Source organism: Marinobacterium maritimum, assembly GCF_039523155.1.
GTDB lineage: Bacteria > Pseudomonadota > Gammaproteobacteria > Pseudomonadales > Balneatricaceae > Marinobacterium > Marinobacterium maritimum.
The window spans coordinates 513517-627654 of sequence record NZ_BAAAET010000003.1 but is presented as its reverse complement, the minus strand read 5'-3'; the positions used below and the strand labels follow the sequence as shown (position 1 = coordinate 627654).

The 114138-nt window shown below is 60.1% G+C and carries 109 protein-coding genes and 1 riboswitch (2 of these 110 cut by a window edge); of the genes, 67 read left to right on the top strand and 42 right to left on the bottom strand.

From position 1 onward, the window contains the following. Together ABD013_RS13945 and metK are read right to left on the bottom strand one after the other, a co-directional pair. Positions 1-57: the 5' portion of a 16S rRNA (uracil(1498)-N(3))-methyltransferase gene (locus ABD013_RS13945; protein WP_343807038.1), read on the bottom strand. The gene continues 672 nt to the left of window position 1, outside the view; only the first 57 of its 729 coding nucleotides appear in the window; it begins with the start codon at positions 55-57; its stop codon lies beyond the left edge, outside the window. A 215-nt stretch (positions 58-272) separates the two neighbouring features. Continuing rightward, a complete protein-coding gene (gene metK / locus ABD013_RS13940) occupies positions 273-1463 on the bottom strand; it encodes a methionine adenosyltransferase (RefSeq protein ID WP_343807035.1) in 1191 nt (396 codons plus the stop codon). 285 nt (positions 1464-1748) lie between these two features. On the opposite strand from metK, the gene tkt reads away from it, so the two are divergent. The 8 genes from tkt to ABD013_RS13900 all read left to right on the top strand — a co-directional run bounded on the left by tkt (position 1749) and on the right by ABD013_RS13900 (position 10540). After that, positions 1749-3743 carry a transketolase gene (tkt, locus tag ABD013_RS13935; protein WP_343807032.1) on the top strand — a complete coding sequence of 665 codons (1995 nt, stop codon included), beginning with the start codon at positions 1749-1751 and terminating at the stop codon, positions 3741-3743. A gap of 54 nt (positions 3744-3797) precedes the next feature. Then, on the top strand, positions 3798-4817 hold the full coding sequence (locus tag ABD013_RS13930) for a type I glyceraldehyde-3-phosphate dehydrogenase (protein ID WP_343807029.1): 1020 nt from the start codon (positions 3798-3800) through the stop codon (positions 4815-4817). A 35-nt stretch (positions 4818-4852) separates the two neighbouring features. Then, positions 4853-6019, top strand: a complete 1167-nt coding sequence (locus tag ABD013_RS13925) for a phosphoglycerate kinase (RefSeq protein ID WP_343807026.1) — start codon at positions 4853-4855, stop codon at positions 6017-6019. A gap of 33 nt (positions 6020-6052) precedes the next feature. Next, entirely contained in the window at positions 6053-7117 is a 1065-nt protein-coding gene (gene fba, locus ABD013_RS13920; RefSeq protein WP_343807022.1) for a class II fructose-bisphosphate aldolase, read from the top strand. Positions 7118-7433: 316 nt separating this feature from the next. Beyond that, entirely contained in the window at positions 7434-7709 is a 276-nt protein-coding gene (locus tag ABD013_RS13915; RefSeq protein ID WP_343807019.1) for a hypothetical protein, read from the top strand. Between the two features lie 13 nt (positions 7710-7722). Next, entirely contained in the window at positions 7723-8145 is a 423-nt protein-coding gene (locus tag ABD013_RS13910; protein WP_343807017.1) for a hypothetical protein, read from the top strand. Between the two features lie 67 nt (positions 8146-8212). Further along, complete coding sequence (locus ABD013_RS13905; protein WP_343807014.1) at positions 8213-9091, top strand: EamA family transporter; 879 nt, start codon at positions 8213-8215, stop codon at positions 9089-9091. A gap of 57 nt (positions 9092-9148) precedes the next feature. Next, the gene (locus ABD013_RS13900; protein ID WP_343807011.1) at positions 9149-10540 is read left to right on the top strand and encodes an HD-GYP domain-containing protein; all 1392 of its coding nucleotides are present in this window, start codon (positions 9149-9151) and stop codon (positions 10538-10540) included. 35 nt (positions 10541-10575) lie between these two features. Here the strand turns inward: ABD013_RS13900 and ABD013_RS13895 are convergent, their stop codons facing one another. After that, positions 10576-10761 carry an RSP_7527 family protein gene (locus ABD013_RS13895; protein WP_343807008.1) on the bottom strand — a complete coding sequence of 62 codons (186 nt, stop codon included), beginning with the start codon at positions 10759-10761 and terminating at the stop codon, positions 10576-10578. Positions 10762-10881: 120 nt separating this feature from the next. Here ABD013_RS13895 and gcvA point away from each other — a divergent pair, with 120 nt between their 5' ends. Further along, positions 10882-11778 (top strand): transcriptional regulator GcvA, encoded by an 897-nt coding sequence (gene gcvA / locus ABD013_RS13890; protein WP_343807005.1) that lies wholly within the window; start codon positions 10882-10884, stop codon positions 11776-11778. Positions 11779-11823: 45 nt separating this feature from the next. Here the strand turns inward: gcvA and ABD013_RS13885 are convergent, their stop codons facing one another. After that, positions 11824-12282, bottom strand: coding sequence for a YbjN domain-containing protein (locus ABD013_RS13885; protein ID WP_343807002.1), 459 nt, complete (start codon positions 12280-12282; stop codon positions 11824-11826). A gap of 172 nt (positions 12283-12454) precedes the next feature. Between ABD013_RS13885 and ABD013_RS13880 the strand changes: the two genes are divergently transcribed. After that, entirely contained in the window at positions 12455-13444 is a 990-nt protein-coding gene (locus tag ABD013_RS13880) for a serine/threonine protein kinase (protein ID WP_343806999.1), read from the top strand. A 32-nt stretch (positions 13445-13476) separates the two neighbouring features. Here the strand turns inward: ABD013_RS13880 and ABD013_RS13875 are convergent, their stop codons facing one another. Then, positions 13477-14139, bottom strand: coding sequence for a 2OG-Fe(II) oxygenase (locus ABD013_RS13875; RefSeq protein ID WP_343806996.1), 663 nt, complete (start codon positions 14137-14139; stop codon positions 13477-13479). Positions 14140-14255: 116 nt separating this feature from the next. Between ABD013_RS13875 and ABD013_RS13870 the strand changes: the two genes are divergently transcribed. Continuing rightward, positions 14256-14624, top strand: coding sequence for a 3D domain-containing protein (locus ABD013_RS13870; protein WP_343806994.1), 369 nt, complete (start codon positions 14256-14258; stop codon positions 14622-14624). Between the two features lies 1 nt (position 14625). Here ABD013_RS13870 and ABD013_RS13865 read toward each other — a convergent pair whose 3' ends face one another. Next, complete coding sequence (locus tag ABD013_RS13865; RefSeq protein WP_343806991.1) at positions 14626-15387, bottom strand: SDR family NAD(P)-dependent oxidoreductase; 762 nt, start codon at positions 15385-15387, stop codon at positions 14626-14628. Next, a complete protein-coding gene (locus ABD013_RS13860) occupies positions 15384-16730 on the bottom strand; it encodes an ABC1 kinase family protein (RefSeq protein ID WP_343806988.1) in 1347 nt (448 codons plus the stop codon). Before ABD013_RS13860 ends, ABD013_RS13865 begins: the two co-directional genes overlap by 4 nt. A 76-nt stretch (positions 16731-16806) precedes the next feature. On the opposite strand from ABD013_RS13860, the gene ABD013_RS13855 reads away from it, so the two are divergent. The 3 genes from ABD013_RS13855 to ABD013_RS13845 all read left to right on the top strand — a co-directional run bounded on the left by ABD013_RS13855 (position 16807) and on the right by ABD013_RS13845 (position 18451). Further along, complete coding sequence (locus tag ABD013_RS13855; RefSeq protein ID WP_343806986.1) at positions 16807-17184, top strand: YacL family protein; 378 nt, start codon at positions 16807-16809, stop codon at positions 17182-17184. Between the two features lie 77 nt (positions 17185-17261). Beyond that, on the top strand, positions 17262-17738 hold the full coding sequence (locus ABD013_RS13850; RefSeq protein ID WP_343806983.1) for a peroxiredoxin: 477 nt from the start codon (positions 17262-17264) through the stop codon (positions 17736-17738). 161 nt (positions 17739-17899) lie between these two features. Further along, positions 17900-18451 carry a cytochrome P460 family protein gene (locus ABD013_RS13845; RefSeq protein ID WP_343806980.1) on the top strand — a complete coding sequence of 184 codons (552 nt, stop codon included), beginning with the start codon at positions 17900-17902 and terminating at the stop codon, positions 18449-18451. A gap of 40 nt (positions 18452-18491) precedes the next feature. Here ABD013_RS13845 and fghA read toward each other — a convergent pair whose 3' ends face one another. The 3 genes from fghA to ABD013_RS13830 all read right to left on the bottom strand — a co-directional run bounded on the left by fghA (position 18492) and on the right by ABD013_RS13830 (position 21119). Then, positions 18492-19343: an S-formylglutathione hydrolase gene (gene fghA, locus ABD013_RS13840; RefSeq protein WP_343806977.1), complete on the bottom strand. Its 852-nt coding sequence runs from the start codon at positions 19341-19343 to the stop codon at positions 18492-18494. A 164-nt stretch (positions 19344-19507) separates the two neighbouring features. After that, on the bottom strand, positions 19508-20623 hold the full coding sequence (locus ABD013_RS13835; RefSeq protein WP_343806974.1) for an S-(hydroxymethyl)glutathione dehydrogenase/class III alcohol dehydrogenase: 1116 nt from the start codon (positions 20621-20623) through the stop codon (positions 19508-19510). A gap of 142 nt (positions 20624-20765) precedes the next feature. Next, a complete protein-coding gene (locus tag ABD013_RS13830) occupies positions 20766-21119 on the bottom strand; it encodes a RidA family protein (protein ID WP_343806971.1) in 354 nt (117 codons plus the stop codon). Positions 21120-21446: 327 nt separating this feature from the next. On the opposite strand from ABD013_RS13830, the gene ABD013_RS13825 reads away from it, so the two are divergent. Then, positions 21447-22331, top strand: a complete 885-nt coding sequence (locus tag ABD013_RS13825) for a LysR family transcriptional regulator (protein WP_343806968.1) — start codon at positions 21447-21449, stop codon at positions 22329-22331. A gap of 73 nt (positions 22332-22404) precedes the next feature. Here ABD013_RS13825 and ahpF read toward each other — a convergent pair whose 3' ends face one another. Then, positions 22405-23943: an alkyl hydroperoxide reductase subunit F gene (gene ahpF, locus ABD013_RS13820; protein ID WP_343806965.1), complete on the bottom strand. Its 1539-nt coding sequence runs from the start codon at positions 23941-23943 to the stop codon at positions 22405-22407. Positions 23944-24222: 279 nt separating this feature from the next. Next, positions 24223-24780, bottom strand: coding sequence for an alkyl hydroperoxide reductase subunit C (ahpC, locus tag ABD013_RS13815; RefSeq protein ID WP_425543413.1), 558 nt, complete (start codon positions 24778-24780; stop codon positions 24223-24225). A 293-nt stretch (positions 24781-25073) separates the two neighbouring features. Here ahpC and ABD013_RS13810 point away from each other — a divergent pair, with 293 nt between their 5' ends. From ABD013_RS13810 to ABD013_RS13800, 3 genes are all read left to right on the top strand, one after another. Beyond that, complete coding sequence (locus ABD013_RS13810; protein WP_343806959.1) at positions 25074-26066, top strand: HPP family protein; 993 nt, start codon at positions 25074-25076, stop codon at positions 26064-26066. 109 nt (positions 26067-26175) lie between these two features. Beyond that, positions 26176-26796, top strand: a complete 621-nt coding sequence (locus tag ABD013_RS13805; protein ID WP_343806956.1) for a class I SAM-dependent methyltransferase — start codon at positions 26176-26178, stop codon at positions 26794-26796. Further along, positions 26793-30095, top strand: coding sequence for a DUF3427 domain-containing protein (locus tag ABD013_RS13800; RefSeq protein WP_343806953.1), 3303 nt, complete (start codon positions 26793-26795; stop codon positions 30093-30095). The genes ABD013_RS13805 and ABD013_RS13800 overlap by 4 nt, the downstream gene beginning before the upstream one ends. Before the next feature lie 413 nt (positions 30096-30508). Here ABD013_RS13800 and ABD013_RS13795 read toward each other — a convergent pair whose 3' ends face one another. The 4 genes from ABD013_RS13795 to ABD013_RS13780 form a co-directional block, all read right to left on the bottom strand. After that, positions 30509-30985, bottom strand: a complete 477-nt coding sequence (locus tag ABD013_RS13795; protein ID WP_343806950.1) for a hypothetical protein — start codon at positions 30983-30985, stop codon at positions 30509-30511. 416 nt (positions 30986-31401) lie between these two features. Further along, complete coding sequence (locus ABD013_RS13790) at positions 31402-32175, bottom strand: HNH endonuclease (protein ID WP_343806947.1); 774 nt, start codon at positions 32173-32175, stop codon at positions 31402-31404. Between the two features lie 30 nt (positions 32176-32205). After that, the gene (locus ABD013_RS13785; RefSeq protein ID WP_343806944.1) at positions 32206-32424 is read right to left on the bottom strand and encodes a hypothetical protein; all 219 of its coding nucleotides are present in this window, start codon (positions 32422-32424) and stop codon (positions 32206-32208) included. Positions 32425-32766: 342 nt separating this feature from the next. Then, positions 32767-33375, bottom strand: coding sequence for a lysozyme family protein (locus tag ABD013_RS13780; RefSeq protein ID WP_343806941.1), 609 nt, complete (start codon positions 33373-33375; stop codon positions 32767-32769). A 149-nt stretch (positions 33376-33524) separates the two neighbouring features. Between ABD013_RS13780 and ABD013_RS13775 the strand changes: the two genes are divergently transcribed. Further along, positions 33525-33680: a hypothetical protein gene (locus tag ABD013_RS13775; RefSeq protein WP_343806938.1), complete on the top strand. Its 156-nt coding sequence runs from the start codon at positions 33525-33527 to the stop codon at positions 33678-33680. Positions 33681-33744: 64 nt separating this feature from the next. Here the strand turns inward: ABD013_RS13775 and ilvA are convergent, their stop codons facing one another. Next, entirely contained in the window at positions 33745-34767 is a 1023-nt protein-coding gene (gene ilvA / locus ABD013_RS13770) for a threonine ammonia-lyase IlvA (protein WP_343806935.1), read from the bottom strand. A 358-nt stretch (positions 34768-35125) separates the two neighbouring features. On the opposite strand from ilvA, the gene ABD013_RS13765 reads away from it, so the two are divergent. Then, on the top strand, positions 35126-35545 hold the full coding sequence (locus ABD013_RS13765; RefSeq protein ID WP_343806932.1) for a hemerythrin domain-containing protein: 420 nt from the start codon (positions 35126-35128) through the stop codon (positions 35543-35545). On the opposite strand, the gene ABD013_RS13760 is transcribed toward ABD013_RS13765, so the two are convergent. The 3 genes from ABD013_RS13760 to ABD013_RS13750 all read right to left on the bottom strand — a co-directional run bounded on the left by ABD013_RS13760 (position 35542) and on the right by ABD013_RS13750 (position 38131). Next, positions 35542-36297: a glycerophosphodiester phosphodiesterase family protein gene (locus ABD013_RS13760; RefSeq protein ID WP_343806929.1), complete on the bottom strand. Its 756-nt coding sequence runs from the start codon at positions 36295-36297 to the stop codon at positions 35542-35544. The genes ABD013_RS13765 and ABD013_RS13760 overlap by 4 nt on opposite strands. An 84-nt stretch (positions 36298-36381) precedes the next feature. Next, entirely contained in the window at positions 36382-37221 is an 840-nt protein-coding gene (locus tag ABD013_RS13755; protein ID WP_343806926.1) for an NAD-dependent protein deacetylase, read from the bottom strand. Then, a complete protein-coding gene (locus tag ABD013_RS13750; RefSeq protein WP_343806924.1) occupies positions 37208-38131 on the bottom strand; it encodes a LysR family transcriptional regulator in 924 nt (307 codons plus the stop codon). Before ABD013_RS13750 ends, ABD013_RS13755 begins: the two co-directional genes overlap by 14 nt. Before the next feature lie 102 nt (positions 38132-38233). Between ABD013_RS13750 and metE the strand changes: the two genes are divergently transcribed. The 11 genes from metE (at position 38234) to ABD013_RS13695 (ending at position 50893) form a co-directional block, all read left to right on the top strand. Then, a complete protein-coding gene (gene metE / locus ABD013_RS13745; protein ID WP_343806921.1) occupies positions 38234-40570 on the top strand; it encodes a 5-methyltetrahydropteroyltriglutamate--homocysteine S-methyltransferase in 2337 nt (778 codons plus the stop codon). A 219-nt stretch (positions 40571-40789) separates the two neighbouring features. Continuing rightward, positions 40790-41593, top strand: coding sequence for a DODA-type extradiol aromatic ring-opening family dioxygenase (locus ABD013_RS13740; protein WP_343806918.1), 804 nt, complete (start codon positions 40790-40792; stop codon positions 41591-41593). Between the two features lie 10 nt (positions 41594-41603). Then, on the top strand, positions 41604-41963 hold the full coding sequence (locus tag ABD013_RS13735; protein WP_343806915.1) for a gamma-glutamylcyclotransferase family protein: 360 nt from the start codon (positions 41604-41606) through the stop codon (positions 41961-41963). 101 nt (positions 41964-42064) lie between these two features. Further along, positions 42065-42508: a MarR family winged helix-turn-helix transcriptional regulator gene (locus ABD013_RS13730; protein WP_343806912.1), complete on the top strand. Its 444-nt coding sequence runs from the start codon at positions 42065-42067 to the stop codon at positions 42506-42508. Between the two features lie 16 nt (positions 42509-42524). Beyond that, positions 42525-42953: an acyl-CoA thioesterase gene (locus tag ABD013_RS13725; RefSeq protein ID WP_343806909.1), complete on the top strand. Its 429-nt coding sequence runs from the start codon at positions 42525-42527 to the stop codon at positions 42951-42953. Positions 42954-42999: 46 nt separating this feature from the next. Further along, a complete protein-coding gene (locus ABD013_RS13720; protein WP_343806906.1) occupies positions 43000-43521 on the top strand; it encodes a TRAP transporter small permease in 522 nt (173 codons plus the stop codon). Then, positions 43521-44840 carry a TRAP transporter large permease gene (locus ABD013_RS13715; RefSeq protein ID WP_343806903.1) on the top strand — a complete coding sequence of 440 codons (1320 nt, stop codon included), beginning with the start codon at positions 43521-43523 and terminating at the stop codon, positions 44838-44840. Before ABD013_RS13720 ends, ABD013_RS13715 begins: the two co-directional genes overlap by 1 nt. A gap of 79 nt (positions 44841-44919) precedes the next feature. After that, a complete protein-coding gene (dctP, locus tag ABD013_RS13710) occupies positions 44920-45885 on the top strand; it encodes a TRAP transporter substrate-binding protein DctP (protein WP_343806900.1) in 966 nt (321 codons plus the stop codon). 79 nt (positions 45886-45964) lie between these two features. Next, the gene (locus ABD013_RS13705; RefSeq protein WP_343806897.1) at positions 45965-47134 is read left to right on the top strand and encodes an alpha-hydroxy acid oxidase; all 1170 of its coding nucleotides are present in this window, start codon (positions 45965-45967) and stop codon (positions 47132-47134) included. After that, complete coding sequence (locus tag ABD013_RS13700; protein WP_343806894.1) at positions 47127-49292, top strand: thiamine pyrophosphate-dependent enzyme; 2166 nt, start codon at positions 47127-47129, stop codon at positions 49290-49292. Before ABD013_RS13705 ends, ABD013_RS13700 begins: the two co-directional genes overlap by 8 nt. Further along, on the top strand, positions 49289-50893 hold the full coding sequence (locus ABD013_RS13695; protein ID WP_343806891.1) for an indolepyruvate oxidoreductase subunit beta family protein: 1605 nt from the start codon (positions 49289-49291) through the stop codon (positions 50891-50893). Before ABD013_RS13700 ends, ABD013_RS13695 begins: the two co-directional genes overlap by 4 nt. 24 nt (positions 50894-50917) lie before the next feature. On the opposite strand, the gene ABD013_RS13690 is transcribed toward ABD013_RS13695, so the two are convergent. From ABD013_RS13690 to ABD013_RS13675, 4 genes are all read right to left on the bottom strand, one after another. Further along, a complete protein-coding gene (locus ABD013_RS13690; protein ID WP_343806888.1) occupies positions 50918-51667 on the bottom strand; it encodes an SIR2 family NAD-dependent protein deacylase in 750 nt (249 codons plus the stop codon). A 94-nt stretch (positions 51668-51761) separates the two neighbouring features. Next, the gene (locus ABD013_RS13685; RefSeq protein WP_343806885.1) at positions 51762-53168 is read right to left on the bottom strand and encodes a sodium-dependent transporter; all 1407 of its coding nucleotides are present in this window, start codon (positions 53166-53168) and stop codon (positions 51762-51764) included. 107 nt (positions 53169-53275) lie between these two features. Then, complete coding sequence (locus tag ABD013_RS13680) at positions 53276-54367, bottom strand: Glu/Leu/Phe/Val family dehydrogenase (protein WP_343806882.1); 1092 nt, start codon at positions 54365-54367, stop codon at positions 53276-53278. Positions 54368-54444: 77 nt separating this feature from the next. Beyond that, positions 54445-57915: an indolepyruvate ferredoxin oxidoreductase family protein gene (locus tag ABD013_RS13675; RefSeq protein ID WP_343806879.1), complete on the bottom strand. Its 3471-nt coding sequence runs from the start codon at positions 57913-57915 to the stop codon at positions 54445-54447. Positions 57916-58463: 548 nt separating this feature from the next. On the opposite strand from ABD013_RS13675, the gene ABD013_RS13670 reads away from it, so the two are divergent. Further along, on the top strand, positions 58464-59015 hold the full coding sequence (locus ABD013_RS13670) for an HD domain-containing protein (protein WP_343806877.1): 552 nt from the start codon (positions 58464-58466) through the stop codon (positions 59013-59015). A gap of 71 nt (positions 59016-59086) precedes the next feature. After that, positions 59087-59503 (top strand): hypothetical protein, encoded by a 417-nt coding sequence (locus ABD013_RS13665; RefSeq protein ID WP_343806874.1) that lies wholly within the window; start codon positions 59087-59089, stop codon positions 59501-59503. 46 nt (positions 59504-59549) lie between these two features. Here the strand turns inward: ABD013_RS13665 and bfr (ABD013_RS13660) are convergent, their stop codons facing one another. Next, positions 59550-60017: a bacterioferritin gene (gene bfr, locus ABD013_RS13660; RefSeq protein ID WP_343806871.1), complete on the bottom strand. Its 468-nt coding sequence runs from the start codon at positions 60015-60017 to the stop codon at positions 59550-59552. A gap of 4 nt (positions 60018-60021) precedes the next feature. Continuing rightward, positions 60022-60495: a bacterioferritin gene (bfr, locus tag ABD013_RS13655; RefSeq protein WP_343806868.1), complete on the bottom strand. Its 474-nt coding sequence runs from the start codon at positions 60493-60495 to the stop codon at positions 60022-60024. A gap of 342 nt (positions 60496-60837) precedes the next feature. Continuing rightward, positions 60838-61081, top strand: a riboswitch (cobalamin riboswitch). Between the two features lie 128 nt (positions 61082-61209). Here bfr (ABD013_RS13655) and btuB point away from each other — a divergent pair. The 17 genes from btuB (at position 61210) to ABD013_RS13570 (ending at position 78024) form a co-directional block, all read left to right on the top strand. Continuing rightward, a complete protein-coding gene (btuB, locus tag ABD013_RS13650) occupies positions 61210-63006 on the top strand; it encodes a TonB-dependent vitamin B12 receptor (protein WP_343806866.1) in 1797 nt (598 codons plus the stop codon). Between the two features lie 18 nt (positions 63007-63024). Continuing rightward, a complete protein-coding gene (locus tag ABD013_RS13645) occupies positions 63025-63597 on the top strand; it encodes a hypothetical protein (RefSeq protein WP_343806864.1) in 573 nt (190 codons plus the stop codon). Beyond that, complete coding sequence (gene cobO / locus ABD013_RS13640; RefSeq protein WP_343806861.1) at positions 63594-64226, top strand: cob(I)yrinic acid a,c-diamide adenosyltransferase; 633 nt, start codon at positions 63594-63596, stop codon at positions 64224-64226. Before ABD013_RS13645 ends, cobO begins: the two co-directional genes overlap by 4 nt. Further along, positions 64223-65554: a cobyrinic acid a,c-diamide synthase CobB gene (locus ABD013_RS13635; RefSeq protein WP_343806858.1), complete on the top strand. Its 1332-nt coding sequence runs from the start codon at positions 64223-64225 to the stop codon at positions 65552-65554. The genes cobO and ABD013_RS13635 overlap by 4 nt, the downstream gene beginning before the upstream one ends. Before the next feature lie 7 nt (positions 65555-65561). Next, complete coding sequence (cbiB, locus tag ABD013_RS13630; protein ID WP_343806855.1) at positions 65562-66461, top strand: adenosylcobinamide-phosphate synthase CbiB; 900 nt, start codon at positions 65562-65564, stop codon at positions 66459-66461. Positions 66462-66527: 66 nt separating this feature from the next. Next, positions 66528-67556, top strand: a complete 1029-nt coding sequence (gene cobD, locus ABD013_RS13625) for a threonine-phosphate decarboxylase CobD (protein WP_343806852.1) — start codon at positions 66528-66530, stop codon at positions 67554-67556. Continuing rightward, complete coding sequence (locus ABD013_RS13620) at positions 67553-69043, top strand: cobyric acid synthase (protein WP_343806849.1); 1491 nt, start codon at positions 67553-67555, stop codon at positions 69041-69043. The genes cobD and ABD013_RS13620 overlap by 4 nt, the downstream gene beginning before the upstream one ends. 20 nt (positions 69044-69063) lie before the next feature. Beyond that, the gene (locus ABD013_RS13615) at positions 69064-69897 is read left to right on the top strand and encodes an ABC transporter substrate-binding protein (RefSeq protein ID WP_343806846.1); all 834 of its coding nucleotides are present in this window, start codon (positions 69064-69066) and stop codon (positions 69895-69897) included. Further along, positions 69894-70868 carry a FecCD family ABC transporter permease gene (locus ABD013_RS13610; protein WP_343806843.1) on the top strand — a complete coding sequence of 325 codons (975 nt, stop codon included), beginning with the start codon at positions 69894-69896 and terminating at the stop codon, positions 70866-70868. Before ABD013_RS13615 ends, ABD013_RS13610 begins: the two co-directional genes overlap by 4 nt. Beyond that, entirely contained in the window at positions 70859-71614 is a 756-nt protein-coding gene (locus tag ABD013_RS13605; RefSeq protein WP_343806840.1) for an ABC transporter ATP-binding protein, read from the top strand. The genes ABD013_RS13610 and ABD013_RS13605 overlap by 10 nt, the downstream gene beginning before the upstream one ends. Positions 71615-71633: 19 nt before the next feature. Further along, positions 71634-72302 carry a 5,6-dimethylbenzimidazole synthase gene (bluB, locus tag ABD013_RS13600; protein WP_343806837.1) on the top strand — a complete coding sequence of 223 codons (669 nt, stop codon included), beginning with the start codon at positions 71634-71636 and terminating at the stop codon, positions 72300-72302. Between the two features lie 6 nt (positions 72303-72308). Further along, positions 72309-72866, top strand: coding sequence for an LOG family protein (locus ABD013_RS13595; RefSeq protein WP_343806834.1), 558 nt, complete (start codon positions 72309-72311; stop codon positions 72864-72866). 274 nt (positions 72867-73140) lie between these two features. Next, positions 73141-73668: a bifunctional adenosylcobinamide kinase/adenosylcobinamide-phosphate guanylyltransferase gene (gene cobU, locus ABD013_RS13590; RefSeq protein WP_343806831.1), complete on the top strand. Its 528-nt coding sequence runs from the start codon at positions 73141-73143 to the stop codon at positions 73666-73668. Continuing rightward, positions 73665-74702, top strand: a complete 1038-nt coding sequence (gene cobT / locus ABD013_RS13585; RefSeq protein WP_343806828.1) for a nicotinate-nucleotide--dimethylbenzimidazole phosphoribosyltransferase — start codon at positions 73665-73667, stop codon at positions 74700-74702. Before cobU ends, cobT begins: the two co-directional genes overlap by 4 nt. Further along, positions 74699-75253 carry a histidine phosphatase family protein gene (locus tag ABD013_RS13580; protein WP_343806825.1) on the top strand — a complete coding sequence of 185 codons (555 nt, stop codon included), beginning with the start codon at positions 74699-74701 and terminating at the stop codon, positions 75251-75253. The genes cobT and ABD013_RS13580 overlap by 4 nt, the downstream gene beginning before the upstream one ends. After that, on the top strand, positions 75250-75981 hold the full coding sequence (locus ABD013_RS13575; protein ID WP_343806822.1) for an adenosylcobinamide-GDP ribazoletransferase: 732 nt from the start codon (positions 75250-75252) through the stop codon (positions 75979-75981). Before ABD013_RS13580 ends, ABD013_RS13575 begins: the two co-directional genes overlap by 4 nt. Positions 75982-76173: 192 nt before the next feature. Next, the gene (locus ABD013_RS13570) at positions 76174-78024 is read left to right on the top strand and encodes a sensor domain-containing diguanylate cyclase (protein ID WP_343806819.1); all 1851 of its coding nucleotides are present in this window, start codon (positions 76174-76176) and stop codon (positions 78022-78024) included. A 54-nt stretch (positions 78025-78078) separates the two neighbouring features. On the opposite strand, the gene ABD013_RS13565 is transcribed toward ABD013_RS13570, so the two are convergent. Both ABD013_RS13565 and ABD013_RS13560 read right to left on the bottom strand, forming a co-directional pair. Then, the gene (locus ABD013_RS13565) at positions 78079-81168 is read right to left on the bottom strand and encodes an efflux RND transporter permease subunit (protein ID WP_343806816.1); all 3090 of its coding nucleotides are present in this window, start codon (positions 81166-81168) and stop codon (positions 78079-78081) included. Continuing rightward, positions 81165-82274 carry an efflux RND transporter periplasmic adaptor subunit gene (locus ABD013_RS13560; RefSeq protein ID WP_343806813.1) on the bottom strand — a complete coding sequence of 370 codons (1110 nt, stop codon included), beginning with the start codon at positions 82272-82274 and terminating at the stop codon, positions 81165-81167. The genes ABD013_RS13565 and ABD013_RS13560 overlap by 4 nt, the downstream gene beginning before the upstream one ends. Positions 82275-82367: 93 nt before the next feature. Here ABD013_RS13560 and ABD013_RS13555 point away from each other — a divergent pair, with 93 nt between their 5' ends. The 4 genes from ABD013_RS13555 (at position 82368) to ABD013_RS13540 (ending at position 87154) form a co-directional block, all read left to right on the top strand. Continuing rightward, complete coding sequence (locus tag ABD013_RS13555; RefSeq protein ID WP_343806810.1) at positions 82368-82967, top strand: TetR/AcrR family transcriptional regulator; 600 nt, start codon at positions 82368-82370, stop codon at positions 82965-82967. Positions 82968-83075: 108 nt separating this feature from the next. Further along, entirely contained in the window at positions 83076-84440 is a 1365-nt protein-coding gene (locus tag ABD013_RS13550) for an NfeD family protein (RefSeq protein WP_343806807.1), read from the top strand. Position 84441: 1 nt separating this feature from the next. Then, positions 84442-85236, top strand: a complete 795-nt coding sequence (locus tag ABD013_RS13545) for a slipin family protein (protein WP_343806804.1) — start codon at positions 84442-84444, stop codon at positions 85234-85236. Between the two features lie 124 nt (positions 85237-85360). Beyond that, positions 85361-87154, top strand: coding sequence for an EAL domain-containing protein (locus tag ABD013_RS13540; protein WP_343806801.1), 1794 nt, complete (start codon positions 85361-85363; stop codon positions 87152-87154). Positions 87155-87228: 74 nt separating this feature from the next. Here ABD013_RS13540 and ABD013_RS13535 read toward each other — a convergent pair whose 3' ends face one another. Continuing rightward, positions 87229-88854: a BCCT family transporter gene (locus ABD013_RS13535; protein WP_343806798.1), complete on the bottom strand. Its 1626-nt coding sequence runs from the start codon at positions 88852-88854 to the stop codon at positions 87229-87231. Between the two features lie 399 nt (positions 88855-89253). On the opposite strand from ABD013_RS13535, the gene ABD013_RS13530 reads away from it, so the two are divergent. From ABD013_RS13530 to ABD013_RS13520, 3 genes are all read left to right on the top strand, one after another. Continuing rightward, on the top strand, positions 89254-90171 hold the full coding sequence (locus ABD013_RS13530) for a LysR substrate-binding domain-containing protein (RefSeq protein WP_343806796.1): 918 nt from the start codon (positions 89254-89256) through the stop codon (positions 90169-90171). A 250-nt stretch (positions 90172-90421) separates the two neighbouring features. Continuing rightward, positions 90422-91408, top strand: coding sequence for an acrylyl-CoA reductase (NADPH) (acuI, locus tag ABD013_RS13525; RefSeq protein ID WP_343806794.1), 987 nt, complete (start codon positions 90422-90424; stop codon positions 91406-91408). Positions 91409-91437: 29 nt separating this feature from the next. Continuing rightward, on the top strand, positions 91438-92025 hold the full coding sequence (locus ABD013_RS13520; RefSeq protein ID WP_343806791.1) for a peroxidase-related enzyme: 588 nt from the start codon (positions 91438-91440) through the stop codon (positions 92023-92025). A 66-nt stretch (positions 92026-92091) separates the two neighbouring features. Here ABD013_RS13520 and acuR read toward each other — a convergent pair whose 3' ends face one another. Both acuR and ABD013_RS13510 read right to left on the bottom strand, forming a co-directional pair. Then, a complete protein-coding gene (gene acuR / locus ABD013_RS13515) occupies positions 92092-92742 on the bottom strand; it encodes an acrylate utilization transcriptional regulator AcuR (protein WP_343806788.1) in 651 nt (216 codons plus the stop codon). A gap of 54 nt (positions 92743-92796) precedes the next feature. Beyond that, the gene (locus ABD013_RS13510; RefSeq protein WP_343806785.1) at positions 92797-93606 is read right to left on the bottom strand and encodes a 2'-5' RNA ligase family protein; all 810 of its coding nucleotides are present in this window, start codon (positions 93604-93606) and stop codon (positions 92797-92799) included. Positions 93607-93686: 80 nt separating this feature from the next. Between ABD013_RS13510 and ABD013_RS13505 the strand changes: the two genes are divergently transcribed. Beyond that, entirely contained in the window at positions 93687-94937 is a 1251-nt protein-coding gene (locus tag ABD013_RS13505; RefSeq protein ID WP_343806782.1) for a DUF3422 family protein, read from the top strand. An 18-nt stretch (positions 94938-94955) separates the two neighbouring features. Here ABD013_RS13505 and ABD013_RS13500 read toward each other — a convergent pair whose 3' ends face one another. Both ABD013_RS13500 and ABD013_RS13495 read right to left on the bottom strand, forming a co-directional pair. Further along, complete coding sequence (locus tag ABD013_RS13500) at positions 94956-95480, bottom strand: gamma carbonic anhydrase family protein (RefSeq protein ID WP_343806779.1); 525 nt, start codon at positions 95478-95480, stop codon at positions 94956-94958. A 90-nt stretch (positions 95481-95570) separates the two neighbouring features. Continuing rightward, positions 95571-97259 (bottom strand): thiamine pyrophosphate-dependent enzyme, encoded by a 1689-nt coding sequence (locus ABD013_RS13495; protein WP_343806776.1) that lies wholly within the window; start codon positions 97257-97259, stop codon positions 95571-95573. 803 nt (positions 97260-98062) lie between these two features. Between ABD013_RS13495 and ABD013_RS13490 the strand changes: the two genes are divergently transcribed. Beyond that, positions 98063-98500 (top strand): DUF1810 domain-containing protein, encoded by a 438-nt coding sequence (locus ABD013_RS13490; RefSeq protein WP_343806773.1) that lies wholly within the window; start codon positions 98063-98065, stop codon positions 98498-98500. Between the two features lie 43 nt (positions 98501-98543). Here ABD013_RS13490 and ABD013_RS13485 read toward each other — a convergent pair whose 3' ends face one another. From ABD013_RS13485 to ABD013_RS13460, 6 genes are all read right to left on the bottom strand, one after another. Beyond that, on the bottom strand, positions 98544-99377 hold the full coding sequence (locus tag ABD013_RS13485) for an aldo/keto reductase (RefSeq protein WP_343806770.1): 834 nt from the start codon (positions 99375-99377) through the stop codon (positions 98544-98546). A 93-nt stretch (positions 99378-99470) separates the two neighbouring features. Beyond that, a complete protein-coding gene (locus ABD013_RS13480) occupies positions 99471-100232 on the bottom strand; it encodes an ABC transporter permease (RefSeq protein WP_343806767.1) in 762 nt (253 codons plus the stop codon). Further along, the gene (locus ABD013_RS13475; protein WP_343806764.1) at positions 100229-101164 is read right to left on the bottom strand and encodes an ABC transporter ATP-binding protein; all 936 of its coding nucleotides are present in this window, start codon (positions 101162-101164) and stop codon (positions 100229-100231) included. The genes ABD013_RS13480 and ABD013_RS13475 overlap by 4 nt, the downstream gene beginning before the upstream one ends. Positions 101165-101357: 193 nt before the next feature. Beyond that, positions 101358-102020 (bottom strand): anthranilate synthase component II, encoded by a 663-nt coding sequence (locus ABD013_RS13470; RefSeq protein ID WP_343806761.1) that lies wholly within the window; start codon positions 102018-102020, stop codon positions 101358-101360. Then, complete coding sequence (locus tag ABD013_RS13465; protein WP_343806758.1) at positions 102017-103408, bottom strand: anthranilate synthase component I family protein; 1392 nt, start codon at positions 103406-103408, stop codon at positions 102017-102019. Before ABD013_RS13465 ends, ABD013_RS13470 begins: the two co-directional genes overlap by 4 nt. Continuing rightward, complete coding sequence (locus ABD013_RS13460) at positions 103405-103659, bottom strand: Trp family transcriptional regulator (RefSeq protein ID WP_343806755.1); 255 nt, start codon at positions 103657-103659, stop codon at positions 103405-103407. The genes ABD013_RS13465 and ABD013_RS13460 overlap by 4 nt, the downstream gene beginning before the upstream one ends. Positions 103660-104073: 414 nt before the next feature. On the opposite strand from ABD013_RS13460, the gene ABD013_RS13455 reads away from it, so the two are divergent. From ABD013_RS13455 to ABD013_RS13435, 5 genes are all read left to right on the top strand, one after another. Further along, positions 104074-104844 (top strand): hypothetical protein, encoded by a 771-nt coding sequence (locus ABD013_RS13455; protein WP_343806752.1) that lies wholly within the window; start codon positions 104074-104076, stop codon positions 104842-104844. 1 nt (position 104845) lies between these two features. Then, the gene (locus tag ABD013_RS13450) at positions 104846-105310 is read left to right on the top strand and encodes a hypothetical protein (RefSeq protein ID WP_343806749.1); all 465 of its coding nucleotides are present in this window, start codon (positions 104846-104848) and stop codon (positions 105308-105310) included. Positions 105311-105481: 171 nt separating this feature from the next. After that, complete coding sequence (locus ABD013_RS13445) at positions 105482-106132, top strand: peroxiredoxin (protein ID WP_343806747.1); 651 nt, start codon at positions 105482-105484, stop codon at positions 106130-106132. 180 nt (positions 106133-106312) lie between these two features. Beyond that, on the top strand, positions 106313-107113 hold the full coding sequence (locus ABD013_RS13440) for a DUF5602 domain-containing protein (RefSeq protein ID WP_343806744.1): 801 nt from the start codon (positions 106313-106315) through the stop codon (positions 107111-107113). A gap of 203 nt (positions 107114-107316) precedes the next feature. Beyond that, positions 107317-108375 (top strand): sensor domain-containing diguanylate cyclase, encoded by a 1059-nt coding sequence (locus ABD013_RS13435; protein ID WP_343806741.1) that lies wholly within the window; start codon positions 107317-107319, stop codon positions 108373-108375. Here the strand turns inward: ABD013_RS13435 and ABD013_RS13430 are convergent, their stop codons facing one another. Further along, a complete protein-coding gene (locus ABD013_RS13430) occupies positions 108376-109179 on the bottom strand; it encodes an AraC family transcriptional regulator (RefSeq protein WP_343806738.1) in 804 nt (267 codons plus the stop codon). Between the two features lie 239 nt (positions 109180-109418). Here ABD013_RS13430 and ABD013_RS13425 point away from each other — a divergent pair, with 239 nt between their 5' ends. Continuing rightward, entirely contained in the window at positions 109419-110804 is a 1386-nt protein-coding gene (locus ABD013_RS13425) for an SLC13 family permease (RefSeq protein WP_343806735.1), read from the top strand. On the opposite strand, the gene ABD013_RS13420 is transcribed toward ABD013_RS13425, so the two are convergent. Then, positions 110801-111454: an LON peptidase substrate-binding domain-containing protein gene (locus tag ABD013_RS13420; RefSeq protein ID WP_343806732.1), complete on the bottom strand. Its 654-nt coding sequence runs from the start codon at positions 111452-111454 to the stop codon at positions 110801-110803. The two genes, ABD013_RS13425 and ABD013_RS13420, sit on opposite strands and share 4 nt — an antisense overlap. A gap of 135 nt (positions 111455-111589) precedes the next feature. Between ABD013_RS13420 and grxB the strand changes: the two genes are divergently transcribed. Together grxB and ABD013_RS13410 are read left to right on the top strand one after the other, a co-directional pair. Further along, complete coding sequence (gene grxB / locus ABD013_RS13415) at positions 111590-112246, top strand: glutaredoxin 2 (protein ID WP_343806729.1); 657 nt, start codon at positions 111590-111592, stop codon at positions 112244-112246. A gap of 10 nt (positions 112247-112256) precedes the next feature. Then, on the top strand, positions 112257-112712 hold the full coding sequence (locus ABD013_RS13410) for a c-type cytochrome (protein ID WP_343806727.1): 456 nt from the start codon (positions 112257-112259) through the stop codon (positions 112710-112712). An 88-nt stretch (positions 112713-112800) separates the two neighbouring features. On the opposite strand, the gene ABD013_RS13405 is transcribed toward ABD013_RS13410, so the two are convergent. Next, positions 112801-114138: the 3' portion of a malate synthase G gene (locus tag ABD013_RS13405; protein WP_343806724.1), read on the bottom strand. It continues 837 nt past the right edge of the window; only the last 1338 of its 2175 coding nucleotides appear in the window; the start codon falls outside the window, past its right edge — the gene reads right to left on this strand; the stop codon is at positions 112801-112803.

Here is a 114138-nt window from a genome sequence, read left to right as displayed (position 1 = left end):
TTCGATCAGCGCGCCGGCTGACAGCGGCTGGGATTCATAGACGCGGGGTATGCGCATGAGCGTCCTGTTGGTTGGATAAACAAGCCGCTATTATGTCGTATGGACTGCCGGGGATGCCAGTGAAGCGAGCAGTGATCGCGTGGCGGTGGGGGATATGGGTGAAGGTTGTTGGTGGTCAGAGACAGATCGCTTGCGAGGCAAGCTCCTACAGCAGTCACATCAGCATGCTGCAGGAGCGCGCCTCGCGCGCGATACGCGAGGACCTGGGGTTGTTACAGGCCTGCAGCGTCCTTCAGGGCGTCAGCCTTGTCGGTCATTTCCCAGGGGAAGGCCATGAAGGTGTCGTTGCCCACGGTCATCTCGAACGGGTTGCGACCGAAGTGGCCATACGCCGCTGTCTGGCGGTACATCGGGTGCAGCAGGTCGAGCATGCGGGTGATCGCGTACGGACGCAGATCGAAGTGCTCGCGCACCAGTTCGATGATCTTGTCATCGCTGATCTTGCCAGTGCCGAAGGTGTTGATCGATACCGAGGTCGGCTCGGCCACGCCGATGGCGTAGGACACCTGGATCTCGACACGGTCGGCCAGGCCGGCAGCGACGATGTTCTTCGCTACGTAACGACCGGCGTAAGCGGCGGAACGGTCTACCTTGGACGGGTCCTTACCGGAGAAGGCGCCGCCACCGTGACGAGCCATGCCGCCGTAAGTATCAACGATGATCTTGCGGCCGGTCAGACCACAGTCGCCCACCGGGCCGCCGATCACGAACTTGCCGGTCGGGTTGATGTGGTACTGGGTGCCCTTGTGCAGCAGTTCAGCCGGCAGCACGTGCTTGATGATCAGCTCCTGTACCGCTTCCTGCAGGTCCGCCTGGGAGACGTCCGGGTTGTGCTGTGTAGACAGAACCACCGCGTCGATCGCCACCGGCTGGCCGTTTTCGTAACGGCAGGTCACCTGGGACTTGGCATCGGGACGCAGCCAGGGCAGCAGGCCGGACTTGCGTGCTTCCGCCTGACGCTCCACCAGACGGTGGGAGAAGGTGATCGGCGCCGGCATCAGTACGTCGGTTTCGTTGGACGCGTAGCCGAACATCAGGCCCTGGTCGCCTGCGCCCTGATCTTCAGGACGGCTGCGATCAACGCCCTGGGCGATGTCGACGGACTGCTTGCCGATGATGTTGATTACACCACAGGTTTCGCCGTCGTAGCCGACATCGGAAGAGGTGTAGCCGATGTCGCAGATCACGCCACGGACCAGCTCTTCCAGATCGATCCAGGCCGAGGTGCTGATTTCACCCGAAACGATCGCCACGCCGGTCTTGACCATGGTTTCACAGGCAACACGGGCATACTTGTCTTCTGCGATGATCGCGTCCAGTACGGCATCGGAGATCTGGTCGGCAATCTTGTCCGGATGTCCCTCGGACACGGACTCGGAGGTGAACAGGCTGTATTCGCTCATTCCGGGAAAAATCCTCACACAGGGTCAGGCTCGGCCATTACGCATCAGGAGCGGGCCGGGCTGAAGGTTTAGATAGTGTTGTCTAAAACCGGTTATTTTAACGCCAGCCTGTGCTCCTTGCATAACGCCGAATGGCTTTTTGCTTGAAAATTTTGCGTATTGCACATGAAAAACGCTCTATTTGCGTTTTTGGATTTGAAGCCGGTCGCCATCTGGGTGAAAATTGCCCCCTTAATTTCCCGAATCCGTAAACCTCAGGTTGGGTCCAGCCCCAGGAGTAGATTGATGTCCTCTCGCCGAGAACTTGCCAATGCCATCCGCGCATTGAGCATGGACGCCGTACAGAAAGCCAAATCCGGTCACCCGGGTGCCCCCATGGGCATGGCGGATATTGCCGAAGTGTTGTGGAACGACTTCATGAAACACAACCCCGGCAACCCGCACTGGTATGACCGTGACCGCTTTGTGCTGTCCAACGGCCATGGTTCCATGCTGATCTACTCCCTGCTGCACCTGACCGGTTACGACGTCAACATCGATGACCTGAAAAACTTCCGTCAGCTGCACAGCAAAACCGCTGGTCACCCGGAATACAGCTACTGCCCGGGTGTTGAAACCACCACCGGCCCGCTGGGCCAGGGCATCACCAATGCGGTGGGCATGGCGGTTGCCGAGAAGGCGCTGGCGGCACAGTTCAACCGCGAAGGTCACGACATCGTCGATCACTACACCTACGCCTTCATGGGCGACGGCTGCCTGATGGAAGGTATCTCTCACGAAGCCTGTGCGCTGGCCGGTACCCTGGGGCTGGGCAAGCTGATTGCATTCTGGGATGACAACGGCATCTCCATCGACGGTGAAGTGGAAGGCTGGTTCACCGACGATACTCCGGCTCGCTTCGAGGCTTACGGCTGGCAGGTGATCCGTGGCATCGACGGTCATGACAGCGACCAGATTCGTGAAGCGATCGAGCAGGCGCGCGACAACAGCGAGCAGCCGACCCTGATCTGCTGCAAGACCGTGATCGGTTTCGGTTCTCCGAACAAGCAGGGCAAGGAAGATTGCCACGGCGCGCCGCTGGGCGACGACGAGATCGCACTGACCCGCGATGCGCTGCAGTGGGCGCACCCGGCGTTCGAAGTACCGGAAGAGCTGTACGCTGACTGGGACGCCCGTGAAGCCGGTGCCCACGCCGAGAACGAGTGGAATGAACGTCTGAGCGCTTACACTGCGGCCTACCCTGAACTGGCGGAAGAACTGCTGCGTCGTCTGTCTGGCGAACTGCCGGATGACTTCGGTGAGAAAGCGGATGCCTGGATTGCTCAGGTGGCCGAGAAGGGCGACACCATCGCCTCCCGTAAAGCCTCTCAGAACGCCATCGAAGCCTTCGGTCCGATGCTGCCGGAATTCATGGGCGGCTCCGCTGACCTGGCCGGTTCCAACCTGACCCTGTGGTCCGGCTCCAAGGGTCTGACCCGCGACGACGCCAGCGGCAACTACATCCACTACGGTGTACGCGAGTTCGGCATGAGCGCGATCATGAACGGTATCGCCCTGCACGGCGGCTTCATCCCGTACGGTGCGACCTTCCTGGTGTTCATGGAATATGCCCGTAACGCGGTACGCATGGCGGCTCTGATGAAGCAGCGCGCGCTGTTCGTCTACACTCACGACTCCATCGGTCTGGGCGAAGACGGCCCGACCCACCAGCCGGTTGAGCAGATCGCCAACCTGCGTCTGACGCCGAACATGGAAACCTGGCGTCCGTGTGATGCGGTGGAATCCGGTGTCGCCTGGAAAGCTGCCGTACAGCGTAACGACGGTCCGAGCTCGCTGATCTTCTCCCGTCAGGGCCTGCCGCATCAGAACCGCGATACCGACCAGATCGCTGCGATCGAGCGCGGTGGTTACATCCTGCGCGATTGTGCCGGTACCCCGGATGCGATCCTGATCGCCACCGGTTCCGAAGTATCGTTGGCGGTTGAAGCGGCTGAAGCGCTGACCGCCAAGGGCAAGCAGGTACGCGTGGTGTCCATGCCCTGTACCGAGCGTTTCGACAAGCAGGATGCGGCTTACAAGGAGCAGGTTCTGCCGGCAGCGGTCACCGCACGTGTTGCCGTGGAAGCGGCTCACGCTGACTTCTGGTACAAGTACGTCGGCCTGAACGGTGCCATCGTTGGCATGCGCAGCTTCGGTGAATCGGCACCGGCCGGTGAGCTGTTCAAGCTGTTCGGCTTCACCGTCGACAACGTTGTCAGCACGGTTGAAGGCCTGCTGTAACAGCCTGCCAGACAATCAGCCGGGCACCTCGTGTGCCCGGTGGTATATTTCTGAATGAGTTATCGAATCGCGATTAACGGCTATGGCCGTATCGGGCAAGGTGTATTGCGTGCCATCTACCAGCGCGGACTGGAGTCCGAGCTGCAGGTGGTCGCCATCAACGAGCTGTCGGACCTGGATACGCTCACCTACCTGACCCGCTATGACACGACCCATGGTCGTTTTCCCAAGCCCGTGGATAACGACGGCGAAGCCCTGCTGATCAACGGAGACCGTATCCGTGTGCTGAGCCAGGCAGAGCCTGAGCAGATCCCCTGGGGTGAGCTGGGTGTGGATCTGGTACTGGAATGCTCCGGTGCGTTCAAGACCCGCGCCGATGCCGAGCGGCATCTGGCCAGCGGCGCGCAGCGGCTGCTCTATTCGCACCCGGCGCAGCCCGATATCGATGCGACTCTGATCTTCGGTTACAACGAAGACAGCCTCAGGGCTGAACACCGCATCGCCTCGGCCGCCTCCTGTACCACCAACTGCGTGGTGCCGGTGCTGGATCTGCTGGATCGCCATTTCGGCATTGATAGTGGCGTCACCACCACGATCCACTCGGCGATGAACGATCAGCCGGTGATCGACAGCTATCACCGCAGCGATCTGCGTCTGGCGCGCAGTGCCATGCAGTCGATCGTGCCGGTGGATACCGGGTTGAGCAAGGGGATCGACCGTCTGCTGCCGCACCTGGCCGGGCGCTTCGAGTGCCTGCATGTCCGGGTGCCGACGATCAACGTTTCGCTAATGGATCTGTCGGTTAATCTGCAGCAGGATACCGACCCGGCTGAAGTTAACGCCATGTTGCGGGCGGCGGCGAACAACGAGCTGGCCGGGCTGCTGGGCTATACCGAAGAGCCGCATGCGTCGGTGGACTTCAATACCGACCCCCGTTCGGCGGTGGTGGACGGTACCCAGACCCGGGTGTCCCGGGGGCGGCTGCTGAAGCTGCTGTGCTGGTTCGACAATGAATGGGCCTTTGCCAACCGGATGCTGGATATCTCCCGGTACTGGCTGCGCCTCAATGACTGAATAACAGACTCAAACAAGAAACAGGAATCCCTCTGATGAGCGTTTTGAAGATGACTGATCTGGATCTGGCCGGTAAGCGCGTGCTGATCCGTGAAGATCTCAATGTCCCGGTCAAGGATGGTCAGGTGACCTCCGACGCCCGTATCCGTGCTTCCCTGCCGACCATCGAAGTGGCACTGAAAGCCGGCGCCAAGGTAATGGTGATGTCTCACCTGGGGCGTCCGACTGAAGGCGAATACGAAGAGAAATACTCGCTGGCACCGGTCGCCGAGCACATCAGCAAACTGCTGCAGCGCCCGGTTCCGCTGGTCAAGGACTGGCTGGACGGCGGCTTCGACGTGGCAGAGGGTGAGCTGGTTCTGCTGGAAAACGTTCGCTTCAACGCGGGCGAGAAGAAAGACAACGAAGAACTGTCCCAGAAGATGGCCGCGCTGTGTGACGTCTACGTGATGGATGCCTTCGGCACCGCCCACCGCGCCCAGGCGTCGACCCACGGTGTTGCCCGTTTCGCACCGGTGGCCTGTGCAGGCCCTCTGCTGGCGAACGAGCTGGATGCGCTGGCCAAGGCGCTGGATAACCCGGCGCGCCCGATGGCGGCGATCGTCGGTGGCTCCAAGGTTTCCACTAAACTGGAAGTGCTCAATGCCCTGTCCGAGAAGTGCGACCAGCTGATCGTCGGTGGCGGCATCGCCAACACCTTCCTGGCCGCTGCCGGCAAGCCGGTGGGCAAGTCCCTGTGCGAACACGACCTGATTCCGGCGGCCAAGGCGCTGATGGAAAAGGTTGATATTCCGCTGCCGGTGGATGTTGTTGTCGCCAAGGAATTCGCCGAGACCGCGGAAGCGGTGATCAAGTCTGCTGACGATGTGGCCGAAGACGAGATGATCCTGGATATCGGTCCTGAGTCTGCCAAGAACCTGGCCGGTCTGCTGACCAGCGCCGGTACCATCATCTGGAACGGTCCGGTCGGTGTATTCGAGTTCGATCAGTTTGGTGAAGGCACCAAGGCCCTGTCGCTGGCGATCGCCGACAGCGCCGGTTTCTCCATCGCCGGTGGTGGTGACACCCTGGCCGCGGTGGATAAATACGACATCGCTGATAAGATCTCCTACATCTCCACCGGCGGCGGCGCCTTCCTGGAGTTCGTGGAAGGCAAGGTACTGCCGGCCGTTGCGGTTCTGGAAGAACGTGCAGCCAAGTAAGATTTTTGATTAACCAATTCAAAGGGTGAAACCATGGCTTTGATCTCCATGCGTCAGCTGCTGGACCATGCCGCCGAATATGGCTACGGCATTCCGGCGTTCAACGTCAACAACCTGGAGCAGATGCGTGCGATCATGGAAGCGGCGGCCAAGACCGACTCGCCGGTGATCGTTCAGGCCTCTGCCGGTGCGCGCAAGTACGCGGGCTCCAACTTCCTGCGTCACATGATTCTGGCCGCGATCGAAGAGTTTCCGGATGTGCCGGTGTGCATGCACCAGGACCACGGTACCAGCCCGGCTGTGTGTCAGCGCTCCATCGCCATGGGTTTCTCCTCCGTAATGATGGATGGTTCCCTGGGTGAAGACGGCAAGACCCCGGCCAGCTATGAATACAACGTCGACGTAACCCGTCGTACCGTTGAAATGGCGCACGCTTGCGGTGTGTCCGTAGAAGGCGAGCTGGGCTGCCTGGGTTCCCTGGAAACCGGTCAGGCCGGTGAAGAGGATGGTATCGGTGCCGAGGGTATCCTGACCCACGACCAGATGCTGACCGACCCGGACGAAGCGGCTGACTTCGTCAAGGCCACCAACGTGGATGCCCTGGCGATCGCCTGTGGTACCTCTCACGGTGCCTACAAGTTCACCAAGCCGCCGACAGGTGACATCCTGGCGATCGATCGCATCAAGGCGATCCACGATCGCATCCCGGGTACCCATCTGGTAATGCACGGTTCCTCTTCTGTGCCTCAGGAGTGGCTGGCCGTGATCAACCAGTTCGGTGGTGAGATCCCGGAAACTTACGGTGTGCCGGTTGAGCAGATCGTTGAAGGCATCAAGTACGGTGTGCGTAAGGTCAACATCGATACCGACCTGCGTCTGGCGTCTACCGGTGCCGTACGTCGTTTCCTGGCGGAAAACCCGTCCGAGTTCGACCCGCGCAAATTCCTCAAGGCCACCATGCAGGCGATGAGCGAAATCTGCATCGCCCGTTATGAAGCCTTCGGTACCGCCGGCCATGCCAGCAAGATCAAGGCGATCTCGCTGGAAGACATGTCCGAGCGTTACATGACCGGTGAGCTGGACGCCAAGATCAACTGATCGAGCGTTTCATATCCGAAAACCCGGCACAGGCCCACCCGGCCCGTGCCGGGTTTTTTTTGCCTATTACATGGGTCTTTCCAAATGTCGCCGTTTAAAGACCATGTAAGTTGTTGATTTTTATTAATTGAAAAAATGAATGCAGGATGAATCAGGCGAATGGCGACACTTTTTTGCTCCTTTCCTTGGCCGCTCAGGCCTTAACCCGCGATGAGCCAAAAAAATTGTTTTTAACATTCTGTTTTTAATCAGTATTTTTATTTTTGGCACGGCGTTTGATTGGGTATGGCAGCTGTCATAGAAAGGAGTAAGCAGTATGGTACGTCTTACATTGGTATTGACCGTTATGCTGGCGGTGATCGGGTTGCCGGAAGCCCTGAAACCGCTATTGTTCAAGAGTGAACCGCGTCTGGTGATCCTGACCACGGATGAAGAGCCCCATGTGCTCAATCCCAGTGCGCGTGCCCATGTGATCGCGCCATTGACCGTTCAGCAGTCGGAGGTGTTGCTGCCGGCGGAGGAGCTCGACGGGCCGCAACTGAGCCAGCTGCAGCCCTATGCCGAAGCGTTGATCACCGACACTCAAAGTTGAGGAGGTCTTCACCATGACGGGTACCAGAGCGGGTATCGCCATTTTGACATTGTCGTTGGCGCTCAGTGGCTGCGGCACCATCATGCACCCCGAACGCAAGGGGCAGGTCAGTGGCCGCATTGACCCCGGCGTAGCCGTACTGGACGGGCTGGGGCTGCTGTTCTTCTTCGTACCGGGCGTGATCGCCTTCGCCGTGGATTTCAGCAACGGCACGATCTACCTGCCCGGCGGGCATCGCGCGGACGCCGGCAGCCCGGACGAGAGCCGGCAGATCAGTTTTGAAGGTCGACCGAACCGGGAGCAGCTGGAACAGTTGCTGCAGCAGGCCGGTCTCGAGGTGGAGCTGGATCAGGCGCTGGTACTGACACCTGACCAGTATCTGGCGCTGAACAGGCCTGATCAGCATGGGGGGACGACCGCACCGCTGATCCTCTAAACGGCAGTGTCGCCAAAGGGCAGACAGGGTATTCTAGGCTGCTTTCGCAGCTGCAAGGATTTCCCCCATGCCCTACCTGATTGCGGTCACCCTGCTGTGGGCCGTTTCGTTCAGCCTGATCGGCGAATACCTGGCCGGGCAGGTCGACAGCTATTTTGCCGTGCTGACCCGCGTGCTACTGGCCGGTGCCCTTTTTCTGCCGTTGCTGCGTCCTGCGCGGTTGCCGACCGGCTTGATGATCGGTATCACGGGGGTGGGGGCATTGCAGTTTGGCCTGACCTACATCTGCCTCTATCTTTCCTTCGAATTCCTCAGCGTGCCCGAGGTACTGCTGTTTACCATCTTCACGCCGCTGTACGTGGCGCTGATCGACAATGCCCTGCAGCGCCGTTTCAGCCTGGCGCCATTGGTGTCGACGCTGGTGGCGGTGATCGGTGCCGCCATCATTCGCTACCAGCAGGTCAGCGACGACTTCATCCGCGGTTTTCTGCTGCTGCAACTGGCCAATCTGGCGTTTGCAGCCGGTCAGGTCGGTTATGCCCACCTGAACCGGCACTATGAACACCGCGGACGTCAGGCTTGGCACAGCTTCGGCTTCTTCTTCATCGGGGCCTTCCTGCTGGTGCTGCCGGCCTGGCTGCTGCTGGGCAACCCGGACAAGCTGCCTCAGACCGGGCTGCACTGGGGCGTACTGGCCTGGCTGGGTCTGGTGGCCTCGGGGCTGGGGTTCTTTTTCTGGAACCGCGGCGCCACCCAGGTGGATGCAGGCACACTGGGCATCATGAACAATGCACTAATCCCGGCGGGACTGGTGGTCAATTTGCTGATCTGGAACCGGGAGGCAGACCTGACACGGCTGCTGATCGGCGGGGCCGTGATTCTGGCCTCGATCTGGCTCAATGCAGCCTGGCAGCGCTGGTTCAAAGCAGGCGCTCGATGGGCATGATCCAATTGCCATTGAATCGCCTATAGCTTGGTTGAGGCTCTTGAACAGGAGGTTAGGATGGAACGTTGGCACAACAGCTGTCGCAGCGGGTTGAAACTGTCCGAACTGATCAGCGCGCTGTCCCATGCGCTCGACATGACGGAAGGCCAGCCGCCGGGTCACTGCATGCGTTGTTGCTGGATCGGTATGCGGCTGGCGGATCAGCTTGAACTGGATGCCGCTGCCCGCTGGGAGCTTTATTACACCCTGCTGCTCAAGGATCTTGGCTGCAGCAGTAATGCCGCCCGGATCTGTGAGCTTTACGGCACCGACGACCTGAGTTTCAAGCGCGACTTCAAATGGGTCAACGGTAGTCTGGGGCAGGTGGTGCGCTTTCTGTTGAAGCACACTGGCAGGGACCAGGGTATCGCTGAAAGCTTTAGGCGGCTGCTGAATATTGTGCGTGACGGCGATGCGCTGGCGACCGAGCTGATTCAGACCCGGTGTGAGCGCGGTGCCAGGATTGCACGGGAGCTGGGGTTCAATGAAGCCGTAGCGGCCGGTATTCACAGCCTCGACGAACACTGGTGTGGCAGCGGTCGTCCTCAGGGGCTGGTCGCAGCAGAGATTCCTCTCTATTCCCGTATCGCCCTGCTGGCGCAGGTGGTGGATGTCTTTCATACCGCTGCCGGTCCGGAAGCAGCGCTGGCCGAGGCACGTGAACGCAGCGGACGCTGGTTTGATCCGGTGCTGGTTGAAGCGCTGGAGTGCGTTGCAGAAGATTCCGCGTTCTGGCGTACCCTGGCCAGTGATGAGCTGATGCAGCGCGTACTGGAGTTGCCTGCGGCAGAGCATGAGTGGGCGATCGACGATGATTGTCTGGATCGTATCGCGGCAGCCTTTGGCCAGGTGGTCGATGCCAAGAGCCCCTATACGGCGGGGCACAGTGAACGTGTCGCGCTATACACCGACTTGATTGCCGAGCAATTGGGGCTGCCGGCTGCGCGGCGACGTTGGTTGCGGCGAGCGGCCCTGTTGCACGACATCGGCAAGCTGGGCGTCAGCAATAGTATTCTGGACAAGCCGGGCAAGCTGGATGATGAGGAGTGGCAGCAGGTACAGAACCATGCTCGCTTCACGGAAGAGATATTGTCACGTATCGGCGCGTTTGATGAGCTGGCTCAGGTCGCGGGCGCTCATCATGAGAGGCTGGATGGCAAGGGCTATCCACGTGGGCTCAGGGATGAACAAATCTCATTGGAGACCCGAATCATCACCACGGCGGATATCTTCGATGCAATCACGGCCGAAAGGCCCTACAGGGGCGCGATACCGGTTCACCGGGCGCTGGAGATGATGGCTGAAAGTCTGCATGCCGCGATTGATGAACGCTGCTATGAAGCGCTGCAGCAGGTGTTGGTCAAAGTGGAGGTTTATACAGAGGCAGGGGTGCTGGAGACAGTCGACTGAAGGGGCGAAATACGCGATTCCGCCCCAGCGTCTACTCAGTGTACCAGTGCTGAAGCGCCGGCCAGCGGGCGGCGGGGCTTGATCATGCGGACGATGCCGCTCACCAGTGACTTGATGCCGTTCATGATGAATTCAGCGCGCTCGCGGCGAGCCTGTTCAACATAGTAATCCACGTCTACCAGACCATTCTGTGTCATTACCATGCGATTGAAGTCGGACATTTTAGAGTAGTGCTCCTTATTGGGCAGTTAATTTACAGGGCTAATACTAAGGTCTAAAAAGACAGGCGACAAAGGATAGATTTTCAGGCTATAGTTGAAAAAAACTAAACAGTCACAGGAGTGCCGGTCATCCGTCGTCTTCCGCCACTTAATGCCCTGCGCAGCTTCGAGTCTGCCGCCCGCCACCAGAGCTTCAACGAGGCCGCTGAAGAGCTCTGCGTCACGCCTTCGGCGATCAGTCATCAGGTCAAGTCACTTGAGGAATTCTTGGGCTTGAAGCTGTTTCGACGTGAGCGTCGCCAGGTCAGCCTGACGGCGGCCGGTGAGCGCTACCTGCCGTCTATCCAGCTGGCGCTGGACGAGGTGGAGAGCGCGACTCGCCGGCTGATGACCTCGCCGAATCTCAGTGCCGTCAACATCAGTGTCGCGCCGGCGTTTCTCAGTCGCTGGTTGGTGCCGCGTATCTCCCGCTTCCAGGAGCAGTATCCCGATGTGGAGCTGAGATTCAGCGCCACCACTGGCTATGTCGACTTCGAGCACTCGGATACTGACATGGCGGTCTATTACGGTGAAGGTGACTGGAAGGGGGTGGATATCCACTTCCTGCGCCACCTGGTGTCGACCCCGGTGTGCAATCCGGCACTGATGGAAAAGGGATTGAAGGAGCCCGGTGATCTGCTGAACACGACGCTGATTCACGTCACTGGGCGGCGTCAGGAATGGCAGCAGATACTGAACCAGTTGGGCGTGCGGGCCACCGGTCTGACACGCACCATGTCCTTCTCCAGTACCGCGCTGGCGGTATCAGCGGCGATCGAGGGCATTGGCGTGGCATTGGCGGATCGGGCGCTGGTACAGCGCGAGCTGGATTCGGGGCAGCTGGTGGTGCCGTTCGATATCACCCTGGACAAGCCCAAGGGGTTTTACCTGGTGTATCAGGAGAAGCGTCAGCTGACCTACGGCATGGAGGCGTTCCGGGACTGGATGCTGCAGGAAATGCAGCAGGACCAGCTCTGAGGCGTGAGGCGGCAGCGAAGCCGCCTCGGATAACTCGGGTCAGTTTTATTCGTCGATGTACTGCTTGAACTCTTTCATGGTCAGCATCCACCAGTCGACGGTGTCGTCAAAGTTGTCGCGGCTGACGCCGTACTTCAGGTTGACGATCAGCTCGATGTTGGGATCACCGTCCTCGTCCAGATAAGCCTTGCCGTAGCGCTTGGTCTTGTTCCACTCGTTGAGCCGCCGCATGGATACGTCATAGCCGGACCAGGCGGCGGAGAACTGGACGTCATTACAATTACGGTTGTTGTCGCAACCGTAGAAGTAGATGCCGTACTTGCTGCCGTCGATGCGTCCGGTGATCAGTGGATCACCATAGTCGTCCTTTTCCAGAGTCGCGGAGCCGAACCCCCGTACCAGCTGGACGAGTGTTTCCGGGTTGGTGGCGTCAACCAGGGGTTCTGCCTGTACGTTGGCTACACTCAGGCCTGCTGCGAGCAGCATTGTCGGTATCGCTTTCATCAGTCGCTCCATGTGTTGATGTCTAACGCCATTATTGCGCATGCGGCGATGACAGGATACCCCGATTGGGTCCATCCTTGATTACACTCAGATTGAAACGACGGGGCGAAGTATTGGAGCCCCATGGGCGAGCGGCGCTAGAATAGGCGTTTCTTCACAATGCAGGTGCGTCATGTCGGACAACAGCAAGCCGTTCTACCAGCTCACTCCCGATGCCGTCATCGATGCGGTCGAGTCGCTGGGCTATCTCAGTGACGGTCGCATCCTGGCGCTGAACAGTTACGAGAACCGGGTATACCAGGTGGGACTGGATGAGCGTGAACCGTTGATCGCCAAGTTCTACCGTCCCGGGCGCTGGACCGATGCGCAGATTCTGGAGGAGCACCAGTTCTGTTTTGAGCTGGCCGAGCAGGAGCTGCCGGTGGTCGCGCCGCTGTGCAACAAGCAGGGCGACAGCCTGTTCCATTTCGGTGCCTATCGTTTTTCCCTGTATCCGCGCCGTGGCGGCCGTGCGCCGGAGCTGGGGGATCCCGATCACCTGTATCGACTGGGACATACGCTGGGGCGTATCCATCTGGTCGGTGCCATGCATCCGTTCAAGGCTCGCCCGGTGCTGGATATCCAGAGCTACGGTCGGGACAGCATCGAGCTGATTGCGCGTGACTTTATTCCGTCTTCGCTACGCGAAGCCTATACCAGCCTGACCGCCGACCTGCTGGCGGGGATTGAGCAGTGCTACCGCGACGCGGGGAACGTCCGCCAGATCCGTGTCCATGGCGACTGCCATGGTGGCAATATCCTCTGGCGTGATGATCTGCCCAATTTCGTCGACTTCGACGATGCGCGCATGGCGCCGGCGATCCAGGACCTGTGGATGCTGCTCACCGGTGATGACCGCCAACAGCAGCAACTGCAGTTATCCGAGGTCATAGAGGGCTACAACGAGTTTGCCGACTTCGACCCGCGTGAGCTGCATCTTGTCGAGGCGCTGCGCACCCTGAGGATGCTCAACTACAGTGCCTGGCTGGCGCGGCGCTGGGAAGATCCGGCGTTTCCGCACAACTTCCCCTGGTTCAATACCGAACGCTACTGGGGCGAGCATGTCCTTCAGCTGCGTGAGCAATTGAGTGCCCTGCGCGAGCCGCCGCTGCAGCTGCTCTAGCGGGCAGCGGCAGGCGGCAGAGTGTCATCGGATCAGTGCGGCGGGTCGATCTGGTTGTTGATGCTGGTGTTGACCCTGAACCAGCCGGCAATACTGTAGCGGTCGGTAGCAGCCGGCAGGACCTCGTGGGGGAACTGCTCGCTGAGGAAGATCACCAGTGTGCCCATCTGCGGCACCACCTGTTCGATGGCCCTGTCGCTGTCTGGCTCTGGCCAGATCAGCAGTTCGCCGCCCTGTTTTGCGTCCCAGTCCGGGTTCAGGTAGAGCACGGTGGTCAGCACCCGGTTGGTCTGTCCGCGAAAGGCATCCAGGTGGCGTTTGTAAAAGGCGCCGGTGCGGTAGTGGGCGAAATGGGCCTCGTAGTCGAACAGGCCCATGAACAGGCGTCTGTTCAGCCCTTCACGCAGCTCTTCCATCCAGTTCAGGTACTCGGCTTCGACGGGCTGCTGGCGCCCGAGCCAGCGGATCTCGTCGCGGCGGATACCGCCGTGCAGCTGGTGGTCCTGCTCACGGCCGACGCCGGCACGTTGAAACTGCTGTGCACTGTGTGCCTGCAGGTGCTGGTAAAGCTCGTTGGTCAGTGTTTCCGGCAGTGCTGAAGGCAGGATAATGTAGCCGGTGTCGACCAGAGCATCGGCGATCTGGTCATACAGGCCCTGTTGCAGATCCAGGGCGAGTTCAGGGGGTGAATACACGCATGCATCCTCCGAATATAGGATGATGATATATACTGCCAAAAACGTGATCTGTCACGAAAAAGTTTACATTATGGTGATAAATGTTTTCTTCTCCTTTTAAGTGGTTGTTTCCAATGGTGCTGTTTTCACTGGCGGGTTGCAGTGAGGCGCTACCAGAGGTGCGCACCCTGAACGTGCAGGCCAGCGCCTACAATTCGGTAGCTGCACAGACCAATGCACAACCCTCGCTGGCGGCCTGGGGCGACACCCTCAAGCCGGGCATGAAAGCCGTCGCCGTGTCGCGTGACCTGATCAAGGCAGGCCTGACCCACAATACCCTGATCGAGATCGAAGGCCTGCCCGGGCAATACCGGGTGTTGGACAAGATGCACAAGCGCTGGACGCAGAAGATCGATATCTACATGGGTGAAGATATTGCGGCCGCACGGGAGTGGGGGGTGCGTGAGGTGGAAATTCGCTGGGTGCCTGCGGCGGCAGACTGAATCAGGCTGGAATCTCCTGGCCGTCCCAGGCAAATGTCCGGCCGCTGTGATCCGGCGTCAGTCCGTTCAGCACGCGCAGCACTGATGCGGCAGCAAACGCCGGGGTAAAGAGCTTGTCTGTTGGCACCCGCGAATGGAAGGGCTGCGACAGGGATGTATTCACCGTGCCGGGGTGCAGCCCGGCCACCACCAGATGAGGCCAGCGGCGTTGTGCTTCGATGGCGGTACAGCGCAGCAGCATGTTCAGTGCCGCCTTGCTGGCGCGGTAGCTGTACCAGCCGCCCAGGCGGTTGTCGCTGATGCTGCCGACCCGCGCTGACAGGGCGGCAAAGACGGCTCGCTGATCTTTCGGTATCAATGGAATCAAGTGCTTAGCCAGTAAAGCCGGTGCCAGAGCATTGATCTGCATCTGTTGGTGAAAGTGATCGCTTGCCAGGGTGCGCCAGCTTTTCTCCGGCATCGCAGTTTCGCTGTGAAGTTGGCCACTGGCCACGAGCACCAGGTTTGGCCGGGCTCCGCTCAGCGGCTCTGCGACGGCGGCGATAGAACTCTCTTCATTCAGGTCGATGCGGTGAAAGCTCAGCTGCTGCGGATAGCGGGAGGCCAGATGAGCCGCGTGTTGAGGGCTGGAGCGGGAAAAGGCGTACACCCGTGCTACGGATGGATCATCCAGCAGCGTTTGCAGCAGGGCCTGACCGATCCCGCCACTGGCGCCGATAAGCACCGCGTTGATCGGTTGTTCGAATGAAGTAAGCAGGCTCATGGCAGCTCCCGGTAATGACTGAAGATGCGCTGCACATCCACACGGGCGCCCAGCTGAGCCGCCAGCATGAACAGACCGCCCATCTTGCGATGCAGGAAGAGTACATCGGCCGGCGGTGTGTGCCAGGCTTCGGGATCACTGCTGATCGCCATGCCTTGCTCATGAATGCGACGAGCCAGGTCGGAACGACCAAAATCATAGCCACCGGAGGTGCGCAGGGGCTCGGTCGCTTCCATGAAAATATCCAGCACTACCTGTCGATTGGCAGCATCATGCTGCTGGCTGAAAAAACCCAGTGCCTCCAGTGCTTCGACCAGTTGCGGGGCATTGCGATCGGTGGCGGCGCAGATGGCGCCGTGGTAGTGGTGGACAAAGTCGGCAGTGAAGTGACGAACCGCACCAAAGTCCAGCAAGATCAGCTGGTTGCGTTCCAGACTGTACTGGTAGTTGGCCGGGTTGGGGTCGGTTTGTACGCAGCGCAGCTGAAACAGCTCGCAGAAGAACAGCTCCAGCAACAAGGTCGGGATATGGTCCTTGAGGGTTGGTTGCTGTGCGGCAACCGATTTAAGTCCTGTGCCGGCCAGATAATCCATGCACAGGATCTGCTCTGTAGAATTCTGTGTATCGACGCCCGGCAGAGCAAGTGCCTGGTAGTGGCGGAAGCCGTCCTGAAGGGCAAGGTCATATGCCAGCAGTTGCTTCTGCTCGTGCTGATAGTCGGTTTCGAGCTTCAGCTGATGCTTGGCTTCCGCGACCAACGGGTCGATATCCAGATCGCGCGGCAGCAGGCCACTGAGTCGCAGCAGCGACACCACGTTGTCGATGTCGCTGTCGATACTGCGACGCACGCCGGGGTACTGAATCTTGATCGCCAGGTCGCGGCCTTCGCGGGTCCGCCCCCGGTGAACCTGGCCGATGGAGGCCGCTGCAATCGGCTCGAAACTGAACTGGGCCAGACGCTGGTCCCAGTTGCTGCCCCAGTTCTGCTCCAGCACCGTGACCAGCTGAGCCGCCGGCATGATCACGGCATCCTCGCGCAACCGCTCAAGTACCTGCGCCAGCTCCGGCGGCAGCAGGACGCCCGAGTCCATGGAGATCAGTTGGCCCAGCTTCATCGCGGCACCGCGCATCCGGGCCAGCCGGTCGGCAACCTGTTCCAGATTTCTGCGGCTGAGCAGCAGCTCCGACAGGGCCGGGCGTTGCCCGCGTATCCATTGCTTGCTGCCCTCGGTGACCAGGTTACCGGCAACCCTCCCGGCCAGGCCGGTGAGACTGGCCATGCGGGACAGGCGGCTGCTCGGCACAGTCGCGGAGCGGCGGTTCTTGTTATCTGGCGGGGTCATGGGGTCTCCTGAGCATCCGGCCGGGGTGCTGCTGATGTATTATGCTCAACTTGTTACGCGCGTGAGGCGCGAACAGATGCATGATCGAGGTAGGCAAAACGTGGAATATGAATTCAGGCGTGATCTCTATGATCAGCCGGAAGCGGTGGTCGAGATGGAGCAGGCGCTATTCGGTCGCTGGCTCAGCGAGGAGCTGGGCGAGAATAGGCCCCAGGCGCAACAGGTGTTGCAGCAGGCGGAGCGGCTGTTGGCCGAGCGCCGTGGCCAGTTTGACTGGCACGGCAGCGAGTTGAGTGTGCAACTGGACAGTGACAGCGCTCGTGTCTGGCTGCAGGCCGAGGGTGATATCGACGAACTGGAAGATGGTTTCGGCCTGGCGGACGAGGCCTGTGAAGCGGGGCTGGAGGACTTTATCGGTCTGCTGCGTGGCTGGATCGAGTATCTGGCCGTTTGAGCGATAGGCAAGCCTGATTATCTGCTGCTACAATCCTGAGTGAATCAGTCAACTATAGACTCCATGGAGAGCACAGCATGAGCATTCAGATCGGTGATCGCATTCCCAATGTAGAACTGCGCGTGATGGGCGCGGAAGGACCGGAAGCGGTCAATACGGCGGATCTTTTCGCCGGCAAGAAAGTGGTTCTGTTCGCCGTGCCGGGCGCCTTCACTCCGGGTTGTTCCATGACCCACCTGCCGGGCTTCGTGGTCAAGGCGGACGAGATCAAGGCCAAGGGCGTGGACAGCATCATCTGCACCGCCGCCAACGATGTATTCGTCATGGATGCCTGGGGCAAGGCGCAGAACGCCGAAGCGATCACCATGCTGGCCGACGGTATCGGTGAGTTCGCCGCCGCCATGGGGCTGGATCAGGACCTGTCCGGCATCCAGTTCGGCAAGCGCAGCCAGCGCTATGCGATGATCGTCAATGACGGTGTCGTTGAACTGCTGAATGTGGACGCGAAGGGCATCGACAAGAGCAGCGCCGAGACCATTCTGGCCGCGCTCTGAGCCTTCCCGGGGGCCGCTGCCGTGGCCCCCTTGTAACCCCCACGCTAACCCTCATAACAAATCGGTCTGAAAACGACCGGCACAACTGTCCCCGCCGAATAATACTGAAGTCACTTTCAGGTCTATCTGGGAGCTGACCAAACTCACAGGCGGGAGGCAACATGAAACCTGTACGCACACTGATCTCGGCACTGGTTCTGGGTGGTTCACTGGGGCTGGCTGTTCCGGCATCGGCTGAAGCACCCTTTGGTAATCAGGCCGACATGGAGATGGCTACATCCCTTTGGGCACTGATGGAGTACAAGGGGCTGGCCGGTGACAATGCCGTGATGACGCGTCCATACAAGGGGGTAGCACCGCACGGCATGATTCTGGAACTGATCGAGCTACCGGTTACTCTGCACGGCCATACCGGTCCTCTGATCGTCAAACGCAACTATGGCGGTGACGGTATCTCGGTGGATGATGTGATCAACGACCCCGAACGCTATCTGCAGGCGGTCACCATCATGCTCAAGCGGGAGCCCGGCTACGATGCCGATAATCGTGACTGGTTCTACGTCAAATACGATGCCCGTGGCAACGTGATGAAAAACCCCAAGGGCATGCCGCTGGCCGGGCGGGTGGCCAAGGGGATGCAGACCGGTTGTATCGCCTGCCACCGGGCAGCCGAGGGTGGTGACTTCGTCTTCAACCACGATCGCTACAAGTAGCGAGGATGCACCGGTACGGGAGTCACGACCGGTGCTGTTTTCAGCCGGCCATCAGTGCCCTGGCATGATGGCGCAAATGGTCTTCGATGAAGCTGGCGATGAAGAAGTAGCTGTGGTCGTAACCGGGCCGCAGGCGCAGCTCCAGCGGATGACCCGCTGCTTCGCAGGCGGCCTGCAGCGCCTCGGGCTTCAGCTGCTCGGACAGGAAGTCATCCGCCTCGCCCTGATCGACCAGAATCGGCAGCTGCTCTGTTGCCGTAGCGATCAGTTCACAGCTGTCCCAGGCCTTCCAGGCTTCACGATCCTCACCCAGATAGCCGGTCAGGGCTTTCTCGCCCCAGGGGCAGTTGCTCGGGTTGCTGATCGGCGCAAATGCTGACACCGAGGTATAACGACCCGGGTTCTTCAGCGCACAGATCAGTGCACCGTGGCCGCCCATGGAGTGGCCGCTGATGGCGCGCTTGTCGGTCACCGGGAAGTGCTGCTCGATCAGCGCCGGCAGCTCGTCGGTGACGTAATCGTACATGCGATAGTTGGCCGACCAGGGCGCTTGCGTCGCGTTGACGTAGAAACCGGCACCGGAGCCGAAGTCGTAGCTGTCATGCTCGGTTGGGAAATCGGTGCCGCGCGGACTGGTGTCCGGCGCGACGATGGCGATGCCCAGTTCGGCCGCGATGCGCTGGGCACCGGCCTTCTGCATGAAGTTTTCGTCGGTGCAGGTCAGGCCGGAGAGCCAGTAAAGTACCGGTACTGGCTGAGTCTGTGCCTGCGGCGGCAGGTAGATGGCAAAGACCATCTCCGTGCCGGTCGCCGCGGAGCTGTGCCTGTAGCGCTTGAGCCAGCCGTCGAAGCATTTGTTGCTGGCGATCAGCTCGGGAGCTGCGTGTGACATGAGATTCTCCTTGATCGATGTGTTTTGCTTTGGAGTGGGCTTAGGTGCGGACACTGTTGCTCGACACGCCGTAAACCCATCCCTGGGGGCTCGATGGCGCCGTCCATGGCGCCATACGGTCGATCAACAATGTCCGCCCCACGCCTGCAAAGTTGGGTGCTAAATCACTGATCGAACAGAATCACCGAGCGGATGCTCTTGCCTTCGTGCATCAGGTCGAACGCCTTGTTGATGTCTTCCAGTCCCATGGTGTGGGTGATGAACGGATCGATCTCGATCTTGCCGTTCATGTAGTCCTCAACGTAACCCGGCAGCTGGCTGCGGCCCTTGACGCCACCGAAGGCGGAGCCTTTCCAGACGCGACCGGTGACCAGCTGGAACGGACGGGTGGAGATCTCTTCGCCGGCACCGGCCACGCCGATGATGATCGACTCGCCCCAACCCTTGTGGCAGCACTCCAGTGCCGAACGCATCACTTGTACGTTACCGATACATTCGAAGGAATAGTCCACGCCGCCGTCGGTCATATCGACAATCACCTGCTGGATCGGGTCGGAGTAGTCCTTCGGATTGACGCAGTCGGTAGCGCCGAACTGGCGAGCCATCTCGAACTTGTCTTCGTTGATATCGATGGCGATGATGCGCTCGGCACCGGCCATGCGGGCACCCTGGATGCAGGACAGGCCGATGCCGCCCAGACCGAAGATCGCCACGGTGGAGCCCGGTTCAACCTTGGCTGTATTAAGTACCGCACCGATACCGGTGGTGATACCACAACCCAGCAGGCAGACCTTCTCCAGCGGCGCGTCGATGTTGATCTTCGCCAGCGAAATTTCCGGTACCACGGTGTACTCGGAGAAGGTCGAGGTGCCCATGTAGTGATAGATGGTTTCACCGTTCAGCGAGAAACGGCTGGTGCCGTCCGGCATCAGGCCCTGGCCCTGGGTGGCGCGCACGGCCTGACACAGGTTGGTCTTGCCGGACAGGCAGAATTTGCACTTGCCACACTCGGCGGTGTACAGCGGAATGACGTGGTCACCCGGCTTCAGCGTGGTCACGCCCGGGCCGACTTCTTCCACGACGCCAGCACCTTCGTGGCCCAGGATCGACGGGAAGATCCCTTCCGGATCCGCACCGGACAGGGTGAAGGCATCGGTGTGGCAGACGCCGGTCGCAACGATGCGAACCAGCACTTCGCCCGCTTTCGGGCCCTGAACATCTACTTCTTCGATGGTAAGAGGGGCACCTGCTTTCCAGGCAACGGCAGCGCGTGATTTCATGATGGGGTCTCCTGTATTCAGTTTGAACACAGTCTAGACCCGGTGGGCGCCAGTGATAATGGCACCAATTGAAAAGTATTTTTGCTGAGCTGCAATAATCGGGAGGGAGGCGGCCTGCGGTTTATCCACAGGCCGGGGGCGATCAGTCTTCCACAGCAGCGGTGACTGTCATCTCCACCAGAATCTCCGGGCGTGCCATGCGCGCTTCAACACAGGCGCGGGCCGGCTTGGGCAGGTCAGCCACCCAGGCATCCCAGACTTCGTTCATGGCAGCAAAGTCCTTCATGTCACGGATGTAGATGGTCACGGACAGCATGGATGCCTTGCTGCTGCCGGCTTCATCCAGCAGGCCTTCGATCTTGGCCAGACACTGGCGAGTCTGCTCGGCGATATCCCATTCAGCCTGACCGGCGGTCTGGCCACAGAGGTAAACGGTGCCGTTGTGCTTGACGATACGGCTCATGCGGTCGGTAGAGTGGATGCGTTCAATCGACATGGATGGCTCCTTGTTAGGTAAAAATGTTGGGTAAAAATCCGGACGGTCACCTGCTGGCACCGGTTCATGGAAAACGACATATATTTTCCACAGTTTTAACCGATATGTTTGGCTGTTTAATATGAGATTTTGCCGCGTTTGCAGGAGATTTTTCTGTATCGGTGGCTTTGGTGGCGGCTGATCTCATGTTTTGGGGGCTCGCTGGCGTGCCGGATTGACGCTCGTCGACGGTATTCTGCGGCAGAACATCCCAGAATTCTGTACATTATTGTTGTTCAACAACAATGCGGCTGCAAAGCCTGTCAGACAGCACCAACAGGAGTCAGCATGCGTAACTGGGATGCCATTGAAGCCTTCGTCGAAGTGGTGCAGCAGGGCAGTTTTTCGGCCGCCGCGCAGAAGCTTAAGGTGTCGCCCTCGCATATCAGCCGGCTGGTGTCGCGCCTGGAGGCGGAGCTGAGCACCCCGCTGATGTACCGCACCACGCGCAAGTTTCGCCTCAGCGAGGCGGGTGAGCATTACTACCAGCACTGTCGCGAACTGCTGCACGGCTTTTCCGCGGCCGAGGAGGAGCTGGCCAGTTTCCAGTCCGAGCCTTCGGGCAAATTGCGCGTCACCTGTGCCACCACCTTCGGCGAGCGCTTTCTGGCCCCGCAGCTAAATGATTTCATGCTGCAGTATCCGAAGATCAGCCTCGACTTGCACCTGACCAATCGCCAGACCGACCTGATCGCAGAGGGTTACGACCTGGCCGTGCGCATGGGCTCCCTGAAGGACTCCTCGCTGCTGGCGCGGCGGCTCTGTGGCCGGCGCGAGTATCTCTGTGCCAGCGCCGACTACCTGCAGCGCCACCCCATGCCGCATACCCTGTCCGAACTGGGCCAACACAACTGCCTGCTCGGCTCCAACACCTTCTGGCTGTTCAGCGAGAACGGCCAGCGTCGCGAGCTGAAAGTCAGCGGCAACTGGCGCTCCAATTCAGGCCCGGCGTTGCTGGATGCGGTGACCAAGGGGCTGGGCATTGCCCAGCTGCCCGACTACTACGTGGAGCCGGCGCTGGAACGCGGCGAGCTGATCTCCATGCTGGAGCAGTACCGCTACCCGTTCAGCGGTGTCTGGCTGGTTTATCCACAGGCGCGGCAGCGCTCGCCGCGGCTGCAGCTGTTGTGTGACTTCCTGATCGAACGCTTCAGCGACGGCCTGCCCTGGTGATCGGGGAGAGTGAGAAGGCATAAAAAAACCGCCCCGAAGGGCGGCAAAAAGGAAGAGAGAGGTTACGTCAGTTTCAGTTGCGGATCAGGTGATCGAAGGCGCCCAGCGCCGCCGTGGCGCCTGATCCCATCGAGATGATGATCTGCTTGTACGGCGTGTTGGTCACATCGCCCGCCGCGAACACACCCGGCATGGAGGTCGAGCCGTGGCCGTCGATGACGATCTCGCCACGCTCGGTCAACTCCAGGCTGTCCTTGAGCCACTCGCTGTTCGGTACCAGGCCGATCTGGACGAAGATCCCGGCCAGATCCAGCACGTGGGTCTCGTCGGTGCGGCGGTCCTTGTACTGCAGCCCGATCACCTTGTTGCCGTCACCCAGTACCTCGGTGGTCATCGCCTGCTTGATGATGGTCACGTTGGCCAGGGATTCCGCCTTCTTCACCAGTACATCATCGGCACGCAGAGTGTCGGAGAACTCCAGTACGGTGACGTCTTTCACGATGCCAGCCAGGTCGATCGCCGCTTCGATGCCGGAGTTGCCGCCACCAATCACCGCCACGCGCTTGCCCTTGAACAGCGGTCCGTCGCAGTGCGGGCAGTAGGCCACGCCCTTGCCGCGGTATTCCTGCTCGCCCGGCACGTTCATTTCACGCCAGCGGGCACCGGTAGCCAGGATCACGCTGCGGCTCTTCAGCGTTGCGCCGCTGGCCAGTTCCACCTCGATCAGCTCGCCCTTGGACAGCTTGGCGGCAGACTGCTCGGTGATTACATCAACTTCGTACTCTTTAACGTGCTGCTCCAGGCTGGCCACCAGTTTCGGGCCTTCGGTGTAGGGCACGGAGATGAAGTTCTCGATCCCCACGGTATCCATCACCTGACCACCGAAGCGCTCGGCGACGACACCGGTGCGAATGCCCTTGCGCGCGGCGTAGATGGCCGCTGAGGCACCGGCCGGGCCACCGCCCACCACCAGCACTTCGTAGGGCTCTTTCTCGTTCAGCGCCGCGGCTTTCTGCTCGGCAGCGCCGCTGTCCAGCTTGTTGACGATCTCAGCCAGCGTCATGCGGCCCTGACCGAAGTGTTCGCCGTTCAGGTAGACCGAGGGCACGGCCATGATCTGGCGCTCATCCACTTCCTGCTGGAACAGGGCACCGTCGATCATGGTGTGCGTGATGTTCGGGTTCAGTACCGCCATCAGGTTCAGCGCCTGGACCACGTCCGGGCAGTTCTGGCACGACAGCGAGATGTAGGTCTCGAAGTGGAACTCACCCTTCAGGTTGCGGATCTGCTCCTGCAACTCGGCATCGGCCTTGGACGGGTGACCACCAACCTGCAGCAGCGCCAGTACCAGCGAGGTAAACTCGTGGCCCATGGGGATACCGGCGAAATTGATGCGCGGCGCTTCACCGGCGGTGCCTACGGCCATGCTCGGTGCGCGGCGGTCGCTGCCGGCCTTGACGCTGATCTTGTGGGACAGTTCAGCGATCTCGTTGGTCAGCTCGGCCAGCTCCTGAGATTTGGCGCTCTCATTGGTGGTCAGGGTCAGCTCGATCGGCGTGACGATGTTCTGCAGGTAAGCGTTCAACTGCTGTTTCAGGTTTGCATCCAACATAGCGAGTATCCCCTCAATGCCAAAAATTCAGTCAAAGTGCTCGAATGGCGGTCCGCCAGATGGATCTTCTGCTGCGGCGGTGCTGCTCATCTCGAATATGGAACTATCTTAACCAGCCATTTTTTATGTTTGAAATTAATCATAATTAACAGGCCGATAGGTTTTGTTAATTGATGGGGCAGTTAGCCAAACACACAAACGAAAACGCCGCCCCGAGGGGCGGCGCCTTGCCAGACACTCTTACCGACCAGTGCTAAGGCCAGCAAGCGTCGGTCGGATTTAGATCTTGCCGACCAGGTCCAGAGACGGAGCCAGAGTCGCTTCACCTTCTTTCCACTTCGCCGGGCAAACTTCACCCGGGTGAGCGGCTACGTACTGAGCTGCTTTCACCTTGCGCAACAGGTCGTCAGCGTCACGGCCGATACCTTCAGCGGTAATCTCAACCGCCTGGATCACGCCCTGCGGATCGATCAGGAAGGTGGCGCGGTCTGCCAGGCCCTGGCCTTCACGCATCACACCGAAGTTGTTGGTGATGGTGCCGGTCTGGTCGCCCACCATGTAGTAGTTGATCTTGCCGATGGCTTCAGAGGTGTCGTGCCATGCCTTGTGGCTGAAGTGTGTGTCGGTAGACACGGAGAAGACTTCAACGCCCATGCCCTGCAGCTCTTCATACTTGCTGGCCAGGTCTTCCAGCTCGGTCGGGCAGACGAAGGTGAAGTCAGCCGGGTAGAAGAAGAATACGGCCCACTTGCCTTTCACGTCCGCTTCGGTGATTTCAACGAACTCACCCTGTTTGAACGCAGTTGCCTGGAACGGCTTGATCTCGGTGTTGATGATACCCATGTGATTGAATCTCCTGAGTGTTTTCAAAGTTGTTTTCGAATCTGGAAGCCATCTTAACGAGCAGGTTTTTATTTTAGAAATTGATCATGCTGATAGGGGTAATAGGTTTTGTCTATGAGAGATGAACCCCGCAGTTATTCAATGGTTGATATTAAATACATGTTTTGGAAGCATGGTTTCCCTTAAATCGCCCATGGGCTGCCAACCCTGCAAAAATGTGTACGAGAGGTTGTGCACAACGGCACCTGAGGCAGGGCAGACAAGTCGAATAGAGGAGACGCTGAAACGTGAAGCTGGAACGAGACGAGTCGCTGCTGCGCGCCCTGCTGGGGTTGGGTGACAACACCACCAGCCACCTTGAAAAGCTGATCTCCGGCCTGGGCGCCATGCTCAGTCTTGTACTGGTCTACTTCATTTCGCACTGGTATCTGGAGTCGCACAGCGGCGCCCTGATGGTTGCTTCCATGGGGGCAACGGCGGTGCTGCTGTTCGCCGTGCCTCATGGCGCACTCTCCCAGCCCTGGGCGGTGCTGGTGGGCCATATGGTCTCCGGCGCCATCGGCGTGACCTGCCAGCTGCTGCTGCCCGACAGCCCTCTCACCCCGGCACTGGCGGTCGGTCTTGCCGTGGCCGCCATGCATTACCTGCGCTGCATCCACCCGCCCGGCGGCGCCACGGCCCTGACCGCCGTGGTCGGTGGCGATGCGATCCACGCCCTGGGCTACACCTACCTGCTGACGCCTGTGCTGCTGAACCTGCTCTGCATGCTCAGCGTCGCCTTCCTGTTCAATGGACTCTTCCACTGGCGCCGCTACCCCACCGTGCTGGCGCGGCGCCAGGCACCGGCTGACGAAACCCCGGCGATGGAGCGGCACGGCAGCATGCTGACCCATGAAGACCTGGCCGCCGCCATGGAGCAGATCAATTCCTACGTGGACGTCACCTCGGAAGAGCTGGCCGAGCTGTTCGATCTGGCGGTGGAACACGCTGCCCAATCCCGCCAGCACAAGATCAATCTTGAGATCGGCGGCTATTACAGTAACGGCCTGCTGGGGCAGCAGTGGGCGGTGCGCGAGATCCTCGATGGCCCGGACAACATGGACGCGGAGCGCTGCACCCTGGTGTTCAAGACTGTGGCCGGCGCCGGCAGTTACCAGACCGGCAGCTGCACGTTGAGAGAGTTTCGGGAGTGGGTTGGTTTCCCCGTTGAGTTTACCGGGGAAAGGTGGGTGAGGGTGGCTGGGTCCGAGCCTGCTGAGGCTGACGAGACGGCTGGGTAACCTCAGAGTGAGCGGGCGTTATTAGGCTAAGGTTTGCAATGGGAATGGTGGTTACATTCGGTATACTCGGGAGATATCTAAAAGGAAGTGATACCAACAAGGGACGGTTATGCCGAAGCAGACCATCGCTCATTACCATCAGCACGCCGAGCATTTTCAGGCGCAATATGACTCGGTAAATGCTCAGGATGTACATGCCGACTGGGTGCACCTGCTTGCCGAGCAGACACCGGGCTTGGCACTGGATGTAGGCGCGGGCAGTGGCCGCGATGCTCACTGGCTGGCGCAGCAGGGGTGGCAGGTGACGGCGGTAGAACCGGCCGAAGGCTTACGTGAGCGTGGTCGGGGCACCACCGGCGATCAAGTGAACTGGGTCGATACCCAGCTGCCCCTTCTACCCGATCTCGAAGCGCCCGCTCAGGGCTACGACCTGATTCTGTTATCCGCCGTCTGGATGCATCTGCCGGCGGCAGAGCGTCCCAAGGCATTTGCCCGTTTAACTGAACTGCTGGCTGAAACCGGCATGCTGATTATCAGCCTTCGTTTTGGTCCCTCCGATCCGGCACGCCCCATGTATCCTGTGAGCACTGAAGAGTTGGCGCAATTGGCTGCACAGCACGAATTGCAACTTCAGGCACTGACCGACAGCACTTCCGCTGACTTTTTGAAGCGTAGCGAAGTGAGCTGGCAAACGGTCTGTATCCAACGCCTACCGGGGTCGCAAAAATGAGCGCCAAACCCTATCTGCTCACCGGTGGCGATAACCGCCAACTCTTGCCCGCTCTGCGCCGTGCGCTGACCCATGCCACCGAGATCGAGATTGCAGTTTCCTTTATCCGCTCCACCGGCCTTGAACTGATTTTTGGCGATCTCGAAGCGGCGTTACAGTCAGAGACTCGTAATGTGCGGCTGACGCTGCTGACCAGTGATTACATGTGTATCACCGACCCCAAGGCATTGAAAAAGCTCATGTTGTTAGCGGAGCGAGGGGCCGATGTCAGGGTGTTCGAAACAGGCGCATCCGATAGTTTCCATCTGAAGGCCTATATTTTTGTTCGTTCTGAACAGGGTGAGCTGGTCAGTGCGGATGCCTTTGTTGGCTCCAGTAATATCAGTGCCAAAGCGCTAACCGACGGGCTGGAGTGGAACTACCATCTTGATTACCCCAACGAAGCGGACTCTTTGGCGGCACACCGATTGGATGAGGTTCGGCAACAGTTCCAGCAGCTGTTGTTGCAACCTCAAGTGCGTGAGTTGAGCTTTGATTGGATAGAGCAGTATCAGAGCCGCTATGAACAAGCGCGCAAGGTGGTCTCGATCTACACCGCCAAGGTAGACGAGCAAGAGCCTGAGCCGGAAATACCAACGCCAAAACCTCATCAGGAAGAAGCGCTGGAGGCTTTGGCCTCCGCTAGATTGCGAGGCTGGCAGAAGGGGCTCGTGGTGTTGGCGACGGGGATGGGCAAAACCTACCTAGCAGCCTTCGATGCAGCCCAGATCGGCGCAAGCCGGGTGTTGTTCGTTGCCCATCGTGAAGAGATTTTGCTGCAGGCTGAAGCGAGCTTCTTGGCTATCTTGCCGCATAAACGGATCGGGCATTACACCGGTAAACAGAAAGACGATGAGTGCGATCTGCTGTTTGCATCAGTCCAGACTTTAGGGCGTGTAGCCCACCTGGAACGCTTCAGCCGCGACTACTTCGATTACATCGTGGTGGATGAATTTCACCATGCCGCAGCCGGTAGTTATCAGCGTCTGCTGGAGTATTTCCAGCCCAAGTTCCTGCTGGGACTCACCGCGACACCGGATCGCACCGATGGCTCGGATATTCTGCGCTTATGTGACCATAATCTGGTGTACCGTCGTGACCTCTTTGACGGCATCAACGATCAGCAACTGTGCCCATTCAGCTATTACGGCATCTTTGATAGCGAAGTGGATTATGAACATATCCCTTGGCGTAATGGTCGCTTTGACCCGGACAAGTTATCCACACAGCTCGCCACCCGAGGTCGTGCTCGTCATGCCTTGAAAGAGTGGCATGACAAATCTCAGGCCCGCACCCTCGCGTTTTGTGCCTCGCGGCGACATGCCGATTACATGGCGGCTTTCTTCGAGAAAGCGGGTATCAGTGCTGCCAGTGTGCATACCGAATCGAACCTGACCCGCTCCGAGGCGCTGGAGCAGTTGGGCAGTGGGCAGCTGCAAGTATTGTTCTCGGTCGACCTGTTCAATGAAGGTGTCGACTTGCCGCAGATCGATACCGTGATGATGCTGCGACCGACGGAATCCAAAATCCTCTTCCTGCAGCAGCTTGGACGTGGTCTACGTCTTAGCGAGGGTAAAGACCGTCTGGTAGTGCTGGATTTTGTCGGTAACCACCACAGCTTCCTAAACCGACCCGAGATGTTGTTTGGTTCAGTCTTTGATAACAAACCGACCCGCAAACAACTGATCTCCGCTGCCAAGGACCCCAGCGACCTGCTGCCTGATGGCTGTTACGTCAATTACGACCTCGGCTTTATCGAGTTTCTGGATAGCTTGGTGGGCGACCAGCTGGATGCTCATTACGCCAAGCTGAAGCAGAGCCTGAAACGGCGTCCCACACTGAAAGAGTTTTGGCACAGCGGCGCGAATCTGAGCAAACTCAGGCATAACTATGGCTGCTGGTGGGAGTTTATCGACGAGCAGGGCGATGCGACGCTGGATGAGTTGCAGGTTCTGGAACAGCATGCGCAGTGGTTCCGAGATCTGACGGTCACGAAAACCTCTAAATCGTACAAGCTGGTGTTGTTGCAAACCCTGTTGGATCAGCAGGTAATGCACCAGTCGGTAACGCTGCAGCAATTAGCTCAGTGGGCCAGAGGCTGGTTCAAAGCGCACCCAGATTGGTTAGCCGACCTGCCACAGACTCTGCTGCCGTTGGACTCGGTCAGCGATAGTGCCTGGTTAAGCCATTGGCGAAAAATGCCGATCCATCACTGGTGCACGCCTGAACAGGGCTCACAGATCGAATGGTTTGCCCAAGAGGGTATGCATTTCCATTATCAGCAGAGCCTTAGCGCGGCAGAATTGCCGACGTTCAGCGCGATGAGCGAGGAGATTCTGGCTTGGCGCTTCGGTCAGTATGCCCAAAGCAAACTAATAGAGGTAAAACCAGAGCTGCCCGCTACCCCGGTTAATTCGGTTGCCGAACAAGTTGAGCAGTTGCCTTTCTTCCCCAATATCAAAATCGCCTGTGGACACTTCAAAACTGGCCATGCGGATGTGGAAGAGTATCTGCCAGCCCCCAGCGGCTTTGGTCACTTATCCCCAGATCGCCACTTCATCGCCCGTGCTTCGGGTAACTCGATGAATGGTGGCAAGAACCCGATTTATGATGGTGATTACCTGCTGCTGGAACAAGTCACGCCAGACAGTGCTGGCAGTATCAGCAACCAAACCATGGCGATCGAACGCCAAGACGGAGCAGGTGATAACCAATATTTGCTGCGTAAGGTGCTGAAAAACAAAGATGGCAGCTACACCCTAAGAGCCAACAACCCCGACTATGACGACCTGATTGCCGATGAAAGCATGGTGACCTTTGCACGTTTCAAAGGAGTAGTGGACCCGCTGGAGCTGATGGTGGGGCAAAGCTTTATGCGCGAAGAGATCCCACCGCTATTCGGCGTCGAGTTCAATCCAGGAAATTGGCAGTCCGGCCATGTGGTGCTGAAAGAGCCGCGGGTTCAGGTGTTGCTGGTGACATTGAACAAGCAGGGCAAAGCCAGTGACCACCAATATCACGACTATTTTATAGATAACGAGCACTTCCACTGGCAATCGCAGAACAGCACCAGCCCAGACAATAAACGCGGTCGAGAGATTATCGAGCATGAAAAGCTAGGTAGTCGGGTCTATCTATTTGTACGTGAGCATAAGCTGAGTAATGGCAAAGCGGCACCGTTTAGGTTTTATGGTGAGGTTAGTTATCAGGGCCACGAGGGAAGTAAACCGATGAGTGTGGTTTGGGGGTTAAAAGGGTGATGGGGTTTATTATGTCGCGGGTTACGATCGAGTGGTTAATATAGAGTATATCAATAGTATTTAATTATTATTTTTAACAATGAACATATAATATATATTTCTATAAGGTGTTAAGGAAAAATAAAACCTTAAATTTATCTCTTCGGTTTTTTTTGATACGTGGAACGTTCAAAATGCGAGTAATATTGATATTAAAAATATTTATTTAGGGGAGGGTGTGAGAATAAAGTCAGTTAAATATTTCAAAGTATTTTTTCGGCACAATAAAATAATCTAGACTTTCTTACATGTGAATATTTTGATATTAATTTATATGCATAATATAATAGCCTGTTTTTAATAGATGTATTTTTAAAACTGCCAGAACTTATTTTAAGTTTCTGGCAGGTGGTAAGTATATTTCCATGTGAATTCTAAAGGTAATTACTCACGGATGAAGTCTTTTCATAAGATACAGTAACAAGTAGATAATCTAGAACTTCTGCGTCATGGCGTGATAACTCTATTATGGTGCTTGGAAAGATCCAGCTCATTCTTGTTGTTATTCCCTCTTCGTCAGAGGTCGATTGTTCCCCATATTTCTGACGAAGAAGTTTACTTAAATTTTCAAAATATCCGGTTGGCTTCTCCTCTTTAGGCTTAAGTAGCACTTCGTTTAGACCTTCAATATTGTCAAATATGAAGTGCGCTTCAAATTTCATATTATCCAAATCTATTGATGGAATGATAACAGTAGAAAACCTTTTTGGATTACAGAATTCAATCGGTTCATCCGGACGAATTGCGGTTTCTCCAAAAGCGGATAAAACTTCATCCTCATTCATTCCCCACGTACTTTCTGACCACCCAGTAACATCAAATCCAGTGGTTCCATTATTGGAATTATTCATGATTCAAATCCATTTTAAAAGTTTTGTCAATCACTTTAATTAATTGGAAAATTATATATTTTTCATTAGTGTTCTATAATAATTCATGCCAATCACCATTAAGAAAAAAACATAGGTATATTTAAAATAATTTGGCAGTATTCGTTTTTGATTTTTCCTCATGTTGGATGGTTTTTATTTCGATATGAAGGCTAAAATTGAGTTTTTTTTATTCGAGTATTATAAATTATTGGTTAAAAAATCCTGAGGTTGAAGGCAGTACAGTAAAAAATAGCTTAATTTGATAGAAAAGCGAGGACATAAAGCTCACACCAAGTTAGCAGGTGGAAACAAGTAGCAACCTGCAGGTGGAGAATGGGCATCACTATGCTTGCTTGGAGTATCTGCTTTGTGTCGAAAGCCGCCATCGCCTTCAGCTACGAACTAATAAAAACTGTCTCCCGGTGCTGCTGCATTAGCTTCGGATTAGGGCTAAACCTTTCAGGCAGTTCCATCCGCTGTCCTTTGATGGCGAGGAACAAATGCTTATGAGCCGGCTCCGGCTTTTGCAATTGAGGAGACAGCACCACCCGCCAATCTTCATCAAACGTCATGAGTCCCTGATCGAAAGCCCGGTCAAACAACGCGGACAAGCACAGGCCATTACTAGGATTGAGCCGGTTAGCTTTATCCTGGATCCAAGGCACGATATGACTGGCGATCAGTAAACGAGGTTCTGACAAGCCGGTAATACAGCAACGGTTTCCATAGCTGGATAGCACGGCGCGGCGGAAGAATGATTGCTTGATCCGCTGTTGTACGGTCTGGGTGCGTGTCTCGCCGGTGAAATCTTCAGGCGTGCTGATTTGGGGCTGTTCGATCTCAGGTGCAGAGTCTGTACCGCTTTCCAACTGTGCTCGGATATGAGTGCTTTCCAACACCAAGCCTTCCCAGTCGGCATGAAATTCATCCCAAATGGCACGATCTAGTTTCGAGGCTCCGCTCAGGCCCTTGCGGCCTGAGGCGATGATGGCTGGATCAAGGCTGGCGAGGTTGGTCAGTTTCATCGCTACCGCAGAGGGTGTGCGGCCGATCAGATCGGCGAGCGCGATAATCTCGGGATTACTATGGTGCAAGCGGCCGAAGGGCAGTTGGCAGTAGAGATGGAATGCGAGTTTGACCTGTTCCGGTGTCCAGCCTTTCCCTGACATAACGATGCTCCCTTCAGCTTTCGAGTCTCTTCACCAGTAGGTGCTATCAACACGTACCAAGTCATATTTTATCCCCAAACGCTCCACGAACTCGCTGGGGCTTTCGTTGCTTTGAAAACCATCCTGCAATTGTCGTTCGTCTGCAAGGTCGTTCAGTGTCAAACCGAACAGTGTTTGTGCTAGTGACGCTACCTCATCGCAATAGGTTTGCCACTGCAGCTCAGTGTTGTCGTTAGGCGTGTTTGGCATAGGTGTGTACCTGCAAATTTTCTCGGGACTCTAGCCTGGTATTGTGGGTGATGTCACGGCCTGCAACTCCAAGTTATCAACAGCAATAAAAAATTCAGCGCCTGTGAATACTTTGCTTGCAGAATGAAGCTGTTGTCGTTCCTTCATTTTCAAACATCCTAATTTACCCCCAGAACCCCTGAATAGTTCTGTGGATAAGCTCCGGACAACAGGTCCGCACATCTCCGTTAAGCCCTTGTAATATGGGCTTTGTAAAATTGTTCAGGCATTACTCAAATACCTGAACAAAGTAACCCACCTGTCATCTCGCAGCGCAATATCATGGGGTTGGCATGTGAATAACTATGTGGCTGCCTGTGTAGTATCCTGTTGATGGACTTTTCCACTGAGCAATTCCTGTACATGGAGATTGCGCGCTTCGCTGATGCCTTTGCGGTGGCTTTCTCTGGCGGCGGCGGCCCAGTTGCCGTTGCGGATGTGCTGGTTGAAGCGGGGGAAGCCATGCTCCAGCTTGGGCCGCCCCAGGTTGAAGATCATGTCATACAGGGCCAGTTGTACGGGTTCCGGCATGGCAGCCAGCTCGGCCTGGCCGTAGAGGCTGCCGAGTTCTTTGGTGAAGGTTTTGATGTGCTGGCGGGTGAGGTCGTCGATCCTGGTTTCGGGCAGGATCAGTCGAGTATGGGGCCTGAAGCTGTTGGCGCTCAGGTGCTGTCCGTAGGCCCGCGTCAGCAGGTGGCGGAATTCGGTGCGGATGTCGGCGTCGGAGGCGGCTTGGCCGCTGTCCCTGTGTACAAACGACAAGCGGGCGGCGGTATGCGGATAGGGCAGCAGATGGCCGACGCCCACGGTGATGAAACCGCGGGTGTCGCGGTACATGTGGTTGATACGGCCTTCCTGTTGCTCAAGCTGACGCATCAGGCGGCGATGGAGTGAAGGGACGTGTGTATTCATTGGTGGAGGTTCCTTTTCCTGTGATGATCCCGGGCAGTCCTTGCCGGATCATTTATTGTTTAAATCAATCAGCCTTAGTTAAAAGATAAATTTCAACAAAATGACGTGCCTGGTTAGTCTGGTTCCATACCAAACCGGAGGACAACACCATGGCTCACATTGCACGTTATATCGTTGAATCATCTGCTCCCGCTGCCCGTCCGGCAGCGATTGAAGCGACGGCTGACAAGGTGCAGGCCTGTCAGCACTGCAACTATAGCAACAACTACTACGGTGATCAGATCTGCCTGCCGCAGGCACGCTGATGCCGATGTCGACAGGGAGGGCCGCCCACATGCAGCCGCTCCCTGCCAGGCCGCTCGCTGAGGCTCAGCTTCCGGCGGCTCGCTCGGCGATTTCGGCAAAGCGATGAAAGTCGTTGTTGCCACCACTGAGAATACAGACGACGGTTTTGCCGGCGATCTCCTCCCTGAAACCTGCCAGCGCGGCGATGCTCAGGCAGCCAGACAGCTCCGCGACGATGGCTTCCTCCTGATACAGGTCGATCAGTGCGCGGCAGGTGTCGGCGTCTTCCACGGCGACCACCCGGTCCAGCGTCTGGCGACAGATCTCGAAGCCCAGCTCCCCGATCCGCTGTGTTGAGGCGCCGTCCACAAAGGGATCGATCTGTGCCAGCGTCTGGTTGCTGCCGGCTGACAGCGAGTGCTTCAGCGCGGCGGCATTGACCGGCTCAACACCGATCAGGCGGGTGTCCGGCGATTGTTCACGGAACACTGTGCCCAGGCCGCTGGCGAGTCCGCCGCCACCGACCGGAACGAACAGGTAGTCGATGCTCTTGGGCTGGTCCGCCAGCACTTCGAGCCCGAGGGTGCCCTGGCCGCAGATGACGTCGAAGTCATCAAAGGGGTGGATGAAGCCGGCCCCTTGCTGGCGCTCGAACTCGCGGGCAGCGGCACAGGCGTCGTCGAAGGTGTGACCGGTCAGCACTACACGCACCTGCTGGCCACCGAACTGTCGTACCTTGTTCACCTTCAGGGCCGGCGTGCTGGCGGGCATGAACAGGGTGCCGCTGATGCCGAGCGCCTGGCAGGCAAAGGCGACGCCCTGGGAGTGATTGCCGGCGCTGGCGCAGACGATGCCGCGCTGCCGCTCGGCCTCGGACAGCTGCAGCATGCGGTTGTAGGCGCCGCGAATCTTGAACGAGCGCACCGGCTGCAGGTCTTCGCGCTTGAGCAGGATTTTGGCATTGAAGGCCTGGCTGAGGAACTCGGATCGCTGCAGCGGGGTGTGGCGGACAATGCCTTCCATGCGGGCAGCCGCAGCAATGATGTCGGCCGTGGTCGGCAGAACGCTTGTCGATTGAGTGGCGAGTGCTGAGGCTGCTGTCGTCATGGTGTCACCTTTCCTTCGGGTGTGGCCACTGACGGCGGGTATTAAAAAACCCGCCGAGTGGCGGGTTCTTTTGAGTCGTATCTGCGCGTACGGACTATCCCACCAGGCGGTTGCCAGTGCGAATAATCATCATGATGTTGCTGGAGCTGATTGGGTACATGCGCGTCTACGTTAAGAAACTGATCAAATAATATGCACCCAACTATCGGCCACCCGGTCGAGAGAGTCAACCCCGCTGTTGCTGTTCGGTGTACCCATGATGCGGATCAGCCCGTGGGGCCGGGTGGCGCCGCGCAGGCTGTTGGCTGCTCTCCGGGCAGTGTTAAGCTGTGCGGATATGGATAAACGGGAGAGGTCGATGAAGCGTATAGAAGAGTTGCGAGTGCTGTCGAGTGACCATCATCGCGGCCTGGTGCTGGCGAAGAAAGCGCATCAGGCAGCTGATTCGGGTCTGTCTGCAGAGGCGGCCTGGGCCGATCTGGAAGCGGCCTTCAACGCTGAGCTGGAGCCTCATTTTCAGGTTGAAGAGCAGACGCTGATCGAGCCGCTGCGGGCCTTGGGCGAAGACACTCTGGTCGCTCAACTGGAACGGGAACATGCCCAGTTGCGGGGCTGTTTCAGCCCGGAGCAGCCGCGCGGTTTTGACGAGCTGAAACATTTCGGCGAGCTGCTCAAGGCGCATATCCGCTTTGAGGAGCGGGAGCTGTTCGAGGTGGTGCAGGCCCGCTTCAGCCCCGAGCAGCTGCAGCTGGTGGCCGACGCCTCCGCTGTCGGTTAGCTCCCGGCCTGTGACTCCATGAACAGCTGCGGGTGGTCGGTCATCACGCCGTCCAGGCCCCAGTGCCAGAGCGAGGCGATATCGGCCGGCGAGTTGGCGGTCCAGCAGTAGAGCTTCAGCCCGGCTTCCTTGATCGCCAGGGTGCGTGCCTGGTTCAGGTACCGCCAGTCCACGTGCAGGCTGAACAGTTCCAGCTGGCGTGCCTTGTCCTGCCAGTCCAATGACAAATCATCAAACAGCAGGCCGCGGCGAATGCCGGGCATCAGCTTCTGACAGGCCTGCAGAATCGCTTCACTGAAGCTGGAGAGCAGCAGGCGACCCTGCGGGAAACCGCTGGTTTTCAGTGCCGCCTCGACCTGTGTCGCGATGATATCGGGCTCAGCGCCGTAATCCTTGAGTTCCAGGTTCACACCCATGCCCAGTTCCTTCAGCAACTGCAAAACGTCATACAGCTGGGGCAGGGGTTCGTGGGGCCAGTCGGGATGATCGTCGGCCATGTTGATATGGGCCAGTTGATCCAGCGTTGAGTGGGCCAGCATCACCTTCTGACCACATTCAAGCAGCAGAGCAGGGTCGTGGCAGACCACGGGGGTGTTGTCCGCCAGCAGGGTGACATCAAGTTCGACCCAGGTGGTGCCGATCTCGGAGGCCTTGCGGAAGCCGCCGAGGGTGTTTTCCGGCGCAAGGCTGGGGATGCCGCGGTGGCCCATGATGCTGGCGGGGAGTTCGAGAGTGCTGTCCACAGAGTTCATTCAGGTGCTTCCGTTGGCCGAGGGGCTGATAGCAGCAGTGGAGCCTTGCCTGAATATGGTTAAAAACCGGTTATCTGTCGAGTACTAGCGAGGCAGAGTTGCAAGCCCGCTGACGGCAGCCTGCAGTACCGGCGTGATGGGCGCGTTCAGCTTGAGGCTGAGCAGTTCATCGGCCCGAGTCTTGCCCAGTGTCAGCGCCGCGATCGGCTTGTTCCATTCATGGGCGCGGCGGCAGAAGCGGAAGCCCGAGTAAACCATCAGGGAGGAGCCGATTACCAGCAGGGCATCGGCCTGCTGCAGTGTATCCAGCGCATCTATAACGCGCTGTTTCGGCACGTTATCGCCGAAGAAGACCACATCCGGCTTGAGGATGCCGCCACATTGGGGGCATTCGGGAATGCGGAAGCCGCTGAAATCCACTTCCAGATCGGCATCGCCATCCGGTGCGGTCTCGGCAGTGAAACGGGTGAAATCCGGGTTCTGCTCGGCGCTGCGATGGTGCACGTCGTCACGGCTGCAACGGTAGTCGCAGCTCATGCAGATGACCCGGTCGGAACGGCCATGCAGGTCGATTACCCGCTCACTGCCGGCGCGCTGGTGCAGGCCGTCCACGTTCTGGGTCACCAGCAGGTCGATATGACCCAGCTGTTCCAGCCGTGCCAGCGCCTCGTGGGCGTGGTTGGGGCGGGCATCACGCATCACCGGCCAGCCGACCAGGCTGCGGCCCCAGTAGCGCTTGCGGGTATGTTCGCAGCGCATGAAATCCGGGTGTTGCACCGGCTGCTTGCGCTTCCATTCACCGTTTCGGTCACGGTAGTCAGGGATACCCGAGTCGGTGCTGATGCCGGCACCGGTCAGTACCAGCAGGCGCGGGTGGCGATGGATGAAATCGACCAGGTCGATGTGCGGTTCAGTCCGGGTCATGGGTATCGGGCTCGGCTGCGTTTGGATGGTTATGGCTGCGGGCCAGCTCTACAAAAGCGCCCAGATAATCAGTATCCACATCTTCCTTACGCAGGCCAAGGAAGATCTGTTTAGCCACCCCGGCATTGCCCAGACGCAGCGGATGCAGCGGCAGACGCGGCTGATACTCTGCTACCAGCCAGCGGGGCAGGGCGGCCACACCGCGACCGGCGGCGACCATCTGCAGCATGATATCGGTGGTCTCGATCTGCTTGTGGCGGCGCGGGCTGCAGCCGGCCGGCGTCAGGAAGCGGTTGAAGATATCCAGTCGATCCGGCTCTACCGGGTAGGTGATCAACGTCTCCTGTACCAGCTGCTCAGGTTCCACCTGCTGCTGCCCGAACAGCGCATGTTCGGGACCGACCACCAGCACCTGCTCGTAATCGAACACCGGCTCGAAGATCAGGCCGCTGCGGTAGAGCGGGTCCGGCGTCACCAGCAGGTCGATCTCGTGGCCGTAGAGCGCGCCCATACCGCCGAACTGGAATTTCTGCCGCACGTCCACATCCACGTCCGGCCACTGCTTGAGGTAAGGGTTTACCACCTTGAGCAGCCACTGGTAGCAGGGGTGGCACTCCATGCCAATGCGCAGGGTGCCGCGCAACCCGGCAGCAAACTGCTGCATCAGCGATTCGGCATGCTCGAACTGCGGCAGCAGCCGTTCGGCCAGCTGCAGCAGGTACTCACCGGCCTGGGTCAGGCGCAGGCGGCGGCCGTCCTTCTGCCAGACGGGTGTGCCCAGCTGCTGTTCCAGCTTGCGCACCGAGTGGCTCAGGGCGGATTGGGTCAGGCATAGCGTGTCGGCAGCGGCGGTCAACGAACCCTGCAGGTCCACGGCGCGCAGAATCATCAGGTGGTGACGTTCGAGCATTATCAATCCATGATTTTAATTAATAGGTTGATGAGATAATGCCATTATTTTTCATCATTCATAAGGGCTAGCATCCTCTCCAACTTGAATAGGGAGATTGAGATGAGCCTTCAGCCAAGCAACAACAGCCTTCAGCAGAGAAACAAGAGTCATATCCGTTTACACAACCTGGGCTTCCCTCGTATCGGGGCCCGTCGTGAACTGAAATTTGCCCAGGAAGCCTTCTGGAAAGGCGAGAAAAGTGAAGCTGAACTGCTGGCCACCGCTGCCAGCCTGCGTGAGCAGAACTGGCAGCGTCAGGCCGGTCTGGACCTTGTGCCCGTGGGGGACTTTTCGCTCTACGACCAGGTGCTGGACCTGAGCTTCACCCTGGGTAACCTGCCGGCCCGTGTGCAGGGGCTGGATGGCAGCGAGCTGGACCAGTACTTCCGCGTGGCCCGTGGCCGTTCCGCCAACGACAGTGGCTGCAACTGCGTCCATGCCGGTGAGATGACCAAGTGGTTCGACACCAACTACCACTACATCGTGCCGGAGTTCAGCGCCGACACCCGCTTCAGCCTGAACCCGGACCGCTTGCTGGCGCAGATCGAAGAGGCGCAGGCGCAGGGCCATAATGCCAAGCCGGTGCTGGTCGGCCCGGTCACGTACCTGCTGCTGGGCAAGGCCAAGGACGCAACCGATTCGCTGAGCCTGCTGGCGCAGTTGCTGCCGGTCTATGCTGAGCTGCTCAAGCGGCTTGCGGAAAAGGGCATCGAATGGGTGCAGATCGATGAGCCGGCACTGGTTACCGAACTGGCGCCGCAGTGGCAGGATGCCTTCCGCACCGCCTATGCGGCACTGGCAGGCAGCGGCGTGAAACTGCTGCTGACCACCTATTTCGGTCAGCTGGGCGAGAACCTGGAACTGGCCTGCAGCTTGCCGGTAGCGGGCCTGCACCTGGATGCGATCAACGCCCGTGAGGAAGTAGAGACGACCATTGAAAAGTTGGGCACGGACAAGGTGCTGTCGCTGGGTGTAGTGAATGGTCGCAACATCTGGAAAACCGATCTGAGTGTCTTGCTGGACTGGCTGGAGCCGGTAGCGCAGCAACTGGGCGAGCGCCTGTGGATAGCTCCCTCCTGCTCGCTGCTGCATGTGCCGGTGGATCTGGACAGCGAGCAGAAGCTGGATGCCGAGATCCGCTCCTGGCTGGCCTTTGCCGAGCAGAAACTGGCGGAGCTGCGGGTTATCCACAGCGCGCTGAATCATGGCCGTGAATCGGTGGCGGCCGAGCTGGCCGAGAATCTGGCGGCGCTGAACAGCCGTCGTACCTCGCCGCGTGTGCACAATCCTCGGGTGCAGAAGGCTGTTGCCGCTATCGATGCGTCGCTGGGCGAGCGCCAGAGCGCCTATCCGCAGCGCGCCGCGCTGCAGCGTGACAAGTTGAACCTGCCGCTGTACCCGACGACCACCATCGGCTCCTTCCCGCAGACGCAGGAGATCCGCAAGGCCCGCCTGGCATACAGGAAAGGCGAACTGGATGCGGTTGAATACGAGACCCGCATGAAGCAGGAGATCGAGTTCGCCGTGCAGCAGCAGGAAGCGCTGGGACTGGATGTACTGGTGCACGGCGAAGCCGAGCGCAACGACATGGTGGAGTATTTCGGCGAACAGCTCGATGGTTATGCTTTCAGCCAGTTCGGCTGGGTGCAGTCCTATGGCTCCCGCTGCGTCAAGCCGCCGATTCTGTTTGGTGATATCAGCCGTCCGAAAGCGATGACCGTTGCCTGGAGCCAGTACGCCCAGTCGCTGACCGAGAAGAAGATGAAGGGCATGCTGACCGGTCCGGTCACCATCCTCAACTGGTCCTTCGTGCGTGACGACCAGCCGCGCTCGGTCAGCTGTTACCAGCTGGCGCTGGCGATTCGCGAAGAGGTGCAGGACCTGGAAGCCGCCGGCATCGACATCATCCAGATCGATGAGGCGGCGCTGCGTGAAGGCTTGCCGCTGCGTCGCCGCCAGTGGGCCGAATACCTGAACTGGGCGGTGGAGTCCTTCCGCATCACCGCCAACGGCGTGGCGGACAGCACCCAGATTCACACTCACATGTGCTACTCGGAGTTCAATGACATCATCGAGGCGATCGCGCACATGGATGCGGACGTGATCACTATCGAAACCTCCCGTTCCGATATGGAGCTGCTGGATGTGTTCGACGAGTTCCACTATCCCAACGAGATCGGCCCGGGCGTCTACGATATCCACAGCCCGAACATCCCGTCGGTGGAACAGATGGTGAAACTGATGCGCCTGGCGGCGCAGCGTATCCCGGCCGAGCGCCTCTGGGTGAACCCGGATTGTGGCCTGAAAACCCGCCAGTGGAGCGAGGTGATTCCGGCGCTGAAGAATATGGTGGAATCAGCAAAAGTGCTTCGTGCCGACAAGGCAGCTGCGGCTTAAGTGCGGCCTGCTTTCAGGGCGGAGCCTGGCTTCGTCCTGTGTTGGTTCTGGCCTGCACGAGGCTAATGATCCATTTTTTCGATCAATTCCATAATGGCGGCCAGATTGATGGTGACCGGCTGATGTATAACTATTAAGTGCATCAGGCCGCCCCATCCATCTGAGCTGAGTGCTCAGCACAAGGGTTAGCGGCTTCTTCGAATGACGGGAGTACGCCTTATGTCCGCTAAACAACCCACCGTTTTTGTACCCCATGGCGCCGGCCCCTGTTTTTTCATGGACTGGAGTCCCGCCGATGCCTGGGACAAGATGGCCGCCTATCTGCGCGGCATCCGCGACACCTTGCCGGAGCCGCCGAAGGCGATCCTGATGGTGTCGGCGCACTGGCTGGAAGACGAGTTTCGTGTCACCTCGGGCTCCAACCCCGAGCTGATCTATGACTATTACGGCTTTCCGGCCCACACCTACCAGTTGACCTATCCGGCTCCCGGCGAGCCGGTGCTGGCGCAGCAGGTGGTGGAGCTGCTGCGCAATGCCGGACTGGCGGCCGCGGGCGATGACGAACGCGGCTTCGATCACGGCATGTTTATCCCGCTCAAGCTGATGTTCCCCGAAGCCGAGATCCCGGTGGTGCAGCTGTCGCTGCGCTACGATATGGCCCCAGAAGCGCACCTGCAGGCGGGTCGTGCGCTGGCGTTGCTACGCGAGCAGGGCGTGCTGATCGTCGGCAGCGGCATGAGCTTCCACAACATGCAGGGCTACCGGGACTCCCGCTTCGGTCCCATCTCCGACCAGTTCGATGCCTGGCTCAAGCAGACGGTAGAATCCGATCCCGCCACGTGCTGGCAAGGCTTGAATGACTGGGCACAGGCCCCGATGGCGCGGCTCTGTCATCCGCCCCGTGCCGAGGAGCACCTGATCCCGTTGATGGTGGTGGCCGGTGCCGCCGGTGAGGACCGGGGCCGTCATGTATTCTCCGACCGGGTACTGGAGACGACACTGTCGGGCTACCGGTTTGGCTGACGGGGTGGATATGAAAGCGCAGGTCGCGGTCTATGGCACCCTGAAACGGGGGCAGAGCAACCATCACTATCTGGCCAGCGCCGAGTATCTTGGCGGGGCGCAGCTGCAAGGCTTTGCGCTCTACGATCTGGGGCCCTGGCCGGCGGTCAAACAGGAGCCGGGTGTCATTCAGGTGGAGGTCTATGCGGTCGATGCGCCGACCTTTGCCGCGTTGGACGAACTGGAAGACTACTGTGCCATTGCCCCTGCGCAGGGGCTTTATGATCGCATCGAAGTGGATACGCCCTGCGGCAGGGCCTGGCTGTATCTGTACAACCATGAGGTTCGTCCGGCACAGCGCTTGCCCGATGGAATCTGGACGCGTCGCTGAAGGATGTTTGCAGTATGAATATTTTATTTCTTGATATTTTAGGTATGAAATATTAGTGTTTGAACTATTGAAACTGATCTTGCGAAGAGATGGACGAGTTAATGGATAGCGAACTGGCACTCAAAACCTGGTTTCGAATGCTCTCAAACACAGCATTGATCGAGCAGGAGCTGCGTACGTTGTTCGTGCGTGAGTTCAACGTGACCCTGCCGCAGTTCGACCTGATGGCAGCACTGCATCATGCCGGTGGCAGCGAGAAGATGTCGGCCCTGTCCAAATGGATGAAAGTCTCGAACGGCAATATCACCGGGGTGGTTGATCGTCTGGAGCGGGATGGCCTGGTCGAGCGCCAGGCGCTGCCCGAAGACCGTCGCGTCAAGATCATCAGCCTGACTGATGCCGGTGCCGAGGTGTTCGGGCGCATGGCCCAGCGGCACAAGGAGTGGATCTCGTCCCTGCTTGAGGAGATCGGTGAAGGCGATCTCGAACAGCTTCACCTCCAGCTGGTACAGCTGAGCAAAACAATAAAAAGAAAAATTCTTTAGCCTGATGGAGCCCAACATGCGGTATATACGAGAAGAACTCATCCGCTTCAGACACTGCGATCCGGCCGGGATCGTGTTCTACCCCCGCTTTCTGGAGATCGTCAACGACACCGTGGAGGACTGGTTCGATACCATGGGCTTCCCCTTCCACGAGATGAAAGCCCGCTTCGGTGCCGGTGTGCCAACCGTCAACCTCAATATCCACTTCTCTTCCCCCTGCCGCCAGGCCGATCAGCTCAGGCTGGAACTGGCGTGCAACCGTATCGGGAACAGCTCCATCGACATTTCCATCCAGGCTTCGCACACTGGCAGGCCGGTGTTTGAGGCAAGCGTGGTGCTCTGTTTCACCACGGTGGGCGAGCGGGTAGAAAAGCTGACCATCCCGGATGAGATCCGGCGGCAGCTGTTGCAATACACCGGCAAGGATGTCGCCGCCACCGCCTGAGTGGCAAGCCGTAACCCAATCCAGACAATAATAAGAGAGACTCACAATGGACACTGTCCTGGAACAGCCCCGGGCCCTGCCGGCCAAGGGGTACTACCACCGGTTGCTGACCGGCTGTGGTGTGCTGGCGGCCCTGATGTTCGCGCTGATGGGCGGGCTGGTCTGCACCGATATTTTCCTGCGCAACCTGACCTCTCTATCGATGCCCTGGACCGTCGAGGTGTGTGAATACCTGCTGATGACTGCGACGCTGGTGGCGGCCCCCTGGCTGCTGTATCAGGAAGGGCATATCCGTATCGACATCCTGCTGCGGGCCCTGTCGCCTGAATGGCGCAGCTGGGCCGACCGGCTGATCAGTGCGCTGGGCCTGCTGATCTGCGTGCTGCTGACCTGGTTTGCGGTCGACGTGGCGCTGGACAAGGCACAACAGGGCAGCCTGGTGTTCAAGGTGCTGGTCTTCCCGGAGTGGTGGCTGAACCTGCCGATGATCTTCGGCTTCGGCCTGATGACACTGGAGTTCGCACGTCGTCTGCTGCCGCTGCGCAGCGTTGAAGAGGAGGTCGAGTGATGGAGTGGTATCAAGCACTGTTGATCATGCTGGGCACCCTGTTCACGCTGATGCTGGTCGGGATGCCGGTGGCCTTTGCCTTTCTCGGCGTCAACCTGCTCGGCGCCTGGTTGTTCATGGGCGGCGAAGCCGGACTGGCGCAGCTGGTGCGCAACTCGGTCAGTTCCATCAGCAGCTTCTCGCTGACGCCGATCCCGCTGTTCGTGATGATGGGGGAGTTGCTGTTCCATACCGGCCTGGCCTTCAGGGCCATCTCCAGCATCGAGCGGTTGATTACCGGTATTCCGGGACGCCTGTCGGTGGTCTCGATTCTGGGCGGCACCACCTTTGCGGCGCTGTCCGGGTCGACCATCGCCAATACGGCGATGATGGGCAGTGCCATGCTGCCGGAAATGCTCAAGCGCGGCTATCACCCGACCCTGGCGATGGGGCCGATCATGGCCGTGGGTGGCATCGCGATGCTGATTCCGCCGTCGGCGCTGGCAGTGATGCTGGGCAGCCTGGCCGGCGTATCGATTAGTGGTCTGCTGGTCGGTGGCATCATCCCGGGCCTGATGATGGCCGTCGGGTTCCTGGCCTATGTCATCCTGCGTTCTCGCAAGGAAGAGGCGGAAGAGGAAACTGCACAGCTGGATGTGGGCAAACCGAGTCTCTGGCAGCGCTGGTGGCCCTTCCTGCGTGACGTAGTGCCTCTGCTGGGCATCTTCGTGGCCGTGGTTGGCTGCATGCTGGCCGGCTGGGCCTCGCCGACCGAGTCCGCCGCCATCGGTGTGCTGGCCTCGCTGATCGCGACCCTGGCCTACCGCACGCTGACGCTGAAGAACCTGATGACCTCGTTGCTGGAAACCGCGAAGGTGTCAGTGATCATCCTGTTCGTACTGGTGGCGTCGACCGGTTTCTCCCAGCAGCTGAGTTTCTCCGGCGCCACCGGTGGTCTGCTGTCACTGATCAGCAATTACGAGCTGTCGGCCTTCTGGCTGGTGGTGGGCATGCTGGCGATCATTCTGGTGATGGGCTGTGTCATTGACCAGGTCAGCATGATGATGATCACCCTGCCGTTCTTCATGCCGCTGGCCGCGGCGGCCGGGGTCGATCCGGTCTGGCTGGGCGTGATGATGCTGATCGGTATGGAGCTTGGCCTGCTGACACCACCCTTTGGCCTGCTGCTGATGGTGATGCAGGGCGTAGCGCCCAAGTCTGTCCGCTTGCCACAGATTTATGCGGCGGCGGTGCCTTTCCTGCTGATCGAGGCGCTGGTGCTGGTCAGTATCCTGCTGCTGCCCTGGCTGGCAACGGGGTTGCCGAGCCTGATGAAGTAGAAGATCGAACGCAACAATTCGCAACACGAAATCGGCAGTTCGCTGCCAATCCAAAACCCAACAAGAAATGGTGAAGCGCATGAATAATAAGTCTAAGACGTTGCTTTGCAGTAGCCTGCTGGTGCTCTGTCCGATGATGGCCGAGGCCGCGGAAGTGACCCTGAAAGCGGTATCGGCTTTCGGTCAGGACACCTATTTCAACCAGCGATTCGCGCAGTTCGTCGACAAGGTGAACGCCGAAGGCAAGGGGGTTCTCCAGATCAACGTGGTGGGTGGTCCCGAGGCCATTCCGCCGTTTGAAATCGGCAACGCGGTGCGCAGCGGCATCGTGGATATCGCCAACACCACCGGGGTATTCCACGCCAACATGGTGCCGGAAACCCTGGCCATGACGCTGACCAACAAGTCCATGGCGGAGCTGCGCAGCAATGGCGGCTACGAGCTGATGGACAAGCTGCACCGGGACAAGGCCAATATGGTCTGGCTGGCGCGCCTGTCCGATGGCATCCAGTACCACGTGTACACCAACAAGCCGGTCGACTCGGCCGACTTCTCCGGCCTCAAGCTGCGCAGCGTGCCGGTCTACCGCCCCTTCTTCCAGGCGCTGGATGCCACGCCGCTGCAGGTAGCGCCGGGCGAGGTGTTCACGGCGCTGGAGCGCGGCGTGGTGGATGGCTATGGCTGGCCGGCGACCGGCATCTTTGACCTCGGCTGGCAGGAAAAGACCGCCTACCGGGTCGAGCCCGGTTTCTACAACGTGGAAATCAGTCTGTTCATGAACCAGAAGAGCTGGGCCAAGCTGGATGACACCCAGCGTGAGTTCCTCAACAAGCAGGTTGCCTGGGTCGAATCGCTGAACGCCAAGGCCGCCCAGAATGCCGACATTGAGAAGCAGAAACAGGCCGAAGCCGGCATCCAGGCCATTGAGCTGGACGCCGAGCAGGGCGCGCGCTTCCAGCAGCTGTCGCAGCAGGCCGGCTGGCAGGCGCTGGAACAGATCAGCCCTGACCAGGTATCCGCATTGAAAGCGCATTTCGGTAGCTGAGCTTCGGCCAGCCAGCCCTGTCGGCTGGCCGGCTGCCCAATTTCCGAATGTTTTAAGCTTTGATCTGTCGGGTGTACACATGTCAGACAACAGACTGATGAGCCGATATCCGTCGTCGGCTTATCTGCAAGACCGGGCGCGCCGTCGCCTGCCCGGTTTTGTCTACGATTATCTCGAAGGGGGGAGTGGACGTCAGTCCGCTCTGCTGAGGAATACCGGGGTGTTTGACCGAGTGGACCTGACCCCGCGGTATTTCAATGACTGTGCCGCCATTGACCTGAATACCCAGCTATTCGGGCAGTCATTCAAGGTGCCTTTCGGCGTGGCCCCCATCGGTATGGACGGGCTGATCTGTCCGCAGGCGGTCAGCCATCTGGCGCGTTCGGCACAGCAGCATGGCTGTCCCATCGTGGCCAGCACCTTCTCGACCAGCAGTCTGGAAGAGGTGGCACGGCTGGCGGGTGAACAGGCCTGGTTCCAGCTGTACCCGTTCAGCGATGCACGCATCGAGTCGGACATCATCGAACGTGCCCGCAAGGCTGGCTATTCGGTGCTGGTAGTGACCGTGGATGTGCCGGTTGGGGGCCGACGTGAGCGGGACATGCGTAACGGCCTGTCCCTCCCGCCAAGGCCCAGCCTGGGCCTGTGTACGGATCTGTTGCGCCATCCCGGTTGGGCACTGCGACAGTTCCGGCATGGCCTGCCCAGCTTCAGCAATCTGCACCCCTACAAGCGCTCGTCCAACGACTTTTTGCCGGCCAAGGTGGAGGGTGACGTGCCCTGGCAACGGCTGGAGGGCTTTCGCCGACGCTGGCCGGGCACGCTGGTCGTCAAGGGTGTACTGCATCCCGACGATGCCCGACGCTGCCAGGAAATCGGCGTGGACGGCATCGTGGTGTCCAACCACGGAGGACGTCAGCTGGATGCCTGTCCCGCCACTCTGGAGGCGCTGCCGGCGATCCGTCAGGCGGTAGGTCCGGGTTTCCCGCTGCTGGTGGACAGCGGTCTAAGGTCAGGTCTCGACGTGGCCCGGGCACTGGCGGCGGGTGCCGATTTTGCCCTGCTGGGGCGTACCTTCATGTACGCCATGGCGGCCCTGGGGGAGGCGGGCGCCGACCACAGCATGCGGATGCTGAAAGAGGAGCTTGAAAATGCCCTGCAGATGATCCGCTGCCCCGATATTACGCAATTGAAACAATGGCATACGCAGAATGCGGTGCCCATGCCAGGAGACAACCCCAATGGCTGAGCGTTCATTCAAGAAAGAGGTCAAGAAACTGCACGCAGGGGCCGGTGAAACCTTCGAAGGCGAGGGCATTCTGGCGGTGACCAAGGCCCTGCTGCAATCCGGTGTCGCTTACGTGGGCGGCTATCAGGGCTCACCCATCTCGCACCTGATGGACGTGCTGGCCGATGCCAAGGACGAGATCCTGGACGAGATGGGCGTGCATTTCGAGACCAGTGCCAGCGAGGCTACGGCTGCAGCGATGCTGTCGGCATCGGTGCATTACCCGCTGCGCGGGGCCGTGACCTGGAAGTCGACGGTCGGCACCAACGTGGCCTCTGATGCCCTGGCCAACCTGGCGTCCGGAGGTGTGACCGGCGGCACGGTGATCGTCATCGGTGAAGATTACGGCGAAGGCTCCTCTATCATGCAGGAGCGCACCCACGCGTTTGCCATGAAGTCCCATATCTGGCTGCTCGATCCCCGGCCCAACCTGCCCAGCATCGTCGATGCGGTGGAGAAAAGCTTCGAGCTGTCCGAAGCCAGTAATACGCCGGTGATGCTGCAGATGCGCATCCGTGCCTGTCACGTCCATGGCCACTTCACGGCTCGAGACAACGTGAAGCCGTCCTTCACACTGGCCGAAGCGCTGGAAAATCCGAAGCGGGATCTGAGCCGGATCGTGCTGCCGCCCTCCACCTTCATACACGAGAAGGAAAAGCTGGAGCAGCGGCTGCCGGCGGCGATCCAGTTCATCAAGGACAACCGCCTTAACGAGGTATTCGACGGACCGCGACAGGATATCGGTCTGGTGGTGCAGGGCGGCTGCTACAACACCACCATCCGGGCACTGGAACATCTGGGGCTGGCGGATGCCTATGGCAACTCCGAGATCCCGCTCTATGTCCTCAACGTAGCCTTCCCGTTGGTGGACGATGAACTGCTCGACTTCGCACGGGACAAGTCTGCGCTGTTGCTGATCGAGGAAGGCGGGCCGGAATTCATCGAACACGAGATCAACAGCATCTTTGCCCGTGCCGGCTGCAAGACCCAGCTGCAGGGCAAGGCATTGCTGCCGCGTTACGGTGAATACACCTGCGACGTGATCAAGGGCGGTCTGCGCCAGTTCCTGCAGCAGCACACACAGGACCTGCTGCAGGACGAGGTGGCGCTGAAACTGGTGCCGTCAAAACCGCTGTCGGTCGAGGCGCTGGATGCCGCCGTACCGGCTCGGCCGGCCGGGTTCTGTACCGGCTGTCCGGAACGACCGGTGTTCTCGGCGCTCAAGCAGCTGCAGCGCGAGCAGGGCGATTTCCATATCAGCTGTGACATCGGCTGCCACCTGTTCTCGATCCTGCCGCCGTTCAATCTTGGCGCGACGACCATGGGTTACGGCCTGGGTGGCGCCTCGTCCTCGGCGTTCAATGTGCCGTCCACCAAACCGGCAATTTCCATCATGGGGGATGGCGGCTTCTGGCATAACGGCCTGACCAGCGGCATCGGCAACTCGGTGTTCAACAAGAGTGACGGCGTCAACCTGATCATCGACAACGCCTATACCGCGGCCACCGGCGGACAGGACATTCTCTCTTCCAAGGCCGACAACCCCGAGCGTTCTACGCAGCATTCGATTGCCCGCGCGGTGGAAGGTGTGGGGGTGAACTGGGTCAGAACCCTGACCCGGACCTACGACGTTAAAGCGATGAAGCAGGCGCTGAAAGAGGCGGTCACCACCAAGGGCGTAGGCCCCAAGGTGATCGTGGCGCAGTCGGAGTGCATGCTCAATCGCCAGCGACGGGAGAAGCGCGAGCGGCGCAAGGAGATTCAGGACGGTCAGCGTGTGGTGGAAAGCCGCTTTGCCATCGACGGTGATACCTGCACCGGTGACCGCGCCTGTATTCGCCTGTCGGGCTGTCCGTCGCTGACCGTGAAACCCAACCCGGATCCCTGGCGCAGTGACCCGGTCACCCATATCGACAACAGTTGTGTCGGCTGTGGCCTCTGCGGCGAGAACGTGCATGCGGACATCCTTTGCCCGTCCTTTGTCCGGGTCGAGGTGGTACGTAATGCCGGCTGGCTGGAGCGTCAGCGCCGCCGTCTGTCGCAGGCGATCATCGGCTGGCTGCAGCAGCGTGCCGTGAAGCGTCAGGAACTGGATCTGCTGGAAGGAGTATCCCGATGAGCACGAACAACAAACAACGGATCAACATCGCCATAACGGCCATGGGGGGGCAGGGCGGTGGCGTGCTGGCGGACTGGATTGTCGGCATGGCCGAAGCGTCTGGCTGGGTTGCCCAGTCCACCTCGGTGCCGGGTGTGGCCCAGCGTACCGGGGCTACCATCTACTATCTTGAACTGTTCCAGCCGATCCTGGGTCAATCCGAGAAGCCGGTGCTGTCGCTGTCACCGGCCAGCGGTGATGTGGATCTGGTGATCGCGGCCGAACTGATGGAAGCGGGACGGGCAATCCAGCGCGGCTTTGTGACGCCTGACCGGACCACATTGATTGCCTCCTCCCACCGTGCCTATGCGGTGGCGGAGAAGGAAGCCTTGGGCAATGCCCTGGCGGACCCGGACGTGATCCATCGTGCGGCGGATGAGATGGCGCAGCGCTATATCAGCTTTGACATGGCAGCACTGGCTACGGCCACCGGCAGTGTGGTCAGCGCAGTGCTCTTCGGTGCCCTCTGCGGCAGTGGCGCGCTGCCCTTTGCGCGTGACAGCTTCGAACAGGCGATCCGTCAGGGCGGTGTCGGTGTTGATGCGAGCCTCAAGGCCTTTGCTGCCGGGCATGATCAGGCGTTGCTGGGGGATGGTTGCACCGATGCCCCCCGTGCCGAGCCCAAAGTGCAGCAGTGGACCTACAAGGGGCAGGATGCAGGAATTCACCAACTGCTGGCGCGGATCGAAGCCGATTTCCCCGCCGAACTGGTGACGACACTCAGTGAAGGCGTGCGCCGTCTGCTGGACCATACGGGGCTGAGTTATGCCCGCCTGTATCTGGATCGCATGCAGCAGATTCTGCTCCTTGAACAGGATCAGGGCGCTACAGCCAGCTATCCACTGAGCCAGCAGGCAGCCGCCCGCCTGGCGGTCTGGATGGCCTATGAGGACACCATCCGGGTGGCCGAGATCAAGACCCGGTCACGCCGTTTCCAGGGCCTGTACACGGAGGTGGGTATCGACCAGCAGCAGGTATCCTACTTCCGCGAGTACCTGCACCCTCGCATTGAGGAAGTGGCCGAAACCCTGCCGGCCGGACTGGGGCGCTGGGTGCTGAAAACCCGCTGGGCCTCGGTTCTGATGGAAAAACTCTTTGCCGGTCCGAAGGTCGTCTCGACCCAGAGCCTGAGAGGGTTTCTGCCGCTCTATCTCGTCGCACGCATGAAACGCTGGCGTCATCGTACGCTGAGGTACGCACTGGAACAGGCGCGGATCGAAGACTGGCTCCAGCTGTTGGTGAATGTTACCCGGCGGGATCCGTCTCTGGCCGAGGAGGTCGCGCAGTTGCCTTCGTTGATCAAGGGTTATGGTCGAACTCATGAGCGGGGATTGCGCAACTTCAGTCTGCTGTGCCGTGCCACCGAGCGGCTGCATGGGCACCCGCAGGCGGCGGCCGTACTTGCGGAGCTGCATCAAGCGGCCCTGAAAAGCGAGTCTGGTTCCGAGTTGGCTGCGGCCTTGCGCGAGGCCGGGCTGGAGAGCCTGGCCGCAGAGCTTGGCGCTCCGGGCGACCAGCAGGCCGGAGCGGTGCAGGTGATGGAGCCCCAACCGGCACCCTGACGCTCACGAGCAGGCTGCGACCGTTCAGGTCTGCAGCCACTCCTCAATCCATTCCCGTACCGGTGAACCCTCGCTCAGGGCGTCCACTGCGCCCATGCGGAAATGCTGGGTATAGGGCTTTAGACCCGGACCCAATATACGGTCGTAGGGGCAGGTGTCGGTCGGGTCCACGTACAGGATCACCGCTTCGCCCTGGCTACCGTGATAGGCCTCAAGACAGAACTGCAGCACCGATTCGCTGCTGCCCACCACCAGTACCAGATCATGCCGGGTCAGCGAGTTCATCAGCGTGAACAGATTGCGATAGACCGGCGCGGCCTCACCAAAGAACACCACGTTGGGCTTGAAGTGAGGTGGATGGTCGGCGTGGTCGAACTCCTCGTAGCCAATCGGCTCAATGCGATCCTCGGCCAGATTAACGAGTTCCAGCAGGTTGCCGTGGATATGCACCACGTCGGGGCTGCCGGCACGTTCGTGCAGGTCGTCCACGTTGGTGGTCATCAGCGTTACCCGGTCGCCATGTTGGCGCTGCAGTTCGGCGATGGCCTGGTGCGCCTCGTTGGGCTCCACGCCCTGCAGGGACGTGCGGCGGTCGTTGTAGAACTGGTGCACCAGCTCGTAGTTCTGTTCGAAGGTGTCGATATGACAGACATCCTCGATGCGGTGGTTGTGCCAGAGGCCGTCGGGGCCGGTACGGAAGGTGGGAACACCGGACTCGGCCGAGATGCCGGCTCCGGTGAAGATGATCAGGCGTCGGTTCGTGGGGTTGGTCATGGCTCTGGATCTCGCAGTTGTTGCTGCGTTCAGTGTACCAGCCCGACGCCAGGATGGGGGCACCGGCGACCCGTGGTCGCCGGCGTAGACCTGATCAGGCCAGGTTGTAGAAGAACACCACCAGCACGGCGATGGGGGTGATGAATTTCAGCGTGTTGTGCCACAGGCGGAAGCCGCCTTCAGACAGCGACAGCTCGTTCTGCAGCGCCTGCTTCGACATGAACCAGCCGACCAGTACAGCCACCAGCAGGCCGCCCAGCGGCAGCAGGATGTTGGCGGTCAGGTAGTCGAGCAGGTCGAAGATGGTCTTGCCCTCGAACATCGCGAACATGCCCAGCGGGGTGACATCGGACCAGAGGTTCAGCGACAGGATGGAGGCGATGCCCAGTACCCAGCAGGTGAAACCGGCGATCAGGGTACTGATGGTGCGGTTCATTCCTTTCTGCTCTTCCAGCCATTCCACCAGCGGTTCCAGCAGGGAGATGCCGGAGGTCCAGGCAGCAAATACCAGCAGTACGAAGAACAGGGTGCCGAACAGTCCGCCCATCGGCATCTGACCGAAGGCCAGCGGCAGGGTCTGGAAGATCAGGCCCGGACCGGCACCCGGCTCCAGGCCGTTGGCAAACACGACCGGGAAGATGGCCAGACCGGCCAGCAGGGCGACACCGGTATCCATCACGGAAACGGTGACCGAAGCCTTGGCGATGGAGACGTTCTTCGGCAGGTAGGAGCCGTAGGCCATCATCACGGCCATGCCCAGGCTCAGGGTGAAGAAGGCGTGGCCCAGTGCGACCAGTACGCCGGAGGTGGTCAGTTTGGAGAAGTCCGGCTGGAACAGGAAGCTGACGGCTTCACCGAAATGACCGGTGGTCATGGCATAGCCCACCATGATCAGCAGCAGCACGAACAGGCCCGGCATCAGGATGCTGGTGGCGCGCTCCAGGCCGGAGCTGACGCCACGGGCGACCACGACCATTACCAGCGCCATGAACAGGGTGTGCCAGGTCAGCAGGGTCATCGGGTCGCTGAGCAGGCCGGAGAAGATGCTGCCCACGGCTTCGGCTGTCTGGCCGCTGAACTGGCCTGAAGCCGAGGTGCCAACGTAGGACAGCGCCCAGCCGCCGATCACCGAGTAGAAGGAGAGAATCAGGAAGCCGGCCAGCACGCCGATTACGCCGACCCATTTCCATAACGGATGAAGCTTGTCCCGCTGAGTGATCAACCGCAGGCTGTTGACCGGGCTGTGGCCGCCACGACGGCCGATCAGTACTTCCGCCATCATGATCGGTATGCCGACGGCGGCGATACAGATCAGGTAGACCAGCACGAAGGCCCCGCCACCGTTTTCGCCGGTGATGTAGGGGAACTTCCATATATTGCCCAGGCCGACGGCGGATCCGGTGGCGGCCAGAATGAAGGCCAGCCGTGAGGACCAGAAGCCGCGTTTGGTGACGGTGCCTTCCTGGGCGCCGGTTGCGGTGGCGGAAGAAGAGTAGGACATAGCTGTCTCCTGCTTGAGTTTTCTTGTTTTCGGGGGACAGGAGCCGACCCGGGCCTTTAAAAACAGGCCGGTATCGGCTCAAGTGGTCAGGGTTTTACACCAGTCGGTCAGCCGGCTTTCGCCAGACTGGCCTCCTGTTGCGTCGGAAAGTGATCAAAGCGTTCCTCGGCCAGTTCGTTGGCGATGATGCCGGTGGGGCGGCCATCACGGTCGGAACGGGTGAAGATTTCGTTCAGGGTGTCGCCGATGGTCTCGACGTGGGCGCGCACCTTCTCGGGCTCGTAGCCGGTGCGACCATGGAAGACGTCGATGATGCCGCCGGCGTTGATGACAAAGTCGGGGGCGTAGAGGATGCCGTGCTGCATCAGCAGGGCATCATGCTCGGGGCGTTCCAGCTGGTTATTGGCGGCGCCGGCAACAACCCTGGCCTGCAGCTGGGGGATGCTGGTGTCGTTCAGCACGGCGCCCAGCGCGCAGGGCGCGACCACGTCCACCGGCAGAGTGAGGATCTCGTCGGCGCTGACCGGGGTTGCACCGAACTCCTCGACGGCGCGCTCCATCTGGTCCTGGTGGATGTCGTAGACCCAGAGCTGGGCGCCGGCTTCATGCAGATGACGAGCGAGACGGTAGCCCACGTTGCCGATGCCCTGCACGGCCACTTTCAGACCGGTCAGATCGTTGCGACCCAGCTTGTGCTGCACCGCGGCCTTGAGACCGACGAAGGTGCCGTAGGCGGTCGCCGGCGAAGGATCGCCATCGCTGGGCTTGCCGTCGAAGCCGATATGGGCGGAGACGCCGGCGACCTGAGTGGTGCAGCGGCCCATCACCTTCAGATCCGGGACGCTGGTGCCGGAGTCTTCGGCGGCAATATAGCGACCGCCCAGCTGCTCCAGACAGCGGCCCATGGCTTCCATCAGCTCCTCGGTCTTGTGCTGACGCGGGTCGCCGATGATCACCGACTTGCCGCCACCCAGATCCAGGTTGGCCAGTGCCGACTTGTAGGTCATGCCCTTGGACAGGCGCAGCACATCGCGCAGGGCTTCCTCGTCGCTGGCATAGGGATACATGCGGCAGCCGCCCAGCGCAGGGCCACGGGAGCTGTTATGGACGGCGACGATCGCCTTGAGACCGGTCCTGGGATCGGTGAAGAAGCAGACCTGTTCGTGGTTGTCGAATTCGGGATGTGAAAATACGTTCATGTTCTTTGCCTTCTAATTCGGTTGCCGGGGGCGCCTCTCGGGCGCGCCGCCGTGCTTAAATTGGGTAATAAATCGTATTAAGCCGCTGCGTTGCTCAAATCGGCCGTCTCGGGGCGGATGGCGCTGCGCAGCTGTTCGCGTTCCTGCCGCGCGGCCTCATAGGCCTTCTCCTTGACCGGACCGTAGCCGCGAATCCGGCTCGGCAGCGCGGCCAGAGTGCGGGAGGCGTCGAGCTGGTCGCGTTCCAGGTGCTGCAGCAACCAGTGGATATCGGCCTCGTACTCGCGGATCAGACTGCGCTCCAGGCGACGGTCGGCTGTGTAGCCGAAGGGGTCCAGCGGTGTGCCGCGCAGGGATTTGAGTCCGGCCAAGAGTTTGAAACCCTGTTCCATCCAGGGACCGAACTTGATCTTGCGCGGGCGGGCGCCATCCTTGCCTCGGCTCAGCAGCGGCGGAGCCAGGTTGAATTCCAGCTCGTAATCGCCCTCGAACTCCTCGTCCAGCTGGCGGCGCAGGCTGCCATTACTGAACAGGCGGGCCACTTCGTACTCGTCCTTGTAGGCCAGTACCTTGGCGTAGTTCTCGGCCACGGCGCGCACAAGAATGGCATCGCCACCCAGTCTGGTGTCTGCGGCCTGTTTCACCTTGTTAACCAGGGCTTCGTAGCGCTGCGCCAGACGGGCGTTCTGGTACTCGGTCAGGTGACGCTTGTTGCGCTCGATGACCTGCTCCAGCGACTCCAGAATCTGCAGCGGAGTGCCCTTGGGCTTGGCTTGCGGGAAGGCCAGTGCCTTGACCGCGTCCAGGTCATGAGCGGCGCGACGGCCCCAGAGGAACGCCAGCTTGTTCTTGTCCACGGCCACGTTGTTCAGCTCGATGGCACGTTCGATCGACTCGGCTTTGAGTGGCAGCAGGCCTTGCTGGTAAGCAAAACCGACGGTGAACAGGTTCACTGCCATGCCGTCACCCATCAGCGCCTTGGCCAGGGCGCCGGCATCGAGGAACCAGCTGCCATCAGCCTTGGAGGCTTCACGGATGGTGGCTTCCATCGCCTCGCCCGGGTATTGCAGGTCCGGGTTACGGGTAAAGGCGGCCGGCATGGCGGCTTCGGTGTTGACCAGGCTGCGCGAGAAGCGGTTGTCCAGCTTGGCCAGCGCCTCGTCACTGGCAGCGACCATCAGGTCGAAGGCCAGCATCAGGTCGGCCTCACCGGCCGGGATGCGTACGGCGTGGATATCGTCCTGACGGTTGCCGATACGGATATGGCTGACCACGGCGCCGAATTTCTGTGCCAGGCCGGCCTGGTCGAGAATGGCCACGCCCTTGCCTTCCAGATGGGCGGCCATGCCGAGCAGGGCACTGACGGTGACCACGCCGGTGCCGCCGACGCCGGTCAGCAGGATGCTGTAGGGATCATGCTCGCCAACAAATTCGGGTTCCGGCAGCTCGGCAAAGTGCACGTCCTGGCTGACCCCGGCGGGCTTCTTCAGCTTGCCACCCTTGACGGTGACGAAGCTGGGGCAGAAACCGCGCACGCAGCTGAAGTCCTTGTTGCAGGCGGACTGATCGATGCTGCGCTTGCGACCCTGCTCGGTCTCCTTGGGCAGGATCGACAGGCAGTTGGACTGGATACCGCAGTCGCCGCAGCCCTCGCAGACATCGGCGTGGATCATCACGCGCTGGTCCGGGTCCACCATGCTGCCGCGCTTGCGACGACGGCGTTTCTCGGCGGCGCAGGTCTGGTCGTAGATCAGCACCGAACAGCCCTCGATCTCGCGCATCTCGCGCTGTACCGCATCCAGGTCGTCACGATGGTGGAAGGTGGTGCGATCGGCAAAGTCGGCCCGTGACGGGTACTTGTCGATATCGTCGCTGACCACGGCGATGCGGCGAACGCCCTCGCCGTAAAGCTGATGGCTGATCTGCTGCACGCTCAGGGTGCCGTCCACCGGCTGGCCGCCGGTCATCGCCACGGCATCGTTGTACAGAATCTTGTAGGTGATGTTGGCGCCGGACGCGATCGCGGCGCGGATCGCCAGCAGGCCGGAATGGAAATAGGTGCCGTCACCCAGATTCTGGAATACGTGCTTCTGTTTGGTAAAGGGGGCCTGGCCGAGCCAGGTCACGCCTTCTCCGCCCATCTGGGTGAAGGTATCGGTGCCGCGCTCCATCCAGGTGGCCATGTAGTGACAGCCGATGCCGCCGAGGGCACGGCTGCCTTCCGGCACCTGAGTGGAAGTGTTGTGCGGACAGCCGGAGCAGAAGTGCGGCGTGCGCTCCAGACGTTCCTTCGGCTGCGCCAGACTGGACTCCTTCTCGGTGAGGAAGTCGAGACGCTCGCGCAGCTTGTCGGTGCAGTAACGGTCTTTCAGGCGGCTGGCGATGGCGCGGGCCACCATGGCCGGGGTCAGTTCGGAGACGGACGGCAGCAGCTCGCGGCCCTGCTCATCACACTTGCCGATGATGGTCGGGCGCTGCTGGTCCTGCCAGCCGTAGAGCTGGGTCTTGATCTGTTCCTCGATCAGGCCGCGCTTCTCTTCCACCACCAGGATCTCTTCCAGACCTGAGGCGAATTCGAAGATCCCTTCCGGTTCCAGCGGCCAGGGCATGGCGACCTTGTACACGCTGAGGCCGATCGCTTCTCGCTCGGTTTCGCCCAGTCCCAGGTCGGACAAGGCCTGAATCACGTCGAGATAGGATTTGCCGGTGGTGACGATGCCGATACGTGGCTGACTGGCGCTCAGCACAATCTTGTCGAGGCGGTTGGCGCGACAGAACGCCTTGGCGGCGGCCAGCTTGTAACGGTGCAGGCGTTCTTCCTGCTGCAGTGGCTTGTCCGGCCAGCGTGCATTGAGGCCATCAGAGGGCAGCTCGAAATGCGCGGGATACTTGATATCGATGCGGCTCAGATCCAGGTTGGCGGTGATGGATGAGTCCATCACTTCGGCCAGCGCCTTGAAGCCGATCCAGCAGCCGCAGTAGCGCGACATGGCCCAGCCATACAGGCCCAGATCGAGAATCTCCTGCACACCGCTGGGGTTGAGCACCGGCATGGACGCATCCATGAAACCGTAGTCGCTCTGGTGCGGCAGGGTGGAGGACTTGCAGGCATGGTCGTCACCGGCCACGGCCAGCACACCGCCATACTGGGAGCTGCCAGCGGCATTGGCGTGCTTGAACACGTCGCCGGTGCGGTCGACGCCGGGGCCCTTGCCGTACCAGAGGGCGAAGACGCCATCGTATTCGGCGCCTTCAAAAATATTGACCTGCTGGGAGCCCCAGACGGCGGTAGCGCCCAGATCTTCGTTCACCCCGGGCAGGAAATGAATCTTGCGTTCCTTGAGATATTGCTTGGCTTGCCACAGGGTCTTGTCGAAGTTGCCCAGGGGCGAGCCGCGGTAGCCGGAGATGAAGCCGGCGGTGTTGAGGCCGTTAAGCTGATCGAGCTGGGCCTGCAGCAGGGGAAGTCGCGCCAGTGCCTGGCTGCCGGTCATGTACACCGGGCCGGAGTCGCGTTCCCAAACATCGTTGAGACTGACATCACGCATAGGATCACCTTTTTCCAAATACGCCGGGCACAGGCAGAGTCACGCCCTGACCGGACAGAAAACCGAATTGGAGTCGGAACGGATTCAGCAGCGGATCAGACGTACGCGGTCTGAGGCTCAGGCGTCAGTACGCCGGCGAATCCTTTGGAAAAAAATGAGGTGGGGGATGAAACGGATAGATTGCGCGCGAGGCGCAGCAGGACTGGAGAAGCCAGGTGCATTGTCATGGTGAAATCCTCTACTGCACAGCCCGGATCACGGTGCCGGCAGTTTTTCTCTTGTTTTTGTTGTACGGATTTTGGCCGCTTGGGCGATTTCAGTGCTCGTCTGCCCTTATGGGGAGAGAACAGGAACACAAGCTAGAGCCTTTCTCATGACGGGTCAATGATAGTTTTGTGACCACTACACTTCGTCTGCAACTGATTGATTATTGGTGTTCTTTTCGCGGTTGCACAAAAGGTTTTTGCCATCGGGATGTCAATCTCCTGTAAGAAACCCTGCCTAGACTGACACTCTGGTATAGACCAGTAATGCAAGGGAGAAACAGAATGACAGCCAATCAACGGGCGGTGCTGGCCAGCATTGAACAGCTTTACGCCGATATGGGCCAGAACACCTATGGTGAAGGCATTACCCAGACCGAGCATGGCGTGCAGTGCGCCGAGCTGGCACGCCGTGCCGGCGAAAATCCGGCGCTGATTACGGCTGCTCTGCTGCACGATATCGGCCACCTGCTGGAGCAGGTCAGTGCCGAGCACGGCAACTTCCGCCATGACCAGGTCGGCGCCGAATACCTGCTGCCGCTGTTCGGTCCGGAAGTGGCCGAGCCGGTACGTCTGCATGCCCAGGCCAAGCGCTACCTGTGTACGGTAGAAGAGGGTTACCTGGCCTGCCTGTCAGAGGCCTCGGTGTTTTCGCTCAAGCATCAGGGGGGGATGATGACTGACGCCGAAGTGGCCAGCTTCCGACAGGAGCCGCATTTCGAGGCGGCGCTGAAGCTGCGTCGCTGGGATGACGAGGGCAAGGACCCTGAGCTGGCGTCGTTGCCTTTCAGTCGCTATGGCGAGTTCATGCAGGCGGCACTTATCCACGATTGCTAAACAGGGATCAGTAAACCCGGCTTGCCCAGATCGTTATACTCTTCCCGAAATGATCATGGGAGGAGTCGCAGGTGTTCAGGTTTGTTGCAGAGCCCCTGACCCGAGAAAACGTGCTGGAACAGCTGGAGATGCTGGGTGCCATCGTGGTTGAACAGGGCAGGGTGCTGCAGGTTTCGCTGCTGGACTACCATTTCGCCTTTCGCTGGGTCGAGCTGCCGGCCGAGCTTGAGGCCATCCGGGAGAAGGTCGCGCAGGTCGCTGACGAAATGCATACCTGGCATCTTGATGTGGGAGCCAGCGATGAGGAGCAGGTCCGCTTGCGCGGGCTGGCCGTCGAGAAAAGGCTGGAGTATTGCCCGCTGATGGATACAGAACAGGCATTCGCGCAGCATCGTGCGCTGGCTGAAGCGGGAGAGTGCGAACGTATCCTGATCAGCCTGCGCATGAGTGACAGTCCCGAAGCACTGATCTGTGACTATATCGTCTGACCCAAGGCCGGCAGGGCGGGCGCCGGCCCCGGGCGACGAACTGCCTTTACATCTGTGACTGCAGGTAGTTCTGCAGGCCGATGCGGTTGATCAGGCCGAGTTGCTGTTCCAGCCAGTAGGCGTGATCCTCCTCGGTATCGGCCAGCTGTTGGCGCAGCATTTCACGGGTCTGGTAATCCTGCTCCTGTTCGCACAGGGCGATCACCTGCTTAAGGTTGTGGGCGACGCGGTATTCGACATCCAGGTCGTGCTGCAGCATCTCCGGTACCGTCTTGCCTACAGTGATCGGATCTCGCTTGGTCATCTCGGGCGTGCCCTCAAGAAACAGGATACGCTCGATCATCAGTTTGGCGTGGCCCTTCTCATCTTCGAATTCGTGGGCGATGCGCTCATACAGCTTGTGCAGGCCCCAGTCGGCATACATTTCGGAGTGGATAAAGTACTGGTCCATGGCGGCCAGTTCGCCGGCCAGCAGCTTGTTCAGGGCGTCGATAATCTTCTGGTTGCCTTTCATCGCCTTACTCCTCTTCGATGGCCGATTGCAGATAGTTCTGGATACCGATCTCACCGATCAGGTGCTGCTGCGCCTCGATCCAGTCCACGTGCTCCTCTTCCTCGCCGAGGATCTCGACCAGCAACTGGCGGCTGACGAAGTCGCTGCCGGCTTCGCACTGGGCGATGACATCGCGCATCAGCTTGATCTGTTCCATTTCCAGGCTGAGATCGCCTTTCAGCATCTCCTCGGTATCTTCACCAATGCGCAGGCGCTCCAGGTGCTGCAGATTGGGCAGGCCTTCGAGAAACAGGATGCGCTCGATCAGCCGGTCAGCCTGCTTCATGTCGAGGATCGATTTCTTGTAGGCCTTGTGGTTGAGCTTCTCCAGCCCCCAGTTCTTGAAGATGCGGGCATGAAGGAAGAACTGGTTGATGGAGGTCAGCTCCAGTGTCAGCACCCTGTTCAACTGCTGAACCAGCGCTTGATCGTGTTTCATGGGAGGCTCCTCATCAGGGTGTGGGTGGCGCGAGGGTGCGCGTAAGGATGCTTTGAAATATCTAGAGTCTAGATGGCGATGGGGTAAAGCGCACTTTGCCGGAAGAGACGATAACAAACCGCAAAAAGAGTATTGCAAATAATAATGATTCGCTTTATCTTAACAGGCGTTCATTGACAGGTCTGACTCACTACAGGCATGGCCGCTGGAGTTCATCAGCGAGTGCCGAAGGTGATTGGCGCCACCCTCCACTCCCCGGAGGGTGGCGATTTTTTTGCCTGTTCGGTTCCATTCATCTTCACTTGAACAGTCTCCGTTTGACCTCCCTACTGCGACTCCCTAGAATCCGCGCGTGCTTCCGGTGTGCTGCGTTCTGTTTTCAATTCAGAGTTCAGCGCTTAAACGGGAAGTCGGTGCGCACCTGTTCACAGCAATCGGGTGCAATGCCGACGCTGCCCCCGCAACGGTAGAGGCGTGAGGCGACGACGAGAGACCACTGTATCCGCGGATATGGGAAGGTGTCGTCCCTCCTGGCTGATCAGCCTGACGCCTGAGCCCGGAGACCGGCCCGAAGCCAAGCAGTCGGTATCGCGGTGGGCGATCAGTACTGGCAGCGCCATCCCTCATGGCCGCTGTCTGTCTGTTTTTCCATGCCTTCGCGACCGTTAACCCAATAACGCGTGCGGGTGGGCGCGCGAAGGAATCAGACAAACCATGAAACACCTCTCTATCCCGGCAATCGTCTTGCTGGGCAGCTCTGCCATGGCCGCTCAGGCTCAGACCAATCCCGATACCCTGCTGGTAACGGCAACACGCACGGCCCAGACCGCGGATCAGGCGCTGGCCTCCGTGACCGTGATCGATCGTGAAGAGATCGAACGCAAACAGGCGCAAACCGTTACCGAACTGCTGCAGCGGACGCCCGGTGTGGTGGTGACCAACAACGGTGGCCGAGGCAAGGCAACTTCGATCTTTCTGCGTGGTACCAACTCCGATCATGTACTGGTGCTGATCGACGGTATCAAGGTGGGTTCCGCAACCAACGGTGCGGTGGCATTTCAGGACATGGCGCCGGAGCAGATTGAACGGATTGAGATCGTCCGTGGCCCTCGCTCTTCACTCTATGGCTCTGAAGCGATCGGTGGCGTGATCCAGATCTTCACCCGCAAGGGGGCCGAGGGCTTCAAGCCGCGCTTCAGTGTTGGGGCAGGCAGCGATGATGCACGTGAAGTCGTGCTGGGTGCCTCCGGCGGCAATGGTGCTGGCTGGTACAACCTGAGCGTCAGCGACTACTCCACTGATGGTTTCGATGCCGAAGAAGACGCCGAGCCGGATGATGACGGTTATGACAACCGCTCCTACGCGCTGCATGGCGGTTACAAATTCAGCGAACAGGTTGAGGCCGAGTTGTTCTGGAACCGGAATGAAGGCGACAACGAGTTCGATGGCAGCTGGCAGAACGAAAACCGCAGCCGTATTCAGACTTTGGGCGGCGTATTGCGTGTTAATCCCAGCGATAACTGGCAGCTGGAAGCACGTATCGGGCGCAGTCAGGATGAGTCCGACAACTACCTGGATGGCATCTGGACCAGCAATTTCGATACCGAACGGGATACCTTCGCCCTGCAAAGCAGCCACCAGTTAGGCGTCAGCAACCAGCTGACCTGGGGAGTGGACTATCAGGACGACAAAATTAGCAGTGACAGTAATGACTACGATGTCACCAGCCGCGATAACACAGGTGTGTTCGGCTTGTACCAGCTGTATTTCGGAGCGCATGATGTTTCCGTTAGCCTGCGTCATGACGATAACGAACAGTTTGGTGGCGAGACCACAGGCTCCCTGGCCTGGGGTGTGGAGCTGCCGCGCAATCTTCGCCTGACCGCCAGCTATGGCACCGCATTCAAGGCGCCGACCTTCAACGACCTCTACTGGCCGGGTGCCGGCAATCCGGATCTGCAGCCAGAGAAGTCCGAGTCCTGGGAGCTGGGACTGTCCGGTGACCATGCCGGTGTGAACTGGTCGGCTAACCTCTACCAGACCGATATCGACAACCTGATTGCCTGGGCACCGGCACCAACGGTTGCTGAACCCTGGCGCTGGATCCCGATGAACGTCAATGAAGCCCGTATTCGTGGTCTGGAGCTCACCGCAGCGACCCGTATCGCTGACTGGGACCTGAGCACCAGCCTGGACCTGATGGACCCGAAAGACCGCGATACCGACGAGCTGCTTAAGCGTCGTGCGCGCAAGGTCTTCAACCTGTCAGCTGACCGTGATTTCGGCGCTTACGCTCTGGGCGGTACCCTTCACGCGGTTGGCAAGCGCAATGACGGCAATAATCGTCTTGCCGGCTACACCACTGTCGATCTGCGCGGCAGCTACCAGCTGAACCAGGACTGGTCGCTGAAGGCCAAGGTCGAGAATCTGCTCGACGAGGACTACCAGACGGCACGTGGCTACAACCAGCCTGACCGTACTTACTGGCTGTCACTGCATTACGCCCCCTGAATCTGACGGAGACTTTTCATGATCAACCTGTCGTCACGCGCCCAGCTGCTGGCTGGCCTTGGCCTGATTTTGTTGCTGGCGCTGACGCGGGGACATCACTTTGCCTCGGTTGAACACCTGCCCAGCGCGTCCTGGGCGGTGTTCTTCCTGGCCGGTGTGTTCCTGCGTCCGCTATGGAGTTTCCCGCTGCTGTTTCTGGAAGCGGTACTGCTGGACCTGAGCTACTACGGCTGGAGCGGCGCCGAAGCGCATTGCATCACTCCGGCCTATGGCATGCTGGTGCCGGCCTATGCCACGCTCTGGTACGCCGGGCGCCGTTATGCGCGCCTGCACCGGGATCGTATAGCTACGCTGGGTCCGCTGCTGCTGTGTTTGCTGACGGGGGCCTTTGTCAGCAATCTGTTATCCAGCGGCGGCTACTATTACCTTTCAGGCAATTTCGAAACCACCAGCCTGGCGGGGTTGTGGGGGCGCATCGAGCAGTATCTGCCCGGTAAACTCGTGCCGTTGCTGGCCTATACCGGCTTTGCCGCCATGCTGTATACCCTGTCTCGTCAATTCAAAACCTATCAGGAGCTCTCCCGCACATGAGTGATGACCCGTCCCGTAACGAAAGCAGTGACGATAGCCGTGACCAGCGTCACAAGGCGCGGATGGAGCGCAAGAAAGCCGTGGTCGATCAGGCGATCGCCCGCGCCGACCGTGACCAGGGCGTGCTGCTGGTACTGACCGGTAACGGCAAGGGCAAAAGCAGTTCTGCCTTCGGCATGCTGGCACGGGCACTGGGACACGGCATGCAGGTGGGCGTGGTGCAGTTCATCAAGGGCAGCTTCAGCACCGGGGAGGAGGCGTTTTTCCGCCGCTTCCCCGAGGTGCGTTACCACGTCATGGGCGAAGGCTTCACCTGGGAAACTCAGGATCGCGAGCGTGATGTTCAAGCGGCCGCCGCGGCCTGGGACAAGGCGCGCGAACTGCTGGCCGACCCCGAGGTATCACTGGTGGTGCTGGATGAACTGAATATCGCGCTCAAGTACCAGTATGTTGATCTGGATGAATTGCTCGCAGCCCTGCGTAATCGCCCGGCGATGCAGCATGTAGTGGTCACCGGCCGCGGTGCGCCCCAGGCACTGATCGACGCCGCCGATACGGTCACCGAGATGCAGGTGGTCAAGCATGCATTCAAGGACGGCATCCGGGCGCAGAAGGGCGTTGAACTGTGACCGCTGACCTGCCTGTAAGCGCCGAGCCCCGGCAGTGTCCGGCACTGCTGATCTCGGCACCGGCGTCGGGGCAGGGCAAGACCACGGTGACTGCCGCGCTGGCGCGCTTGCACCGCAATCAGGGTCGCCGTGTCCGGGTATTCAAGACCGGTCCCGACTTCCTTGACCCGATGATCCTGAGCCGCGCCGCCGGCTGTGACGTGGAGCAGCTGGACCTGTTCATGGGCTCGCCGCAGCTGTGCAAGCAGCAACTCTGGGAGGCCGCTGGCGAGGCGGATCTGATCCTGATTGAAGGCGTGATGGGCCTGTTCGACGGCACCCCCTCCAGCGCCGACCTGGCTGAACTGTTCGGCATTCCGGTGCTGGCGGTGATCGATGCCGGCGGCATGGCACAGACCTTCGCGGCACTGGCGCATGGCCTGGCCAGCTTCCGTCCCGGCCTGCCATTCAGCGGTGTACTGGGCAACCGGGTCGGCAGTGCCGGTCATGGCCAGATGCTGGCCGAAGCGCTGCCCGCCTCTTCACACGAAAAGCCGCTGCGCTGGTACGGTGCCCTGCCACGCGATGAAGCGGTCAGCCTGCCCAGCCGTCATCTGGGACTGGTGCAGGGCGACGAAATTGCCGACCTGGAGCAGCGCATCGAAACCGCCGCCCAGGCGCTGGAACAGAGCGCCGGCAGCGAGCTGCCGGCGGCGATCGCGTTTGAACCCCAACCGGTGGCCGCGATTGAACCTCTGCTTCAGGGCGTGCGCATCGGCATCGCCCGCGATGCCGCCTTTTCGTTTATCTACCCGGCCAACCTGCGCACGCTTGAGCGGCTGGGGGCCGAGCTGGTGTTCTTCTCGCCTTTGGCCGATCAGCATCTGCCCGAGGTGGATGCGCTCTGGCTGCCGGGCGGCTACCCGGAACTGCATCTGGAAGCGCTGCCCGGTAACAGGTCTCTGATGGCGGATGTGAAAGCTCACTATCAGGCAGGCAAACCGATGCTGGCAGAATGCGGTGGCATGCTCTGGCTGGGCGAGGAGCTGACCGCACTGGAAGGTCAGTCGGCCGAACTCTGTGGTGTGTTGCCCGCACGGGCCCGGATGCAACAGCGCTTTGCCGCGCTGGGGCTGCAGCGGCTGGAACTGGATGGCCAGGAGCTGCGCGGTCATACTTTCCACCACTCGGTCACCGTTACCGCACTGGAGCCGATCGCACGTGGCGAATGCCCCAACGGCCGTCGTGCCGCCGAGCCGGTCTATCGGCTCAAGCGGCTGACGGCGTCCTATATTCATCTCTATTTCCCCTCCAACCCGGCAGCTGTCGCTCAGCTGTTCAAGCCCTGAGTCCTCGATGCTGGCGCTGCAGCTGATCGCCGCCGTGCTGATCGACCGCTGGCTGGGTGAGCCGAGTCGCTGGCACCCGCTGGTCGGTTTTGGCCGCTGTGCCGGCTGGCTGGAGGGCCGCTTCAATCGTGGCGAGCGGCGTCGACTGAAAGGCTTGTTGTTGGTACTGCTGCTGGTGTTGCCGCCGGTGCTGCTGATCGCTGTGCTGGTGCAGATCCCGGTGGTGGGTGAGCTGATCGCCGTGCTGGTGCTCTGGTTCAGCCTGGGCCAGGAAAGCCTGAAACGGCATATACAGCCGATTGTGCGGGCGCTGTTGCGGGGTGACCGGGATGAAGCCCGTCGCCTGACCTCCTGGATCTGCAGCCGGGATGCGGCCGAACTGGAGGTGGAGCGCACGGCGGTGGAATCGGTACTGGAAAACGGCAGTGATGCGGTGTTCGGCGCCATCTTCTGGTTCTGTATCGCCGGCGCGCCGGGCGCACTGGCATTCCGCCTGATCAATACCCTGGACGCCATGTGGGGCTATCGCAGTGAGCGTTTTGTCCACTTTGGCTGGGCGGCGGCACGGCTGGATGACCTGGTCGGGCTGGTACCGGCGCGGCTGACCGCGCTCAGTTATGCCCTGTGTGGACATGCCCGGCGAGCATGGCGCTGCTGGCGTCGCCAGGCGCCCCTGCATGACAGCCCCAATGCCGGACCGGTGATGGCCGCCGGGGCCGGAGCGCTGGGGATTCAGCTGGGTGGCCCGACCTGCTACCGCGGCCGCTGGGTCGACAAGCCGGTACTGGGAGAAGGACCCGCCGCGCAGCCACGCGATCTGTCCCGCGCCCTGCGGCTGGTCGATGCTGCGTTGGGGCTGTGGATATTTTCTATAGCGTTGCTGGTCTTGCTGGGAGGAACTCTGTGACCGTTTTTATCCACATCCCTGTTCGATGGCAAAATTACCCACAGTACCGGAAGGGTGGAACCTGCTGTGCATAAAATTGAGGGCTCAGAATTATCCCCAGCGCCGCTGCATGGCGGTCGCCTGAACGCTGCGGTGGCACAATACGGCATTCCGCGTGAGCAGTGGCTGGACCTGTCCACCGGCATCAACCCGAACGGCTGGCCGGTGACCGCGCTGCCGGCCGAAGTGTTCAGCCGTTTGCCGGAAGAGGATGATGGCTTGCAACAGGTGGCCTGCGATTATTACGGCAGCCGCGATCTGCTGCTGGTAGCGGGTTCCCAGGCCGCCATTCAGGCACTGCCGCAGTGTTTTCTGGAACAACAAGGACGTGCGCTGATCGGCCTGCTCAACCCGGCTTATGCGGAACACGGGTATCGTTGGCAACAACAGGGGCATCAGCTGCAGCCACTGTCTGCCGGGGAGATCGATGCCTTCATCGATGAGCTCGACGTACTGGTGCTGATCAATCCCTGCAACCCGAGCGGCGTTCGTTTCAGTGCTGAGCAGTTGCGTGACTGGCACGCCCGACTGGCCCGCCGCGGCGGCTGGCTGCTGGTCGATGAAGCCTTTATCGATGCCACGCCGGAGCAGAGCCTGGTCGTAGATCCCATGCCGGAAGGGTTGATCGTGCTGCGCTCACTGGGCAAGTTTTTTGGTCTGGCCGGGCTCCGTGTGGGGGCTGTCTGTGCGCATAGCGACCTGCTGCAGCAACTGTCGTGCAGGATGGGTCCCTGGGCGATCAGTCACCCCGCCCGCTATATTGCCCGCCAGGCATTGGCGGACCGGGCATGGCAGCAGGGCATGAGGGACGGCCTTCGGTTGCAGCAGGCCCGGCTGCAGGCATTGCTGGAGCAATACCTGTCCGAGCCGGTGATCAGCACGGCACTTTTTGCCTATGTGGTAACCGGGCAAGCGGCCGAGATTGAGCATCAGTGTGCCCAGGCTGGTATTCTGATTCGACGCTTCGAGCAGCCCGCTGCCTTGCGCTTCGGGTTGCCGGGGAGCGAAGCGGAATGGCAGCGGCTCGAACATCTACTCAGCGAGATTCATCAATGACTGATCGACAGAAAACCCTGATGGTGCAGGGTACCACCTCGGATGCCGGCAAGAGCACGCTGGTGGCGGGATTATGTCGGGTACTGCAGCGACGCGGCATCGTCGTAGCACCGTTCAAGCCGCAGAACATGGCGCTGAACAGCGCCGTCACCGCCGAGGGTGGCGAGATCGGCCGTGCCCAGGCGGTACAGGCCCAGGCCTGTGGCTTAATGCCCCATGTGGATATGAACCCGGTACTGCTCAAGCCCTGCAGCGATACCGGCGCTCAGGTGATCATCCATGGCCGTGCCGTGGATAACATGGAAGCCAAGCGCTATCACGACTACAAGACCATCGCCTGGCAGGCGGTGGCCGAGTCGCATCAGCGTCTCTGTGACCAGTATGAGGCGGTGCTGGTGGAGGGGGCAGGCTCGCCCGCCGAGATCAACCTGCGCGATCGTGATATCGCCAACATGGGCTTTGCCGAGCGGGTGGACTGCCCGGTGATCCTGATCGCCGATATCGACAAGGGCGGTGTCTTCGCCCATCTGGTCGGTACCCTGGCGCTGCTCAGCGAAACCGAGCAGGCACGGATCAAGGGCTTCGTCATCAACCGCTTCCGTGGTGATATCGCCTTGCTGCAGTCGGGGCTGGACTGGCTGGAAGACTATACCGGCAAGCCGGTGCTGGGCGTGCTGCCCTATCTGCATGGCTTGCATCTGGAGGCCGAGGATGCGATCAGCGAGGAGCCGGAGATCGAACGCGCCGAACGGGTACTGGATATCGTCGTGCCGGTGCTGCCCCATATCAGCAACCATACCGACCTCGACCCATTGCGCCTGCATCCCCAGGTGCGGCTGCACTTTGTCGGCCCCGACCAGCCCAAGCCGCCGGCGGATCTGGTAATCCTGCCCGGCTCCAAAGCGGTCCGACCGGACCTGAGCTGGCTCAGGTCTCAGGGCTGGGAAGAGTACCTGCAGCGTCATCTGCGTTACGGCGGCAAGCTGCTGGGCATCTGCGGTGGTTATCAGATGCTGGGTGAACGCATCGCCGATCCTCAGGGCATTGAGGGCGAGGCGGGCGAGAGTGCCGCTCTTGGTTGGCTGCCGATCCGAACCCTGCTCGAGGGTGAAAAGGCGCTGCGCAACGTGCAGGGACGGATGACGCTGGCCGGTGAAACCGTGCCGGTCAGCGGTTACGAAATTCACTGCGGTGTCACCGAAGTGGCTGAAGCAAGCCCGGCGCTGGTCGAGCTGGCGCAGGGGGCGGATGGTGCCTGCTCTGAGGATGGCCAGATAGTGGGTACTTACCTTCACGGTCTGTTTGAAACCCCGGCAGCCACGCAGCTGATCCTGCGCTGGGCGGGCCTTGAGCAGGCCCAAGCCCTCGACTACCAGCAGCTGCGTGAGGACGGCATCAACCGACTTGCCGATACGCTGGAGCAGCATCTGGACATGGATGCGGTGCTGGCGATGCTGGACCTGCCGGTGGAGCCGGCGGGCGCATGATTTCTCGGCGGTGCCGGTCAGTGGCACTTCGCGGGCTTCTGCTGCTGATTTTCAGCCTGATGGCACTGCCCGCCATGGCTGCGGAACGGCCGGAACGCGTGGTCTCGCTGGATCTGTGCATGGACCGGATGCTGGCATTGCATGCCGACCGCGCACAGGTTGCCGCTCTGTCGCCGATGCACAAGCGATTCCCGCTGCCCTGGCCCCTGGAGGGCTGGCCCAGCCATGACGGCTCGCTGGAACAGGTATTCAGCCTCAAGCCGGATCTGATTATCGTCGGCCAGCACAATGCGCTGATGTTGCGTAAGCGCTTGCAAACCCTGCAGAAGCCGGTAGAGCTGGTAACCTTGCCGCGCACGCTGGAGGCGATCGAAGCCTATGAGCGCCGTGTGCTGCGTCTGATCGGGCGCTCGCCGGATTTGGCCCATCCTGCGCCTGAACCTCGTGAGCCTGCCGTTGATGCTCCCCGCCTGCTGTTGCTGGGCCCCAACGGCATAGGTACCGGCCCGAACACCTTTGAAGACCAGATCATTCGTCAGGCGGGTTGGCGCAATTATTTGACCGGGGTACGCTACGAGCGGCTGGATCTGGAGCGAGTGGTTACTGACCCGCCCGACGCCATTTTATGGAGCAGTCCGGATGCGCAGGCGCTGGCCAGCCGCTTTGCCGACCACCCGGCGCTGAAGCACAGTGTGTCTGCCAGCGACTGGCTGCCGACCGAGAACTGGCGCTGGCAATGCCCCGGGCCCTGGACCTGGGAGCTGATCGAACAGTTGCGCCATCAGCTACAACAGTTACCACACCTGTTACAAAGCCCTTCACAACACTTTTTACAAAACATGAGGACGAAATGACCTCCGCACTGACCCTGTTGATGCTGCTGACCGCGCTGGTGTCGCTGCATGTGGGCTCCAGCGATATCGCCGTGCTGGATGGCCTCTGGCAATGGCTGCAGGGCGCTGACAGTGCTGCCGCCATCGTTATCGGTGAGATCCGCCTGCCTCGTACCCTGCTGGCGCTGACCGTCGGTGCGGCGCTGGGTATGAGCGGTGCTGCCCTGCAGGGGCTGCTGCGCAACCCGCTGGCTGATCCGGGGCTGACCGGTGCCAGTCAGGGCGCGGCACTGGGCGCTGCCAGTGTGTTCTATTTCGGGCTTTTCCCGGCGGCGGGTGCGGCGGCCCCGGCGCTGGCCGGGTTGATCGGTGCCGGCATCGCCATGTCGCTGATGCTGCTGTTGGCCGGCCCTTCGCGACAAGCGATGGTGATCATGGCCGGGCTGGCAATCTCCACCCTGACCGGTGCGCTGCTGGCGGCGGTACTGAACTTTGCGCCCAACCCCTTTGCCCTGTCTGAGCTGGTGTTCTGGCTGCTTGGCTCGGTATCCGAACGGGGGCTGGATCACTTGTGGATATTGCTGCCGGCGCTGCTGCTGGGAGGTGGTCTGATCTGGAGCCAGCGCCGTTTGCTGCTGGGCCTGAGCCTCGGTGAGCAGGTGGCGCAGAGCATGGGGTTGTCCTACACCCGCGGCAGCCGCCTGATCATCCTCGGCGCGGCCCTGCTGGTGGGGGCCTCGGTGGCGGTGGCCGGCGCCATCGGTTTCGTGGGCCTGCTGGTGCCTCACCTGGTGCGCCCGCTGGTGCGCAACCGGCCTGACCGCGTTCTGATTCCGGCGGCATTGGTCGGCGCCATTCTGGTCTGTCTGGCTGATATCGTTGTGCGCGGCATGCCGCCGGGGCGTGAGCTCAAGCTTGGTGTGCTGACCTCGCTGATCGGCGCGCCCCTGTTCATCTGGCTGGTCTGGCAGGAGCGCAAGAAATGGCTCTGATCTCGATCGAACAGCTGCAGCTGGACAGCCGTCTGGCCGGTATCAATTTGTGCCTGGAACCGGGTGAACTGCTCGGCGTGATCGGTCCCAACGGCGCGGGCAAGTCTTCGCTGCTGGAGTGCATCGCAGGGCTACAGCCCTATGGCGGGCGCATCGCGCTGGAAGGACAGGATCTGAGCCGACTGCATGGCCTCAAGCGGGCGCGGCGCATTGCGCTGTTGCCACAGCGCTGCCAGAGTGCCTGGGCGCTGAAAGTGGCCGATGTGATTGCGCTGGGACGTCTGCCCTGGGGCGACGAGGATGCCAGCCTGATCGAACAGGCGGCCGAGCACACCGGTGTCGCCGAATGGCTCGACTCCCGCGTCGATCACCTCTCCGGTGGCGAGCAGGCGCGCGTTTGGCTGGCACGGGTACTGGCCGGTCAGCCCGATATCATTTTGGCTGACGAGCCACTGGCCAGTCTGGATCTCCACTACCAGCAGCGCGTGCTGGAGCTGCTGCGACAGCATGCACAGGCGCAGCGCAGTGTTATCCTGTCGATTCATGACCTGAATCTGGCGGCCTGTTGGTGCGACCGGCTGATGCTGCTCGACAGCGGCCGCGTGCATGCCATCGGCACGCCAGAACAGGTGCTGACGCCGGACGCGATCCGGCAGGTCTATCAGGTCGACGCCAAAGTCGATTTCAGTGGTGAGCAGCCGCTGATTCAGGTTATGAAACAAGTACCGAAACAAGTGCTGCGATAGCTTGCAACAGGAGAGCAGGATGAGCCCAAACCCCTGGCAGTTCAGTGAAGCCGAGCGTGATGCGGTTTACCGTGCCATCCGCGAGCGGCGCGATATGCGCCACTTCAGCGGCGAACCCCTGGATCCCGAGATTCTGAAGCGGCTGTTGCAGGCCGCCCATCAGGCCCCCAGTGTCGGCCTGATGCAGCCCTGGCGGTTTATCCGCATCACCGATCAAACACTGCGTCAACGGATCCGCGGACTGGTGGAGCAGGAGCGCCAAGCCACCGCCGATGCGATGAACGAGCGCGAGGCCGAGTTCCTCCGCCTCAAGGTAGAAGGCATGGACAGGTGCGCCGAGGTGCTGGTGGTGGCGCTGATGGACCAGCGCGAGAAGCATATCTTCGGCCGCCGCACCTTGCCGGAGATGGATCTGGCCTCGGTTTCCTGTGCCATTCAGAACCTCTGGCTGGCCGCCCGTGCCGAAGGTGTCGGCGTCGGCTGGGTCTCGCTGTTCGACCCCGAGGCGCTGGGTGATCTGCTGCAGATGCCGGCCGGCAGCAAGGCGATCGCCGTGCTCTGTATTGGCCCTGTGGACAAATTTTACGAACGGCCGATGCTGGAACAAGAGGGCTGGGCCGAGGCACAGCCGCTGGAGGCCCTGCTGGCGGAGAATCGCTGGCCTGAAACCGAATCACACCAGGAGTAAGCGATCATGAAAATCACCGTTTTTTGCGGCGCCAGCTACGGCCACAACCCGGTTCACCGCGAGGCTGCGGTTGAACTGGGGCAGTTTTTCGCCCAACAGGATATTGAACTGGTCTTCGGCGGCGGTCATGTGGGCCTGATGGGTACCATCGCCGATGCCGTACTTGAAGCCGGTGGCCGGGTGCATGGTGTGATCCCTGAGTACCTCCAGTCGCGTGAATTGGCCCATGATGGCCTGACGGTGCTGGAAGTGGTGCCGGACATGCACGCGCGCAAGGCACGCATGGCTGAACTGGCCGATGCCTTTGTCGCTCTGCCCGGTGGCATCGGTACGCTGGAAGAGCTGTTCGAAGTATGGACCTGGGGACAACTGGGTCATCATGCCAAGCCGGTGATCCTGTACAACGTCAATGGTTTCTACGACCGTATGCTGGACTTTGTCCACAGTCTGGATACGGAAGGCTTTATCAAGCCCGCGCATACCGCAATGTTGCAGGTTGTGGATAACCCTGAAGCCCTTTTGTTGGCCGTGCAGCAATACCAGGCGCCCGCTGACAAGTGGTGATTTGGTGACCAGATCTGGTTGACAAGGTACAACTCGAAACGCAATTTTTGCGGCACTGCACAATAAGGCGGAGGAGCTGATATGACGCTGCGCAGCTGAATTTGGGGCTGCAGGAGCGGGGGGATCGCAAATTGAGCGTTGGCTGGAGGCGGAAGGGCAGCATCTGGGTAAACGCAGCAGTTTCAATCTGCGGACGGAGTTTCTGTAATCCGCCGGTTCACGGTTACACTAGTGAGGTAAGGCCACCCTCATAACCGACCCGGCGGAGAATTCTGTGATTCGACTCATCCTCGGTGGTGCCCGCTCCGGCAAAAGCCGGCAGGCGGAGCAGCTCGCCCTCGCATCCGGACGCGACGTCTTCTATATCGCCACTGCTCAAGCCCACGACGACGAGATGCTCAAGCGCATCGAGCGGCATCGGGGTGAGCGCCCCGTACATTGGCAGACCGTAGAGGAGCCGCTACAGCTGGCGGCGACCATTCTGGCTCGGCAGGCGCCGGACCGTTGCCTGCTGATCGATTGTCTGACGCTCTGGGTGACCAACCAGCTGCTGGACGATGCCAACATGCAGGCCGAGCGGGAAGCGCTCTGCGCGGCGCTTGAGAATGCGCGCGGCGAAATGATTCTGGTCAGCAACGAGACCGGCATGGGTGTGGTACCCATGGGCGAGCTGAGCCGTCGTTTCAGTGACGAGGCCGGCTGGCTCAATCAGTCGGTGGCGGCACTGGCCGACCAGGTGGTGCTGATGGTGGCCGGCATTCCGATGGTGATCAAGGGACCGGCGCTGGAGCGCCGTCGATGAGCTGGATTGAACAGGGAGCCAAACCGATTGATCAGCCGGCACAGCGGGCGGCCCAGGAACGCCAGCAGCAATTAACCAAGCCGATGGGCGCATTGGGCCAGCTGGAGCAGCTGGCGATCCGTCTGGCCGGCATGCAGGGGCGAGTGTGTCCGCAGCTGGAGCGGGTCAGCATCGCGGTCTTCGCTGCCGACCATGGCGTTACGGCAGAAGGGGTTTCGGCCTATCCGCAGGCGGTCACAGCGGAGATGATCCGCAACTTTGCCCGCGGTGGTGCGGCGATCAGTGTGGCCGCACGGGTGCTCGGCGCCCAGTTGCGTGTCTGGAATCTGGGCACGGTGGTGGAGCTGGAAGCGCTCACCGGTGTTGAGTCCCGCATCATTGCGCCACAAAGTGGCAACCTGATGCACGCGCCGGCGATGACCGCCGCACAACTGCAGCAGGCGCTGGATACCGGGCGTGAAGCGGTATTGCATACCCCTGCCGAGCTGTTCATCGGTGGCGAGATGGGCATCGGCAATACTACGGCCGCCACGGCTCTGGCCGCCGCGCTGCTGGAGCAACCGGTGGCTGAACTGGTCGGACCAGGCACAGGGCTGGACACTGATGGCATGTCGCACAAGTGTCGGGTGATCGAACAGGCGCTGCTGCGTCATGGCGCCGACCGTGATCCGCAGGGGCTCCTGGCCTCGCTGGGCGGGTTCGAGGTCGCCGCGCTGACCGGGGCTTACCTGACCTGCGCCCAGCAGGGCATCCCGGCGCTGGTCGACGGTTTTATCTGTACCGTAGCGGCTCTGCTGGCCTGCCGACTCAATCCCGCCGTGGCTGACTGGCTGCTGTTTTCCCATCACTCCGCTGAACCCGGTTACCGTTTGCTGCGCCAGGCGCTGCCCTCCACCCCGCTGCTGGATCTGGGGTTGCGTCTGGGCGAGGGCAGCGGGGCCGCCATGGCCGTGCCTTTGCTGCGCATGGCCTGCAGCCTGCATGAGCAGATGGCCACCTTTGCCGAAGCGGCCGTGTCGGAGAAGTGCTCATGAGCCATTTGCGTATCGACCTGCTGCGACACGGCATGACCGAACGGGGCAACTGTTTTCTGGGCCGTACCGATGCCGCTTTGACCACGGAAGGCTGGCAGCAGATGGAGCAGGGACTGGCCGATATCAGGCCGCAGGATTATGAGCGTATCTATTGTTCACCGTTGCAGCGTTGTGCCGCTTTTGGTCGCGAGTGGGCCGGATCCTGCCGGCTGCAGATTGACGAACGCCTGCGCGAATACGATTTCGGTGACTGGGACGGCGAAACCGCGGCCCAGATCCATGCCCGTGACCCGGAACCGCTGGGGCGTTTCTGGGCCGACCCCTGGCATAACCCGCCGCCCAATGGTGAATCCCTGGCCGATTTCTTTGCGCGTCTGGAAAACCTGATCGATGAACTGCAGCAGCGTCATCAGGGGGCTGTGCTTCTGATCTGTCATGGCGGCGTCATTCGTGCCCTGCACGCTATTCTCAACGGTTTGCCGGTCAGCGAGATGTTCAACTATCCGGTGGGACATGGCAGCCTGCATTCGCTTAAGGATGCGCGCCGATGAAGGGACACTGGCAATCCTTTCTCTGCGCGCTGCAGTTCCTGACCATGATTCCGGTACGCCTGTCCGGCATGCCCGATGCCGTGACCCAGGCCCGAGCGCTACTGTACTACCCGCTGGTGGGATTGCTGCTCGGGGCCTTGCTGGTGAGCCTGGCCGGACTGAGTCAGGGGTTGCCGGCAGGTGTGCAGGCAACGCTGGTGCTGCTGCTCTGGTGTGCCCTGACCGGAGGGCTGCACCTGGATGGCCTGGCCGACAGCGCCGACGGCTGGATGGGTGGTCTGGGCGATCGTGAGCGTACCCTGCAGATCATGAAGGACCCGCATGTCGGCGCGACGGGGGCGCTGGCGATGATGCTCCAGCTGCTGCTCAAGTGGAGCCTGCTGCAGGCGCTGCTGGCGGAACAGCTTCTCTGGCCGCTGATGCTGGCGCCGCTGGTCGGACGCTGCGCCGCCCAGTGGCTGCTGCTGACCACGCCTTACGCACGTCCTCAGGGCATCGCCCAGGGCCTGCAGCAGGCTCCACGCACGCCGGTCTGGCTGACAGCAGCCGTACTGACTTGGGTGCTGCTGGGCAGTCATCCGTTGCTGGTACTGCTGCCGCTGCTGCTGTTCTGGTGGCTCAGGCGGCAGATGCTGGCACGGCTGCAGGGTTATACCGGCGATACCGCCGGCGCCCTGATCGAACTGATTGAGGTTGCCGTGCTTGGTGCGGGCTTGAGCCTGATCTAGCACATATCAAGAATACCGGGCGATTGTCAGAATTGTATTTAAGCCATGCGCATGGCTGTAAAAGGAACCTGAACCCCAGAGTCTTCGGGGACGCTGTAGGTTAGGATGATGCAGAAACATAGATTGCGGTATCCGCAACGCAGGTATTTCTGGTCAGTAGGTCTGTTGGCAATCACCCTGTTGGTGGTTTTGGTGGCACTGGGCCTTTTTCGCTCGTTGCAGCAGGAGGAACAGCTGCAGCAACAGCAACGGGATTACTATCTGGCACAGCTGCAGCACAGTATCAGCTCAACCCTGACTGCCGTAGAGCAGGATGTCAGCCGGCTGACCTATTCACCCCTGTTGCAGCATTTTCTCGAGCAGCCCTCGGAGCTCTGGCTCCAGCTGCTGCAGCAGAGCTATCTTTCCCTGGCCCGGCTCAGGCCCGACTACGACCAGATCCGCTTTATTGACCGGGACGGTATGGAAGTGATCCGCATCAACCGCTTGCAAGGCGGCGATGCCTATGTGGTGCCGGGGGCGCAACTGCAGAGCAAGGCACACCGCTACTACGTGATCGAAGGATTGCGTCTGGCGCAGGGTGAGCTCTACTTGTCCCCGCTGGATCTCAATATCGAGCAAAATGATGTTGAGGTACCTTACAAGCCGATGCTCAGGATCTCCATGCCGGTCTATCAGAGGCAGCAGCTGCAGGGACTGGTGGTGATCAACTACCTCGGACAGCAGCTGCTGGATAACCTGCAGTCTGCCCTGCCAGAGCGTATATCGCCGCTGCTGTGGAATGCATCCGGGCACTGGCTGCATGGTGGAGAAGGGCGTGACTGGCAATTCATGTTTACCGAACGAACGGGCCTGTCGGTGGAGTTGCCGAGCCAGTGGCAGCTGGCCCAACAGCAGACGCAGGGCCAGCTCACCGCAGGCAATGACTGCTATGTGTACCAGTGGGTCAATCACGACAGTGACCATCTGAAAGCTCCGCGCTGGCTGCTGGGATTCAGGGACGAAGGGCAGGGCTGTACTGCCCTGCAGGCCCGTTATATGAAACTGGGTGGCCAGCTGCTGGCGGCAGGACTCGGCGGCGGGCTGTTGCTGCTCTGGGGTGGATGCCGTTTGCGGCAGCGTCAGTGGCACATGGATCAGCATATTCGCCACAGAGAGCATCAGCTGCGGCTGATCACCGATGAGGTGGGCAGCGGCCTGATCATGGTGGATCAGCAGGGCTGTGTGCGCTGGATGAACCCGGAAGCCGAGCGTCTGCTGGGCTGGACCGAAGCGGAGCTGCTGGGGCAGGAGCTTCATCCGGTGATCCACGTGACGCTGAGCGGACAGGTGCTGCATGCAGAGGCCTGCCCGACGCTGGAAGCGCTGCGCACCGGCGAGCGTCAGCATGCCGAGCGTGATTTCTTCCGTACCCGTGAGGGTAATATTCTGCCGGTGCATACCACGGTGACGCCGTTGCTCGAAGAATCCTGTGAGGGGGGCGCCGTGATCACCTTCAGTGATGACAGCGGCCATCTGGAAGCTGAAAACCGGCTGCGCCATCAGGCGATGACCGATGAACTGACCGGCTGTCTGAATCGCCGGGCGACCCTGCAGCTGCTGGAGCGATTGCTGGCCTCGCCGGACAGCCAGCCTGGGGTAGTGTTGTTCGATATCGATCACTTCAAGCAGGTGAACGACCGTTACGGTCATGCCGCCGGTGACCGAGTGTTGTCCTACTACGCGCAGGAAATCCGCGAGCTGCTGCGTTCCGGTGACGGCTTTGGCCGTATCGGCGGCGAGGAGTTCCTGATTGTGCTCGACGATATCCACATGGACAGCCTGCTGCAATTGGCCGAACGTTTTCGTCAGCGCTTCGATGAGCGTCGTTGCCCGGTCGATGAGCACCGCCTGCATGTCACTGCCAGCTTCGGGGTGGCGGTGCGCCAGCCGGGTGAGTCCGCGCATGCGCTGATGGTGAGAGCCGATACCGCGCTCTACCGGGCCAAGGAGCAGGGCCGCAACCGGGTGGAATGGGCGCCAGAGCTGGAGCGCTCGGCCTGAGGAGCATGGGTTCAGCGGCTGGTGTCTGGAGAGACCGCCAGCCTCTCGGTCTGATCAAGGCATGGCGGCAGCGGGTGCTGACGAACTTTCGAACCTGCGCCTGAGCGCCATCTGCCGGAACAGGGTCGGCACGAAATAGAACGACAACAGCGTGGTCAGCAGGGTGCCGCCGGCGATGGCGGCGGCGAACGGCGGCCAGAAGCCGCCACCGGCCAGAATCAGCGGCATGAACCCCCCGATGGTGGTGATGGTGGTCGACAGGATATGCCGGCTGCAGCCGGCGACCGCTGTGCGGATCGCCTTGGTATCTCCGCGTGCTGCGTTGGGATCGGCCTTGAGTTCAGCCAGAATCACGATGGCGGCATTGATCGCCAGTCCCATCAGGCCCAGCAGGGCGATGATCACGGTAAACCCGAACGGATAGTCGAACAGCCACACGGTCAGCAGGCCGAGGCCGGCTGACTGCAGGGCCGTGGCGAAGATCAGCAGGCTGATGCGGAAGGAGTTGAACGACAGCACCACCACCATGACCAGCAGCACGACGATGATGCCCAGATTGGCCAGCAACTTGCCGACGGCATCATTGCGTTTGGAAGCCTCACCACCGATCTCCATGCGATAGCCGGCCGGCAACTGGAAGTTGGCATCCTGTAACGCCTGCTCGTACGCCGTCAGCACCTGACTGGGCAGTATCCCGAAGGCCGGGTAACCCTCGATCACGTTGACCCGTTCACCGTCGCGACGGGGGATATCGCCACGACTCGGCTGCAGCTGGATCTCGGCCAGTGCACTCAGCGGTATATTGCCGGCCTGAGGTGTGCTGATGTGAAACTGTTCCAGCGCTGCGGGCGATTGGCGCCGATCGGTGTCGATCCGTACCCTGATCGGAATCGACTCGGTACTTTGCAGAACCTCGCCGGCCGCAACGCCCTGCAGGGCTCCCTGCAGCTGGCCCGCAAGCCCTTGCAGCGGCAGTCCGGCCAGGCGGGCGGCATCTTCATCCACCTCGAGCCAGATCTTGGGCGTGCCCGGTTGCAGCGTGGAACGGGTGTGCATCACATCGGGCACCGTCGACAGTATGCGTCGGGCCTCGTCGCCGAGTGTTCTCAGCTGGTCCAGCGAGGGGCCGTACAGGCGCAGTTCCACCGGTGCAGTAAAGGGCGGGCCCTGGTCCAGCCGTCGCACCAGTATCTGGGCGCCGGGCAGGGCCTGGTCCAGCTGGGCCTGCAGTTGCGGGATCAGCCGGTTGGCACTGCTGAAGTGATCGCTGGTCACCATCGCCTGGGCGTAGTTGGGCTTGCCCTCATGCAGCGGCATCATGTTGTAGTAGAACGAGGGCGCATTGCTGCCGAGGAACCAGGCTACCTGCCTGATCTCGGGCTGTTGCTGCAGGATCGCGTTGATGGCCCGGGTCGTGCTGCGGGTTTGCGCCAGACTGGCCTGAGCGGGCAGATGCAGCTCGATATGGAACATGTCGCGGTCCGATGGCGGAAAGAACTGCTCGGTCAGCTGCCCGGCACTCCAGAAACCGGTCAGCGGCAGGATCAGGGTCAGTCCAGCGGCCAGCCGAGGGCGCTTCAGCGCCAGCGCCAGGCTTTGATTGAAGGCCCGGGCCAGCCGTGGCAGGTGTAGCCCGGTGCGGTACCAGTGGTCATGACCGCGGCTGCCGGGGCGCAGGAAGCGCCCGGCCAGGGCCGCGATCAGGGTGTGTGACAGCAGCCAGGAGCCGATCAGGGAAAAGATCACGCTGATGGCGATGCCGCTGACAAACTCGCCGGCAGCCCCGGGCATCAGTATGAGTGGCATGAAGGCCAGTACGGTGGTCAGTGTCGAGCCCAGCAATGGCAGCCAGAGGTGGCGCACCGATGCGATCACCGCCATGCGGGCCGACTCGCCCTGCTGGCGGCGGTGCTGAATGCTGTCGACCATGACGATGGCGTTGTCGATCATGATGCCCAGCGCGACGACCAGACCGGTGACCGACATCTGGTGGATCGGCAGTCCGTAGAACTTCATGCAGGCCAGCGTGAAAAGGGTGGTCAGCGGCAACGCCAGTGCCGTAATCAGCGCGGCACGCAGGCCGAGCGTCAGCAGCAGTACCAGCAGGATCAGCACGAACCCCTGGCCGATATTGAGCACCAGCTGCTGCAGCCGGGTTTCGGTATAGCCGCTCTGGTCGAACAGCATACGGCTGGTCACGTTGGCCGGCAGGCTGGCGTCGAATTGTGCAAGCCGTTCGCGGGCGGTCGCGCTCCATTGGTCCACGCGCAGATGCGGCAGCATGCGAACGCCAACCACAAGTCCCTGATGGCCATCGAGCCAGGCTTCTTCACGGGCCGGCAGGTAGATGCCTTCACTGACCTCGGCGATATCGCCGACCCGGCTGAGATAGCCGTGATCATCCGTAGTCAGCGGAATCTGGCGAATGCGTTCGACTCTGTCCAGCGCGCCCGTGAGTTCGACCTGGAGCTGGACATGGTCATTACTGATCTGGCCGGCGGATGTGCGGGCATCCGCCTGACGGACGGCGGAGGCGATGGCCGGCAGACTGAGGCCGCGGCTACCGGCCTGTTCGGGATCCACATCGATGCGAATCTCCTCCTGCTGCTCACCGTAGATCGCCACATAGTCGGTGCCGGGCAGGGCGCGCATCCGGCTTTCCAGTTCCCGGGCATAACGTCCCAGCGTGGCCAGGTTTGCCGCTGAGTCACCCTGCCACTCCAGTCCAACCAGCAGGGTAAAGGCATAGCCGCGGTTGTCTTCCAGCTTCGGTGGCTGGGTGCCTGCGGGCAGGCTGGGTGTGACATCGTTGAGCAGGTCGCGGGCACGGGACCAGACTGGAGCCACATCCTCGATTCTGTCCTGAAGTTCGATGCTGACGATGGAGATACCGGCACGGGAGGTGGAGCTGATCTCCTTGATCTCGGCCAGCTCGCGGAGCTTGTTCTCGATCGGCTCGGACACCTGAGCCTCGATCCGTTCGGCGCTGGCCCCCGGCAGCTGAGTAATCACCGTGGCGATACGCGCCAGTATCCGCGGGTCTTCCATGCGTGGCAGCGTGTGCAGGGCGGCACCGCCGGCCACGATCAGCAGGGCCGTGAGCAGCGCCAGCAGGCGTCCATTGAACAGGGCCGAAGCGATCATGGCTGGGCTCCGGCCGTTTCAGGCTGGGGGCTGACGCGCTGCCCGGGCACGATGCGATGCAGTCCACGGGTAATGATCTGCTCGCCGGGTTGCAAAGCCCCGGTGATGTAGGCGCTGTGCGTGGTGCTGTGCAGGACGCGGACGTCACGGACTTCGACCCGACTGCCGGCGTCGCTGTCACGCACTACGTACACGTTCCACAGTCCTCGTACGCCGTCGGTCAGCGCGCTCAACGGAACCTCGAAGCCGTCAGCGGGATAGGTCTGTGGCAGCCAGAGCTGGGCCAGGGCGCCGTTGACCAGCGGGATGGGTTCGATCGGTGTCAGGCGTACCGGCAGGGTACGGCTGCCGGGGTTCAGGTCGGCCCCGATACTGAGCAGGCGCGCCGGTACCTGGCGATCGCCGATCTGGACGCTGTACTCACGGTCCGGTCGCAGTACTGCGGCGCGCTCCGGCGGGATGCCGATATTGAATTCGGTGTTTGACTCGGCCAGCAGCTGCAACACGGGCTGTCCCGCGGCCAGGACTTCGCCCTCGTCCGCCAGGCGGCGCCCGATACGAGCGGCAAAGGGGGCCCGGAGCACCGACTTGTCCTGCAGCAGCTGGTTGCTGGCCAGCGTGCTGTCGATCACGGCGATGGAGGCCTGCAGTGCGTCCACTTCGGCCTGGAGTTCATCACGGTTCTGGGTCGATGCATAGCCCTTGCGCTCCAGTGCAACCAGTCGTTCGAGGCTGATCCGGGCCAGGCGCAGGCGGGCGCGGGCTTCATGCCGTTGCGCCTGGAGGCGTGTGGCTTCGGCCTGAAGCAGGCGGGTATCGAGTCGGGCCAGGACCTGATCGGCCAGGACCGGGTTGCCCTCGTCGACCAGTACCTGTTCCAGCTTGCCGCCGGCCTCGAAGCCCAGAGCACTGTTCTGTGCCACCTCGACCCGTCCGGCGAAACGTTGCTCTACGGTATAGGCTCCCCGGGGGGCCAGCGCCTGTACACTGACACTGAGCGGGCGCGCCGAGGGTTGAGGCGTGGCAGCAGAGTGGTCCGAGCAGCCCGATATCAGCAGCAGACAGCTAACCAGGGTCACAAGAAGGGAGTCTCGGGGCATCGTCATGGCGTCATTCCCGCTATAATAAGTAGACCAGTGAGTCCAGTTTAGGTTTGTTAGACTGGACTGTCCAGTTTGATTTTGAAGCAGGAGTCGACCTTGAGACCCAGCAGTGCCGCCAAGCGGGAGCAGATTCTGGAAGCTGCCTCGATACTTTTTGTTCAGCACGGCTATACCGACACCAGCATGGAGACGGTGGCCCAGCATGCCGGTGTGTCCAAACAGACGGTGTACAGCCACTTTGGCAACAAGGACGAACTGTTTACCGCCGCCATTCAATGCAAATGCCAGCGCTATGAACTGAGCGACCTCTTTGCTGCGACCGAGGGGGCGTTACGGGAACGCCTGCTCGATATCGGCCGCCAATTCGTCCAGCTGATACTGTCGGAAGAGGCGTGCCGGGTGCATCGCACCTGTGTCTCCCAAGTGGATACCCAGCCGCAGGCGGCCGAGCTGTTCTTTGCAGCAGGGCCGCAGACGGTGATCTCTGGCCTGAGCGAGATGCTGGCCCGTGAGGCCGCCAACGGACAACTCCGCATCACCAATCCGCGGCATGCGGCGATTCAGTTCCTGCTGATGGTGCAGGGTGAGGCGCAGATCCGCTCGGAACTGGGCATAGAGCCTCAGCTGGACGAGGCCGAGATCGATGCCTATATCGTCAGCAGTGTTGACCTTTTCCTGCGCGGTTACGCGGCCTGATCATCCGGGCGGCCCCTGGGTCGTCTGTCTTCCTTCCTGACTTTCATCCGGTACCTGACTGCGTCCTGCCATTGATCTCCTATACTGCAGGCATCTGTGGAGGTAGCGATGATGACAAGCTTTTTCCGTTCGCTGCTCTGCCTGTTACTCCTGAGTAGCCTGCCGCTGGGCGGCATGGCACAGGCTGAGGCGGCAGAAGCCCCTGATAACGCGGTTTGGGTGCTGCGTCTGGAAGCCGTGGTCGGGCCGGCCAGTGCGGACTATCTGGTCCGGGGGCTGGAGCGCGCCGCTGAAAGCCGAGCACAGGCGGTTGTACTCGAGATTGATACGCCGGGTGGGCTGGACCTGTCGATGCGACAGATGATCAGCGCCGTGCTGGCCTCGCCGGTGCCGGTGATCGGCTATGTGTCTCCGGGCGGCGCCCGTGCCGCCAGTGCCGGTACCTACCTGCTGTACAGCTGTCATATCGCGGCCATGGCCCCGGCGACCAATCTGGGCGCAGCGACGCCAGTGGCCATTGGCGGCGTGCCCAGTATCGATCCGGAACCCGGGGCCGATAAAGACCCGGCCGCGTCCAAACGCAGCGGCAGTGCCATGGAGCACAAGATCATCAATGATGCCGTGGCCTACATCCGCAGCCTGGCCGAGTTGCGCGGGCGCAACGCCGACTGGGCCGAGCAGGCGGTACGTGAGGGCAGCAGCCTCAGTGCGTCAGAAGCGCTGAAACAGCAGGTGATCGATTTGATGGCGGATGACCTGGACCAGCTGCTGGCGCAGCTGGAAGGCCGCGAGATTGATGTCGCCGGGCGCCCTCTGACACTGCAGCTGAGCGCTGCCCCACGGGTCGAGTACCAGCCGGACTGGCGTACCGAATTCCTCGCCATCATTACCAACCCCAATATGGCCTACCTGCTGATGCTGATCGGCATCTATGGCCTGATCTTCGAATTCTCCAATCCCGGCTTCGGTGTGCCCGGTGTGCTCGGTGTCATCAGCTTGATGATCGCGCTGTACGCCTTCCAGGTACTGCCGATCAGCTATGCAGGACTGGGGCTGATGCTGCTCGGCATCGGCCTGATGATCGCGGAAGCCTATGCACCCAGCTTCGGCATTCTCGGTATTGGTGGTGCCATCGCCTTCACGGTGGGCTCGATCATGCTGATGGATACGGACCTGCCCGCCTATCGCATCGCCTGGCCGGTGATCATCGCCTTCGGTGTCAGCACGCTGCTGGTGGCCTTCGGCGTGGTCGCGATGGCGCTGCGGGCGCGCAATCGGCCGCAGACCCTGGGGACCGATGCGGCACGGGGGCAGCTGTTGGCGGTGGAGCAGATTCATGATGGACAGGCGATGGTGCGTTTCGAGAGTGAACTCTGGCCGGTACGCTGCGCTCAGCCGCTGGCACCGGGTGACCAGGTACGGGTAACCGGCAGTGCGGGCCTGCATCTGTTGGTTGATAAACAGGAGAGATGAGATGTTTGGTTTTCCCTACTTCATGACGACAGTGGTTGTACTGGTAATCCTGCTGCTGATATCCATGTTCCGTATTCTGCGCGAATATGAACGAGGAGTGGTCTTTCTGCTGGGCCGTTTCTACCGAGTCAAGGGCCCCGGGCTGATCATTATCGTGCCGGTGATTCAGCAGATGGTGCGTGTGGATCTGCGTACCCTGGTGATGGATGTGCCGACCCAGGACGTGATCTCGCGCGACAACGTGTCGGTGCGTGTTAACGCGGTGATCTATTTCCGCGTGGTCGACCCCGAGCGGGCGGTGATTCATGTGGAGAACTACCTGGAAGCGACCAGCCAGTTGTCGCAGACCACCTTGCGCTCGGTACTGGGCCAGCACGAGCTGGACGAGATGCTGTCGGAGCGCGACCAGCTCAATATCGATATCCAGAAGATACTCGACAAGCAGACTGATGCCTGGGGCATCAAGGTCGCCAACGTGGAGATCAAGCATGTGGATCTGGACGAGAGCATGATCCGCGCCATTGCTCGTCAGGCGGAGGCCGAGCGCTCACGGCGCGCCAAGGTGATTCATGCCTTGGGCGAACAGGAGGCGTCGGAACAGCTGTTGAAAGCAGCCCAGACGCTGGCGCAGCAGCCGCAGGCCATCCAGTTGCGCTACATGCAGACGCTGACCGAGATCGCCGGCCAGCATAGTCATACCATCGTGTTTCCGCTTCCGGTGGACCTGTTCAGCCAGTTCCAGGACTGGGCAGCCAAGGCAAAACAACCGGATGCCGGTTCAGCGTCTGACAGTTGAGCCAGACTGGTGTTGTTTACATAGATATATGACTCTGTGGTATAAATGCCCGGGGAGTGTCATGTTTTTGTAATAAGAATCAGTGGGTTAAGCCAGTTTAAAGGGCTAGCATAGAAGGGATGCCATGTTGTCTGCAACAGAAACCGAGCTCGATCTCAGTCTTGGTGAGCTTGATCATATTCTGGGCTTGCAGCAGGCAATTTGTGGCCTGGTGGCTGCCGATGCGCCTTACCTCGAGGTGATCGACGAAACCTGTCGTGTTGCTGAAAAACTGCTGCCGGGGGCTGTGGCCACCTTCATGCAGCTGGATACCGAAACCGGGCTCATGGCAATGCTCTCGGCGCCTAACGTGCCCCCTGCCGGTATCAGTCGTCTCAAGGAGCTGAAACCCGGGCCGGGCAGCGGCTCCTGCGGCAACGCCGTGTATCGCAACGAGCCGACCTTCGTGTACGACACCTTCAAGGACCCGCGCTGGTCCGATCTGCGCCAGCTGGCGCAGGATTTCAATCTCTGTTCTTGCTGGTCCGTCCCGGTTCGGGACGAGCAGGGTAATGTGATCGGTTCCTTTGCCCTGTCTTCGTTCGAGCACCGTGAGCCATCTGGCTTTCACAAGCGTCTGCTGGACGTGGGGGCTGCGCTGATCTCGATCGTGCTGGTGCGCCATGCCCAACAACAGCAAATGCAGGCGGAAAAGGAGCGTCTGGCCCTGGAGCTGTCGCGGGATGTCCTGACAGGGCTGCCCAATACCCAGAGCATGGTCGAGACGTTGCGCCACACACCTTCATCTGCGGCCCTGATCCTGCTGAACCTGAACAATCTGGGGCTGATTAATGCCCGCTATGGCGTAACGGTGGGGGACAAGCTGCTGCAGGCCTTCGCCGAGGCCCTGCTGCAGCTGGCAGGGCCGGGGAAGCTGTTCCGTGGCAGCGCGGACCAGTTTGTCCTGTTGTATGACGAGCTGGGGGCGCCCGAGGTCGAACTGGAGCGGTTGCGTGAGCACTTCTTCAGCCAGCCGGTTCGGCTGGACACGCTGAGCTTCCACCTGACCTTCAATGCCGGGGTGGCCGAGGGTGGGCAGGATCTGTTGCGGCGTGCCATGGTCGCACTGAAGCGAGCCCGGATGCGCGGCAAGAATGCTTCCCATATCTACAACCCCGAGACGGACGAGCCGGCGAAACAGCAGCAGGTCGACTACATCGGTTGGAACCTGCGCCTGCATGAGGCACTCAGGGATGGCGGGATAAAGGCCTGGTTTCAGGGTATCCATGACAACAGGGATGGTGCCATCGGCAAGTGGGAAGCGCTGGTGCGGCTGGAGCATGGCGGCGAGATCTTCGGCCCGGGGCAGTTCCTGCCGGTAGCCGAGCTGACTGGGCTGATGCCGGCCATTACCCGAGAGGTGGTCAAGCAGGCGGTCTATCAGCTGACCCAAGTTGCCGGCACCATTTCGATCAATATCACCGAAACGGATCTGGAGCTGGGCTATCTGCCCGAGTTTCTGGCCCAGGCGGTTCAGGCCCATGGCGTGGATCCACGCCGTTTGATTCTGGAGATCCATGAGGGCGTCAGCAGCGGCAGCAAGCAGGACTATCTTGAACAGCTGCAGCACCTGAAAAGCTGCGGCTATCAGCTGGCGATCGACGACTTCGGCACCGAGTACTCCAACTTCGAGCGCATTCTCGAGCTGGAGATCGACATGATCAAGATCGACGCCAAGTACATCCGCAACATCCACCAGGATGCGACCAGCTACGAGATCGTGCGGGCCATCGTGTTCTTTGCACGCAATGCCGGTATTCGGACGGTGGCCGAGTTTGTCCACTGCCAGGAGGTGCAGGCCGTGGTCAAGTCGCTTGGCATTGATGAATCCCAGGGCTTCCTGTTCAGTGAGCCGGCTCCCCAGCCTACAGCGGGCTGAAGGGGGATGCCGGCGCAACTTTCTGCTGGATTAGTTGCGCCGGTCCCTGAACCCGATGAGGTCTCCCCGGCTGATCAGCTCGGCTCACTGGCCGGCTGGGTCGCCGTGGCGCTGCGGCCCTCGGTCTGCAGCAGTGACTTGATCATCGAGGCGCACATCAGCACCATCACCAGCGAAAACGGCAGGGCGCCGATGATCATGGCGGTCTTGATGGCGCTCAGGCCACCGGCCAGCAGCAGTGAGCCGACCACCAGAGTCAGGATTACACCCCAGACCATACGATGGCGGCGCAGAGGGTCGCTGTTACCGCCGGCCATGATGGTATTCAGCACCAGTACGCCGGAGTCGGCGGAGGTCACCAGGTAGGTGATGATCAGCACAATTGAGCCGAATTTGATCAGTTCGGCGAGCATGCCCGAGGTCAGCAAGTCGATGGTAACGAAGAGCACAGTCGCGATGTTGTTGCTGGCGGCCTGAGTGATGGCACCATCTGCAGTACCGTTCAGTTCAAGGTCCAGACCGGTGCCCCCCATGAACGCCATCCAGGCGAAGCAGATCAGGCTCGGTATCAGCATGCAGCCGATGACAAACTCGCGGATAGTGCGGCCGCGGGAGATGCGCGCCAGGAATAGCCCGACAAAGGGGGCAAAGGCGATCCACCAGGCCCAGTAGAAAATGGTCCAGCCGTTCTGCCAGCCACCGATCTCGGTGCTGCTGTCCCATACCGCGAACGACATCGGCATCAGGTTGGTGGCATAGTCCACCAGGCTGTTACCGAACAGGACCAGACTGTACAGACTGGAGCCCAGCAGCATGAAAAATGCCAGCAATCCTATGGACAGGTAAACATTGATCTGGCTGAGCCACTTCACGCCACGGGTAACGCCGGTCAGGGCTGAAACGGTGGACAGCAGCATGACCAGTACCAGAGTGGCAATCAGCGCCGTCAGTGTGGGTTCACCATTGGCGTTGATCAGCAGGCCTGTACCGGTAATGAACTCCACCCCGGCGACCAGTTGGGTGACACCGGTGCCCATGGTGGTGGCAACGCCCAGGCTGGTGGCCACCACCGCCAGCACATCGATGGCATGTCCCAGTGGGCCGTTCAGCGAGCGGCCCAGCAGCGGGTAGAGGGTGGAGCGAATGGTCAGCGGCAGTCCCTTGCGGAAGGCAAAGTAGGCCATGCACAGACCGGCCGACACATAGATGCCCCAGGCGTGCAGGCCCCAGTGCAGGAAACTGTAGCGCATGGCGCTGGGCACGGCCGCGGCATTGCCGCCCTCGAGGCCGGACTGCATCAGTGCCGGATTGGACTGGAAGTGGTACAGGGGTTCGCCGATCGAATAGAACATCAGGCCAATACCCATGCCGGCGCTGAACATCATGGCGAACCAGGAGAAAAAGCCGAACTCGGGAGCCTCATCCTCGCGACCCAGACGGATGCGGCCATAACGGCTCAGTGCCAGCCCCAGGCAGAACAGCATGAACAGGCTGGCGGTATAGATGTAGTAGGTGTTGAACGTTTTCAGCAGCAGCCCGTTAACGGCACTGAGAGTGGCGACGGCCGCTTCTGGAAACACAACAGCGTAGAGCACGATCAGAGCGATAATCGCCTTGCTGATCAGAGTTACAAAAGGATTGAGTCCGGCGTAGAAACCGCTCTGGGAAAGACCGATTTCCATGGTATTGGAATAACTCATCGCAGACCTCCCGATTCTGTGGTCAACATATGAGTGTAAGTTGTGATGAAAGGGTATGGTTTTATATCGAACTTAAAGATAACCGCCTCCAGTTTTCAGGTTTAATGTAACCGGATGCATCAGTATTGCGGAGATTGTCCGGGCCGGATGCAGTCTGCGCTCGTGACCTGAAAGATCCTGCTCGCCTTGGGCAGTCTTCTTTCAAATTACTGTAAATACTGATTTCAAGGGTGTCCCTTGGCATCCGAGCGAAAGAGAGACAGCTGCCAGACCGCTCCTGAAGAGACATTCTTAGCCACTGTATTCATTGAAAGTCGGATAAAATGGAGAAAAATTATATAGTGATGCGATATATTGGAATACGCATTAAAAACTCATCATTTTAGATAACCTGAAGTTATGAAGAGCCTTAGGCATCGTTTGCCGACCCCGATCAGTCTGCTGGTGTTCGAGGCGGCCGGGCGGACACTGAATTTCACTCGCGCGGCACAGGAACTGCATGTCTCCCAGGCAGCGGTGAGCAAGCAGATTAAATATCTGGAAGACTACCTGGACTCTGAGTTGTTCGAACGGCATGGGCGGCGTGTGACGCTTACCGCCGTGGGCAGGCAGCTGCACCAGAAAGTCAGTGCCTCGTTCAACTATCTGGCCGGTGCCGTGGATGAGCTGAGAGATGTCAGCCAGCAGCATACGGTCACCCTGGCGGCCAATACGGCGGTATCACATTACTGGCTGGGCCGTGCCATCAGTGCCTATCAGCAGGCGCACCCTGCTCGCGAGCTCAATTTCCGTATTATTACCTCGGATACAACCGCAGACCTGTTCAGCCAGGATGTGCATATGGTCATTACCTACGAACCGGGGCCACATGCGGGCTGGGAAATGGAGCAACTGTTCCCGGAAGTACTGGTTCCGGTTGCCAGTGCGGCCTACCTGGAACGGCATCCTTTCGACGTCGGAAGCCAGCCCGAAAGCTTGCTGAGCCATATGCTGCTGGACGCGGAGCGGCTTGAACCTACCTGGATTGACTGGGCCTGCTGGTTGCAGTCTCAGGGGCTGAACGTGACCGATCTGGCAGTGGCAGGCCTGTTCAACAACTACATCATGCTGATCGATGCGGCCAAACGCGGTCAGGGCATCGCACTGGGGACACGTTACCTGCTGGATGACAAGCTGGCGGATGGCGACCTGGTCTGTGTCGGGGATGTCAGCATGACCTCAGGTCGCAGCTACTGGATCGCCCTGAACAACTCCCGCCCCCTGAACCGGAAGGTGCTGGGGTTGTACGATTTCCTGCGCAAGTTTACTCCCGTCTGATGGGTTTTTAGCCTTCAGAGCCCGACCCGGTTTCCTGTGAATAAAACCTCAAGAGGGTGTGCTTGTGAGTTGCCTGTTTGTCCATATGCGTCTTTCCACAGGTTACGAAAGAATCTCCTATGCTGAAAAAATGATCAGAGACATACAATAATTTGTAGACAAAGATACTGTTTTACGGCATTAATTAGACGGTCGTCTAATTAATTGTGACCGGCTTCCGGCCGGCATCACTCATCCCTCAGGAGGACTTATGTTCAAGGCTATCGTGCTCGACAAGGTGGAAGATCAGCAGACCGTTGCGTTCAAGGAGCTGGACGAGGCCCAGCTGCCCGAGGGTGACGTGACCGTCCGGGTGGCTTACACCACGATGAACTACAAGGATGCGCTGGCGCTGACCGGCAGTGCGCCGATCGCCAAAAGCTACCCGATGGTGCCGGGCATCGACTTTGCCGGCGTGGTCGAAACTTCTGACAACCCGGAATACAAACCCGGCGATCAGGTGGTGCTGAACGGCTGGGGTGTGGGCGAGAAGCACTGGGGTGGTCTGGCGGAGAAGGTGCGCGTACCGGGTGAGTGGCTGGTGCCGCTGCAGGCGCCTTTCACTCCGCGTCAGGCGATGGGACTGGGCACCGCCGGCTATACCGCCATGCTCTGTGTGCTGGCGCTGGAAAAGCAGGGTGTGAAGCCCACTGATGGCCCGATTCTGGTCACCGGTGCCGCCGGCGGCGTGGGCAGTGTGGCTGTCGCCGTGCTGGCCAAGCTGGGCTACGAAGTGGCTGCGATGACCGGTCGTCCGGAAGAAGCCGACTTCCTCAAGATGCTCGGCGCGTCCAGCATCGTTGATCGGGCCGAGTACAGCGAAAAAGGGCGTCCGCTGGCGAAAGAGCAGTGGGCCGGGGCGATTGACGTGGCCGGTGGCCAGGTGCTGGCCAATGTCTGTGCCGCGATGAAGTACCGCGGCGTGGTGGCGGCCTGTGGTCTGGCAGCAGGCATGGGCTTCCCCGCCACGGTGGCACCGTTCATTCTGCGGGGCGTGACGCTGGTCGGTGTCGATAGCGTGATGGCGCCCAAGGCCGAGCGCCTGGAGGCCTGGCAGCGTCTGGCCGCCGATCTGGATATCAGCAAGCTGGAACAGCTGGTGACAGAGGTGCCGTTTGACGAGGTACTGGAGAAGGCGCCGCTGATGATGCAGGGGCAGATCCGTGGCCGCATTGTGGTGCCTGTATCCGGCGAATAAGCAGTGATCATTAACAAGGAGTTGTCTAAATGAGTGAAGCCAAGCAGCATGCCATCAGCCGTTTCCCGGTCCCGGAACTGTCCGAGATGCCGGAGGATATCCGCGATCGGATTCTGGCGGTGCAGGAGAAGGCCGGTTTTGTGCCCAACGTGTTTCTGGTGCTGGCGCACCGGCCGGAAGAGTTTCGCGCCTTCTTCGCCTACCACGATGCCCTGATGGAGAAGCCGGGCAACCTGACGGTGGCAGAGCGAGAAATGATCGTCGTCGCCACCAGCAACCTGAACCAGTGTCAGTACTGCGTGGTGGCGCATGGCGCGATTCTGCGTATCCGCGCCAAGGACCCGCTGATCGCTGATCAGGTGGCGATCAACTACCGCAAGGCCGACATTACCCCGCGTCAGAAGGCGATGCTGGATTTTGCCATCAAGGTCTCGATGCAGGCGTACGAAGTGGGTGACGAAGATATGGCTACATTGAAGGCGCATGGCTTCGACGAAGAGGATATCTGGGATATCGCCGCCATCGCGGCGTTCTTCGGCCTGTCCAACCGAATGGCCAACGTGACCAGCATGCGGCCGAACGATGAGTTCTACAATCTCGGTCGTCAGCCACGCTGAGCCGACTGGTCGAGGGGCGTTTCAAGGCGCCCCTCGGTGGTGGTGATTCAGGCCGGTGGTTCAGGACTAAGAGTCGGCCTGCAGCCGCTGAAAGAAGCCTTCGGCGAAGATCTCCAGTGGCAGTGTGGAGGCTTCCAGCTTGGCTCTGAGGACGGCACCTTCCCAGCCGATCCAGAACCAGGCGGCCAGGCGGTCGCAGTCCAGCTCGGCGGACAGGGTTCCCTCGGACTGGGCTTCACGCAGGCAGCGGGCGGTTCGTTGCTGCCAGTCGGTGAAAACCGCACTGAGCTGCTGGCGAAAAGACTCCGGCAGCAGACTCATCTCCTGACCCAGGTTGCCGACCAGACAGCCACGACGAAATGCGTAGCGGGCCATCCCCTGTCCGGCATCATCGATGAAGTTCTTCAGGCGCTGCAGCGGCGCTACATCCGTATTGAGCAGGAAGCGGTCCAGCTTGCGCGCGAAATACTCACCATAGGCCTCGATCAAGGCCTGACCAAAGACTTCCTTGCTCTTGAAGTAGTGATAGAAGGACCCCTTGGGTATTTCGACCGAGCGCAGAATCTGATCGATGCCGACAGAGGAGTAGCCCTTCTCGGTCAGCATGGCGAGACCCGCCTGGATCAGGATCTGACGCGTTTCGGCGTAGGGGCGGGCGCTGTCCTTGGGCGGACGGCCGCGACGGCGTACGGGCTTTTCGGGATGGTCGGACGGCATGGTCTTTCGTTGTTCAAGAGTTAAGCGGATTATCGGCAGTATTAGACCGGGTGTCTAGTTTTGGCCGTCATTGATGGTCTGCTCGTTATCCACGGTATTCTCGTTATTGACGGCTCTTTCGGCGCCAGCGACCAGACGGTCGATGTCCGCCTGCTGCTTCAGTGCACAGACCCTGAGCTGCTCCTTGCGCATCTGCTTGATCGCCTCCAGCGGGTCGAGTGTTTCCCGCAGGTCATCGGTCTCGGCGGTGTCCTTCAGTTCGATCGAGTCTTTCACGGTCAGCTCCCCCTGAATCTCTTTGGTGGCGTAATAACATAAGTCTAACCGGTTTATTGGCAGTGGTGGCAGCGGCGGCAGCCGGGATACCAGTGTTGCCAGCCGGCTGTGGATATCGCTCAGCCGCCAGGCCTGTTGATAAAACCCCAGCGTGACATGGGGCCGGTAATGGCTGGCCGGGGTGTCCTCGGTGATGATGGACGCCAGCGTGCGACGGATCAGTGACAGACGATTATCCACAGATTGAACGCCGAGCCAGGGCGAGGTGGTAAAAGTGGATAACCCAGTAGCATTCAGCTGCAGTGTGGACAGATTCAGGGCGCTCAATGCATCCACCTGATTCCGCGCTTGCTCCGGGCTAAAGTGGAGGTTATCCACAAGGCCACAGGCAAACAGGGTGATATGGGGCTGACGAGCATAGCCGGGGTGCAGCAGCGGGGCCAAGTACTGCTGCAGATAGCGGATCCGCTCCAGCCAGAGCGGCTCCTCGACCGGCAGCGCCCAGACGGCATAATGGTGAATGCCCTGATGCCATTCGGGAAAGTCGCGTAACTCGGTGGCCAGCGTATGGGTTTCACCCGATGTCATGCTGTGCACAACTCCTTAATCTGCGTCTGGTATGCTCTGGGGTAGTCTCAATGTCCTGCCGTTCCGGGAGCCTTGCCAGTATGCATGACCATTCGCTGCGTGACCAAATCGTGTCTGAAGTCCACGCCCGTCCTTTCCAGAAGCTCAGCGCTCCGCTGGCGCTCTGTCATCAGGCGATCCTCTATGAGGGGGTAGCTGAGGAGGCGGTCAATCGCAGCGTACGTCATCTGGCCAGCGCTCGGGGACTGCCACTGCCGGACAACCGCGAAGGTTTTTTCTTTACTCGCAACGACCGCTGGGCGCTGAGATTCGAGCCGCATGGAGAATTTTACAGCCTGACGCTGTATGCACTGACGACCACTGTGCCGCCCGCCTTCAGTGACGCTGAGCGCGAACAGTTGCCGGGGGCCTTTCTCTGTGGCGTGGAAGTGATCTGCCAGCCGCATGAGGATGGTGATCTGGAGGCGCTGCTGGAGCAGCATTTTAACGACCATCAGGTGTCCGGGTCTGCGGTGATGGGCGCGGCGGGTCAGGTGTTTACCGATTTTCGTGAACGTCCCGACAGCCGCATGAGTCGGGTGCTGGTACTGCAGCAGCCGAAGATGATTGATTACCGCTGCGGTCGCCTGCTGCAGCGCATCTGCGAGATCGACACCTACCGTCATATGGCGTTGATGGGCCTGCCACTAAGCAATGAAGTGATGCCGGAGGTGACCGAACTGGACCAGTCTCTGGCGGAAACCGTGGCGGCGATTGCCGAGGCTCGCCGTGAACCGGCGGAGCTGGTACATCAGTTGATGCAACAGGCAGCGCGGGTGGAAGATCTGTCGGCTCGCAGTGCCAACCGCCTGGCGGCCTCCGAGGCCTACTTTGCGCTGATGTACAGCCGTATTGAGGAATTGCGCGAGGAGCGACTGGAAGGTATTCAGACCATCGAGCAGTTCATGGACCGACGGCTGGACCCGGCGCGACGGACCTGCCGTGCCACCGGTGAGCGCGTGGAGCGGCTGTCAAAGCGGATCGCCCGCTCCACCGACCTGATCCGTTCCCAGGTCGACCTCTCCATCGAAGGCCAGAACAAGGATCTGCTGGAGGGGCTGAACCGCCGTGCCCGCCGCCAGATCCGCATGCAGGCCAAGCTGGAAAGCTTCACCGTGATCGTGGTGACCTACTACGCCTTTGACCTGATCGATCGCACGCTGAGAAACATCCTCGGCGACACCGAACTGGAACGCCAGTTGTCACTGGGCCTGAGCCTGCTGGTACCGTTGATGGCGCTGGTGCTGTTCTGGTACCTGCGCCGTCTGCTCAAGGGTTATGACGAGGAGTGAGTCCGGGTCAGGGGAACCTCAGTCGATCCGTTTCAGCTTGGTGGCAAAGGAGCGGGACTTGCTGACATAGGACTGGGTGCCGGCACTCATCATCTTGAGTGCGTCCTCGCTCAGTTCCCGTACCACGCGTGCCGGGCTGCCCATAATCAGCGAGTTGTCCGGGAACTCCTTGCCCTCGGTGACCAGGGCGCCAGCGCCGACCAGGCAGTTCTTGCCGATTTTGGCGCCGTTCAGGACCACGGCCTGAATACCGATCAGCGAGTTGTCACCGATGGTGCAGCCGTGCAGCATGACCTGGTGACCGATGGTGACATTGGCCCCGATCTGAAGCTCTATCCCCGGATCGGTATGCAGCACGGCGCCGTCCTGCACATTGCTGTTGCGGCCGATATGGATCAGGTCGTTGTCGGCGCGCAGTACGGCCTGGGGCCAGATACTGGCGCCGGCCTCCAGCTTGACCTGTCCGATCAGGGTGGCCTGTTCGTGTACGTAGGCTTCGTTATCCACATCGGGACGCTGCCCGTCATATTCGTAAATCGCCATGATGGTCTCTTGTTATTGAATGATGAGTGGCATGACCGTTGCGCAAACGAACGTCTGCCAACGGTCATGCCTGTCATCTTAACCACGCATTCAGATGGCTTCCAGCGGTCCCTGCGGATGGATAAAGGGCCAGGGCGAGCCTTCCAGGCCGCGCTCGGACTGGATCTCGATCAGGCAGGGCTGGTCCAGCTCGATACATTTGGCCAGCAATGGTTTCAGTGCCTGGGGGCTGCTGACCCGGTAGCCGCGTACGCCGAAGCTTTCCGCCAGCTGCACGAAATCCGGTGTTTTCAGCTCGGAGCCGCTGAAGCGGCTACCGAATCCCATCTGCTGGTCGCGGCGAACATTGCCGTAGGAATGGTTGTTGACGACGATGCTGACCAGCCCGATATTGAACTCGGCGGCAGTCATCAGCTCCTGCAGGCCAAACATGAAACCGCCATCGCCGCTGACGGAGACCACCGCCTTGTCCGGGTTGGCCACCTTCACGCCCAGGGCGGTCGGGAAGCCGAAGCCCAGAGTGCCCTGGTAGCCACCCTCCACGTAGGTGCGTGGCTGGTACACCGGCAGGCCGCCGACCCAGGTGGTGAAGCCCATCTGCGAAAGTTCCGGTACGTAGAAGCCGTCACGGGGCAGTACCTGACGAATGACGTCGAGATAGGCCATCTGCGGCTGCACGTCTTGCAGCGCATTCCAGGCCACGGCCTTGGCACGGGCGATCTCGTCCAGCCGGTCCGGATTCGGTTTGGCTTTGGTGATCAGCAGATCGTAGAGCACACGGCAAACCTGAGCCGAGTCGCCGACAATGCCCAGGTCTGGCGCGAAGACCTCCATCTGCGCCGGATCGATATCGATGCGGATCAGCTGGGGGCCGCTGCTGGGCTTGCGCTCGTACTGCATGTAGTTGCCCCAGCGCAGGTAGGGCATCTCCAGTCGTGAACCGATGCCGATCAGCAGGTCGCAGTCGTCCCACAGCTGGCGCGCCGCCACTGCAGACAGGCCCAGCAGATGATCCTCCGATACCACGCCACGGCCGCTGCGGAAGGCGGTGACCGGCGCATTGAGCAGCTCGGCCAGCGCGGTGACCTCTTCGGACGCATGCAGGGCGCCGGCGCCGCACATGATCATCGGTTTGCGTGCCTTGGCGATCATCTCAACGGCTGACTTGAGTGAGTCCGGGCTGATCTCGGGCATCGGCTCTGCTGCCGGCACAGGTGCGGGCGAGGCGAACTCGGCTTCGGCCGCCATGGTGTCCCAACACATCTCCACCGTCACTGGACCGGGTCGACCGGTGCGCACGGTTTCGTAGGCCCGATTCATCACGGCGGCCGTGTCTTCGGCCCGGTCGATGCTGAAGGCGTCCTTGATGATCGATCTCAGCGTGCCGGCCTGATCCTTGAGTTCATGCAGGTGGCCACGTCCCTGGCCGACAAAGGGTGCCGGCACCTGACCTGTGAGGCCGACCACCGGGCTGCAGTTGCCCATGGCGGTGCACAGCGCGGCGGTGGTGTTGAGAATGCCGGGGCCAGGTACGACGGCGAAGGTGCCGGTCTTGCCGGTGGACTTGGCGTAGCCCATCGCCATGTAGGCGGCGCTCTGTTCATGGCGCGGCACGATCAGGTCGAGATTGTGCTTGTAGATGCCGTCGAACAGGGGGTAGATCTGTGCCCCCGGAATGCCGAATACGGTGTCGACGCCGTTGGCGATGGCGGATTCGATCATGGCTTCGCCGGCGGTCATTTTTTTCTTGGCGGTGTTGTTCGTGCTGCCTGGTTTCATGGCTGTTTGCTTCATGACGCAGAAAACTCTTTTTAGGTAACGAATAAAAACCTGGTGTGAGTTGTCTGGCCGTCTGTACCCGCGGTGGCTTGCAGCCACGGGTACAGCGCCGAGCCGTGGCTCGGTCGGTGCTTTCCGTCAGTACTACGCCTGGATATCCATTCGTTGTTGTGCGTTCAGACAGCAGGTCGCATTTAGCCACGCACAACAGATGCCTGAGTATTCAGGACAGCAGGTGTTGGGGCGATGCTCAGTACACGCAGACGCGTGCAAGGGCCTTAAAATGCCGTAACAACGAAAATGGAAATGTGGAAAAGCTCGGCCAGATCAGATCTGTCCGATGAAACGGGGAGGGGGAATGGCGATGCCGCGAATGCTGCGCGACCAGTGTTGGCCGATCGAGAGACGCCATTGATGTTTATGCATGGAGCGGTTGAGCATGTCCTGCAGCCGTAATTATTTTTCAGTCACATTAGCCGGTTCGGCCGGATTAATCCAGTGTCAGCTTGCCGGCCGCCGTTGAGCAGCGAGCAACACCCGTACTGCCCATGCTTACACCGGGTGCTGCTCCAGCCATGTTTGCAGTGTCTGCAGCATGGTTTCCATACTGTCGCGTCCGGTCACTGAGCAGGAAACCCAGGCCACTGGCATTATGAGGGTCCGGCACAGGCTTTATCGCCTCATGTGTTGCAGGCCTATCCCGACTGCGATGTTCGGCGGATGAAGTAACGACTCTTTCGGGTTGATCCGTGTTGCCGTGGGGCAGGCTACACTGATGTTGAATGACCTTGAGGACGCGCGCCATGGGTACTGACCCCTTCGACCTGAACCGTTTTGTCACCGCCCAGCAGGGCGTGTATCCACAGGCATTGGCCGAGCTCAAGGCAGGACGCAAGCGTACGCACTGGATCTGGTACATCCTGCCTCAGCTACAGGCGTTGGGGCACAGTGGTATGGCGCAGCTGTACGGCATTACCGGACTGGAGGAAGCTCGCGCCTATCTGGTTCATCCGGTCTTGGGACCAAGACTGCGCAAGTGCTGTGAGGCACTGCTGGCGAATGAGGGACTCAGTGCCCACCAGATCCTGGGCTCACCGGACGATCTCAAGCTGAGATCCTGTGCCACTCTGTTTGCCCGCGTGGATGTGCCGGATTCGGTGTTCGAGAGGGTACTGGACAAGTACTACGACGGTGAGCCTGATCCACTGACCGTCGAGTATCTTGAGCGCCGCGACGACTGATCCTGACGGTTGCCTGCAGAGCGTTCCTTCTCGGCCCGGAATGTCAGTGTCCGAACGTATCGGCGTCGAGCATATCCGGGTCGTCCCGGCCCAGCCGGTTCAGTGACGCCATCTCTTCATCGCTGAGGACGAAATCAAAGACACTCAGGTTTGCGGCCATCCGTTCAGGGTTGGCTGACTTGGGTGCCGTTGCAAAGCCCTGCTGCACGGCCCAGCGCAGCACGACCTGTGCCGGTGTACGCTGATGCTGCTCGGCGATAGTGGTGATTACCGGGTCGGTCAGCATGGCATTGCCGCAGCCGAGCGGACGCCAGGACTGGGTGACGATGTTGTTGTCCCGGTGCAGAGCGATCAGGTCATCGCGGCGGTGGTAGGGATCCAGCTGGATCTGGTTCAGATGCGGGGTCAGTCCCAGGTCGAGCAGACGCTGCAGGTGAGCAGGCTTGAAGTTGGAAGTACCGATGGCGCGCACCAGTCCAGCGTCCAGCAGGTTCAGCAGGCCCAGATAAGCCTCGACGAAGCGGTCCTGATCCGGGTTGGGCCAATGGATCAGCAGCAGGTCGATATAGTCCAGCCCCAGACGTTCCAGGCTCGCCTGACACGCCTCGCGGGCACCGTCGAAGCTGTGCCACTTGCGGTTGAACTTGGTGGTCACGAATACCTGATCGCGTGGTATCGAAGCGTTTCTGATCCCCAGGCCTACGCCGCGCTCATTGTCGTAGTTCTCGGCGGTATCGATCATCCGATAGCCCAGTTCCAGAGCGGTGGTGACGGCTTCGGCGGCTTCGGTATCGTTCATCGGCCAGGTGCCAAGTCCAAGCTGGGGCATCTCGACCCCGTTGGCCAGCGTCAGGGTAGGGGCGGTTTTAACGCTCATCGGCAACTCTCCAGTGTCATACAGGGTTGGTTAGACCCGGATGTTACTACCCTTGCGGGCCGTGATACTATCCGGGCAATGCACATCTGGCCCTCAGGGCTTGATGCGATATCCGCTGCGGAAGATCCACCAGACCACACCCAGGCAGATCAGCAGGAACATCAGGGTCATGCCCAGGCTCATCCCCATGTGGACATCCGACACGCCGTAGAACGCCCAGCGGAAGCCGTTGATCAGGTAGACCACCGGGTTGAACAGGGTCAGGGTATGCCAGGGCTCCGGCAGCATGTTGATCGAGTAGAAGGCGCCGCCGAGGAAGGTCAGTGGCGTGATCACCATCAGCGGGATCACCTGCAGCTGCTGGAAGTCGTTGGCCCAGACCCCGATGATGAACCCGAACAGGCTGAAGGTCAGTGCGGTGAGCAGCAGGAAGGCCAGCATCCAGAATGGATGGGCGATACTGTAATCCACAAAAAGCCGTGCAGTGAGCAGTATTAATACGCCAATAATCAATGACTTGGTGGCGGCCGCTCCCACATATCCGGCGATGATCTCGAACGGCGAAACGGGCGCGGAGAGCACCTCGTAGATGGTGCCGGAGAACTTCGGAAAGAAGATGCCGAAGGAGGCGTTTGAGATGCTCTCGCTGAGCAGTGACAGCATCAGCAGGCCGGGAATGATGAAGGCGCCGTAGCTGACGCCGTCGATCTCGCCCATGCGCGAACCGATCGCCGTACCGAACACGATGAAATAGAGCGAAGTGGACAGCACCGGGGAGATGATGCTCTGCATCAGTGTGCGCCGGGTGCGATTCATCTCGAAGGTGTAGATTGCGCGGATGCCGTTGAGGTTCATTGTGGTTCCTCCGGGCTGTGGACCAGGCTGACGAAGATTTCCTCCAGGGAACTCTGCTGAGACTGCAGATCCTTGAGGGCGATGCCCTGCTCGCTGAGGCCGCTCAACAACTCGGCGATACCGCTGGTTTCCTGGTGGGCGTCGAATGTGTAGGTGAGCTGGCTGCCGTCTTCACTCAGGTACAGGTTGTACTGGCTCAGCGAGGGGGGCAGGGCCGGCAGCGGTGTTTGCAGCAGCAGGTGCAGCTGTTTCTGACCCAGTTGCTGCATCAGCGTTGCCTTCTCTTCGACCAGAATCAGCTCGCCCTTGTTAATGACCCCGATGCGGTCGGCCATCTCTTCCGCTTCCTCGATGTAATGGGTGGTCAGAATCACGGTTACGCCGTTGTCGCGCAGGCCTCGCACCATCTCCCACATGTCCCGGCGCAGCTCCACATCGACACCGGCGGTGGGCTCATCGAGAAACAGTATGCGTGGCTCATGGGACAGCGCCTTGGCGATCATGACGCGGCGTTTCATGCCGCCGGACAGGGCCAGCATCTTGGAATGGCGCTTGTCCCACAGCGACAGCTGGCGCAATACCTTTTCGATGTAGGCCGGGTTGGCGGGCTTGCCGAACAGGCCGCGGCTGAACGATACCGTATCCCAGACGCTTTCGAAGGCATCGGTGGTCAGCTCCTGGGGCACCAGGCCGATCAGGCTGCGTGCCTGGCGGTAGTCGCCGACGATATCGACGCCGTCTGCCAGCACCCGGCCCGAGCTGGCGTTGACGATGCCGCAGATGATGCTGATCAGCGTGGTCTTGCCCGCGCCGTTGGGGCCGAGCAGGGCAAAGATTTCGCCGCGCCGGATCTCCAGATCGATCGACTTAAGCGCGTTGAATCCCGAGGCATAGGTCTTGCTGACCCCCTCGATTTTGATGATCGGTTGCACGGGCACTCCTTGTCGTTTGGCGGCTACAGCAGGGGAGAGTAACAGGAGATGAGTGTAGCGCGTTATCAGGTGAGGGCGCGATGCTGAGGGGGAGAGCGGTGATGAAGGGGCCTGGTTCAGGAAATTTTCTGGACGTTCAGAACCACCCGCTGGCGAAGGCTGAGGCCAGCGGGGGGATCGGCAGATACGTGAATCAGGCCTGGAACAGGAAGTTGGCGATCAGTTCCTTGCCGCCTTCGGTGGCAAAGGATTCCGGGTGGAACTGGATGCCGTGGATCGGGTGCTCGCGGTGGCGCACACCCATGATCTCGAACTCGCCGCCCTGGTGGATACTGGCGTGATCGGTGAAGCTCGCGACCGGCAGATCACCAACCACTGCGGTTACGTCCAGGCACTCCGGCAGGCTTTCCGGCTCGGCCATCAGCGAGTGGTAGCGCATGATCTCCAGCTGGTCCGGCGTATTGGCGAACACGCCTTCGGCGGTGTGGCTGATCGGGCTGATCTTGCCGTGCATCGGCAGCGGTGCCTTGACCACCTTGCCACCAAATACATGGACGATGCCCTGCATACCCAGGCAGACGCCCAGCAGCGGAATCTGAGGCCCCAGTTCACGGATCACTTCGGCGCAGACGCCGAAGTATTCCGGGTCTTCGGGGGAGCCCGGTCCTGGTGAAATGATGATGCGGTCCGGTGCAGCCTCGCGAACGTCCGCCAGCGTCACCTCGTCGTTGCGCTTGACGACGATCTCGAAGCTGTCGAGGCGGCCCTGATGCTGCTCGGTGCTCAGGATCTCGCCGATGAACTGGTAGAGGTTATAGGTGAAGGAATCGTAGTTGTCGATGATGTAGACCTTCATGCCTGTCCCTCCGCGGTGAACTGGTCCAGAACCTTCTTGGTACCGGCAAACTTGCGCCGGATCTCTTCGTACTCGTCCTCCGGATTGGAGTCGTAGACGTTACCGCCGCAGGTCTGCACATAGGCGTTCTCGCCGTTGGCGAACACGGTGCGGATCGGGATGGCGAAGGTGCAGTCACCGTTGAACGAGAAGTGACCCACGGCGCCGCCGTAGGGACCGCGACCGTCCGATTCCAGATCGTCGATGATTTTCATCGCCTCGATCTTGGGCGCGCCGGTCAGGGTTCCGGCGGGGAAGTTGCTGGCCAGCGCGGAGAACATGTCGTGATCTTCGGAGATAATGCCGACGATCTCGCTGGAGATGTGTTGTACGTGGCTGAACCGCTTGATATCCATCAGGCTGCGTACCTTGACGGTGCCGAAGCGGGCGACGTGGCCGATGTCGTTGCGGTGCAGGTCGACAATCATGTTGTGCTCTGCGATCTCCTTGGGATCGTTGAGCAGGGCGCGTGCGAACTGGGTATCTTCCACCTCGTTGGCGCCACGCTTGGTGGTACCGGCCAGCGGGAAGGTCTCCATCTCGCCCTGGCGCAGGCGGAACAGCAGCTCCGGGCTGGCGCCGATCAGCTTCTGTTCGCCGAATTTGACGTAGTACATCTGCGGTGAGGGATTCACCTCACGCAGCTGCTCGTAGAGGTTGATGCTGTCGCCTTCCAGGCGGAAGCGCTTCTTGAAGCCCACTTCGCACTGGAAGATCTTGCCGTCGATGATGTCCTGTTTCACCTTCATCACCGCCGCCGCGTGCTCATCCTGAGTCATGGTTTCGCCCATCGGGGTCACGGTCAGCGGGCCGTTTTCCACCGCGGGTTCGGCCAGGATCTGCTCGATCATCTCCAGACGGCTGTCATCGTAGTGGAAATAGATCACCTCGCCGGTCATCTTGTCGAGGATCAGACCATCCTTGAACACGCCGAAACGGAAGACATCGAACATATCGCTGTGCTGCAGCTTCAGGCTCGGCTCGAAGTAGTTCATGCAGTCGTAGCCGATGTAGCCGGTCAGGCCGCCGGCGTACTTCCGCGAGATGATGTCCTGGGGCACGATTTCGCGCAGCAGGTAATAGGGGTTGTCGCTGGCATAGCTCTGCACTTCACCGTCACGGTCCTGTACGTGCAGCTCGCCCTCGGTGGCCCAGAGAACCTGCTCCGGATCAAAACCGATGATGGAGTGGCGAGAGATAAAGCTCTCCTCGCCCAGCGACTCCAGCATGAAGCAGTTGTCGAAGCGTTTCTCGACCTTCTTGAACAGACCAAAGAAGTCGATGTCCGCCGCCAGAGTGACGTAATGGGGCTTGCGGGGCAGCCTGATGCGGGCCGGTTTCTGGCTCATGGTAGCCTCTGTTGCTGTTTGATCTTGAGGGCTCGTGCCCCACGGGTGACGGTGGCGATGCCGACGCCGAGCTGTTTGGCGATCTCCCGCTGGGGCACACCAGCCTCCAGCATGCGCAGAATCTGCAGCCGGTTGCAGACTTCCGTCAGCTCCGCCGGCGTCAGCAGGTCGCGCAGGGCTTCTTCAAGCGAGTCGCGCTCCTGCATGCCGAGCAGGTGATCGAGCAGCTCATTCAAATGGGTTGTATTCATGTACTAGTACGGTATCACAATGTGGTCTGGGGTCAATCGATAATTGTGAGGTGAGGTTTTCAGTTTCATCGGAAACTGTTCTCATGAAGTTGAGCATTTTGGCTCAGCTACAGGGCCTGTGATGACCATATAATTAGCATGCTCTAATCTTATTAAAACCTGAATGTGCAATTTCGGTACGATGCAGATATTAGCCCCAGCTCAGGCGCCGACTTTGAGCTCAGAGTCAGAGGACAATCGGCCGCTGTGAGAACTGTCGAATGAACCCGGGGACGATAGTGACACGTACAGCCAGACGCTTCAGGCCATTGCTTGCTGACATTGACTACATCAATCAGGCGCGTGAATTGACAGGGCGATCCCGTGTTAGGATTGTCGGCCAAAATCTGACCATCAATGACTCAGGGAAGAGCTATGTCGCAACAGGTGGACTATCTCGCGTTAAGCAAGGGTGCTCGTATGCACCTGAAGCGAACGTCTGACAACAGGTTCTATTTCAGAACTGCAGGACAGCTGAAATGGATTATCTGGGGCGTTATATCATTAGTGTGTTTACTGGGGTCCTTGCTGATGTCAGTAGTGCTTGATGGTCTCGAGCAGGTTATCTACATCGCTACTTCTGTCTTTCTCATGTTTTTTACGGCCCTTGCGTTGGGTGTACGACGGCACCTGGTGTTGGACGCCGCCACCAGGGTGATTCAGCTTGAAAAGTCCTGGTGGGGGCTGGGCAGATCCGTGCAGTCGAGAGGTGCACTGGCAAGCCAGCGCGCGGTGGTCGCGCTTGTAGCTGAACTTTCGGACGGCTGCCTGCTTGAGATTGCTGGTCAAAAATACACCATTGGCAGCCTCGACGAGACGCGTCAGCTGGCCATATTCCTTAACCAGTATTTTGCTGTGTCCGCGTTTGATCGTGTTTCCCAGTGGCCAGAAGAAGTTGAGCTTCAAACCCGGCGGGAAACAGGCTCAATCAACGATGCAGGGCCAGAAGGGGCTGAGCGCGGCGCCCAAGCACTCTTGGTTGGCACGGGAGTGGAGTACGAATCCAGTGCCCCCATGGCGGACATCAAGGCTGAGTACGCTTCTATTTGGGATCAGCGGATCTTGCTTAAATTAGCACTGCCTTTTCCATTCTTTCTTATGTTGGGTTGGGTGCTTAGCCTGCTTGCAAACAAGGGAGGGGCATAATATGGGGGCCTGGAAGTCGTCATCGCCTAATGTCAGTAAGCTTGTTTTGACGCGCAAGGTCTGGATTGTCGCGATTCCGCTCCTTCTTGCTGCACTGCTCATGGTGTACCTGGGCCTTTCCAGTGAGTTCCCAATTATCCTGAGCTGGGCTCTGGTGGCGACGCTGGCCTTGCATGGCTTATGTGTTCGTCACTACCTGTTGGTCGACAAGAACAAAGGAACGTTGACGCATCATCTAAGTAGCCTTTATCCCATTGCTCGTTCAGAGTTGCCGCTGGATAGAGTTGCGGGTTTTTGTGTGACTAAAACGTTTCTCGAAAGACATGGTTTCAGCCTGGTTGTGATGATGGAAGATGGACAACGGGTCATACTGTTGCGCAACAGGGCACTTAGCGAAATGGAACACCATGGCCAGTATCTCGCGAAATTTTGTCAGCGGCCTTTCCAGATGGAAATGAGTCAGTGACGGTTTTAGCCGCGCAGCCTGACACCCCGGAGCCGCGATGGCGACAATGTAATAAGTCTCTACTATTATCCTGATAGAGACGTTAAATTTCCAAAAGTTATAAGCTTATTTGATTATGTTCTCAGTGGGCCGTGAATGCCCATCAATGGATGACAACCGGAGAAATAACAGATGGCACTTCGTATCAATGACACCGTACCGAACCTTGATTTGAAAACCGATCTGGGTGATTTCAAACTGCATGATTTCATCGGTGACAGCTGGACAATTCTGTTCAGCCACCCGAAAGACTTCACGCCGGTGTGCACCACCGAGTTTGGTGCCGTTGCTCAGCTGGCGGCCGAGTGGGAAAAGCGCGGTACCAAAGTGATCGGCCTGTCGGTAGACGGTGTTGACGAGCATGTTGAATGGAAAGCTGACATCGAGAAGTATTCCGGTGCGCCGGCCCAATTCCCGATCATCGCCGATGATGATCTGGCGGTAGCCAAGGCGCTGGACATGCTGCCGGCCGATGCCTACCTGCCGGATGGTCGCACGGCGGCTGACTCTGCCAGTGTACGTGTCGTCTTCATCTTCAGCCCGGACAAGAAGCTGCAGCTGTCCATGACTTATCCGATGTCGATCGGTCGTAACTTCGCCGAAGTGCTGCGTGCGCTGGATGCACTGCAGGCAACCTACCAGATGCCTATCGCGACGCCGGCAAACTGGGAAGCCGGTGAAGACGTGATCGTGGCGCTGTCGCTGAATGATGAAGATGCAAAGGCCAAGTTTGGCGATATCGATATCAAGCTGCCGTACCTCCGTACCACCAAGCAGCCGTAAGGGCTGATCGACAGCCTGTAATGCCATGGCTCCCTGTCGAAACTTTAGAGCTTCGGCAGGGAGTTTTTTATTGGGCCAGCACGTGGCATAACCCCGGATCCTTGACCAAACTGCTAGGGTTGTTGCGAACGGTCTGCTGCCGTTTCCGCGTTCCTTTGACAGAGTACAAGGGGGTGCCCCATGTCTCTACTGTTTTCCTATTGGCTGAAGCGCCCCCGGTTCGGCCTGTTAACCGTTTTTTTAATAACCCTGTCCGGTTGTGCGATGCAAGCGCAGCAGGATGTTTTGGCTGGAACCTATCTCGGGCCACCGGTGGCTATCGGGCAGGGGCAGGCAGCGACTTTTGTAACCCTGGATGCGCGGGGACAGGCGCAGACACTGGGTATCCGCATGAGTGAGGCCGCTCTTTCCGGGTTGCCGGCAGAGGGGGATCCGCCACACGGGGCGAAGGAATATACCCTTCATCTGCCAACCGAGGCCAAGGGCACGGGATATGACCATGTTACCCTGGACTGGAACCCTCGGGGGCATATCCCGGAAGGGGTCTATGATGTGCCGCACTTCGATTTCCACTTCTACATGGTGGACGAGCACCTGAGAGAGGGGATTACGGCGACTGGTGAGGACTTGGCGATCGCCCACACGGTTCCGCCGGCTAATGAAATGCCCGCCGACTATGTGCTGCCGCCGGGAACCGAAGTGGCCAAAATGGGCGCGCATGCAATCGACCCTTCCAGTGACGAATTCAACCAGAAGCCTTTCACCTATACCTTCATCTACGGCTATTACGATGGCAGGATGATTTTTATGGAGCCGATGGTGTCGCTGGAGTATCTACGCTCCCGGCCTGAGATGTTTGTAAAGGTTAAGCAGCCCGAGGTTTATGTTCAGAAAGTCCATTACCCGACCCGATTCGGCGTGCGTTACTACGCGGGTGAGCAACACTATGAGATTACATTGGAGGGGCTGGTACCCCGATGATGTGGTTTGGCCCGTCTGCTGGACTGCGGTTGGTGTGGGTGACGACTGTCGCCTGTTGCGGGGGTTACAGGGCGATTTACAGGCAGTGGGGCGACCATAAAAGGTGAGTGAGGCGTTTTTTCGAGTTGCCTGGTGACCCCGTATGGACGATGCTTTTATAGCCCCCGACTTCCAGCTTGTTCAGATACGGGTTTCAGATGCCCATGAAAACACTGCAACCAGTCATCACCTACCGGCACAGCAGTCTCGAGGATGCCGACAATACCTTGAACACCATCCTGGACCTGATCGTCGAAGGCACCTGGGACTGGAACAGTAACACCGGGGAAGTATTGCGCAGCCCCGGCTGGTACCGGATGCTGGGCTATGAGGTTGGCACGTTCAAGAAGGATGTCTTCACCTGGGAAAACGTCATCCATCCGGAGGACTATGCCCGCGTCATGCGCAACTTCGAGCTTTACACCGGCGGCCAGATTGATGAGTACTGCATCGAGTATCGCTGCAAAAAGGCTGACGGCAGCTACCTGTGGATTACGGACCGTGCCCTGACGGTGGCGCGTGACCCTGACGGGCATGTCGCGCGAATCGTTGGCGCCCATCAGGATATCCATGCGCGCAAAGTGGCTCAAATGGAGCTGATCGAACAGAACCGGTTGCTCAAGGCGGGCAATGTGACTCTGGAAAAGCGCCTGCGGAAGAAGGCGGAGGAGCTTGAGAAGCGCAATGCCGAGCTGCAGGACAACATTGCCCAGATCGAGCACATCTCCAATACGGATCCGCTGACCGGGATCGCCAACCGAAAGAAGTTCGAAGAGGAACTGAGCAAGGAGAAGTCCCGGGCGGACCGCTATCACCACTCGCTTTCGTTGGCGATATTCGATATTGATCATTTCAAACAGGTCAATGATACCCGCGGACATAAAGCCGGCGATGGCGTACTGCAAAACCTGACCGCCCTGGTAGCTGCCCATATTCGTGACATTGATGTCTTTGCGCGCTGGGGTGGAGAGGAGTTTGTGCTGATTTTTCCTGATGTCCCGCTCGACGGGGCGCTCAGCGTAGCAAACAAGTTGCGGCAGCTGGTCAGTGAACAGGAAATGATCCCGGGGCTGAGGCTTACCTGCAGCTTTGGCGTGACCGAATATCAGCAGGGTGACAGCATCGAGCAGTTGTTTGCGCGCATCGATAATGCCTTGTATATGGCCAAGAATTCAGGCCGAAACCGTGTCGAGCTGCTCGCCCCGGATCATCACAAGGCCTGATCAAGTCAGTGTCCGAAAATACTGCCCCGGCGATTTGCCCAGTGCCTTCCTGAACATCGCGACAAAGGCGCTGGGGCTGTTGTAGCCCAGTTCCAGCGCCACAGCCATCACCGATTCGCCCCGTCCCAGCCGGTCGACTGCCTCATGCAGCAACAGCTGGCGGCGCCACCGCTGGAAGGTCATCCCTGTCTCTTTGAGAAATAACCGACGCAGCGTGCGTTCGCTGGCACCGACTCGGGCGGCCCAGTCGGCAAGGCTGGTGTCGGCTGCAGGGTGGTCGATCATGCCCTGCATCACGCGCTTGAGGCGTCGGTCATCGGAAACCGGCAGATGCAGTTGCGAAGGTTCCAGAGCCTGAAGCTCGTCAAGGATGACTTCGCAGAGACGGCTGGCAGGACTCTGTGGCGGATAGTCGTCGCCGAAGTCGGCGACGCGCAGGATCAGTTCACGCAGCAGTGGCGACACCTCAACCACGCTGCACTGATCCGGCAAACGGTGCAGGCAGGAAGGATCGACAAACAGGTGACGGATTTCCGAGGTCACTTCCGGGTTCACCGAGTGTTGCATATCACCCGGTATCCATACGGCCTGTGACGGCGGCACAATCCAGCTGCCGCTGTCGGTATAGACCTTGATCACGCCGGAAGAGGCATAGGCGAGCTGACCCCGCGGGTGGCAGTGAAAATCGAATTCGAAGTCGGTCAGGATCAGGTCGTGCAGGCCGAGGATCGGCAACGCCGGATCCAGTCTCAGGCCCAGTTTTGAACGGAAGCGCTTGCGTGCAGGGATGGAGGGCGCGGCCATGATGTCCGGTATTCAACATTGATTGTCATTTTGTCGACTTAAACCTTAACCGGCCTTTGGCAGAATAACCAGCGGGGCCCACAAAAAACCGTAGCGAGCGATTTAGAGGCAAGGCGCACGGAGCGCAGGAACCGCAATGTATTAGTTATACATGAGGATTCCGAGCACCGCGCAACGCAGCCTATGAAGCGCGCAGCAGGTTTTAGAGGTGTCCCAGTATCCAGTTATTCGGGGGTATTATGACGATTCCACTGAAACGCTCGCAGCTCGTTGCGCTGATGTTGATTCCGCTGCTGTCGTCGCTGCTGTTGTTCACGCCAGCAGCGGAGCTGTTTACCGGCAAGCAGCAGTTGTCGGCACTGCTGATCATGGCGGGTATGGTGCTCTTTGCTACCGGTGCGCTGCCGGAGTTCGTCAGTGCGCTGGTGGTGCTGGTGCTGGCGATGCTGCTCTCGCTGGCGCCGGCCGAGGTGGTGTTCTCCGGACTGACCTCGACCGCCTGCTGGCTGATCTTCTCTGGACTGGTGATTGGTATCGCCATCGCCGAGACCGGGCTGGCGCAACGTGTCTCCAACCGTTTTAGCCGCTATCTGGACAGCAGTTATGCCCGCCTGATCACCGGTATCGTACTTATGGGGGTGCTGCTGGGCTTTGTCATGCCCTCGTCAGTGGGACGAGTGGTGCTGTTCATTCCCATTGCACTGGCGATTGCCGAACATTGCGGCTTTGCCAAGGGCAGCAATGGCCAGCATGGGGTGGTGCTGGCGGCGGCGTTTGGCTGTCACCTGCCCACCTTTGCCATCCTGCCGGCCAATATCCCGAACATGATCATGATCGGCTCGGCCGAAAGCATTCATGGCTGGACGCCGATGTTTGCCGAGTACCTGTTGCTGCACTTCCCGGTACTGGGGGCGCTCAAGGCGGTGTTGTTGATTCTGATCATTCTGAAACTCTATCCGGACACCCCGCAGCGGGCTACGCCGATCAGCCGCAATGGCGGTTTCAGCTTCAGAGAAAGTCGCCTGATGCTGATCATGCTGACGACGCTGGGGTTCTGGCTGACCGATTCCGTGCATCATATTTCGGCGGCCTGGATTGGGCTGGCGGCCGCAACCCTGCTGCTGTTGCCGGGGGTGGGCATGGTGTCACCGAAGAGTTTCAACGAGAAGGTTAATATCAGCTCGATACTGGTGGTGGCGGGCCTGCTCGGCATTGCCAGCCTGATCAACTACAGCCAGGTCAGCCAAGTGGTGGGCGAGCGGGTTCTGAACTGGTTGCCGCTGGAGCCGGGCCGCGATGCGGTCAATTTCTTCTCGCTGTCGCTGGCGGCGATGCTGATCGGGGTGGTCGCGACTCTGGCCGGCGTACCGGCCACGCTGACGCCGCTGGCGGAGCAGATCAGCCAGATGACCGGTTTCAGTCTGGAAGCGGTGTTGATGACGCAGGTGTTCGGCTTCTCCACCGTGGTGTTCACCTACCAGTCGGTGCCGCTGATGATGGCGATGCCGCTGGCGGGGGTATCCATCGGTCATGCGGCAAGACTGTGCCTGATTCTGGCCGTGCTGACGGTAGTGGTGCTGTTGCCGCTGGATTATCTCTGGTGGCAGGCGCTGGGATGGATCTAGTTGACCGTATTCAGCAGGTCCAGCGTGTGCTGCAGTCGCTGATGGGCCGAGTCCATCTCCAGCAGTGACTGCAGAATCTCCGGATCGAAACGGATAACGCCAAACAGTGCCATGCTGAACTCGCCGTCCGATCGGGCCTGCCATTCAGGGGACTCTACCATCTGACTAATCGTCTGCTGGGCGGCTTGATCCGGGTGTGACAGTGCCTGCAGCCGATGGAGGATCTTGTCCCGCAGCAGGGCGTTGTCATGCTGTTCTTCGTTGGTGGGCTCGCGATCTGGAAAAGGGCTGCAGTCATATATCTGATAGGGCAGCAGTTGGATCTCCCGCTCACGTCGGTAGCGCTGTTCAATATGAACCCTGAGTACCATGCGGCCGTCATCCAGGCTGTCCACCAGTTCGCAGCGACCGGCACTGAACACATCGTAGGGTTGATAGGTCGCCTGATTGGAGCTGAGCGCTTCTTCAAGGCTTTCAGGGTGTTTGCCCGGGCTGATCTCCTTGCGGGTGTGGCAGATCGCCACCGGCATGCCGGTGTCCAGGCAGTGGTGAATCATCTCCCGGTAACGGGGCTCGAACACGTGCAGCGGGAACACTGTGCCCGGAAAGGTGACGCAGCCGGGAATCGGAAAAATGCAGATTTCAGCCAAGACACTGCTCCATTCAGGTTGAGGCACTCGCGCGAAGGGGGGGGCAGTGCGACGTCATGAGGTGACAGCACAGGCATTGGCTTCACCGAGTGATGCTGTCAGGATAGCGCTTTTTGTTGCTGCGCGGAGGTTTCTGTGTCCCGACTGTATATCTACGATCACTGTCCTTTCTGCGTCCGTGTCCAGCTGGTGGCCCACTACAAGCGGGTATCCGACCTGGAACAGGTGGTGCTGCTCAATGACGATGAGGAAAGCTGCCGTCGCCTGATCGGCAAGAAAATGGTGCCGATTTTTGAACATCAGGGAGTGGCGATCGGCGAGAGTATGGATATCGCCAGATTGCTGGATGATTTGGGAGAACCGGATCGGAAGATCCGCCCGCTGCAGTTGAGCGAGGCGATCCAGCCGTGGCTACAGCCGGTGCAGGCGCACAGCCAGGCGCTGAGCTTCCCGCGTGTCACCCGGATCGGGATGGCAACCTTCGCCACCGAGTCGGCGCGGGAGTATTTTCGTGGCAAGAAGGAAGCGCTGCTGGGCTGCAGTTTCGAGCAGGCGCTGGCCGAGACCGAGGAGCACAAGGCGGTGATCGAACGGGTGCTGAACGAGCTGCCGCCGCTGACGTTACCCTCCGAGCAGGGTAACACCCTGAGCTGGAACGATGTGATGAATTTCCCGCCGCTGCAGTATCTCACGCTGGTTAAGGATTTGGCGTTCCCGCCTCGCCTGAGGCGGTGGCTGCAGGAAGTGGCCGAAATCGGTGGTGTTGAGTTGTATTTCGATCGTGCGATTTGAGGAGACGAGGATGAAGATTCAAGCCATGCTGCTGGGCGCGTTACTGAGCCTGTCTGCCCCTCTTGTCGCCGCTGAAAGTGAAGTGGATGCGGCGATTGAGTACCGCCAGGGCGTCTACCGGGCGATGGAGTGGAACCTGTCCCGAATGGCGGCCATGGTGCAGGGGCGTGTCGCCTTTGATGAGGCTGATTTTGCGCGCCGGGCGGAGCGTATCGCGATGCTGGGGCATATCCTGCCGGAAGGCTTTGTACTGACAAGCCCCCGCGGTGAAGCCGCTAAGACACGGGCGTCCTATCGTATCTGGGAGGCTCGCGACAGGTTTGATGAACTGATGTCCGAGATGCAGGTGCGCAGCCGGGCACTGCAGCAGGCGACTGTCGAGGGGCAGGAGCGGGATGACCTGAGGCCTCTGCTGGGACGTCTGGCGCAGAGCTGTAAGGCCTGTCACGACAAGTTCAGAGACTAGGCCGGTAACAACCGCTCGGTCTTGAACATAAAAGCCCCGCAGGCGTTGGCCCGCGGGGCTTTTGGTTTCAGTCGCTATCCGGTCCGGATCAGCCGGCCAGCTTGGCCTTCAGCTCCAGACGACGACGGTGCAGTACCGGCTCGGTGTAGCCGCTCGGCTGCTCGCAGCCCTTGATGACCAGTTCACAGGCCGCCTGGAAGGCGATGCTGTCATCGAAGTTCGGTGCCATCGGCTGGTAGGAAGCATCACCGGCATTCTGACGGTCCACCACGGCGGCCATGCGCTGAAGCGTTTCCATCACCTGCTCCTCGGTGCAGATGCCGTGGTGCAGCCAGTTGGCGATGTGCTGACTGGAGATACGCAGGGTAGCGCGGTCTTCCATCAGGCCGACATCGTTGATATCCGGCACCTTGGAGCAGCCGACACCCTGGTCGACCCAGCGTACCACGTAGCCGAGGATGCCCTGGGCGTTGTTGTCCAGCTCCTGCTGGATCTCTTCGGCGCTCCAGTTCGGGTTCTGCGCCACCGGGATGGTCAGGATGTCGTCCAGGCTGGCGCGTTCGCGGTTTTTCAGCTCCTGCTGACGGGCAAACACATCCACCTTGTGGTAGTGCAGTGCGTGCAGCGCTGCCGCCGTCGGTGACGGAACCCAGGCGGTGTTGGCGCCGGACAGCGGGTGGCCGATCTTCTGTTCCAGCATGCTGGCCATCAGGTCCGGCATCGCCCACATGCCCTTGCCGATCTGGGCGCGACCGCTGAGGCCACAGGCCAGGCCGGTATCCACGTTCCAGTCTTCGTAGGCCTTGATCCAGGCGGCGCCCTTCATGTCGCCCTTGCGGATCATCGGGCCGGCTTCCATGGAAGTGTGGATCTCGTCACCTGTACGGTCGAGGAAGCCGGTGTTGATGAACACCACGCGCTCCTTGGCGGCACGGATGCACTCTTTCAGGTTAACGGTGGTCCGGCGTTCTTCGTCCATGATGCCCATCTTCATGGTGAAGCGGGGCAGGTCGAGGGCATCTTCAATGCGGCCGAACAGTTCGTTGGCGAAGGTGACCTCTTCCGGACCGTGCATCTTCGGCTTCACGATGTAGGTGGAGCCGGTGGTGGCGTTGCGGAACTTGCCGTTGCCCTGCAAGTCATGCAGCGAGATCAGAGTCGTGACCACGCCATCCATAATGCCTTCGGGGATCTCGTTGCCGTCACGGTCGATGATCGCCGGGTTGGTCATCAGGTGACCCACGTTACGCACGAACATCAGGCTGCGGCCCTTCAGGGTCAGGCTGTCGCCGTTCGGTGCGGTGTATTCGCGGTCCGGGTTCATGCTGCGGATGAAGGTCTGGTCGCCCTTGCTGATCTCTTCAGTCAGGGTGCCCTTCATCAGGCCCAGCCAGTTGCTGTAGGCCAGGACCTTGTCTGCGGCATC

Coding starts and splice junctions, on each gene's coding strand:
- metK (WP_343807035.1), bottom strand. CDS start 1,463: ATGAGCGAATACAGCCTGTTCACCTCCGAGTCCGTGTCCGAGGGACAT.
- tkt (WP_343807032.1), top strand. CDS start 1,749: ATGTCCTCTCGCCGAGAACTTGCCAATGCCATCCGCGCATTGAGCATG.
- ABD013_RS13930 (WP_343807029.1), top strand. CDS start 3,798: ATGAGTTATCGAATCGCGATTAACGGCTATGGCCGTATCGGGCAAGGT.
- ABD013_RS13925 (WP_343807026.1), top strand. CDS start 4,853: ATGAGCGTTTTGAAGATGACTGATCTGGATCTGGCCGGTAAGCGCGTG.
- fba (WP_343807022.1), top strand. CDS start 6,053: ATGGCTTTGATCTCCATGCGTCAGCTGCTGGACCATGCCGCCGAATAT.
- ABD013_RS13915 (WP_343807019.1), top strand. CDS start 7,434: ATGGTACGTCTTACATTGGTATTGACCGTTATGCTGGCGGTGATCGGG.
- ABD013_RS13910 (WP_343807017.1), top strand. CDS start 7,723: ATGACGGGTACCAGAGCGGGTATCGCCATTTTGACATTGTCGTTGGCG.
- ABD013_RS13905 (WP_343807014.1), top strand. CDS start 8,213: ATGCCCTACCTGATTGCGGTCACCCTGCTGTGGGCCGTTTCGTTCAGC.
- ABD013_RS13900 (WP_343807011.1), top strand. CDS start 9,149: ATGGAACGTTGGCACAACAGCTGTCGCAGCGGGTTGAAACTGTCCGAA.
- ABD013_RS13895 (WP_343807008.1), bottom strand. CDS start 10,761: ATGTCCGACTTCAATCGCATGGTAATGACACAGAATGGTCTGGTAGAC.
- ABD013_RS13885 (WP_343807002.1), bottom strand. CDS start 12,282: ATGAAAGCGATACCGACAATGCTGCTCGCAGCAGGCCTGAGTGTAGCC.
- ABD013_RS13880 (WP_343806999.1), top strand. CDS start 12,455: ATGTCGGACAACAGCAAGCCGTTCTACCAGCTCACTCCCGATGCCGTC.
- ABD013_RS13870 (WP_343806994.1), top strand. CDS start 14,256: ATGGTGCTGTTTTCACTGGCGGGTTGCAGTGAGGCGCTACCAGAGGTG.
- ABD013_RS13865 (WP_343806991.1), bottom strand. CDS start 15,387: ATGAGCCTGCTTACTTCATTCGAACAACCGATCAACGCGGTGCTTATC.
- ABD013_RS13860 (WP_343806988.1), bottom strand. CDS start 16,730: ATGACCCCGCCAGATAACAAGAACCGCCGCTCCGCGACTGTGCCGAGC.
- ABD013_RS13855 (WP_343806986.1), top strand. CDS start 16,807: ATGCATGATCGAGGTAGGCAAAACGTGGAATATGAATTCAGGCGTGAT.
- ABD013_RS13850 (WP_343806983.1), top strand. CDS start 17,262: ATGAGCATTCAGATCGGTGATCGCATTCCCAATGTAGAACTGCGCGTG.
- ABD013_RS13845 (WP_343806980.1), top strand. CDS start 17,900: ATGAAACCTGTACGCACACTGATCTCGGCACTGGTTCTGGGTGGTTCA.
- fghA (WP_343806977.1), bottom strand. CDS start 19,343: ATGTCACACGCAGCTCCCGAGCTGATCGCCAGCAACAAATGCTTCGAC.
- ABD013_RS13835 (WP_343806974.1), bottom strand. CDS start 20,623: ATGAAATCACGCGCTGCCGTTGCCTGGAAAGCAGGTGCCCCTCTTACC.
- ABD013_RS13830 (WP_343806971.1), bottom strand. CDS start 21,119: ATGTCGATTGAACGCATCCACTCTACCGACCGCATGAGCCGTATCGTC.
- ABD013_RS13825 (WP_343806968.1), top strand. CDS start 21,447: ATGCGTAACTGGGATGCCATTGAAGCCTTCGTCGAAGTGGTGCAGCAG.
- ahpF (WP_343806965.1), bottom strand. CDS start 23,943: ATGTTGGATGCAAACCTGAAACAGCAGTTGAACGCTTACCTGCAGAAC.
- ABD013_RS13805 (WP_343806956.1), top strand. CDS start 26,176: ATGCCGAAGCAGACCATCGCTCATTACCATCAGCACGCCGAGCATTTT.
- ABD013_RS13800 (WP_343806953.1), top strand. CDS start 26,793: ATGAGCGCCAAACCCTATCTGCTCACCGGTGGCGATAACCGCCAACTC.
- ABD013_RS13795 (WP_343806950.1), bottom strand. CDS start 30,985: ATGAATAATTCCAATAATGGAACCACTGGATTTGATGTTACTGGGTGG.
- ABD013_RS13790 (WP_343806947.1), bottom strand. CDS start 32,175: ATGTCAGGGAAAGGCTGGACACCGGAACAGGTCAAACTCGCATTCCAT.
- ABD013_RS13785 (WP_343806944.1), bottom strand. CDS start 32,424: ATGCCAAACACGCCTAACGACAACACTGAGCTGCAGTGGCAAACCTAT.
- ABD013_RS13780 (WP_343806941.1), bottom strand. CDS start 33,375: ATGAATACACACGTCCCTTCACTCCATCGCCGCCTGATGCGTCAGCTT.
- ABD013_RS13775 (WP_343806938.1), top strand. CDS start 33,525: ATGGCTCACATTGCACGTTATATCGTTGAATCATCTGCTCCCGCTGCC.
- ilvA (WP_343806935.1), bottom strand. CDS start 34,767: ATGACGACAGCAGCCTCAGCACTCGCCACTCAATCGACAAGCGTTCTG.
- ABD013_RS13765 (WP_343806932.1), top strand. CDS start 35,126: ATGAAGCGTATAGAAGAGTTGCGAGTGCTGTCGAGTGACCATCATCGC.
- ABD013_RS13760 (WP_343806929.1), bottom strand. CDS start 36,297: ATGAACTCTGTGGACAGCACTCTCGAACTCCCCGCCAGCATCATGGGC.
- ABD013_RS13755 (WP_343806926.1), bottom strand. CDS start 37,221: ATGACCCGGACTGAACCGCACATCGACCTGGTCGATTTCATCCATCGC.
- ABD013_RS13750 (WP_343806924.1), bottom strand. CDS start 38,131: ATGCTCGAACGTCACCACCTGATGATTCTGCGCGCCGTGGACCTGCAG.
- metE (WP_343806921.1), top strand. CDS start 38,234: ATGAGCCTTCAGCCAAGCAACAACAGCCTTCAGCAGAGAAACAAGAGT.
- ABD013_RS13740 (WP_343806918.1), top strand. CDS start 40,790: ATGTCCGCTAAACAACCCACCGTTTTTGTACCCCATGGCGCCGGCCCC.
- ABD013_RS13735 (WP_343806915.1), top strand. CDS start 41,604: ATGAAAGCGCAGGTCGCGGTCTATGGCACCCTGAAACGGGGGCAGAGC.
- ABD013_RS13730 (WP_343806912.1), top strand. CDS start 42,065: ATGGATAGCGAACTGGCACTCAAAACCTGGTTTCGAATGCTCTCAAAC.
- ABD013_RS13725 (WP_343806909.1), top strand. CDS start 42,525: ATGCGGTATATACGAGAAGAACTCATCCGCTTCAGACACTGCGATCCG.
- ABD013_RS13720 (WP_343806906.1), top strand. CDS start 43,000: ATGGACACTGTCCTGGAACAGCCCCGGGCCCTGCCGGCCAAGGGGTAC.
- ABD013_RS13715 (WP_343806903.1), top strand. CDS start 43,521: ATGGAGTGGTATCAAGCACTGTTGATCATGCTGGGCACCCTGTTCACG.
- dctP (WP_343806900.1), top strand. CDS start 44,920: ATGAATAATAAGTCTAAGACGTTGCTTTGCAGTAGCCTGCTGGTGCTC.
- ABD013_RS13705 (WP_343806897.1), top strand. CDS start 45,965: ATGTCAGACAACAGACTGATGAGCCGATATCCGTCGTCGGCTTATCTG.
- ABD013_RS13700 (WP_343806894.1), top strand. CDS start 47,127: ATGGCTGAGCGTTCATTCAAGAAAGAGGTCAAGAAACTGCACGCAGGG.
- ABD013_RS13695 (WP_343806891.1), top strand. CDS start 49,289: ATGAGCACGAACAACAAACAACGGATCAACATCGCCATAACGGCCATG.
- ABD013_RS13690 (WP_343806888.1), bottom strand. CDS start 51,667: ATGACCAACCCCACGAACCGACGCCTGATCATCTTCACCGGAGCCGGC.
- ABD013_RS13685 (WP_343806885.1), bottom strand. CDS start 53,168: ATGTCCTACTCTTCTTCCGCCACCGCAACCGGCGCCCAGGAAGGCACC.
- ABD013_RS13680 (WP_343806882.1), bottom strand. CDS start 54,367: ATGAACGTATTTTCACATCCCGAATTCGACAACCACGAACAGGTCTGC.
- ABD013_RS13675 (WP_343806879.1), bottom strand. CDS start 57,915: ATGCGTGATGTCAGTCTCAACGATGTTTGGGAACGCGACTCCGGCCCG.
- ABD013_RS13670 (WP_343806877.1), top strand. CDS start 58,464: ATGACAGCCAATCAACGGGCGGTGCTGGCCAGCATTGAACAGCTTTAC.
- bfr (WP_343806871.1), bottom strand. CDS start 60,017: ATGAAAGGCAACCAGAAGATTATCGACGCCCTGAACAAGCTGCTGGCC.
- bfr (WP_343806868.1), bottom strand. CDS start 60,495: ATGAAACACGATCAAGCGCTGGTTCAGCAGTTGAACAGGGTGCTGACA.
- btuB (WP_343806866.1), top strand. CDS start 61,210: ATGAAACACCTCTCTATCCCGGCAATCGTCTTGCTGGGCAGCTCTGCC.
- ABD013_RS13645 (WP_343806864.1), top strand. CDS start 63,025: ATGATCAACCTGTCGTCACGCGCCCAGCTGCTGGCTGGCCTTGGCCTG.
- cobO (WP_343806861.1), top strand. CDS start 63,594: ATGAGTGATGACCCGTCCCGTAACGAAAGCAGTGACGATAGCCGTGAC.
- cbiB (WP_343806855.1), top strand. CDS start 65,562: ATGCTGGCGCTGCAGCTGATCGCCGCCGTGCTGATCGACCGCTGGCTG.
- ABD013_RS13620 (WP_343806849.1), top strand. CDS start 67,553: ATGACTGATCGACAGAAAACCCTGATGGTGCAGGGTACCACCTCGGAT.
- ABD013_RS13610 (WP_343806843.1), top strand. CDS start 69,894: ATGACCTCCGCACTGACCCTGTTGATGCTGCTGACCGCGCTGGTGTCG.
- ABD013_RS13605 (WP_343806840.1), top strand. CDS start 70,859: ATGGCTCTGATCTCGATCGAACAGCTGCAGCTGGACAGCCGTCTGGCC.
- bluB (WP_343806837.1), top strand. CDS start 71,634: ATGAGCCCAAACCCCTGGCAGTTCAGTGAAGCCGAGCGTGATGCGGTT.
- ABD013_RS13595 (WP_343806834.1), top strand. CDS start 72,309: ATGAAAATCACCGTTTTTTGCGGCGCCAGCTACGGCCACAACCCGGTT.
- cobT (WP_343806828.1), top strand. CDS start 73,665: ATGAGCTGGATTGAACAGGGAGCCAAACCGATTGATCAGCCGGCACAG.
- ABD013_RS13580 (WP_343806825.1), top strand. CDS start 74,699: ATGAGCCATTTGCGTATCGACCTGCTGCGACACGGCATGACCGAACGG.
- ABD013_RS13575 (WP_343806822.1), top strand. CDS start 75,250: ATGAAGGGACACTGGCAATCCTTTCTCTGCGCGCTGCAGTTCCTGACC.
- ABD013_RS13565 (WP_343806816.1), bottom strand. CDS start 81,168: ATGATCGCTTCGGCCCTGTTCAATGGACGCCTGCTGGCGCTGCTCACG.
- ABD013_RS13560 (WP_343806813.1), bottom strand. CDS start 82,274: ATGACGATGCCCCGAGACTCCCTTCTTGTGACCCTGGTTAGCTGTCTG.
- ABD013_RS13550 (WP_343806807.1), top strand. CDS start 83,076: ATGATGACAAGCTTTTTCCGTTCGCTGCTCTGCCTGTTACTCCTGAGT.
- ABD013_RS13545 (WP_343806804.1), top strand. CDS start 84,442: ATGTTTGGTTTTCCCTACTTCATGACGACAGTGGTTGTACTGGTAATC.
- ABD013_RS13540 (WP_343806801.1), top strand. CDS start 85,361: ATGTTGTCTGCAACAGAAACCGAGCTCGATCTCAGTCTTGGTGAGCTT.
- ABD013_RS13535 (WP_343806798.1), bottom strand. CDS start 88,854: ATGAGTTATTCCAATACCATGGAAATCGGTCTTTCCCAGAGCGGTTTC.
- ABD013_RS13530 (WP_343806796.1), top strand. CDS start 89,254: ATGAAGAGCCTTAGGCATCGTTTGCCGACCCCGATCAGTCTGCTGGTG.
- acuI (WP_343806794.1), top strand. CDS start 90,422: ATGTTCAAGGCTATCGTGCTCGACAAGGTGGAAGATCAGCAGACCGTT.
- ABD013_RS13520 (WP_343806791.1), top strand. CDS start 91,438: ATGAGTGAAGCCAAGCAGCATGCCATCAGCCGTTTCCCGGTCCCGGAA.
- acuR (WP_343806788.1), bottom strand. CDS start 92,742: ATGCCGTCCGACCATCCCGAAAAGCCCGTACGCCGTCGCGGCCGTCCG.
- ABD013_RS13510 (WP_343806785.1), bottom strand. CDS start 93,606: ATGACATCGGGTGAAACCCATACGCTGGCCACCGAGTTACGCGACTTT.
- ABD013_RS13505 (WP_343806782.1), top strand. CDS start 93,687: ATGCATGACCATTCGCTGCGTGACCAAATCGTGTCTGAAGTCCACGCC.
- ABD013_RS13500 (WP_343806779.1), bottom strand. CDS start 95,480: ATGGCGATTTACGAATATGACGGGCAGCGTCCCGATGTGGATAACGAA.
- ABD013_RS13495 (WP_343806776.1), bottom strand. CDS start 97,259: ATGAAACCAGGCAGCACGAACAACACCGCCAAGAAAAAAATGACCGCC.
- ABD013_RS13490 (WP_343806773.1), top strand. CDS start 98,063: ATGGGTACTGACCCCTTCGACCTGAACCGTTTTGTCACCGCCCAGCAG.
- ABD013_RS13485 (WP_343806770.1), bottom strand. CDS start 99,377: ATGAGCGTTAAAACCGCCCCTACCCTGACGCTGGCCAACGGGGTCGAG.
- ABD013_RS13480 (WP_343806767.1), bottom strand. CDS start 100,232: ATGAACCTCAACGGCATCCGCGCAATCTACACCTTCGAGATGAATCGC.
- ABD013_RS13470 (WP_343806761.1), bottom strand. CDS start 102,020: ATGAAGGTCTACATCATCGACAACTACGATTCCTTCACCTATAACCTC.
- ABD013_RS13465 (WP_343806758.1), bottom strand. CDS start 103,408: ATGAGCCAGAAACCGGCCCGCATCAGGCTGCCCCGCAAGCCCCATTAC.
- ABD013_RS13460 (WP_343806755.1), bottom strand. CDS start 103,659: ATGAATACAACCCATTTGAATGAGCTGCTCGATCACCTGCTCGGCATG.
- ABD013_RS13455 (WP_343806752.1), top strand. CDS start 104,074: ATGTCGCAACAGGTGGACTATCTCGCGTTAAGCAAGGGTGCTCGTATG.
- ABD013_RS13450 (WP_343806749.1), top strand. CDS start 104,846: ATGGGGGCCTGGAAGTCGTCATCGCCTAATGTCAGTAAGCTTGTTTTG.
- ABD013_RS13445 (WP_343806747.1), top strand. CDS start 105,482: ATGGCACTTCGTATCAATGACACCGTACCGAACCTTGATTTGAAAACC.
- ABD013_RS13440 (WP_343806744.1), top strand. CDS start 106,313: ATGTCTCTACTGTTTTCCTATTGGCTGAAGCGCCCCCGGTTCGGCCTG.
- ABD013_RS13435 (WP_343806741.1), top strand. CDS start 107,317: ATGAAAACACTGCAACCAGTCATCACCTACCGGCACAGCAGTCTCGAG.
- ABD013_RS13430 (WP_343806738.1), bottom strand. CDS start 109,179: ATGGCCGCGCCCTCCATCCCTGCACGCAAGCGCTTCCGTTCAAAACTG.
- ABD013_RS13425 (WP_343806735.1), top strand. CDS start 109,419: ATGACGATTCCACTGAAACGCTCGCAGCTCGTTGCGCTGATGTTGATT.
- ABD013_RS13410 (WP_343806727.1), top strand. CDS start 112,257: ATGAAGATTCAAGCCATGCTGCTGGGCGCGTTACTGAGCCTGTCTGCC.